A 115343-nucleotide genomic window follows, 5' to 3' on the forward strand; every position below is an offset into this window, starting at 1 on the left:
TGGCGGCGGCGGAATTGAAAATCATGGCCGAAGGCCGGAAGGTGGCATTGAAATGAGTGAACAGATGAGTGAACATCGTCCAGACCTGGTGCGTGCGTTTCGCATGAAACTCAAACCCGGCCATGAAGCGGAGTATGAACGCCGCCATGACGAACTGTGGCCGGAACTGGCGCAGGCGCTGCGCGAAGCGGGCATTTACGATTATGCGATTTTCCTGGACCCGGACACCTTGCACCTGTTCGGGGTGCTGAAGCTGAAGGCGGACCACCGCATCGATGAGTTGCCCGGCCATCCGGTGATGCAGCGCTGGTGGGATTACATGGCGCCACTGATGGAAGTGGAGCCGGGCAACCGGCCGTGCCAGTGGCCGTTGAAGCCGGTATTCCACTTCGCGTGACCGGCCGCCGTGCCGCTACTTGCCCAGCAGGCCGCGCATGCGCAGCCATTCCTCGGCGCGCTTGGGCCAGGCCGATGTGGTGCCCAGCCCCTCGGTCATGCCGACGCCATGGCCTCCCTGCTCGAACACGTGCAATTCCGCCGGGACCCTGGCGCGCGTGAGCGCCTGGTAAAAGCCGATGCTGTTGTCCACCGGGACGGCGGCGTCGCCCTGGGTATGGAACAGCAGCGTGGGCGGCGTGGCGCTGGTGACCTGGGTTTCCAGCGACATGCGCTGGACCAGTTCCGGCGCCGGATGCGCGCCCAGCAGCGCCTTGCGCGATCCCGCATGGACTGCCGGACCCTGCATGGTGATGACCGGGTACAGCAGGATCATGAAGTCCGGGCGGGCGCTGATGGCGTCGAGCCTGGCGTCCGGTTCGGTGCCGGTGCGGCCGTCGGGATGGTCGAACAGCGTGCCGGCGCTGGCTGCCACGTGGCCGCCGGCCGAACTGCCGACCACGCCGATCCGCTGCGGGTCCAGTCCCAGCGCGGGTGCTTTCGAGCGCAGCAGCCGTACGGCGCGCAACACATCCTGCAATGGCGCCGGGTGGCCGAATTCAGCCAGGCGGTATTTCAATACAAAGCTGGTGATGCCCAGGCTGGCCAGCCATTCCGCATAGCGCAAGCCTTCCCGTTCCGCAGAGAGACGCACATATCCGCCGCCAGGACAGATAATGGCGGACGTGCCGTTGGCCTTGCCGGGCGGCGGCGCCACCATGGTCAGGGTGGGAATGGACACATTGGCAATGCGGCCATCTTGCAATTGTTCGGGGCCCAGCCAGGGTTTGGCGTTGGGCACACCGTCGGGCCACAGCGGTTCGGCCGTGCCGGCAGCGGCGGTTACAGGAATCATCGAGGCGGCAAGTAGTAAGGAAACCAGGCGTTTTTTCATAAGGGCAGACAATGGCAGGTTACAGGAAATCAGGCAAACAGGCTGTATTGGCGGAGGTATTGGCGGCGGTGCTGCTGGCCGGGGCGGGTTTGGGGACGGCGGCGGCGGGGCAGGCCGAAGCATTGTTCAACGGCCGTGACTTTCAGGGCTGGGACCTGTTGGCCGGCAAGGATATGCCGCCCGAGGGGGCATTCACCGTGCTGGCCGGCGGCGTGATCGCGTCGTCCGGACAGCCATCGGGCTTTCTTGCCACAACCGCCAGCTACCGCAATTACCGCTTGCACGTGGAATGGCGCTGGCCGGCCAAGCCCGGCAATGGCGGCATCCTGCTGCACATCTCGCCGGGACCGATGGACCGGGTGTGGCCGGTGAGCCTGCAAGTACAGACCAAGCATGGCAGCACCGGCGATGTGCTGCCGATGTCCAGCTACGCTTTTGCCGAACCGCCCACCAGCGCACCCGGTGCGCAGCCTGTGATCAAGGCCCATACGGCGCCCGACAGCGAACTGCCTGCCGGCGAATGGAACAGCGCGGATATCGTCAGCCGCGACGGCGTGGTGGAAGTGTCGATCAATGGCGTGCCGCAAAACCGGGTCAGCCACGGCAAGCCGGACCAGGGGCGGATCGGCTTCCAGCTGGAAGGCGCGCCGTACGAGTTGCGCAACGTCCAGCTGGAGCGCCTCGAGTAGGACCGGCCGCGCGGGTGAAACCAGCGCGGTTGCCGGCGCGGTCGCCGGCAATGCCCCTGGCGCGGATGCCCGCCTCGTCGGCCGGGACGCGCCGATGAGGCTCAGCGCCGTTTCAGCCATGCATCCGGCACGGGAACGATGGCGATGTTCATCGTGCGGCCATCTTCGGACAGCATTGCGGACTGGATCTCGATTTTGGTGCCGTCCGCGTTGAAGGTGGGGTGCGGGTGATCGGCCGCGGTGGTTTTGTGGCCGGTGGTCAGCAAGATCATTTCCCGCGTGCGGCGGTCGATCAGGTACAGGTTGCGGGAAAAATCGTCGCCCACGGCCCAGCGCCCGTCGCTGGAGCCATGCACGTGCCAGAAACCGCTGCCGGCCGGGATCTGTCCGGCAATGTCGACCTGGCGGGTGCGCAGGTTGACGATGGCAAGTCCGGTGGGCTTTTCGCGGGTTCCCGCATTGCCCCAAGCCGCGTCCTGGCCCGGATTCGCGCCTTCCACCGCGGTGGCGGGCGCGTCGACACTGGCGGCGCCACCGGGAATCGGGCGGTGGCCAAGAATTGCCATCGCCACTTCATCCTTCGAGATCACCGCTTCGTGCGTGACCCATTCATAGGGCGCTTCCGGATACAGCGGGCGCAATCCCGTGCCGTCGGCCTGCACGGTCCAGGTGCGCTGCGGCGACTTGCCGCCGGTTTCCCAGCAAAACACGATTTCTCCCGGCTGCCACAGGTTGGCCTGGATGTGGCCCACCTGAAATGGCACGGAAATCACGTGGCGGATCTCGCCGGTTTTCAGGTGCATGCGCGCGATACCGGCCGGGCCGGCGCCCATGTTGCGGGGGCCGAACGCCGGTTCGATCTTCGCGCCGGGCGCCATGTGGCGCGCCGCCTCGTCGCGGCCGGTGCGGAAATACACCCATTGCTCATCCGCGTCGAGCGCCATGTCGCCTCCCGCCTCGATGGCGGCCGGGGTAATGCCGGTGACGCGCTGGTACGCGGCGGCCTCTTTGAGCCTGCCGGCTTCGCTGTCCGCGAACAGCGTGTCCAGGTCCACTTCCACGATTTGCTGGCGTTTGGCTTCCCCATCCTTGCGCATGAAGTACAGTTTATTGGCCTTGCGCGCCAGGTTCAGCATGCCGGTATAGCCGCCTTCCGTGACTTGCACGATGTCGCCGGTTTCTTCGTTGACCGCCAGCGCTTCGCCCCCGGCCAGTTTGGAGCGGAACACCACCCATTTGCCGTCGGCCGTCCATTGCGGATGGGTGGGATAGATTTTTGAATCGCCATGCGGTTTGCTGGTCAGGAACGTCAGCATGGTGCCGGTAACCGGGTCTTTGACGACCTTGCGTTCAGAGGGGAAGCGCTTGCCGATTTGCGCCTGGGCCGCGCCGCAGGCGACGGCCAGCAAAAGGGGCAGTATGGCTGCCCGCATGGTAATGGATGGCATGGTGTCTCACGTCATTAGGGAGTCGGGAATTTGATTGTCGTGGCTTTCGGATGGGTAGTCTGCTCAAGACGCTGATTCTTTATTTTCGTGCCGCACCCTGTGAATTTTCGTGGCATAAAATGGCCGGCATGAAAGCACATACGACGATACTTTGCGCGCTGGCGTTTGCCACGGTCGCCGGTTGCGCCACGCCGGAACCGGCACAGCGGCAGGCCGCCGCGCTGCCGGCCGCCGTGAATACGGACCCCAGCGTCACGGCGCGCAACCTGCCGCTGCCGGAGCCGGCGAATCCCGCGCTGCCTTCGGTGATCCTGATTGGCGACTCCACCGTGCGCAATGGACGCGACGACGGCCAGGGCCAGGGCCCCGCGGGCCAATGGGGCTGGGGTCATCCGGTGGCAAGCTATTTCGATCAATCCAAAATCAATGTGGTCAACCGCGCGATCGGCGGCTTGAGCAGCCGCACTTACTTGACGGGCGGCCATTGGGAGCGCACGCTGGCCTTCGTCAAGGCGGGCGACGTCGTCATCATGCAGTTCGGCCACAACGATGCCAGCGCGGTCAACGACAACAGCCGCGCGCGCGGCACCATCGCCGGGACCGGGAACGAGGCGCAGGAAATCGACAACCTGCTGACCGGCAAGCACGAAACCGTGCACAGTTACGGCTGGTATTTGCGCCACTATATCGCGCAAATCCGCGCCCGTGGCGCGGTGCCGGTCATCTGTACGCCGGTACCGCGCAAGCGCTGGGATGCGCAGGGCCGGATCGCCCGCAGCGCCAACAGCTATCCCGCATGGGCGGCCCAGGTGGCGCGGGAGGAAAAAGTCGGCCTGATTGATTTGGCGGGCAATGTGGCGCGCCAGTACGACGCGCTGGGCCGTGACGCGGTGATGCGACTGTTCCCGCAAACCTCGCCCGATGAAAGCACCCATACCAACCTGGCCGGCGCGGAATTGAATGCGCGGGCGGCGGTGGCGGGTATCAAGGCGCTGCGCGTGCCCGCCCTGGTGGGCGCGTTGTCGGACAAGGCGGCCGATGTCACACCGGCCGATATCGCACCGTTTGAAGATGAGCGGCCAGTGGTGGATGCCGCTTCCGTGCCGCAGGACAAGCCACGCAATGCCGCCTTGCCATCGCTGTTTATCGTTGGCGATTCCACCGTGCGCAGCGGCGGCGCCAACGGGGCGGTGGGCTGGGGCGAACGGATCGCTCCCTATTTCGACACGGGGCGGGTCAATGTCGTCAACCACGCCATCGGCGGGCGCAGCAGCCGGACCTTTTATACGGAGGGACGCTGGAACAAGGTGCTGGCGCAACTGAAGGCGGGCGACGTGGTCCTGATCCAGTTCGGCCACAACGATGGAGGGCGCATCGGCGACCCGGCCATGAAAAACCGCGCGTCCGGCCCCGGCACCGGCCCGGACACCGTGGAAGACGCGAAACCGGACGGCAGCCGTGAACAGGTCCATACCTTTGGCTGGTACATGGCGCGCTATGTGGAAAGCGCCAGGGCCAAGGGGGCGCAAGTCGTGCTGCTGTCGCCGGTGCCGCACAAGGACCGCTGGCAGCAGGGCCGCGATTTCGAACAGTTTGCGCAGTGGGACGCCGAGGTGGCGCAAGCGGGCGGCGCGCGCTTTGCCGACCTGACCCTGGCCGTGGCCGACGGCTACCGTGGCATCGGCGCGCAACAGGTGGAGGGATTCTTTTCCGATGCGCGCACCCATACCAATGAGGCGGGCGCGCGGTTCAATGCGGAGCGCGTACTGGCGGTGCTGAAGGGCTTGCGGGACAACCCGGTGGCCGCGTGGCTGTCGGAACAGGGGCGGGCGGTGACGCCGGCCGCGCAGCGGTGACGGGCGCCGGTCTGTCCGGCGCGCGCCGTGGCGGTTGCACGATGGGCTGCCCCGCATTGCATGGCAACGGCAACGGCGGCGGCGCGCGGTGGCTGGTCCGGCTGATGGCGGCGGCGCTTGGTGCCGCGCCGCTGCCGGCAGCCGCCGCGCCCGGCTTACCGGCGGCGCCGGCAGCGACGGCAGCAACAACAGCAACAACACCGGCGGCGGACACCGGTGCCGGTCCCCACTGTGAACTGGCCGGCCGCCCGAAGACGTTGCTGTATGCGGACGACTTTAGCCGTGGAATGGCAAACTGGGTGGCGGAATTCCGCCCCGCGCAATCGGCCGTAAAGGCCGCTGGCGGCAAGCTGACGGTCGATGTGGCAGGTGGCGCCACGGTCTGGTTCAAGCCCGCGCTGGCCGGGGATTACCTGGTGCGCTACCGGCGCAAAGTGGTGGTTGATGGCGGCCGCAATGACCGGCTGTCGGACTTGAACCAGTTCTGGATGGCGCAGGATCCGGCGGGCTCCGACCTGTACACGCGCGACGGCACGTTTGAACAGTATGACAGTTTGCGGCTGTATTACGCCGGGATCGGCGGCAACAGCAATACCACGACGCGCTTGCGGCGCTATGGCGGCAATGGCGAACGCGTGCTGCTGGGCGATCTGAGCGATGCGGGCCATCTGCTGCAGGCCAACCGGGATTATCTGGTGGAAGTGGCGGTGTACCGTGGCTGCACCCAGGTCGCGCTCGATGGCGAAGTCTTGTTTTCCTACCGCGATCCGCAACCGCTGCGTACGGGGCATTTTGGTTTTCGCACCACGCAATCGCGGCAGGAAATCCGTGACTTCCAGGTCTTTCGGCTCGACTGATGGCCGATTGCATGGCGGAAGAATGCCGCCAAACATATCATGAAGCCGTAAATATGACTGCTGTATGACACGATTGCGATAAAAATTCTTGCATTCAGCCTTTGGGTGCGGCATATTTATCGCATGGATACTCATGACCTGCAAATCTTACAGCTGATCCAGTCCGATAACCGGCGCGCCGCCGCCGAGATCGGGCAGGAAATCGGCTTGTCCGTCTCCGCCGTCAGCGACCGCCTGCGGCGCCTCAACGCGTCCGGCGTGATTGCCGCCAACCGCGCCGCCATCGATCCGGCGCGGGTCGGCATGACCGCGTGCGCCTTCATCTTTGTCGACCTTGAGCCGCGCGCCGATGAGGTGGGGTTTGCCGCCGCGCTGCGCGGCTTCCCCGAAGTGCAGGAAGCGCACCACATCACCGGGCCCCATTCGTGGCTGGTCAAGGTGCGCACCCGCGACACCGCCGCGCTGCAAGTATTCCTGACCCGGCACCTGAAACAGGTGCCGGGTGTGCTGCGCACGGAAACCATCATCGCGCTCGATACCGCGAAGGAAACGTCGGAACTGGCATTGTCCGTGCCGCCTGCGGCTGCGGTGGCGGAAGGAGGGCAGCCATGAGTGAAGCCGCGATGACTTTGGCGCGCGGCGCGCTGGTGGGATTTGCCATCGCGGCGCCGGTCGGGCCGGTCGGCCTGCTGTGCATCCGCCGCACCTTTGCGCACGGCCCGTCCACCGGGCTGGCCACGGGATTGGGCGCGGCGGCGGCGGACGCGATGTATGGCTTGATTGCCGCCCTCGGCGTCGGCGCGCTGGCGTCGCTGCTATTGGAGCATGCCTCGACGTTGCGCATCGTGGGCGGGGTGCTGATGGCGCTGCTCGGTGTGGGGTCGCTGCGGCGTGCGCGCCTGCCGGCTGGCGCAACGCCTGCCGCCGCGCAGGCGCCGACGCCTTCGGGCTTGCTGGGCGCTTTCGGCACCACCTTTGCGCTGACGGCCTCCAGCCCGATGACGATCCTGTCGTTCGCCGGCCTGCTGGCCGCGCTGGCGCCGCCGGACGGCAGCCTGGCCGGCGGCTTGCTGCTGGTGGTGGGCGTGTTTACCGGGTCGATCGCCTGGTGGTTGATCCTGGTGGGCGGCGTGTCCGCCAGCCGCAAGGCGATTCCGCCAAACGCGATCCGCTGGATCGAAGCGGTTTCCGGCGTGGCGCTGCTGGCGTTCGCGGGCTGGTCGTTGGCGACCGGGCTCACTGGCGGGACCGCGGCATGATGTGAGCGCAGGTTGCCGGCGGCCGGCACTGGTTGCGCGAGGCGCTGTTCCCGGGCGCGGCGGCGCCGGGTCGCACCCGGCCTGCGGCCATGACCGTTGACCGTTGTAATGACTTGACGGTGGTTCCAGTATGCTGGATACTGATTCCACTATGACAGAAAAATCCATCCATGACCGCATTGCCCGCCGGGTGCGCGACTTGCGCGCCGCGCGCGGGATGTCGCTCGAAGCGCTGGCCACGCAGTGCGGCGTCAGCCGCTCGATGCTGTCGCTGATCGAGCGGGGCGAGAGCAGTCCCACCGCCGTGGTACTGGAAAAGCTGGCGGGCGGCCTCGGGGTCTCGCTGGCGTCGTTGTTCGATCCCCCTGAACCGGCGGCCGGTCCCGTGTCGCGTTTTGCCAGCCAGGTCGCGTGGCGCGATCCGCATTCCGGCTATGTGCGGCGCAATGTCTCGCCGGCCATTGCGGGCAGCCCGGCGCAAATCGTCGATGTCACCTTTCCGCCCCATGCGCGGGTCACCTATGAATCCGGTCCGCGTCCGTCGCTGGTGCACCAGTTTGTCTGGATGCTGGAGGGGACCATGGAAATCACCCACGGCGACGAACTTCACACCCTGCACGCGGGCGATTGCCTGGCCATGGGGCTGGACCGCCCCAACAGTTTCCACAATCCGGCCGATACGCCAGCGCGCTATGCGGTTGTCCTTACCACCGATCACCATTAACCACCATTAACCACCAAGCGGGACCTGCCATGCCAGACCACATCACTGTACGCCGCCTGTTTTCCATCACGGACCCGGAGTTGCAAGGGTTGTCGGAAGTCCTCTGCGATTGCGTGGAAGGCGGCGCCTCCGTCAGTTTCATGCAACCGTTTTCACTTGAGCAGTCGCTGCAATTCTGGCGCGGCGTGGGCGCGTCGGTGGCGCGCGGTGAACGCGCGCTGCTGGTGGCGGAGCGCGCGGGCCGCATCGTCGGCACAGTCCAGGTGGTGCTGGGCCAGCCGGACAACCAGCCGCACCGGGGGGATGTGTCGAAGATGCTGGTGGCGCGCGGCGCGCGCCGCCATGGGGTGGGCGCATTGCTGATGGAAGCGGCGGAAGCCACGGCGCGCGCCAGCGGGAAGACGTTGCTCGTGCTCGATACCGCCAGCGCCGAGGCGGAGCGCCTGTACGAGCGCATGGGCTGGACCCGGCTCGGCGTGATTCCCGGATACGCGCTGCTGCCGGACGGCGGCTTGTGCGACACCACGTATTACTACCGTCTCTTGCCGCCGTCGGATTCGGTGCTGGACAACCCGGTCTGGCACGCGCTGATTTCCGCGCAGCGCGGCATGGCGCAAGTACACGGCCTGGCCGCGCGCTTCCGCGCCGATATTTCACCGCTGGCGGGCTTGCGCGAACCGACCCGCCAGGCGCTGGAAGATTTGCGCGCGCTGGCAACGCCGGGCGAGGAGTTGTGGCTGCTGTCCGATGCCCCGTTGGCGCTGCCGCCATGCTGGCGCGAAGTGCGGGCGCGCTACATTGACCAGATGGTCAGTGGCGATACGGCACTCCGGCCCCGGCCCGCGTCCGGTTTCGTGGAACTGGGCGACGCCGACGTGGTGGACATGGCGGCGCTGGTGGAATTGACGAAGCCGGGACCGTTCGAAGCGCACACGCGCGAGATGGGCGCCTACCTGGGCGTGCGCGACCCGGACGGCAAGCTGGTGGCGATGTCCGGCCAGCGCATGAACTTGACCGGTTACCGGGAAATCAGCGCGGTATGCAGCCACCCGGATGCGCGCGGGCGGGGCTTGACGGCGCCGCTGATGGAGGAATTGATGGCGCGGATCGTGGCGGAAGGGAAGACGCCGTTCCTGCACGTGAAGACAGAGAACGGCGGTGCCAAGGCGGTGTACCGGAAGCTGGGATTTACCGTGCGCAGGGCGATTTACTTTTCCATCATCGCCGCGGTGTAAACCGCCCCACGCACCGGATGCCGCGGGTTTATTCGGCGAACACCTGGGCCGCCGGCGTGATTTTCACCGCCTCCGGCTTGATGTTCAGCTTCATGGCGCCGATCACCGCGTCTTCATCGAGCACTGCTTTCGGCTTGTTGCCGTCGTACTTGATTGGCGACGGCGCATCGGTCACCAGCTTTTCCTTGAGGCCCGCCGCGTCCCTGGTGATCATCACCACCGACAGGTTTTGCGCCGACAAATGCTTGCGCATGGCCGCGTTGACGTTGTCCACCGTCAGTTTCGACAGGGCGTCGCGCATCAGCTTCGTGAATTCCGGCGTGCCGTACCACTGCGAATCGAGCGCATAGCCCAGTTGCTGGTCCTGGGTCGACGTCATGACGAACACGTTTTTCATCAGGTAGCCACGGGTGGTCTCAAACTGGTCCTTCGTCATGCCGCCCTTGATGGCTTTATCGAGTTCCGACAGGGCGATGCGCAGCGCGAAGTGGGCGTTTTCCGGCGCCACGGGACGCACCCAGACTTCGAACAGCTGTGCTTTGCGGCCCAGGTTCGGATTCGGGAAGAACTGGAACATCCCGCGCGGGAACGCTTCGATATAGGCATAGTCGCCGTAGTTCATGCCGCGCACTTCGCGGATGCGCTGGTACAGCAGGGCGCTGGAAGCGCGGTGTTCGCCGAGCCAGGTCTTGACCATCCACAGCGCGGCGAAGTCCGGATGGGAACGCGTGACGGACAGTGGCAAGCCAAACGAAATCGCCGTGGCGCGCGTGTTTTTCTCGACGATTTCCACTTCCAGCCCGTTTGGCTGGCGGCCTTGCGGCGCGGTGGTGGCGGGCATGCCCGCGCCTTGCGGCAGTTTGGCCAGCGCCTGTTTCAGCGACGCCACCATGTCGTCGGACACGTCGCCGGAAATCCCGACTTTCACCGCGCCTTGCGCATAGGCGCTGGCATAGAACTGACGCACATCGGCCAGGGTGATTGAATCGAGTCCCTTGGTCGTGCCCAGCACCGGATGGCCATACGGCGTGCCGGCAAAGACATTGACTTGCAGGCGTTCCTTGCCCAGTTCTTCCTCGTTGTTGTCTTTGAGGTCGGTTTGCAGGGCGTTGCGCTGCGCATCTTTCAGGCGGCGGAAGTCTTCTTCGCGGAAGCCGGGCGACAGCAGCATCGGCAGCGCGATATCGTTGAACGCCTTCCAGTTGTCCTTGTGGATCGTACCGGTAAACGTCGTCATTTCCTTGTCGGTCTGCTCCGTGAAGCTGCCGGCCATCGGGAAGAACGCCTTGGCGATTTCATCGATCTTGCGGTCCGTGGATCCGGCCGACGCCACCATGGCGGCGGTCAGTGCCGCGAGGCCTTCCTTGCCGGCCGGGTCATGGGCCGAACCGGCCGAGAACAGCAGCTTGTAGCGGATTTGCGGCAAGGCCGACTTTTGCACGGTCACGGCAACGTTGGCGACGCCGGTCTGCGGTTCCAGGTTCGCCAGCTTCGGCAGCGTGTCGATGCCAGGCGGCAGCGCCGCATGCGCCAGGGTGCTGACCACCATGCCGTCATCGGTCAGGAATTTGCGGGCGGCGGCCTGCAGGTCGGCCGGCGTCAGTGAATCGATGACGCGGTAGTAGTTATTGATGGTGCCGTACGAGCGGTTGAAGTGGACGTACGACGCCAGTGTGCCGGCGATCTGCTCGGTGTTATCGAGCGAGCGCACCGCGCCATATTTGAGGGCCGACTTGGCTTCCGCCAGCGCCTTGTCGCTGACCGCTTCCGAGCGCAGTTTGGCCACGGTTTGCAGGATCTGGTCGCGCACATAAACCGCATCCTCGGCTTTCTTGACACGGGCGCCAATGAAAGCCAGGGTCGGGTCGACGCGGTTCGGCGTGTTGTCGAACAACTGATCGACTTTTTGCTCATCCTGCACCAGGCGCTTGAACAGCGGCGAGGTGCGGCCGAACGACAGCGACAGCGCCAGCGACAGGGCGGCCTGTTCGCGGGTCTTGTCGGAAAACGCCGGGGCGTGGAAGGCCACCATCACCATCGGCAACGTTGGCGTGGCCCAGGGCACGTGGCGGTAGATCGCGCCCTTGCCGGTGCGCGCCGGTTCCGCCGGCACCTCGGATTTATACGTGCCGCGCTGCCATTTGCTCCAGTATTTTTCCACCATGGCGATGGCTTTTTGCGGTTCGACGTCGCCGGCCACGATGATGGTGGTGCGTTCCGGGCGGTACCAGCGGTCAAAGAAGACTTTCGAATAGGCATACTGGTTCGGCATGTCTTCGATGTCTTTCAGGAAGCCCATCGTGGTGTGCTTGTACGTGTGCTTGTCGTACGCGGCTTCGCGCATGACTTCGAACAGCTTGGAAATCGGGTTGGCGCTGTTCTTGTTGTATTCGCCCAGCACGGCGCGCGATTCGGTCTTGAACACGTCTTCGCTGTACGACAGGTGCTGGAAGCGGTCGGCTTCGACTTTCAGCACGGTCTCCAGGTCTTCCTTGGCGAACGTGGTGTAGTAATTCGTCAAGTCATCGCTGGTATACGCGTTCTGGCGCGCGCCGGCGCGGGTGATGATGTCCTGGTATTTTTCCGGCGGATAGTCCGGGGTGCCACGGAACATCATGTGTTCGAAGAAGTGCGCAAAGCCGGACTTGCCGGCCTCGATTTCATTGCGCGACCCGGTTTGCACGGGGATTTGCACCGACACGATGTTCGGGAAACCGGTCGGCACGACGATGATTTTTAGGCCGTTGGCCAGGGTTTTTTCCGTGGCCTTGAATGGCAGCAGGTCGGTGCTGGCGGATGGCGCGGCCAGTGCGGCGGGCGCGGCAATGGCAAGCATGAAACAAGGTGCGAGGGACTGGGTCAGTCTGGACACGTGTGCTCCTTTTTATATAATTTTTGGTTAATAAATAGCGCCGGATACCATTGGATAGCGGCATGGCGGAATAGCGGAATGGCAAGCCGGCCGCAAGGTTACCATTGTTCACACGGTGCGCCTATCGTCGCGGCGATACCCCGTGCTACCATGGCGCTGTCCAACCACCCTCCGTGACAGTGCAATGAGCTTAGCATCCGGTATCAACGCGATCGATTCCCTTGTGTACAGCAGCTGGACCGGCCAGGCAGGCATGCCGGCCACGGTGACGTACCAGTTCCTGACAACGCCGCCCAATGGCGCCGACGCCGGCGACCGCAATGGCTTCAAGCCGATGACCGCCGCGCAGCAGCAGGCTTCGCGCGATGCGTTCGCGGCGTGGGCGGCGGTGGCCAATGTCACCTTTGTCGAAGTGTCATCCGACGCGAACATCCGCCTCGGCACCAATTACCAGGGCGATACCAGCAGCGGTTATTCGTACCTGCCGGAGCCGGGTATCAGCCAGGTCGAGCTGTACCTGAACAATAGCGGCAGCTATAACTCGGATTACACGCCCGGCACCTTCGGTCCGTCCGTGCTATTGCATGAAGTCGGCCATACCCTGGGCCTCAAGCATCCGGGCGACTACAATTCGACCGGTGACGCGATTGACGGGCCATTCCTGCCGACCGCCACGGATAACCTCGATTACACCCAGATGTCGTACCGCCAGTCGGTGACCAACCGCGGCAAGTATCCCGTCACGCCCATGCTGTATGACATCCAGGCGGTCCAGTATTTATATGGCGCCAACCTGTCGTACCGGACCGGTGACGATGTGTATAAATTTACCAATACCCAGGCGTCGCAGTGCATCTGGGATGCGGGCGGCTACAACACGTTTGATTTTTCCGATTGCACCGGCTTTACCACCATTGATTTGCGCGCGGGCGCCTTCAGCAGCACGCGGTTGGCGATCGGCAATGTCTCGATCGCCTACAACGTCACGATCAAAGGCGTGGTGACGGGCGGCGGCGGTTCCACCGTGCGTCTTAACGACGCGGGCGACACGGTCATGGGCGGCAACGGCGCGGACCTGGTGTTTGTCGGCGCCGGCAACGATACCGTCAACGGCGGCGAAGGCGCCGACACCGCGTCGTTTACCGGCGCCTATGCCGGCTACACGGTGGTGCGCTCCGGCGACACGGTGCTCGTCACCGGGCAGGGGCTCGATACGCTGACCGGCGTTGAAACACTGCAATTTGCCGACCGCACCATCAGTGTCGCGGACATCGTGCAGGCAATGGGCGGCGGTACCGCCGGCAACGACCGCTTCGTGGCGCAAACCGGCAGTGAAAGCTTTGATGGCGCGGCCGGTCTCGATACCGTGGTGTATGGCGGCGCCCGCGCCACGTATACGGTCAAGCAGGGCGCGGCCCTGCAGGTGACCGACGGTTCCGGCACCGACACCCTGGTGTCGATCGAGCGCGTGCTGTTTGCCGATGGCGGCCTGGCGTTCGATACCGCCGGGATCGCGGCGCAGGCGTACCGGCTGTACCGCGCGGCCTTCAACCGCACGCCGGACGACGGCGGCCTTGGTTACTGGCTGGCGCAGATGGACAAGGGCGTGGCGCTGCGCGACGTGGCGCGCAGCTTTATTGCCAGCAATGAGTTCAAAGGCCTGTATGGCGCCAGTCCCACCAACGCCGCATTCGTCGATTTGTTGTACCAAAACATCTTGCACCGCGCGCCCGACAATGCCGGCGCCGCCTACTGGGTCGGCGTGCTCGATGGCGGCCAGCCGCGTGAAGATACGCTGGCCTTCTTCTCTGAAGGAAATGAAAACAGTGGCGCGGTGGCGGCGCTGATCGCCAATGGCATCAGCTATACGCCATGGCTGTCCTGAGCGGGGCAATCCGGCTAGGATTGCGCCAGCTTTTTTTCAGTCCAGTCCCACGCTTCCGTCAGGCTGATGCGGTTGCGCCCCATGTGTTTGGCGCGGTACAGCGCCGCGTCGGCGGTCGCGATCAACTGGCTGATTTCATTGTGGGACGCCGGTAAGGCCGTGGCGGCGCCGATGCTGACCGTCACGTGGGATTCCATGTTCGGTAATTGCAGCTGTTCGACCCGGCAGCGTATCCGCTCGGCCACGATGGCGGCGCCCTTGAGCGCCTGGTTGGGCAGGATCACGGCAAATTCCTCACCGCCATAGCGCGCCACCAGGTCATTGGCGCGCATTTCACTGGCCACCGCGGACGCAATGCGCTGCAGGCATTCGTCGCCGCCCAGGTGGCCGTAGGCATCGTTATATTGTTTGAAATTATCGACATCGACCATCAGCAGCGACAGCGGCTGTTGCTGGCGCAGGGCGCGCTGCCATTCCGCCTGCAGGGTTTGGTCGAAACAGCGCCGGTTGGCCAGGCCGGTCAGGCCATCGCGGGTGGCCAGCTGCTCGAGCGTCAGTTGCGCCTGCTTTTCATCGGTCATGTCGCGCAAGGTTTCTATCACGGCCACCAGCTTGCCGTCGGCGCCCCGGATCGGGCTGGCATCGGCGGCCAGATAGCGGCGCAGGCCAAGGCGCGGCATATCGCACCAGTTTTGCGCGGTGAGCCCGCTGCCGTCCGCGCTGCGGCGCACATGCTGGTCATACAATTGCGGGACGTCGAATTCACGCGCCTGCAGCACCAGGTCGGCCAGGGTGGGGCGGGGCAGCGAGTAAAAGCAGCGCCAGTGTTGGTCGGTGCCCAGCACACTGGCGGCGGGCACGCCGGTCAGGCGCTCGCAGGCGCGGTTCCAGATCAGCACATGCCCGCTGGCGTCGAGCACAAACGTGGGAATGGCCAGCAATTCCATCAATTGCAGCGCCAGTCCCTGGTGCGCTTGGCTGGTCGGATCGGCCGGAGGCAGGTGCATCACATTCTGTTCCTGTGGCATGGCGTTCCTTTAGTTGAGTGATAGCTGTGAGCACTGGAAACATTTTGCTTTTCGGAATCACCTGCAGGCTTGATGCTGAGCAAGATCAGGCGCATTTGGCACCGCCACGGTCAACGCGGTGCCATGGCCGGGGGAACTCGCCAACGCCAGCCAACCGCCAGCATCGGTGACCCGGCGCTCCATCCCGAGCAAGCCCAGGCCGCGCCGCACCGGGCCATCCGGCAGGCCGACCCCGTTGTCGTGCACAGTCAGGCTCAGTTCATAGTCATCGCGGGCCAGCGCGATGCGCACTTCGGACGCCTGCGCATGGCGCGCGATATTGGCCAGCGACTCTTGCAGCACCCGCAGCACGGTGGCCTCGGCCGTGCCGGCGCCATCACTGCAATAACGCGCATCTTCCAGGTTGAATTCGATGCCGTTGGCGCGGGTAAATTCGTGCAACTGGCGCTCCACCGCGCTGCGCAAGCCCTGTTCCAGGGCCACCGGATGCAAGTCGTTGATGATGGCGCGCAGCGAGCGGCTGGTGATGTCGATGTGCTCCGTCATCCGGGCCAGCTGGGCCGGCACATCGTGCCGGTTCGGGTAGCGCTGCAGGGCGGCCAGGTCCAGTTTTAACGTCAGCAGGTTCTGGCCGAGGTCGTCGTGGATATCGGCGGCAATACGGCGGCGTTCGCTGGCCACCACGCTGTCACGCTCTTCGCGCAGCGCGCGCACCATCAAACTGAGCAGGTAACAGCGCCAACACAACAGGATGGCGGCGACAAGAAGGGTGGAACCGGACAGCATCTGCACGTGGCTTGCCTGCATAAGCATCTCCCTGGCGAACTGAACAGTAAGAAGTAACAAGTAGGAACTTATTACTGTTGCCATTAGGAAGTCTTGCCAATTATCAATTTAACTATAAGCAATAATGAATAGTCAGCAGCAAGCGGGGTCTTTATACAACAGCCATCGTGGGTGTAAAATAGAGGGTTCCCTGACGAGTGAGCCACTGTGACCTACAGCATCAAAGAGATTTTTTATACCCTGCAGGGCGAAGGCGCCCATGCCGGGCGTCCGGCCGTGTTTTGCCGCTTTTCCGGCTGCAACCTGTGGACCGGGCGGGAAAGCGACCGCGCCAGCGCCGTGTGCCAGTTCTGCGACACGGATTTCGTCGGCACCGACGGCGAGCGTGGCGGCAAGTTCGCGACGCCGGAAGCGCTGGCCGCCGACATCAACAGCCTGTGGCCGCAAACGTATGCGGCCAGCAAATATGTGGTGTTCACGGGCGGCGAACCGCTGCTGCAGCTGGACCAGCCGCTGATTGCCGCGATGCATGCGCAAGGCTTTGAAATTGCGATTGAAACCAATGGCACCTTGCCGGTGCCGCCGGGCGTGGACTGGATTTGCGTCAGCCCGAAAATGGGTTCGCAACTGGTGGTTCACAAGGGGAATGAGATCAAGGTCGTGATTCCGCAAAAGGACCAGGACCTGGCCGCCTATGAAGGGCTGGACTTCGACAACTTCTTCGTGCAGCCGATGGATGGCCCGCTGGCGGCGTTCAACACCACCTTGGCGATCGACACCTGCAAGCGCAATCCGAAATGGAAACTGAGCCTGCAAACCCACAAGCTGCTGCAAATACCTTAAAGACATATTCAATGCTGACTATTACCCGCAAGCTGGAATTCGACGCCGGCCACCGCATCCCCGACCACAAGAGCCAGTGCCGCAACCTGCATGGCCACCGCTACACCTTGGAAATCACCCTGGTTGGCAATGTCATCGATGCCGAAGGCAATTCCGACAATGGCATGATCATGGACTTTTCCGACGTCAAGGCGCTGGCCAAGGAACACCTGGTCGATGTCTGGGACCACGCGTTCCTGGTGTATGAGAAAGATGTGGCGGTCAAGGAATTCCTGGCGTCGCTGCCGAACCATAAAACGGTCGTCATCGACCGCATCCCGACCGTGGAAAACCTCGCGAAAGTCGCGTTCGACATCTTGAAGGCCGCCTATAAAGACCGCTACGGCACCGGCCTGCACCTGCACAAGCTGGTGCTGCATGAAACCCCGAATTGCTGGGCCGAGATCACGGATGACTGAAGTGGTCGAGCCAGGCCGGATGACGGAAACGCCTGCGCAAACGTATATGCGCGCCGCGCTGGAACAGGCGCAGCTGGCCTGGAATGCCGGTGAAGTGCCGGTTGGCGCGGTGGTGGTCAAGGATGGCGTCATCATCGGCCGCGGCTACAACCAGCCGATCGGACGCCATGACCCGACCGCGCACGCGGAAATCGTCGCGATGCGCCAGGCCGCCGAAGCGCTGGGCAATTACCGCCTGCCGGGCTGCGAACTGTATGTGACCCTGGAACCGTGCGTGATGTGTTCCGGCGCCATGATGCACGCGCGTATTTCCCGCATTGTGTATGGCGCGCCGGACCCGAAAACCGGCGCCTGCGGCTCCGTCATCGATGTCTTTGCACAGGCACAGCTGAACCACCACGCCAGTACCGAAGGGGGCTTGCTGGCCGACGATTGCGCCGGCATGCTGAAAAGCTTTTTTGCCGCACGCCGTGCGGCGGCGCAGGAAGCGCGCCGAACAGCGCAGGCCGCTGTTGCCAATTCCCCGAATTAGAGGCCGCACTCTGCGCATACGCTTGACGAACGTCAGACCCCGGGTGTTATGCTGGGGAAAAAGAGTTTTGCAAGTTGTAAGTTGTAGGAGAGCAAATGCGGTCCAGCAAGAAAACTGATGGCGCCCCCGGTGTGGTGCGCCTGGCTCTCGAATTGCGCGCCCCGTGGGAACTTGGCGCGGCACTCGTGGCATATCCCTTTGCCCACCTGGCCTCGCCCGGCGATGGCCATCCCGTCATGGTCTTCCCCGGCCTCGCGTCCGGCGACATGACCACCGTCGTGATCCGTAAATTCCTCGCCGAGCGCGGGTTCGACACGTATGCGTGGGAACAGGGTTTGAATTTCGGTCCCAACAACGGTTCGCTCGACGCGTGCGTGACGCGCGTGCGCGATATCCACCGCCGCACCGGCCGCACCGTTAGCCTGGTTGGCTGGAGCCTGGGCGGTGTGTTTGCCCGTGAAATCGCCAAGATGCTGCCGGAATCGGCGCGCGTGGTGGTGTCGCTGGGGACGCCGTTTACCGGCAATCCCCGCTCGAACAATGCCTGGCGCCTGTACGAACTGGTGTCGGGCGACAAGATCGACGACATGGGCTTTGACCGGTTCGCCGTGCGTCCGCCGGTGCCGACCACGTCGATTTTCAGCCGCACCGATGGTGTGGTGGCGTGGCAATGCAGCATGGAAGAAGAAACCGCGCTGTCGGAAAACATCGAGGTGCACGCCAGCCATCTCGGCATGGGCGCCAACCCCACGGCGCTGTTCGCCATCGCCGACCGCCTGGCGCAGCCGGAAGGGCAGTGGCGCCGGTTTGACCACGATACCCACACCGGCATCAAGAAACTGCTGTACTGGGATCCTCAGCGCACGCCATTTTTCCAGCACATGTTCGGACTCTACTGACAAAGGAGCACCTCATGCCCATCATCACCGCCAACGGCATCGACATCGCGTATGAAACCAGCGGCAATCCCGATGGGCCGCCGGTCTTGCTGATCATGGGGCTGGGCATGCAGCTGGTGTCCTGGCCCGCGGAATTCGTGCATGGCCTGGAGCGGCAGGGCTGCTTTGTGATCCGCTTCGATAACCGCGACAGCGGCCTGTCGGCCAAGTTCGACCTGGCCGGGGTGCCGAATTTGCCGCTGTCGTATGTGAAAAGCCTGGTCGGCTGGCCGCTGCGCGCCGCTTACCTGTTGTCCGACATGGCGCTGGACGCCCGTTGCCTGCTGGATGTGCTGCGCATCGAACAGGCACACGTGATCGGCGTGTCGATGGGCGGCATGATTGCGCAGATTTTCGCGGCCGAATATCCGGAGCGCACCCTGAGCCTGACGTCGATCATGTCCAGCAGCGGCCGGCGCGGTTTGCCGGGGCCGACGCGCGCGGCGCGGCGCGCATTGATGCAGCCGGCGCCGGCCGGCGCCCAGCGCGACCGCCTGATCGAGCACATGGCGCAGACCTTCCGCGTGATCGGCAGTCCCGGCTTCCCGATGCCGGAAAAAGTGCTGCGCGACCGCATTGCCCATTCGATCGACCGCAGCCTGTGCCCGGGCGGTGTGGCGCGCCAGCTGGTGGCGATTGCCGCCAGCGGCGACCGTTCGCCGCTGCTGCAACAAATCATCCGGCCCTCGCTGGTGATCCACGGCGCGGCCGATCCGCTGGTGCCGGTGGCCTGCGGCATCGATACCGCCAGGCGGATTAGTGGCGCGGTGCTGCATGTGATCGACGGCATGGGCCATGACTTGCCGCCGCAATTGATTCCACGCTTCCTTGCCTTGATCAAGCCATATCTATTCAGTAAGATTGTGCCTCATGCCGTAGCGGGTTGACGCGTTGTGCGCGCCGCCGCGGCCCTTATACAGGAGCTTTGCGGCACGTGACTGAAAACACTCTTTGCATCGCCATTGCCGCCCCGGGCGGTTATGCGCTGGACCGCCCCCAATTCGAGCGCGGCGTCGCGCGCCTGCGGGCTCAGGGCGTCACGGTCCACAATTACTATGACCCCGACCGCGTGCACCAGCGCTTCTCCGCCACCGATGCGGAGCGCCTGGGCCAGTTGAACGCGGCGGCCAACGACCCCGATGCCCAGGTGGTGCTGATGCTGCGCGGCTCGTACGGCATGACGCGCATCTTGCCGCAGATCGATTTCCGCGCCATGGCCGACAGCGGTAAACTGTTCATTGGCTACAGCGACATTACAGCTTTCCATATGGGGCTGTACGCCGCCACTGGCACGGTCAGCTTTGCCGGGCCGATGATGTGCGATGATTTCATCCGCCCGGAACCGGTGGCGTATACCCTCAATCAAATGTGGGACTGCCTGCGTGGCCCGGTGCATCGTGTGCGCGGCGCGGCGCGGGGCAATCCCCAGGTGGACCTGCAAGGTACGCTGTGGGGCGGCAACCTGGCCATGCTGGTGAGTTTATTGGGCACGCCCTATTTCAAGCAGATCGACAACGGCATCCTGTTCCTGGAAGACATCGGCGAACACCCGTACCGCATCGAGCGCATGCTGCTGCAGTTGCAGCAGGCCGGCGTGCTGGAAAAGCAACGGGCGGTGGTGCTGGGCGACTTTTCCGGCTATCGCCTGAACCCCGCCGACAATGGCTATGATTTCGAATCCATGCTGGCCTACATGCGCGAGCGCTTGCCGGTGCCGGTGTTGACCGGACTGCCGTTTGGCCATGTCAAGGAACGCTGCACCTTGCCGTTTGGCGCGCAGGCGCGGCTGGTGTCCGATGCCGGCGGGTTTGATTTGACGGTGTCCGGCTATCCAACCCTGGCTGCGCTGGCGGGCCGCGCGAATCCCGAATTGCCGCTTGTGGATCCGATCAATGGCTGACGGCGGCCGCGCGCTGGCCGAACTCAGCTATTACCGCGCCACGGCGGGCCACACGGCGTTTTCCGCGCTGGAAGGCAATGTGGAGGCGGACATCTGCATCATCGGCGGCGGATTTGCCGGGCTGGCGACGGCGGCGTCGCTGATGGAAAAGGGCCAGCGCAATGTCGTCGTGCTGGAAGCGGAAACCGTGGGGCATGGCGCGTCCGGCCGCAACGGCGGTTTTGTGTTTGGCGGCTATTCGCTGGGCGAGCGGGCGCTGGTGCAGTCGGCCGGGCTTGAAGAGGGCCGCAAGCTGTACCGGCTCACGCTCGATGCGGTCGACACGATCCGGCGCCGCATCAGTGCGTACAACATCGATTGCGACGCGGTCGATGGCGGCATTTATCTTGCCAACTGGTTCGACGATCCCGCCATCCTGGACCGGCAGCAGCGCTTTATGCGCGAGGCGCTGGGCGTCGAATGGCAGCGCGTGTCGCGCGCGGACTTCGCCGACAAAGCCCGCAGCGAACGTTATTTCGGCGCGCTGTTCGAAGAAAACGCGTTTCACTTCCATCCGCTGAAATATGCGCAGGGCCTGGCGCACGCACTGGCGGCCGGCGGTGTGCGGGTGCATGAGCAGAGCCGGGTGCGTTCGATCGACCGCACCGGCTCCGACGGCACCGGCTGGCGCATCGCGACCGGCGAAGGGACTGTCAATGCGCGCCACGTGGTGGTGTGCTGTGGCGGCTATATCGAACGCCTGTATCCCAGGCTGGCGGGGGCGATCCTTCCGATTGCCACGTACGTGATGGTGACGGAGCCGCTGGGCGAACGGCTGCCGCAGGCCATGCAAACCAATGCCGCGATCTATGACACGCGCTTTGCGTTCGACTATTACCGCCCGCTGCCGGACTCGCGCCTGCTGTGGGGCGGCAGGATTTCCATCTTCGACAAGGGCGCGGCCGATGTCGCGCGCCTGCTGTATGGCGACATGCTGAAAGTCTATCCGCAACTGGCGGGCGCCAAAGTGGAATACGCGTGGAGCGGCATGATGAGCTACGGCCGCCACAAGATGCCGCAATTGGGCCGCCTGCCCGAAGGCATCTGGTATGGCATGGGCTTTGGCGGGCATGGCGTCGGCCCGACCACCTTGTCGGGCGAAGTGCTGGCCGCCGCGCTGACCGGGCAGGCGGTGGACCTGTCCCGGTTCAGCCAATGGGGTTTGCCGACCACGGGCGGGCCGGCGGGGCTGGTGGCGGCGCAGTTGACGTACTGGTATTACGAACTGCGCGACTGGATGCGGCAGTAGATAGGAACCGGTAGGCAATACGCAAGTTGTTTGACAGCAATTATTGCATGGATGATACTCTGGTTTCGTGGTTGAGTTTTTGACCACTGGTTATCTTCCTTGAATGTCGTTTGCCCGTCAAAAATAAATCCGCATGCCTGAAATTGCCGAGACGCCTGAACAGCAGCAAGCCTATGACGAAGCCGTGGAAGCCATCATGGCTTGTTACAAAGACGGCGGAACGAAGCTTGATTTAAGTCATTCTGGTTTAACTCGCCTGCCGCCAGAGATTGGAAAGCTGAGTGGCCTGACGGAGCTTGACCTCTCCAACAACTTCATCAGTAGCTTGCCGCCGGAGATTGGGAACCTGACGGCACTACAGGGGCTTGAACTGGATGAGAATCAATTAAGCGTGCTGCCGCCAGAGTTTGGAAACCTGGCGGCGCTGACGAGTCTTGACTGTTCCGGCAACCAACTAAGCTCGGTGCCGCCAGAGATAGCAAACCTGACGGCACTCACGAGTCTTAACTTGTCCTACAACCAGCTAAGCATGCTGCCGCCAGAGATAGGAAATCTGGCGGCGCTGGCAGTGCTTGTCGTTTCCGGCAATCAATTAAGCGTGCTGCCACCGGGAATTGGAAAGTTGACAGCGCTGAAGCAGCTTTCCCTCTACGAAAACGGCCTGAAAATATTGCCGTCAGAAATTGAAAACCTGACTGCGCTGACGAGTCTTGACTGTTCTGGCAACCAACTAAGCTCGGTGCCGCCAGAGATAGCAAATCTGACTGCACTGACGAGTCTTTACTTCTCCTACAACCAGCTAAGCATGTTGCCACCAGAGATAGGAAACCTGGCGGCGCTGGCGCATCTTGGATGTTCTGGCAACCAACTAAGCGGGCTGCCACCATCGATAGGAAACCTCACGGCGCTGGCGCACCTTGGATGTTCTGGCAACCAATTAAGCGCGCTGCCATCAGAGATAGGAAACTTGACGGCGCTGACGAGTCTGGAGTGTTCCTACAACCAACTAAGCGAGCTGCCGCCAGAGATAGGGAACCTGACGGCACTGACGAGTCTTGGATGTTCCTACAACCAACTAAGCGGGCTGCCGCCAGAGATAGGAAATCTGACTGCGCTGACGAGTCTCGACTGTTCTGGTAACCAGCTAAGCGTGCTGCCACCGGAGGGATGTCGGCTTATAGCGTTGGAAATGCTTGATCTGTCCTCCAACCAAATCAGGAAATTGCCCAACTGGCTAAGCGATTTGCGAAAGCTGACATACTTGCTTTTGCATGACAATCCAGGTCTTAAAGTTCCTGTCAATGTGCTTGGCCCCGACCCTCGGGAAAAGCCAGGCACCATGCCGGTTTCGGCAAAGTCCATCCTGGACTTCTACTTTGGCACGCGCCGTATCGAGGAAACGCGTCCGCTGAACGAAATCAAGCTCATCATGGTAGGGCGGGGTGGCGCTGGCAAGACCAGCACGGTACGGGCCTTGCGGGGACTGCCGTTCAAGGATGACGAAGAAAGCACGCCGGGCATCGCGCTGTGCGACTGGAAGATGGATGGCTGCAAAAATTCGGCAGTCACGGCGCACGTATGGGACTTTGCCGGGCAGGTGATCACGCATGCATTGCACCAGTTCTTCTTCAGCATGCGCAGCCTGTATGTGCTGGTGTTGACCGGGCGTGAAAATAATGAACGCGACGACGCGGAATACTGGCTGCGGCTGATCAAGGCATTTGGCACGGATGAAAAAGGCAATGGTCCGCCGGTGATCGTGACACTCAACAAATGGGATGCGGCAGGCTGCCGTCCTAAGGTGGATCGCAGCGCCCTGCAGGAGAGATATCCGTTTATCCGCGGTTTCGTGGAAGTTGACTGCAAATCAGGGAACGGCGTCGCCAAATTGAACGCCGCCCTGTGTAAAGAAGTCGACCGGCTGAAATGGGTGCGAGACCCTTTCCCCGAAACGTGGGACGCGGTGCGCCGCGCGCTGACTACCGGCCGCAAGAAGCGCGCACACCTGAGCTATGTCGAATACCGGGCGCTCTGCGCCCGGCACGGCGTCACCGATCCCGGGCAACAGGACTCGCTGGCGGAAATTCTGCACAACTTGGGCACTGCGCTGAACTATCGCAATGATCCACGCCTGCGCGAGGCGACGGTGTTGCAGCCGGAATGGCTGACCAAGAATGTGTATGGCCTGATGCGCCGCGCGGAAAAGCGCTCCGGCGTCTTGACCCGTCACGACGTCGATACTGTCTTGCGCGCGGAAAAAGATCCCGCGATGCGCGACTATCTGGTACAGATCATGGAGCGCTTTGAAATCGCCTATGCGCCCCGCTCCTCAGGGGAGGGGGATGGCACCTGGCTGGTGCCGCAGGCGTTGCCCGACCAGCAGCCGAAAGAGGTCAGCCCGTTCCGCGACATCAGCGATGCGACCCGCTTGCGTTATTCCTATCCGGCTTTACCGGAAGGATTGGTCGCACGCGCCATCGTGCGGCTGCATGAGTTTATCGAAGAAAAAAACGGAAAGAGGCTGCAATGGGCCAGCGGCGTGATATTGAGCCGTGAAAACGCGCGGGTGCTGATCCGTACCGAAACGCAAGACCGGCACGTGACGATCACGGTGACGGGGCCGGTCAAAGTCCGCCAGCAACTGGCGGGCTTATGTCAGGCGGAGATGCGTGAAATTCATGCAGAAATCCGCGGGCTCAACCCAACCGAAGAGACCCATTTCCAGGGTGCGTGGGTGCAAACCACAATCCTGGAAATGGATGAGAGGAATCGCAAACAAACCGGCATCCCCGTCGAGGGGCGCGGCACTGTGATGATCGATCCTGCGGAGCCCAATAACGCTTATTCTGAAAAGCGCGCCCGCTCCGATGATGCATGGAAACCGACTGCGTTCATCAGTTACTCCAAGAGTAATGTCACCCAGCGCAAGCGGTTGGAGTCCGAACTCAAGATATTGAAAAACGAGGGGCTGCTGGCTGGTCATTGGCACGATCGTATGATAGATCCCGGCGATGAGTGGGATGACGCTATCCAGTCGCAGCTCGCGGGGGCGGACATCATCATTATCCTGACCAGCAGCGCCGCCCTGGCCACGGAATACATTACGGTGCATGAAATTCCCAAGGCGCTGGACCTGCATAGCGCCGATAGCGCCGTGGTTGTGCCGGTGATTCTGGAGGAATGCCGCTGGAATAACACCTTACTTGGCAAACTGAATGCATTGCCGGAGAAGGGGAAAGCCATCAATACGTGGCGACCTCAATCAGGAGGCTGGAACAGCGTCGCCAATGGCTTGGCGGACGTGCTGCAGAAGCGGATGACGAAAAATAATTCTATTGGAGCTAAAAAATAGAGTTTTCCCATGGGTTCGGGAACGCGCATTTTGCGCCGAATTAAACAGAATGCATGACATATGAATAGAGTATTAGGCCGCTATGCGGCATGGGCTGTGTTGATGTTGACGCCCGCCTTGTGCCTTGCCGGTGACGTTGAGCCTGTTGCCACCGCTGGAAGTGCCGCCCCGGCTTGCAATTCGCCACCACGCAAAGGTGGCGTCAACCCAAGACAACCAGCCATCGGTTTGGAGTCCAATGTGATGTGCGGAAGCCAAAACCTCACCATTGCTGCACAACCGGCTGCTGATGCAGAACGGAAGAAAAACGCAAATGAGGAGCAGCAAAAAGCATTTGATTGGAATGCATTGGTTCATGACACGGCATGGCCTATTACCGTGCTGCTTTCCTTCCTGCTATTCCGGCGGCGTTTGCCTGAATTGATGGAAAAAACGCTGGATCGTATCAAGAAGGTCAAACATAAAGATACGGAACTTGAGTTCTTGAGTAAGGAGGCGAACGAATCGCTGGCAAAGGCGACCCAGGGCGGGTATTTGGATTCGCACAATATCGATGCGATTTTCGAAACGGTTAAGCTGAATGAGTGGGCCACACTCATCATGTCGCGCATGCTGATGCGTAAGGGCTTGACTGATATTGTTGGCTCGAAACATGATTTCGAACCGGCACCCAAGCTGATTCAACTCATTCAATATTGTAAAAATAACGACCTTCTGCCGGATGATCTCATCGAGGGTCTTGAGCGATTGCGGGAAATTACCTACTTTGCCGAGTGGGGGCGTGGCCAAGCGCCGTCCAGAGGTGAATGGAAATGGGCGTTTGAGAATTGCAAGCGGATTGTGGAGCGACTCTTTGATCATCAAAAAGTCGCGTAGCTGAAACTCCGGCGCAACCGGCTCGCCGGCGGCGCCTTTACTTGTCAAATAGCGCCGCCAGGTCCAGCAGCAATTCCTTGCCACCGGAACCGTCGGGAAACTCTTGCGCCTTGCTCTTCAATTCCACGCCGACCCGGCGCCGTTCGTCCTGGAACACGGGAGACGAACCGTAACTGTCGCTGTAAAACTCGAGGACCGACAACGCTTCGCGGGCAACTTGGTAGGCACTTTTGCTCATGGCTATGCTCCGGGTGACCAGGGTTAAAGGATGGAAAATCCGCTTGCGCCAACGCTTTCACTATAGCAAACAGTCGGCAGTCTGTCGGGGTGGTTGATCGTGGTAAAATGTAAGGTTACTGAATCCACCGCATACGGAACCCCAAGAAACAATGTTATCCACTGCTAACATCACCATGCAATTCGGCGCCAAGCCGCTGTTCGAGAACATTTCCGTCAAGTTTGGCGACGGCAACCGCTATGGCTTGATCGGCGCGAATGGCTGCGGCAAGTCCACTTTCATGAAAATCCTGGGCGGCGACCTGGAACCATCGGCAGGCAACGTGTCGCTGGACGTCAACGAGCGCCTCGGCAAGCTGCGCCAGGACCAGTTCGCGTATGAAGACATGCGCGTACTGGACGTGGTGATGATGGGCCACACGGAAATGTGGGATGCGATCTCCAAGCGCGATGCGATTTACGCGAACCCGGACGCCACCGACGACGATTACATGCAGGCCGCCGAACTGGAAGGCAAAGTCGCCGAGTACGACGGCTACACGGCTGAAGCGCGCGCCGGTGAACTGTTGCTGGGCGTGGGTGTCAGCATCGACCTGCACCAGGGCCCGATGAGCGCGGTGGCGCCAGGCTGGAAACTGCGGGTGCTGCTGGCGCAGGCGCTGTTCTCGGATCCGGACATCCTGCTGCTGGACGAGCCGACCAATAACCTGGACATCAACACCATCCGCTGGCTGGAAGAAGTGCTGAACGAGCGCAATTCCACCATGATCATCATTTCCCACGATCGCCACTTCCTGAACCAGGTGTGCACCCACGTGGCCGACATGGATTACGGCACGCTGAAGATTTATCCAGGCAACTACGACGACTACATGCTGGCGTCGACGCAAGCGCGCAACCAGCAGCTGGCCAACAATGCCAAGGCCAAAGAGAAAGTCGCGGAACTGCAAGACTTCGTGCGCCGCTTCTCGGCCAACAAGTCGAAGGCCCGCCAGGCCACCTCGCGCGCCAAGATGATCGACAAGATCAAGGTGGAAGACATCAAGCCATCGTCGCGCGCCTATCCGTTCGTGCGCTTCGAAGGCGAGAAAAAACTGCACCGCCTGGCCGTGGAAACCGAATACCTGGCGAAAAAATACGACCGCCAGCTGTTCAAGGACTTTTCCATCATGGTGGAAGCGGGTGAACGCATTGCCATCATCGGCGCCAACGGCGCCGGTAAGACCACCTTGCTGCGCTGCATCGGCGGCCAGGACATCGCCGGCCTGTCGGCCGATGTCGGCAACGTGAAATGGGCGGAAAACGCCAACGTCGGCTACATGCCGCAAGATCCGACCGAGGAATTCGCCGGCGGTGAAAACCTGACAGACTGGATGGGCCAGTGGACCAAGGAAGGCGACGACGACCAGGCCGTGCGTTCCATCCTGGGCCGCTTGCTGTTTGGCGGCGACGAAGTGAAGAAATCCGTGAAAGTGCTGTCCGGTGGTGAAAAGGGCCGCATGATGTACGGCAAGCTGATGCTGGGCCGCCACAATGTGCTGCTGCTGGACGAGCCGACCAACCACATGGACATGGAATCGATCGAATCGCTGAACATCGCGCTCGACAAATATGCCGGCACCCTGATTTTCGTGTCGCACGACCGTGAATTCGTGTCGTCGCTGGCCAACCGCATTATTGAAATCAAGGAAGACGGCATCGTTGATTTCAGCGGCAATTACGAAGAGTACTTGTCGAGCCAGGGCATCGATTAAATTTGCCCGGTGTGCACGGCGGCTTGGCGCCTTCGCGCCAAACCGCCCTACGGGCTGCGGTTCGCCTGTTACCGTAAAGCCGCCGTGCACACCAAGAACGCCGCCTCCGGCAAAATTCCCCCTGATGTGCGATAGTGTCGCCATCTCATTGTTCTTTAAGCCTTAGCATCATGCAACAGAACTTAGCCATCAAGCCCATTGAGTATGAACATCCGCAGGAAGGCGGCAGCTGCGTGGCGCGCGCGTGGGCGCGTGCCCCCGAGACGCCAACCGCCAGCGAGCGTATCGAACTGATCGCCCGCATCAAGCGCCTGCTGAAAGAACGCGACGCGGTGCTGGTCGCCCACTACTACGTTGACGCCGACCTGCAAGACCTGGCCGAAGCCACCGGCGGCTGCGTGTCCGATTCGCTGGAAATGGCCCGTTTCGGCCGTGACCATCCCGCCAAGACCCTGGTGGTCGCCGGCGTGCGCTTCATGGGTGAAACCGCGAAGATCCTCAGCCCGGAAAAAACCATCCTGATGCCCGACCTGGACGCGACCTGCTCGCTGGACCTGGGGTGCCCGGCCGACGAATTCGCCGCCTTCTGCGACCAGCATCCCGACCGCACGGTGGTGGTCTACGCCAACACCAGCGCCGCCGTAAAAGCGCGCGCCGACTGGATGGTGACGTCGGCCATCGGCCTGGACATCGTCAAGCACCTGCACGAGCAGGGCAAGAAAATCCTGTGGGCCCCGGACAAGCACCTCGGTTCCTATATCCAGAAACAGACCGGCGCCGACATGCTGCTGTGGCAGGGTTCCTGCCTGGTGCACGACGAATTCAAGGGCGTGGAACTGGACTTGCTGAAAGCCGAGTACCCGCACGCGAAAGTGCTGGTGCACCCGGAGTCGCCCGCCAACGTGGTGGAACAGGCGGACGTGGTGGGTTCCACCTCGCAAATGATCAAGGCCGCCGTGGAAATGGATGCGGACACCTTCATCGTGGCCACCGACAACGGCATCCTGCACAAGATGCGCGCCGCGGCACCGGGCAAAACCTTCATCGAAGCGCCGACCGCCGGCAACAGCGCCACCTGCAAGAGCTGCGCGCACTGCCCGTGGATGGCCATGAACGGCCTGAAAAACCTGGCGGAGGTGCTGGAAAACATGGGCAATGAGATCCATGTCGATCCGGTGATCGGCCAGCAAGCCGTGAAGTCGATCAACCGCATGCTGGACTTCGCGGCCGCGAAGAAAGCCAAGGTCGCGCCATCGGCCGACCTGGCGCAGGAAGGCGCGCTGTTCAAGGGGATCGGTCCCGCATGAGCACCCTGATCAACCGATTTGCCCCGTTTGACGACGCGCTGACCCGCGCTTTTGAACAAAACCTGTTGTCCGCGCTGCTGGAAGATGTCGGCAGCGGCGACTTGACGGGCCAGCTGGTGCCGGCGGACGGCCACTGCCAGGCCCGCGTCATCGTTCGCGAAGACGCCGTGCTGGCCGGCGCGCCATGGTTCGAAGGCGTCATGAAAGCCGTTGATGCCTCGATCGCCATCGAATGGCACTACGCGGAAGGCGACCGGATGAGCGCCGACACGCCAGTCTGCACCATCTCCGGTCCGTCGCGTGCCTTGCTGACGGCCGAGCGGTCCGCGCTGAATTTCATGCAACTGTTGTCGGCGGTGGCGACCGCCACGCGCACCTACGTGGACGTGGTGCAGGGCACCAGCTCGAAAATCCTCGATACCCGCAAAACCTTGCCCGGCATGCGCCTGGCGCAAAAATATGCGGTGCGGGTGGGCGGTGGCTGCAACCAGCGCATGGCGCTGTATGACGGCATCCTGATCAAGGAAAACCACATTGCGGCGGCGGGCGGCATCACGGCCGCGATGGTGGCCGCGCGCCGCGTCGCGGAGGGACGTCCGGAAGTCACGATCCAGGTGGAAGTGGAAAACCTGGAAGAACTCCGCGAAGCGTTGGAAGCGGGCGCCACCTCGGTCTTGCTGGATAACTTTGACCTGGCCATGATGCGCGAAGCGGTCGTCATCAATGCGGGCCGCGCGCTGCTGGAAGGCTCCGGCGGCGTCAATCTGGATACCGTGCGCGGCATCGCGGAAACCGGCGTGGACCGCATTTCCATTGGCAGCCTGACCAAGGATATCCGCGCGGTGGACTTTTCGCTGCGCGTGATCGGCTGATCCGCAAGCGTCAAGTTTGCCGTCAACGGCGCAGGACCCGGCAACGGGCCTGCGCCGTTTTTGTTGTGGGCTGGAAATATAAATCGGCGTAAGATGGAACCGTTGTTCCATACCTTGTTCCCTGTTGAGCGAACCTGAGGCAGAGGCGTATGCATACCGATTTCCGCCAGGGTGGGCGCCATGGCCTTCCTCGCTGACTTTCATGCCCGGCTGGCACGGCTGAGTCTGGCCGGGCGGCTATTCGCCGCCATGGCCGCGGTGGCGGTGCCGATGGGGGCGGCCGCCTTGCTGGCGCTGGTATTGCATGTGCTGGCCGTGTCCCGCTGGGAAGCCGCGGCGGCCGAAGACGGGCGCGTGATGGAGCTGGTCAGCCAATCGGCGCCGCTGCTGCGCGCCTTCGCCGGTGACGCGGGCGCCGCGTCCACCTCGCGCCGCGCCCCGCTGGAGGAATTGCGGGCCCGGATGCGGGACGTCACCGCGCTCAGTGGAGACACAACGGTGCGCGCCGCCGCCCAGGCCATCAGCCTGGCCAGCTATGACCATGAAGCCGGCAAGCCCGGCGCCGTGCCATTGACGCCGTTGTTCGACAAGCTCGCGGGCGCCGCCGCGCGGGCGGCCCAGCATGCCAGGGGACGCGCCGCCACGCTCAGCCAGGTGGCGCTGGCGGTCTTGCTGCTGGGGCCTGTGCTGGCGGCGGCCGGCGGCATCGTGCTGGCGCGCGGCGTGACGCGCGGGATCGACGGGACGCTGCGCGAATGCATTGCCTTTGCCGGTGAGATCGTGGCGGGCAATTTCCGCCATGGCGGCGCGGCGGCGCGGCCCCGCGCGCGGGCGCGCAAGATGCACGCGCCGCACGACAGCGCCAGTGAGTTCGATGTGCTGGTGCGCTCGATGAACAGCATTGCCGACGAAACCCTGGCGGCGGCCGAGCGGGAAGTCGAACGGGTGGCGCGGCTCGAACACGTCGAGCGTTCGTGGGCGCTGCTGTCCGCATGCAGCGCGTCGCTGGTGAAGGCGCCCGGCGAAGCGGCGCTGACCGATGCGATCTGTCACCACCTGGTGGAACTGGGCGGTTACCGCCTGGCCTGGGTGGGCTATGCGCGGCAGGATGAAGCGCACAGTATCGAACCGGTGTCCCATGCCGGTACCGACCGCGGGTTTATCGACGCCTTGCAATTGACCTGGGGGCCGGACGTGCACCGGCAGGGCGGCTTTGGGACGGCGATCCAGCAATGCCGCATGCTGGTGTGCAAAAACCTCCAGGGCGACCTCGTGTTTACGTCATGGAACGTGGTGGCGCCGCCGCATGGCGTCAACGCCTGCATCGCGCTGCCGCTGCGGGACGGCCATGGCGCGTTCGGGGTGCTGGGGTTGTACACGGGCGATGCGAGGGTGTTTTCGGAAGAGGAAATCCGGCTGCTGCAAGACCTGGCGGACGACCTGGCGTTTGGGATCGCGAGCCGGCGCGACCACGCGGTGCGCGAACAGGTTGAAGATGAACTGGCGCACCATACGAATTACGACGGCCTGACCGGCCTGGCGACCAGCAACACGCTGCGCCGGCAGCTGCAACAGGGCCATGCGGCCGATGACGCGCACCGCAAGATGGCGGCGGTCCACGTGAATATCGACCGTTTTCGCGATATCAATACGGCATTGGGCCGTGACGCCGGTGACCAGCTGCTGATGCGGGTGGCGCAGCAATTGCGCCACGCCTTTGGGCACCACGCGCTGCTGGCCCGGGCCGGGGCCGATGAATTCATTGCCGTCCTGCCGGCGATTGCCGGTTCGGGCAATGCGGCGGAGGCGGTGTCGCGCTTTGTCGCGGCGCTGGCGCAGGAACGGCAAGCGGGCGATGGCACAGCGGGCGTGCCGGTGTCGGCCGGGATCGCGATCTATCCCGATGATGGCGGCGACGCCGATGCGCTGCTGCGCCACGCGGCACTGGCAATGCAGGAAGCCAAGCGGCAGGGCGGCAACCAGTGGCGTTTTTATGCGAAGGAAGCCAATCAGCGGATGGCGGCGCGCCAGACCATGGAAGCCGAATTGCAGGGCGCGCTGGCGCGCGGTGAGCTGGCCTTGTATTACCAGCCGCAATGCAGCCTGGTGACCGGCGCCATCACTGGCGTGGAAGCGCTGCTGCGCTGGCGTCATCCGGTCCGTGGCGTGCTGGCGCCGGCGGAGTTTTTACGGGTGGCCGAGGAAGCCGGTTTGATGCAGGCGTTTGGCGCCTGGGCCATCGACGCGGTGTGCGCGCAATTGCAGGCCTGGCGCGGCGCCGGCCTGCACCTGCCGCCGGTGGCGCTGAACCTGGGATCGCGCCAGTTGCACTTGCATGGCCTGGCGGAGACGGTCCGTTCTGCCATGCGGCGCCACCAGGTGCCGGAAAAGGCGCTGGAGCTGGAAATCACGGAAAGTGCGCTGGTGCGTGACGCCGACGCGGCGGTGGCGGTGTTGCGCGAGTTGCGTGAGCTGGGCGTGCGGATCGCGCTGGACGATTTCGGTACCGGCTATTCGTCGCTGAACCAGTTGCGGCGGCTGCCGGTCGACCATGTGAAGATCGATGAATCATTCGTGCGCGGTATCGTGACAGTAACCGACGATGCGGCCGCGTGCAACGCCATCATCGCGCTGGCGCACAGCCTGCACTTTACCGTGATTGCCGAAGGGGTCGAGACGGAAGAGCAAATGAATTACCTGCGGCGGCGCCATTGCGACGCGATGCAAGGTTTCCTGTTCAGCCGCCCGGTGCCGCCCGACGCGCTGGCCGCGCTGCTGCAGTCCGGCCGCCGCCTGCCGCTGACCGACCATGGCGAGCCGCAGCGCACGCTCTTGCTGCTCGACGATGAACCCGGCATGGTGCGCGCACTGAACCGCGCGCTGCGCCAGGATGGCTATAAAATCCTGGCCGCGACCAACTGCGCCGACGCCCTGAAACTGCTGGCCAACAACCCGGTACACGTGGTGCTGGCCGACCAGGGCATGCCGGACATGAGCGGCGTCGATTTCATGCAAACAGTCAAAGACCTGTACCCCAGCACCACCCGCATTATCCTGTCCGGCTACGCCAACCTCGAACCCGTCATCGACGCCATCAACCGCGGCGCCATCTACCGCTTCTTCCCCAAACCCTGGAACGACGACGAACTGCGCGCCTGCATCCACGACGCGTTCCGTGTGGGGTCAGGCGTGCATTGATGCATTAACCCGGTGGGGTCAGGCGTGCAATCGTGCACGCATTTTGCGGCGGTTCAAACCTTCACCTGCGCAGCGGCGTACCGTGGGACTGCCACTTATGTGAGGAGGTCACCATGGCACGCAAACCCCGCATTCATGTCGCCGCCGCGTTGTACCACGTAATCTTGCGCGGTAATAACGGTCAGGCGATTTTCCACGACGACAAAGACCGCTATCGCCTGCAAGACCTGGTCGCCGAAGGCGCCAGCCGTTTCCGCTACCACCTGCTTGGCTATTGCTGGATGGGTAACCATATCCATGCGGCGGTCCAGGTCGGCGATATTCCGCTGTCCCACGCCATGCACCACCTCAGTTTCCGCTACACCGGCTATTTCAACTGGCGCCACAAGCGTATCGGCCATGTGTTCCAGGGCCGCTACAAGGCCATCCTGGTCGACTCGGACAGTTACCTGTTGCAGCTGGTGCGCTATATCCACATGAATCCTGTGCGCGCGAACCTGGTGGATGATCCCGCCGCCTGGCCCTGGAGCAGCCACCGCGCCTATCTCGGCGAGGACATCCAGGGCCCGTGGCTGCTGACGGGTCCAGTCCTGGCGCGCTTCAGCACCCGACTGCCGCGCGCCCGCGACGCGTATTGCGGGTTCATGCGCACGCCCGAAAAGATGATGTCGCCACTGGACTTCAAACGGGGAAACCAGAAAATTCCCGTACTGGGCGATGACTTGTTTGCCCATCGGATGGAACGGAAGGCGTGCGGCGGCTTCCTTCGGCCTCAGTACCGGGCGGCGCAGATTGTCGATGCGGTATGCCTGGCTGCGGGCCTCGCGCAGGAAGCGCTGTCCACGTCACGCCACACCGAGTGTGTCCACGCACGTTCGGCGGCCGCGCACCTGGTGGCCACCTGCGGCGATGGCAATCTGACGGCGCTGGCGCAATTGCTGATGCGGGATCCTTCCACATTGAGCCGTGCCGCGGCAAGGTACGCACACAGCATGCCGGCGTCAGAGGTGGCCGCACGGGCCGAATGCATCCTTGCGAATGCATCAATGCACGCCTGACCCCACAGGGGGAATGCACGAACGCACGCCTGACCCCACAAAAAAAGCCGCCCGGAGGCGGCTTGAAAGACACGGCGGCGGGAGGAGGGGACTCTCGCCGCTCAGGGAACACGGTTCGATTGTGTTAATCGGCGGCGTAGATGTCGTTGTGGATGGTTTCCTTGACGAACAGGGCGCCGATCACGAGCGTGGCCAGGGCGATCACGATTGGATACCACAGGCCGTAGTAAATGTCGCCCTTGAACGCCACCAGGGCGAAAGCAGTGGTGGGCAGCAGGCCGCCGAACCAGCCGTTACCCAGGTGGTACGGCAGCGACATCGAGGTGTAGCGGATGCGGGTCGGGAACATTTCCACCAGCATGGCGGCAATCGGGCCGTACACCATCGTCACATACAGCACCAGCACGAACAGCAGCACGATCATCATGGGTTTGTTGATCGCGTCGGGATCGGCCTTGGCCGGGTAGCCGGCGGCCTTGATGACGCCGCCCAGGTCTTTCTTGAAGTCCGCGACTTTTTTCTTGCTGTCGGCGTCGAAGTTCAGGCCGTCCGGGGTCATGGTCGCGTTCAGCGATTGCAATTCCTTGTCACCCACCATGATCTTGGCGATCGAACCGGCCGGCGCATCCTGGCGGCTGTAGTTCACCGAACTTTGCGACAGCGACGAGGTGGCAATGTCGCACGACGACGGGAATTTCTTTTCACCGGTCGGGTTGAACTGGAAGTGGCACGAAGCGGGATCCGCCACCACCACCACTGGCGAGTTTTTCAGGGCGGCTTCCAACGCCGGGTTGCCGTAGTGGGTCAGGCCCTTGAACAGCGGGAAGTAGGTCAGCGCGGCAATCAGGCAGCCGCCCAGGATGATCCACTTGCGGCCGACGCGGTCAGACAGGCTGCCGAAGAAAATGAAGAACGGCGTGGCCAGCAACAGCGCGGTGGCGATCAGGATATTCGCGGTCTTCATGTCGATCTTCAGAGTCTGGATCATGAAGAACAGCGCGTAGAACTGGCCGGTGTACCACACCACGGCCTGGCCCATCGTCAGGCCAACCAGCGCCAGGATCACGATTTTGAGGTTGCGCCATTGGCCGAACGACTCCGACAGCGGCGCTTTCGACGTCTTGCCTTCGGATTTCATCTTGGTGAAGGCCGGCGATTCATTCATCGACAGGCGGATCCACACCGAAATACCCAGCAGCAGCACCGACACCAGGAACGGAATGCGCCAGCCCCACGCATTGAAGGCTTCTTCTTCCACCAGCAGGCGGGTGCCCAGGATCACCATCAGCGACAGGAAGAACCCCAGGGTCGCGGTGGTCTGGATCCATGCAGTGAACAGGCCGCGCCGGCCGTCCGGCGCGTGTTCCGCCACATAGGTCGCGGCACCGCCATATTCGCCGCCCAGCGCCAGGCCTTGCAGGATACGCAGCACGACCAGGATGATTGGCGCCGCGATGCCGATCGCGCCATAGCCCGGTAGCAGGCCAACGATGAAGGTCGACAGGCCCATCAGCATGATGGTGACCAGGAAGGTGTATTTACGGCCGATCATGTCGCCCAGGCGGCCAAACACCAGCGCACCGAACGGACGCACGATAAAGCCCGCCGCAAACGCCAGCAAGGCAAAGATGAAACCGGAAGTCGGATCGGTGCCGGCAAAGAATTGCTTGGCGATGATCGATGCCAGCGAGCCATACAGGTAGAAGTCATACCACTCGAAAACGGTGCCCAGCGACGAGGCGAAAATCACTTTCTTTTCTTCACGCGTCATGGGGGCCGCCTTGCCGCCCCCCGCTGCGCGCATATCGGCGGTGCCGGATGCAGTTGCCATGATTTATCTCCAAAAAATAGTAATTATTAGGTCGCTGTTAAATCATCAGCTTGGCAGCCAGTGTGGCCCCCGAACCTTACGTAAAGCTTGCTCGAAACTTACACAATGCTTACAAATTGCTAAGAGGGACGAAGTGGATCCATGCTAAAAATAATTTGCGAACGCTCGTGCTTATTTGTGCTATTCTGAATACATCGCAACCCCAAAACCATTCTTAGTGGAGACTGCAATGACTGATGCCGTGATCGTATCGACCGCCCGTACCGGCCTGGCCAAATCGTGGAAAGGCGCCTTTAACATGACCCACGGCGCCACGATGGGGGGCCATGCGCTGGCCGCGGCGATCGCCCGCGCCAATATCGAAGCCGGCGAGGTGGAAGATGTGCTGATCGGCTGCGCCAATCCCGAAGGCGCCACCGGCGGCAATATCGCGCGCCAGATCGCGCTGCGCGCCGGCTGCCCGGTGTCCACCGGCGGTATGACGATCAACCGTTTTTGCTCGTCGGGCCTGCAAACCATTGCCACCGCGGCGCAGCGCATCATCGCCGGCGAAGGCGATATTTATGCGGCCGGCGGGGTCGAATCGATTTCGTGCGTGCAGCAGGAAATGAACCTGCACATGTACCAGGAAGTGTGGCTGTCGCAAAACAAGCCGGAAATTTACTGGCCGATGCTGCAGACGGCGGAAAACGTGGCCAGGCGCTATGGCGTGAGCAAGGAACGCCAGGATGCATATGGCGTGCAAAGCCAGCAGCGTGCCGCCGCCGCCCAGGCCGCCGGCCTGTTCAACGCGGAAATCGTGCCGATGACCACCATCATGGGCGTGGCCGACAAGGCCAGCGGCCAGCTGGTCTCGCGTGAAGTGACGATTTCCGCCGACGAGGGCATCCGCGCCGACACCACCCTGGAAGCCGTGTCGAAAATCCGCACCGCGGTGCCGGGCGGCGTGGTTTCCGCCGGTAACGCCAGCCAGTTTTCCGATGGCGCGTCGCTGGCCATTGTCATGAATGCCAAGGTCGCGGAACAAAAGGGCTTGCAGCCGCTGGGTATCTTCCGGGGCTTCGCGGTGGCCGGCTGCGAACCGGACGAGATGGGCATCGGCCCGGTCTATGCGATTCCGAAGCTGCTGAAAAAAGCCGGCCTGAAAGTGGAAGACATCGGCTTGTGGGAGCTGAACGAAGCGTTTGCCGTGCAAGTGCTGTATTGCGCCGATACACTCGGCATCCCGATGGACCGCCTGAACGTCAACGGCGGCGCGATCGCGGTCGGCCACCCATATGGCGTCTCCGGCGCGCGCCTGACCGGCCACGCGCTGATCGAGGGTAAACGCCGTGGCGTCAAATACGTGGTGGTTACCATGTGCATCGGCGGCGGCCAGGGCGCGGCAGGCCTGTTCGAAGTGGTCTAAGCTGTAGCGATTCCCCGCAGGGCGCCCGCAGAAGGCGCCCGCATGCTCACTCCTGGAGACATCACCATGCAATCGAAGCTGCTGTCGCGCCGCGACCTTGATTTCCTGTTGTACGAATGGCTGGACATGGAAGCGCTGACCGCGCGCCCCCGCTTCGCGGACCACAGCCGCGAAACTTTCAGCGCCGCGCTCGATACGGCGGAAAAAATCGCCTCCGACTTGTTTGCTCCGCACAACCGGCTCTCCGATGAAGACGAGCCGCGTGCTATTCCGGGTAAAAACGCCGGCGGCAAGGCGCTGGACGTGCACATCATCCCCGCGGTAAAAACCGCGCTCGATGCCTACATCGGTGCGGGACTGGTGGCGGCCGGCCAGGATTATGCGCTGGGCGGCATGCAGTTGCCCGTCACGGTGGAAAAACTGCTGGCGGCATATTGCACGGCGGCCAACGTCTCGACCACGTCATACATGTTCCTGACCATCGGCAACGCCAATACCCTGTTGAAGACCGGGACGCCGGACCAGGTGCGCCGCTTCGTGCAGCCGATGCTGGAAGGGCGCTTCTTTGGCACCATGTGCCTGTCGGAGCCGCAGGCCGGTTCCAGCCTGTCCGATATCACGACCCGTGCCGACCCCGATCCCGTGCCCGGCCCCGAAGGCGAACGCCAATACCGCCTGGCCGGCAACAAGATGTGGATTTCCGCCGGCGAGCATGACCTGGCGGGCAATATCGTGCACCTGGTGCTGGCGAAAATCCCGGGACCGGACGGCAAGCTGATCCCGGGCGTGAAAGGGATTTCCCTGTTCATCGTGCCAAAACACCTGGTCAACGATGACGGCAGCCTGGGCGAGCGCAATGACGTGGTGCTGGCCGGCTTGAACCACAAGATGGGCAACCGGGGCACCACCAACTGCCTGCTGAACTTTGGCGAAGGCGTATTCCAGCCGCAGGGCAAGGCCGGCGCGATCGGCTACCTGGTGGGCCAGCCGCACCAGGGCCTGGCCAACATGTTCCACATGATGAATGAAGCGCGCATCGGCGTCGGCGCCGGCGCCGCCGTGCTGGGGTATACCGGATACCTGCACGCGCTGGACTATGCGCGCAACCGGCCGCAGGGCCGCCATCCTGCCAACAAGGATCCCGCGCAAGCACAGTTGCCGATTGTCGAACACACCGATGTGCGGCGCATGCTGCTGGCGCAAAAAGCGTATGCCGAGGGCGCGCTGGCCCTGGTGCTGTACAGCGCCAGGCTGGTCGATGATGAACGCACGGCGCCGGATCCGGAGCGGCGCGCGCTGGCCACCCGCCTGCTGGAACTTCTCACGCCGATTACCAAATCGTGGCCGTCGCAGTGGTGCGTGGAAGCCAACAGCCTGGCGATCCAGGTCCACGGCGGCTACGGGTACACCCGGGAATATCCGGTCGAACAGTTTTACCGCGACAACCGCCTCAATGCGATCCACGAAGGCACGCACGGCATCCACGGCCTCGACCTGCTGGGCCGCAAGGCATCGATGCAGGATGGCGCATTGCTGAAGGCGTTCGCGGCGGAAGTACGCAAGACCGTGGAGCAGTCCTCGCGCGTGGTCAATGCCGGCATCGCCGATTACGGGCGGGAGCTGGAGGCCGCGCTGCGCCGCACGGAACGCACCACCGCGGCGCTGTATGGCGCGGGCGATATGAATGTCACCCTCGCCAACGCCAGCGTGTACCTGGAAGCGGTCGGGCACGTGGTGGTGGCGTGGATATGGCTGCAGCAAGCCATCGCCGCCAAGGCCGGCCTCGATGCCGGCGCCACGCCGGACGATGACGCGTTTTACCACGGCAAATTGCAGGCTTGCCGCTACTTCTTCCGCTGGGAATTGCCGAAGACCGGCGCCCAGTTTGATTTGCTGGAAAGCCTCGACACCACGGCGCTCGACATGCAAGATGCGTGGTTTTAAACCGGCATCGCGCAATGGCCGGTCATGATATGAGGATGCCCGGCCCGAAGGCCCGGCACCCGTTTTTATAATAGGAGAGATTGAAGATGACACGCACCACTCAGCAATTGTTCGACCTGGCCGGCAAGACCGCGCTGGTCACCGGCGGTTCGCGCGGCCTGGGCCTGCAAATGGCGCTGGCGCTGGGCGAACAGGGCGCCAAGGTTGTGCTCACTTCCCGCAAGCAGGCCGACCTCGATGACGCCGTGGCCGAACTGGCGAAACACGGCGTCAAGGCGTACGCCATCGCCGCCGATTTGCAAAAGGAATCGGCGGTCGGACCGCTGGTGGATGCGGCGCTGGAAAAACTCGGCGGCCATATCGATATCCTGATCAACAATGCGGGCGCCACCTGGGGCGCGCCGGCGGAAGACTATCCGCTGGACGCCTGGGACAAGGTCATGAATTTGAACGTGCGCAGCATCTTCCTGGTGTCGCAGGCGGTCGGAAAGCGTTCGATGATTCCCCGCAAATCGGGCCGCATCATCAACATCGCCTCGATCGCCGGGCTGGCCGGCAATCCGCCCGGCATGCTGACCATTGCCTACAACACGTCGAAAGCGGCGGTCATCAACTTTACCCGCACCCTGGCCGGCGAATGGGGCGTGCATGGCATTACCGTCAATGCGCTGGCGCCAGGCTTCTTCCCGTCGAAAATGAGCGCCGGCCTGATTGCCGCCATGGGCGAAGACAAGATGACGGCGGAAGCGCCGCTGCGCCGCCTGGGCGACGATGAAGACTTGAAGGGCCCGGTGGTGCTGCTGGCGTCCGATGCCGGTAAACACATCACGGGGCAGACCCTTGCTGTCGATGGCGGCGTGTCGGCGATCTGACCTGGAATTGCGCATGAAAACATATCAACGCATTGTTCTGGCTTCCCGCCCCCGTGGCGAAGTCGTACCGGAAAACTTCCGCCTTGAAACGCTGGAAGTCCCCGCCATCACCGATGGCCAAGTGCTGGTGCGTAACCATTACCTGTCGCTCGACCCTTACATGCGCGGCCGCATGAGCGAAGCGAAAAGCTACGCCGCGCCCCAGCCGCTGGACGAGACCATGATCGGTGGCACCGTGGGCGAAGTCATCGCCTCGAACAACCCGAAATTCGCGGCCGGCGAATTCGTGGCGGGCATGTTCGGCTGGTCGGAAATCGGCGTGTCCGATGGCGCGCTGCTGCGCAAGGTCGACACCAGGGTCATCCCGGCCTCGGCCTACCTGGGCGCGGTCGGCATGCCCGGCATGACGGCCTGGTATGGCGTCAACCAGATCTTGAAAGCGCAGCCGGGGCAAACCGTGGTGGTCTCGAGCGCCAGTGGCGCGGTGGGGTCGGTGGTTGGCCAGCTGGCGAAACTGAAGGGCTGCCGCGCGGTCGGCATCGCCGGTGGCGGCGAGAAATGCGATTACGTGGTCAATACGCTGGGCTTTGACGCCTGTGTCGATTACAAGGCTGGCAACCTGGAAGGCGACTTGGCGGCGGCCACGCCCGATGGTGTCGATGCGATTTTTGAAAACGTGGGCGGCGCCGTGTTCGACGCGGCGCTGGCCCGCACCAACGCCTTTGCGCGGGTGGCGCTGTGCGGCATGATTGCCGGCTACAGCGGCGAAGACATCCCGCTGCGCAATGCCCGGCTGCTGCTGACCAACCGCATCAGCCTGCAGGGTTTTATCGTCACGGAACACCTGGATTTGTGGCCGCAAGGCTTGTCGGAACTGGGCGGCCTGGTCGCCACCGGCAAACTGCAATTCCGTGAATCGGTGGCGGACGGACTGGCACAGGCCCCGGAAGCATTCATGGGTCTGCTCAAGGGTAAAAACTTCGGTAAACAACTGGTGAAATTAATCTGATGAAGAACTTCAACAATAAAGTTGCCGTCATCACGGGCGGCGCGGCGGGCCTGGGCAGGGAATTTGCGATCCGGGCGCGGGAACTGGGCATGAAGCTGGTGCTGGCCGACGTGCAGCAAGATGCGCTGGACGCCACCGTGGCGGAACTCAAAGGGCAGGGCGCCGACGTCATCGGCGTGATGTGCGACGTGCGCAAGACCGAACAGGTGCAGGCGCTGGCCGACGCCGCCATGAAGCAATTTGGCGCGGTGCACGTGGTGTTCAACAATGCCGGCGTCGGTTCCGGCGGCCTGGTCTGGGAAAACACGGAAGCGGACTGGGAATGGGTGCTGGGCGTGAACGTGTGGGGCGTGATTCACGGCGTGCGCATCTTCACCCGGCTGATGCTGGAATGCGCGAAATCGGACCCGGCGTACGAAGGCCATATCGTCAATACCTCGTCGATGGCCGGTGTGGTCAATCCGCCGGTGATGGGCGTCTACAACGTCTCCAAGCATGCCGTGGTGTCGCTCTCGGAAACGCTGTACCACGACCTGAAACTGGTCGATGCCCCGATCGGCGCGTCGGTACTGTGCCCGTTCTTCGTGCCGACCGGGATCAACCAGTCGCACCGCAACCGTCCGGACGATGTGAAAATGTCGAAGCCGACGGCCAGCCAGATGGCGTCCCAGGCGCTGACCGACCGCGCCGTCAGTTCCGGCAAGGTCACGGCGCGCGAGGTCGCGGAACTGACTTTCAAGGCCATCGAAGACGGCCAGTTCTACATCTATTCGCACCCGGATGCGCTGGCCGGGCTGCGCGTGCGCATGGAAGACATGACCACGCCGCGCAATCCGACCGACCCGCATGCCGCCACGCCGCATATCCGCGAGATGCTGCAATCGATGTTGAAAAAGGACTGAGGAAGGGGGAAGAGCGGTGGCGCGGGCATTTGCCGGCGCCGCCGCCCGTGGCACAATAGGCGGATGACGACACCTACCTTACGCTATGGCGACTGGTCCGCACTGCGGGCCGACGCCCAAACCATCCGCCTGGAAGTCTTTGTCCAGGAACAGCATGTCCCCGCCGAACTGGAAATGGATGACAAGGACGCCGTGTGCCTGCACGTGGTCGCGTATGACCAGCAAGGCACGCCGGTCGCCACCGGACGGCTGCTGCCGGACGGCCATATCGGCCGCATGGCGGTCCGCAAGCCGCATCGGGGTTCCGGCATCGGCGGCTTGCTGCTGCAGGGCTTGATTGCGCAGGCAAAAGCGCGTGGCGACCAGTCAGTGATGCTGAGCGCGCAGACCCATGCGGCGCCGTTTTATGTGCGGCACGGGTTTGTGAAGCAGGGCGGCGAGTTTTTTGAAGCGGGCATCGCGCATATCGAGATGGCGTACCGCTTTTAAGTACGGGCCGCCGCGCAACCATGGTTGGCACAGCGACTCGGTAGGGCGGGTTTTACAAACCCGCCGTGCACGCGTTTCGACGGCTCCGCGGCGGCTTTGTAAAAGCCGCCCTACTGGACCAGCACCTCGTGCAAGACAGCAGGTGCGTCGCTGTACAGCTTCACCACCGTCGACGACCGCGTCCCGTACGCGGGCGACTCGATCCGCACGGCCGACAGCATGCGCTCGACTTCGAGCGGCACCCCGGTTTCCGGCAGCCGCATATCGGGCGCGCGCGTGGTGTCGGACAGCATTTCAAAATACGCGTCATCCGGTGCGCCCAGGCACAGCAGGCTGGCGAATTGGGCCTTGGTCTTCAATACCTTCGGCCACGGCGAATCGAGCAGGGCGTTGGACAAGCCATAAATGCCCGGCGCCAGCGGCAAGCCATTGCGCGGGTCGGCATCGCCCTTGTTGGAAAACCATACCAGGCTGTCGCGGTCGCCCACCACCAGGTTGAAGCCATTGTAGGCGGCGGCGCCATCGCGGATGCTGTCGATATACGCCTGCGGCGGCAGCGAACCAGCCAGGTAATCGGCCACCAGGTGGCCGCGCGACGGCGCGTCATTCTTGTGTTCGTGCGGAGCGCGGATATTGGTGATGGCGGCAAAGCGCGGGGCACATCCCTGCGCCTGCGACACCCCCATCCAGCTGCCTCCGGCTTTTAAGTCGCGGCCGGCAAAAATACCGGGCCGGTCGGGCCAGGGAGCGGCAGGCGCGGCTTCGCGCGCATAAAATTCATCGCGGTTGGCAGCCGCGATCAGCGGCACGCCTGGCACAACCTGCCATGCGAAAACAATCAGGCACATGGGTCAGAGATCCGTAAAGACTTCAGTGTGGCGGGGGCCAGCCGTGAGCGCCGATACGCCATGCGCTTGCACCGCATCAGCCAATACGGCGTCGAAGCCGTCGCGGACAGCGGGATAGACTTCCATCCATGTCCATACACCGCCGTCCGCAGGCTGGGGGCGGCGTTTCAGTTGGGGCGCGATCCCATGGGCGGAGCCAAGCTCCGCCTGCATGGCGGCCACCGCGCGGTGCAGGGCGTCATACTGCGCGTCGCGCACCTTGTAGTAGATATACAGGTCCATCGTTTTCCGGCCAGCGCGGCTGTTACACGTCCAGCTTGTCCAGCACGTACGGCATCGCCAGCAAGGCCAGCGGTGCGCCGTCGGCGCTGCGGGCACGGATATCACCCTGTTCCAGCGCTTCCAGTTTCATTTCCACCAGCGCATCGACACCGCCTTGGCCATTGGCGGCGGCATTGACCACCATGCCGCATGGCTGCGACGGATCGGCGACGGCAAACACTTCGGTGCCGGCGGTAATGTCCGCATCCGCAATGCGCGCCAGCGCCGTGCGGCGTTTCAATTTGCCCAGGTACTGGCTGCGAGCCACGATTTCCTGGCCGGGGTAGCACCCCTTCTTGAAGTTGACGCCGCCCAGCAATTCCAGGTTGATCATTTGCGGCACGAATTGTTCTTGCGTGGCCGCCGTCACTTGCGGCACGCCGGCGTGAATCGCGGCCAGGCGCCAGGCGTCGTTGCCGCCCACGTTGAGGCGGTCGGCCAGCAATGGCGCCACCGTGTTGGCGGTTTCATTCGAGGTCAGCCACAGGTAGCGCGGCGCGCCAAAGGCGTCGCCCAGGCGCAGCAGGGTGCCCAGCGGGTGCGACACCTTGGCGTACGCCTGTGCCGGCAAGACATCGAACCACGTTTGCAGCACGGCTTCGGCCAGGCCACCGCCCAGTCCCAGCGCGACGGCGTTGGCCGGCGAATCGGTGGCGTCGGTGAGTTTGGCCTTGGCGCGCATGACAAACATCGACAGGCGCTTTTGCAGCGCCGGCTGGATCTCGCGCGCCAGCTGCAGCATCACGCTGTCCGCATCGCGCCAGATGGTAAACGTCGCCTGCAGGCGGCCTTTCGGCGTGCAATAACCGGCCAGGCGCACCTCGTCCGCACCAAGGTGCTCGACATCGTTGGTCAGCTGGCTGTGCAGGAAACTGGCGGCGTCGTCGCCCGTCACGGCGATCAGGCCCTGGTCGGTGACGCATGAGACGAAGCCCACGGCCAGTTCGGTCGGGGTCAGACCCTTGGCCGGCGCTTCTGGCGCCGCCTGGGGAATTAGGATTTGTTTCCAGTCACTCATCATTATTGACATTAAATTGCCGGTTTTCGTGTTCTTATGTGGGTAGCGCTTCTTGAAAATGGCCCAGTGGCATTATCATTACGGCCTCATTATAGTGATGTCGCGGAATTCGCGTTGGACGCAGCCAAAAACTGTGGTTCCGGCCGTAGAATGGTGAACAGGCGGGTGCCTGGCCGGCGCGCGTCGTAACAGTTTTTAAAATGGCATTGATAAAAAAAACGATCGTTTGGGGGATAGTGGCCGCGCTGGCGCTGGGCGGCGGCTTTGCCTGGTGGGCCAACAAACCCATCACGACGCAGGAACCCCCGATTGAATTCACCATCGCGCCAGGCAGCGGCGCGCGCGCCGCCGGGCAGCAAATGCAGGATGCCGGGGTGCCGATCCAGCCCTTGCTGTTCAACCTGCTGGCGCGGCTGACGGAAAAATCCGCCAGGCTCAAAGCCGGTTCCTATGAATTGAAACCCAACACCACGCCGCTGCGCCTGATCGACCAGCTGGTACGGGGGGAATTCGCGCAAGAACAGTTGACGATCATCGAAGGCTGGACTTTCCGCCAGATGCGCCAGGCTGTCGCCGCGCACAAGGGGTTGAAACATGACACGGCCAGCATGACCGACGCGGAATTGATGGCGCTGGTCTCGCCTGATTTCAAGGCGCCGGAAGGCTTGTTTTTCCCGGATACGTACCTGTTTGCCAAGGGTTCCAGTGAATTGCAGATTTTCCGCCAGGCGCACGCCATGCTGCTGGCGAAGCTGCGGGATGCGTGGGACAAGCGCGACGGCAGCCTGCCGTATAAAACCCCGTATGAAGCGCTGACCATGGCGTCCATCGTGGAAAAAGAAACCGGCCAGAAATCGGAGCGGACCATGATTGCCGGCGTGTTCGTCAACCGGTTGAAGATCGGCATGCTGCTGCAGACCGACCCGACCGTCATCTATGGCATGGGCAGCCGCTATGACGGCAAGATCCGTAAAAAAGACCTGGAAACCGATACCCCTTACAACACGTATACGCGGGCAGGCTTGCCGCCGACGCCGATTTCCCTGCCTGGCTTACAATCGCTGGTGGCGGCGATGTCGCCGGCCAAGACCGGGGCGCTGTATTTTGTCGCGCGCGGCAATGGCACCAGCCAGTTTTCCGACAATCTCACCGACCATAACCGGGCGGTGAACCAGTATCAACGGTAGTAATTAAAGATAGTAAGCAATGACTTTACAACGGGGCAAGTTCATCACTTTTGAAGGCATCGACGGTGCCGGAAAATCCACCCATATCCAGTTCGTCTCCGACTGCCTGCGTGCACGCGGCATCGAGCTGGTCAGCTCGCGCGAACCCGGCGGCACCCCGCTGGGCGAAAAGCTGCGTGAACTGGTGCTGCATGAATCGATGCACCTGGAAACCGAAGCGCTGCTGATGTTTGCCAGCCGGCGCGAACACGTGGCGCAAGTGATCGCACCGGCGCTGGCCCGCGGCGCCTGGGTCGTGTCGGACCGCTTTACCGATGCCAGCTTCGCCTACCAGGGCGGTGGACGCGGCCTGGCGCGCGCCAAACTGGAGGCGCTGGAACAGTGGGTGCATCCGGATTTGCAGCCAGACCTGACCTTGCTGTTCGATGTGCCGCTGGCGGTGGCGCGGGCGCGCCTGGACGCCACCCGCGACCTCGATAAATTCGAACAGGAGCAGGCCGACTTTTTCAACGCCACGCGCAATGAATACCTGCGCCGCGCCGCCCAGTTTCCGCAGCGCTTCCGCGTCATCGATTCGTCCCGCGCCATCCCCGAGATTCAACAGCAATTGCAAGCCATCGTGGAAAGCCTGTCCGCATGAGCGCCGCCATTTTTCCATGGCAGCAGGCCGCCTGGGACCAGCTGCAACTGATGCGCGCCCGGCTGCCGCATGCGATCCTGTTCCATGGCGCGGCCGGCATCGGAAAGGCGCAATTCATCGAACACTTCGCCAAGTCGCTGTTGTGCGAAAACGCCGGCGCCGGCGGCCACGCGTGCGGCGCCTGTGTCTCGTGCGGCTGGTTTGAACAGCACAACCATCCGGATTACCGCCGCGTGCGGCCGGAAGCGCTGGAAGACGAGCCGGCCGGCGAGGGGGAAGAGGGCGGCGAAGAAGGGAAAAAAGCCGCCAAGAGCAAGACCCCGTCGAAAGACATCAAGATCGAGCAAATCCGCAACCTTGCCGACTTCATGAACATCTCCACCCACCGCCAGGGATTGCGGGTGGTGGTGCTGTATCCGGCGGAAAACCTGAATATGCCGGCCTCGAATGCCTTGTTAAAAACGCTGGAAGAACCGCCGCCGGGCACCGTGTTCCTGGTCGCGTCGAACAGCCTGGACCGGTTGTTGCCGACGATTTTGTCGCGCTGCCGCAAATTCGCGCTGCCGCTGCCGCCGTTTGGCGAGGCGCTGGCGTGGCTCAAAGCGCAGGGCGTGCCGGATGCGGAAAGCTGGCTGCGGGAACAGGGCGGCGCGCCGCTGGCGGCCCAGGCCCAGGCGGAAACCGGCTCGCGTGAAGAAATGGATGTGTTTTTACAACTGCTGGCCAGCCCCGGTGTCGAAGCCGCGCTGCGCTGCGCCGACAAATTGCAGAAAGTACCACTGGCATCTCTTGTTTCATGGCAGCAGCGCTGGCTTTATGACATGTTTTCCTACAAACTGTCGGGAACCATCCGCTACTATCCGCGCTACCGCAAGGAGCTGGCGGCGCTGGCCGACAAGGTGCACGTCAGCAAACTGATGGCCGCCATCAAGGGCGCCAATGAACGGCGTGCCACGGCGGACCACCCGTTGTCGCCCAAACTGTTCATTGAAGACATGTTGCTGGAGTATACGAAATCTCTATGAGCGCCAGTCCTTCCGATCCCAACGCCGCGCCGGTCGCCCGGCCGACCGTCCTGTCGCTGGCCATCAAGGAAAAAGCCGCGCTGTACGCCGCCTACATGCCGTTCCTGAAAAACGGCGGCATGTTCGTCCCGACCCAAAAACCCTACAAGATCGGCGACGAGATTTATCTGATTCTGGCGCTGATGGACGATCCCAACAAGTACCCGATCGCCGGCAAGGTGGTCTGGATCACGCCGGCCAGCGCCAATAACAACAAGGCGCAAGGGATCGGGGTGCATTTCCCCGACGATGAAACCGGCCAGCGCACCCGCCTGCGCATCGAAGAAATCCTGGGCGCCGCGCTGCGGTCGTCGCGCGCCACCCACACCCTGTAACGCTTTTCCAAGTCACCGCCCATGTCATTCCGCCACCGTCCCGCCACCCTCAACGATTTGCCCACCATCGTCGCGATCTATAACAGCACCGTGGCCTCGCGCGAAGTCACCGCCGACACCGAACCCGTGACCGTGGCGTCGCGCCTGGCCTGGTTCCACGAACACACGCCGGAACGCCGGCCGCTGTGGGTGATCGAACTCGACGACGACGTGTCCGATCCATCGTCCGAGGCGCCCATCGTGGGCTGGATCTCGTACTCGAATTTCTATGGCCGCCCTGCCTATGCCGGCACGGCGGAAGTGTCGATCTACATCGAGGAAAGCTGGCGCGGCAAGGGGGTCGGCCGCTATGCGCTGGCCGAAGCCATCGCCTTTGCCCCGTCGATCAAGGTGCACACCTTGCTGGGCTTTATTTTCGGCCATAACCAGCCGAGCCTGGGGCTGTTCGCCAAGTTCGGTTTTGACACCTGGGCAAACCTGCCCCGGGTGGCCAACCTGGACGGGATCGAACGCGACCTGATCATCCTCGGCAAACGCGTGGGGTGAAAATACAACAAACAAATGTCTGCGCAGGCAGACATTTGATGTGTATTTACAACGCTTTTACTCTTTCACGACGTTCAATTGCTTGATGGTGGCGGCTTTGCCATAGGTCACCGTCACCAGCATCTTCACCGGACACAGCGCGCGGTACAGGTAGGTGCGTTCTTCGCCCTTCACGGTGCGCTGCAGCAGCTCCAGCGGCACGGCCGACGGGCAGCCGCGCAGCAACGGCGCGGTTTCCGCCTGGGCGTCCCCGGCAATGCGGCCCAGCGCCGCGGCCACCTCGCTGGTGACGGCGGGTTCCACATCATCGATGGCTTTCATGGGCCGGGCTTCCTGGCCCGACCAGGCACAGCCCGATACCAGCAGGCCGGCCAGCGTGGATAACAGCGTGGACATGATGCGCATGGTGCTTCCTCCGGACAAAACTTCCATCATAACGCTGGCGCGTTGCCGCGCAAATGTCTCATTTTGAACAGAACAACAGCCTTTGTCTAAAAACGCCGAGTTCCCCACTTCAGAAAAAACGCTCCCTATACTCGGTTCCGATCCCAAGAGGATTCATCCAATAAAACGAAAACCACCGATAGACAGGAGAGATTGCAGCATGCGTCAATTTTCACGTCCTATTTTGGCATCCCTGATTTCCATCGCTTTTGCCGGCGCCGCCCATGCGGGTGTCAAGTCGGTAGATAACCTGCACCTGTACACCGGCACCGCCGCGAAATCGGCGGAAGAGGCGCTGCGCGCCAATGCCGACCGCTTTGGCCTGCCAGCGTCGCTGAACAACCTGAGCCTGGTGAAAGTGCAGGAATCGCTGACCGGTACCCACTACCATTACCAGCAAATGCTGCGTGGCATTCCTGTCGATCGCGCCGTCATCGTGGTGTCCATCAGCAAAAATGGCCAGCTGCAAAAAATCTTCAACGACACCCGCCACATCTCCGACAAGGTCGATGCCAACGCGGTGAACCAGCTGTTCAACAAGGCGCAAATCACGGAAGAGCAGGCGCTGGACAAAGGCTGGAACAACATGAAAGTGCAGCACCCGCTGATCGATCCGCCACGCACCGAACTGGTGTGGGTGGCGACCAAGGATGGCGTGCAACTGACCCGCAAAGTCGCGATCGAAGCGCAAATGCCGACCGGTGGCTTCGTGCAATTCCTGAACGCCCATGACGGTTCCGTGGTGGATTCGTACTCGACTTCGGTGCCACGCAAGGGCGAGCGTTCGCTGGCCGAGCGCGCCAAAGTCAACGGCCCGGTACTGGACCGTAAAGCCGCCACCAAGGCCGCTTCCGACAAGCAAACCGAACGCACCACCTTGGCCGCCGCCGCGACCGTGGCGGCCCTGGCTTCCGGCATCAACGGTTCCGGCTATGCCTTCGATCCGGATCCGCGCACCGCCGCCAACAACGACGCGCTGACCGACACCTCGTCCGCCGCGTCGTTCGATCCGTCGTACTCGACCAAGACCCTGCGCGACCTGACCGTCACCAGCGGCGTCTACAAGCTGACCGGCCCGTACATCAACATCAAGAACATCGAGTCGCCGAACACCGCGCCATCGACCACCACCAACGGCGTCTGGACCGCGAAACGTGGCAGCAACGCCTTTGACGACACCAACGTCTACTACCACATCGACACCAACCAGCGCTACATCCAGTCGCTGGGCTTCACCGGCACCAAGTCGATCATCAACCGTCCGCTGGACGTCGATACCGATGGCGTGAACGGCGATGACAACTCGCACTACAGCTACAGCGGCGGCACCGACTACCTGGCGTTCGGCCACGGTTGCGTCAACGACAGTGAAGACGCGGACGTGATCCTGCACGAATACGGCCATGCGCTGCACCGCAACATCAACGCCAACTGGTCCGGCGGCGACACCGGCGCCATGGGCGAAGGTTTCGGCGACTACTGGGCCGCGTCGTACTCGTACAGCACCCCGAACGGCAAGATCTACCACCCTGAGTGGGCCTTCAGCTGGGACGGCCACGGCGCATGCTGGGGCGGCCGCATGATGAACCGCTACGATGCCAAGTACAACAGCAGCAAAACCTACTCGGCGCACCAGTCGGTGACGGAAAACGGTGTGACGTTCCAGTCCGACGAACTGTGGTCGGCGCCGCTGTACCGCTCGATGGTGTCGCTGATCGCCGCCGGCAAGACCCGCGCCGACATCGACAAGATCATCCTGGAAGCCCACTTCGGCCTCGGCTCGAACGTGAAGATGCCGGTGATGGCGACCGCGATCGTGAATGCCGCGAAGACCCTGTTCCCTTCGGACCTGACCTTCGCCAACACGTTCCAGGCCAACTTCGAAGCGCAAAACATCCTGTCGGCGGTGGTGCCGCCAGGCCCGACCATCAACGAGACCGAAAGCAACAACACCACGGCCACCGCCAACACCATCACCACCACGGGCACCACGGTGAATGGCGCGATGAGCGCATCGTCTGATGTGGATTACTTCAAAGTCACCATCCCGGCCGGCAAAACGCTGACCGTGACGATGACCCCGAACGCCACCTCCGACTATGACCTGGAACTGTACAACGCCGCCGGCACCAAGATCGGTTCCAGCGTCAAGGGTACCGGCCAGGCCGACACCGTGACCCGCACCAGCGCGGCCGGTGAAGTGGTGTACGCCAAGGTGATCTACTACAGCGGCGGCACCGGCGCCACCAACGGCAAGTACACGCTGACCGCCGCCTGGTAATCCGCTTCCCGGATCGCCGCGAGTCAAAAGCCAGCCTGCGAAGGCTGGCTTTTTTTTGGGCGACGTGATAACGTTACCTCAAACAATAAGAAACAACGTCAAACCCATCGCACAGGCGCTTCCCGGGCGGTTTTTTTTAAACACGAGTGATAACGTTATCATTCGTGCGTCCGGCCTGCCGCCTGATTCTTGATTCAGTTATTGGAGGAGACATGTGCAAGCACAACTGGTTGTTGCGTGGCCTGCTGGCCGCGGCGCTGGTGAATGTGGCGGTAGCGGGCGGCGTGGCGCGCGCCGATGAATACGACGCCATGCGCGTCAAGTGGGCGCTGCGTGGCGGTGTGGCCGATGGCGGCGACCCGGAAGTGGCGGCGCAGATCGCCGCCAGCCAGGCCGCCGCGCAGCAGGCATGGGACACCATGATCCGCACCGAAGGCCGCACCGCGCTGTGGCCCACGCTGACCAATTTCGCCGCGTCCGCCACCATCACCAATACCTTCGGCCGCCTGGTCACCCTGGCCAACGCCTATGTCAGCGGCAATGCCAGCCTGAAAAACAACCCGGAGGTGCTGGCGGCGGTGCAGTCCGGCATAGACTGGCTGGTGGCCAATCACTACCACGTGAATGCCGTCGAGTTCGACAATTGGTATGACTGGCAAATCGGTTCGCCACAGCACGTAAACAACCTGGTATTCACCTTGTATGACCATCAGACCCCGGCCCAGCGCGCGGCGCTGCTGGCGGTGGTCGACCGTTTCGTGCCCGATCCCACCCGCCGCCTGAAGCCGGACGGCAGCACCAGCGCCACGGTGGAAACCGGCGGCAACCTGCTGGACAAAGCCTATGTCGTGGCCATGCGCGGCATGCTGGGCAAGGACGCCGCCAAACTGGCCATGGGCCGCGACGCCATCGGCCCCGCCTTGCCCTATGTCACCACCAGTGACGGCTTCTATGCCGACGGCAGCTTTATCCAGCATTATTACGTGCCCTACGTGGGCGGCTATGGCTCTGTGCTGCTGACCAATATCGGGCGCCTGTACTACCTGCTCGACGGCACCACCTGGGCGGTGACGGACCCGAACAAGGGCGTGGTGTTCGACTGGGCCATGAACAGCTTCCGGCCATTCATGATGGACGGCGCCATGATGGATAGCCAGCGCGGACGCGGCATCACGCGCCAGTTCTCGCCCGACCACGTGATCGGGCGCGGCATCATTGTCAATATGCTGGGCCTGACCGACAGCCTGCCCGCCGCCCAGGCCGGCCAGATCAAGTCGCTGCTGAAGGGCTGGATGCAGCGCGACACCACCTTCGGCGCATCGTACTTCAACCCGTTGGTAATTGGCGGCGGGGTGGCCTCCGCGCCCGGCGCCAAGGACATCACGCGCCTCAAGCAAATCCTCGGCGATCCGGCGGTGCCCGCCCTCGACGAACCGGTGGAAACCCGCATTTATACGGCGGGCGACCGGGCGGTGCAGCGCCGCCCCGGCCACGCGTATGTGCTGTCGCTGTTTTCCGGGCGGATCAGCGCCTTCGAGTATGGCAATGGCGAAAACCTGCATGGCTGGTGGACCGGCATGGGGATGAGCTCGCTGTACAACGCCGACCAGACCCAGTATGGCGGGAATTACTGGGCCACCACCGACATGTGGCGCCTGCCCGGCACCACCACCGACCACAGTGGCAGCGGCACGCCGGTGGCGTGGAAAAATTACGGCAATACCAGGAGCGGCGTGGGCGGCGCCCAGTTGGACGGCCTGTATGCGGCGGTCGGCATGGACTTCGCCACCAAGAATGTCACCGGCACCGCGCTGACCGGCAAGAAAGCCTGGTTCCTGCTGGGGGACAAGGTGGTGGCGGTGGGCGCCGGCATCACCACCACCGACGGCCGCGCCGTGGAAACCATCGTTGAAAACCGCAAGCTGACGGTGGCGGGCGATAACCCGCTGACCGTCAACGGCAGCGCGAAGGCGACGTTCATTCCCTGGGCCGAATCCATGCCCGGGACCGCCTGGGCACACCTGGCCGGCAATGTGCCGGGGGCCGATATCGGCTATGTGTTCCCGGACGCGCCCACCGTGGCGGGGTTGCGCGAACGGCGCGTCAGCGCGTGGCGCAATGTGGACTTGAAGGGCGACCCGGCGGCCGTGGAAGACAATTACCTGAGCCTGGCGCTGGACCACGGCGTCAACCCCGCCAATGCGGCCTACACTTATATCGTGTTGCCAAACCGCAGCGCGACGGAAACCGCCGCCTTCGCGGCGGCGCCCGGCATTACCGTGCTGGAGCGCTCCACCAGCGCCACCGCCGTCAAGGATACGGTGCAGGGCGTGACCGGGCTGGTGTTCTGGAACGACGGCAGCAAGACCGTCAACGCCGGCGGCCAGCCGCTGGTGACCAGCGACCGCAAATCGGCCGTGGTCCTGAAGCAGGCGGGAACGGATTTACGAGTCAGCGTCGCCGATCCCACGCAACTGTATACCGGCAACCTGAACATCGACATCAACCGCGCCGCCACCAGCGTGGTGTCGCGGGACCCCGCCGTGACGGTGCTGCAGACAAGTCCCACGATCAGGCTGGCGGTGGCGGTGAATGCCGCGGCCGGCAAATCGTTTAACGCGCGCTTTACGCTGAACAGCCTGTCGTCGCTGGCGCCGGCGGCCGATGCGTACGTGCGCGACGGCGCCAGCGCCGCCATCAATTTCGGCGCGGCCAGCACCATCACGGTCAAGAATGACGCCGTGGGCTACGCCCGCAAGGGCTTGTTGAAATTCGACTTATCGGGCATTGAAGGCACGATCGCCAGCGCCTCGTTGCGCCTGACGCCGACGTCGGTGGGCATGGCGGGCATCCAGCACAAGCTGTACCTGACGGACAGCGCCAACTGGGCGGAGGGGACGGTGACCTGGGACAACCGTCCCGCCAACGCGGCGCTGGCGGGCAGCTGGACCGTGCCGGCGGCCAACACGCCAGTGCAGCTGGATGTGACCAGCCACGCCAGCGCGGCCATGGGCGGCGCCAAACTGCTGTCGTTCGACGTCGAGGCGGCGCAAAACCATGGCGCCAACGGTTATGTCGACTATGCGTCGCGTACCCATGCCACGCCGGCCTATCGCCCCACGCTGGTGGTGACCATCCAGTAACTCCCATGCGCCGACTCCGCCCGCTTGACGCGCGGGCGGAGTCGCATGTACATTAAAGATAACGTTAACACATTGAGCAAGGAACAGGGTATGAAGCATGTGATGTTTGCAATGGCGCTGGCCGCCGGCGCCTGGAGCGCGCAGGCGCGGGCCGTCACCGTGGCCGACGGGAAACCGGTGATCCACGTTGACTGCGCGGCCGCCGGGGCGGCCATGGCCGGCGTTGCTGATGGCAGCCGGCAACGCCCGTTGACCAGCCTGGAGCAGTTGAACGCGATCCGGTTCCAGCCCGGCACGCGCATCCTGTTCAAGCGCGGCGCCACCTGCCACGGCAGTTTTATGCCCCGCGCCGGCAGCTCGGGCGCCAGCGGCGCGCCGATCGTGGTGGCACCCTATGGCAGCCGTACCTTGCCACGGCCCGTGATCGCGGCGGGTTGCCGCGCGGCGCGGCCCGATCCCAGGCAGGCGCTGACCACGGCAAGCCGGCAGCCGGAAGGCATCAGCCCGTATTTCTCGCTGTGCACCGCCGACGAGGCCAGGGTCCACCGCGCGGCGCTGCACCTGTTCAATGTCGAGCACTGGGAAATCAACGGGATCGAACTCACCAACGACGGCCTGCAGGAGGCGGGCAGGGTGGGTTTGCTGGTGCAGCTGGAAGACTTTGGCACCGGCCGCCATTACCGGATCAATGACGTCTACGTGCACCACGTGCGCGGTTACCTGAAGGATGCGCCGGACCGGGCGCTGGCCTATAAATCGACCGGCGGCATCCTGTTTGAAGTCACGCGCGACGCGGAAAGCCCGGGGGCGCGGCAAAAGAAAACCAATTTTGACGACGTCCTGATTGAAAACAGCGAAGTCTTCCACGTCGACGGCATCGGCGTGTCGAACCGTTCGGCCTGGATGTGCCGCCCGCGCGGCGCCCCGTGCGGCGACTTCCCGCCCTACAAGAACCATCCCGGCTATTTGCAGGAGAGCGCGGCGCAGGCCGCCACCGAGTTTTATCCGTCCACCCGCCTGGTCGTGCGCAACAACAAAATCCACGACGTCGGCGGCGACGGCGTGATCGTGCGCACGGCAACCGGTCCGCTGGTCGAGGCCAACCTGATTTATGACATCTGGATGCGTTCTCCCGGCAACAGCGCCGGCGCCTGGGCCATCAATACCGACGGCGCCGTGTTCCAGTACAACGAAGTCCATGGCGTGCGCCTGCGCCCGGAATTTGAATCCGGCGACGGCATGGCCTTCGATGCCGACATGGGCACGCGCCATACCCGTGTGGTCGCCAACTACAGCCACGATAACGCGGGCGGCCTGATGCTGTTCTGCGGTTGCGGCAAGGATGGGCTGGGGCAGACCGCCATGGTGGAAGATGCCGTGGTCGAACGCAACCTGAGTGTCAACGACCAGCGGCGCGCCGTGCTGGTTGCCGGCCTCGACAACGCGGTGGTGAACGACAACCTGTTCGTGACCGCGCATCCGGCCGCGCTGTTTGAGCTCCACGACAACGGCACGCCTGATGTGCTGGAATTCCGCAACAACCGGGTCATCCATACCGGCGCCGGCGGTGCGCTGTACCGTATGACCAGTACCCCCGGCAGCGCCGCCAAATTCACGTGGCGCGACAATGCCTTCCACGGTTACCCGGACAGCGCCGAAACCGGCGCCGCCGTGCCGGCGACCCCGGGCGAGGCGCAAAAGCTGATTGCGCAATGGTTCGCGTCGACCGGCTTCCGCCAGCGCGGCTACCAGCCGGGTAAGCGTCAATGAGCCACGCCATGCATCCCGACCGCTCGCATTCCCTCCCCACGGAGACTGCCGTGGCGCCGCCCGCCCCCGGTGTGCCGTCCGATGTGCTGTCCGATGCGCTGTCCGATGCGCCACCGGATGCGTTGGCCCATTCGCCGCCACCGTCTCCGTCACCTTCGCCGGCCCACCGGCGCGCACCGCCCTTGTCATGGCTGTCCACCCCGGAGCGCTACCGCCGCTTTCTGCTGCTGGTCGCCGGCCTGGGCGGCCTGTTGTACGGCATCGATGTCGGCATTATTGCCGGTGCGCTGCCCTACCTGGAAGCCTCCGCCGCCGCGCGCTGGGGCTTGACGGCCCAGCAACTGGGCTTTGTCGTGGCGGCCGTGCTGCTGGGCAGCGTGCTGTCGTCGCTGGCGGCCGGGGTACTGGCCGACACGCTGGGGCGGCGCCGCGTGATGGCGCTGGCCGGTGCGCTGTTTTCCATCAGCATCCCCGTCATTGCCCTGGCCGACAGCTATGTGCCGCTGCTGCTGGGCCGCCTGCTGCAAGGCGTCAGCGGCGGGTTGATCGGCGTGGTGGTGCCGCTGTACCTGGCGGAATGCCTGCCGGCGTCGCAGCGGGGCCGTGGCACCGGGCTGTTCCAGCTGTTCCTCACCATCGGACTGGTGCTGGCCGCCTTGCTGGGGCTGTGGGTGGCGCACGATATCGATGCGCTGGCCGGTTCCGCGCCCGCCATGGTGCTGGAGGCGAAGGACCGCGCGTGGCGCCAGATCTTTTGGCTCAGCCTGCCACCGGGATTGCTGTTTACCGCTGGCGCGCTGCTGCTGGCGGAATCGCCGCGCTGGCTGCTGCGGCGCGCAGGCGAGGCGGGCCGTGAGCAGGCGCTGCGGGCGCTGGCGCGCGGCTGCACGCCGGACGAGGCGCGCCGGCAACTGGCCGCCATGCAGGATGACCTGGCGCCGGCGGCGCAGCCGTGCGGGACCGCGCGCGATCGGCTGCTGCAGCGCCGCTACGTGGCGCCATTCCTGTTGGCCTGCCTGATCCTGGCCTGCAACCAGGCCACCGGCATCAATTCCATCCTGGCCTATGCCGTCACCATCCTCGACCAGGCCGGCCTGCCCGGCGCCATGGCCAATCTCGGCGACGTGGCGCTGAAGGTGGTCAATGCGCTGGTGACGGTGCTGGCGGTACTGCTGGTGGACCGCAAGGGCCGCAAGTTCCTGCTGATGGCCGGCAGCGCGGGCATCATGGTGGCGCTGGCCGCCGCCGGCCTGCTGTTCCACGCCGACGACGCCAAGCAGCGCGACATACGCGCCGCAGTGGCCGCCGAGGCGGGCGCCGATGCGCTGTATTTGCCGCCGCAGCGCCTCGCCGCGCTGGCGCCGGACGGCCACTGGCAATTGACGGTGGCGTATTCCTATGGCCCCTTTAACGCGGTGCGGCAGGTGCGGCAGGGGCAGGGCAACGGATCGCCGGTGGCGGCGCCGTTCGAGATCACCCGGCCCGCGCAGCTCGAGCGCGACAGTGTGATTGGCGCCGCGTTCCGCCGGCTGTCGCTGAATCCCTTCCCCGACCAGTCGCTGGCGGCCGCCGCGCCGCTGCGCATCGAGCGCGCCACCATCGGCCCGGCTCCGGACAGCGATCATGGCTGGCTGGTGCTGGCCTGCCTGCTGGGGTTCATGGCCAGCTTCGCGGTGGGGCCGGGCGTCTGCGTGTGGCTGGCCTTGTCCGAGCTGATGCCGACCCGCATCCGTTCCAACGGCATGAGCATTGCGCTGCTGGTCAACCAGTTTGTCTCGACCGCGATTGCCGCGCTGTTCCTGCCGGCGGTCGGCCAGTATGGCTATGCATCGATGTTCTTCTTCTGGGCCGGCTGCACCGTGGTGTACTTCCTGGCGGCGACATTCCTCCTGCCGGAAACCCGGGGCAAGACGCTGGAAGAGATTTCGCTGCACTTTGGCCGGAGGTGACGGGCGCGGCAGGGCAGCGCCGCGCCCGGCACTCCCTCCGGGCCGCCGCCGGCAGTGCTCCCCATTGCCGGCGGCGCAGCGCTGCGCCGCCGTTGCCACGATTACTGTTTCAGCGCGAATTGCGCGTGATACGACTTCCCCGCGGACCCGTTGACCGCCACCGCCAGCTTGATGGTGGGCCGCAATTGCAGCACCGTGATGGCCGGATCATGCGTCAGCACGGCGCTGGCGCCACGGTGCAGCTCCAGGTGAATCACGCCGGTATTGGCCTGGGTCGGGTCGGCCACCGCCAGCTGCAGGCCGGAACCTTGCTGCCGCACCAGCACCGCCGCCTTGCGGTCGCTGGCCAGATACGGCCGGCCCGCCACCTTGACGGTTTTCGCAGCGTCTTCCCAGAACACCATGCCGGTCAAACCCAGCGCACTGTCGGTGACGGCCGTGGCGGCGGCTGAACGTTCCGCCACGCGCACCGGGTTGGCGGCCGCAAACGCCGCCACCTGGGCCGCGCTGCGGTTCGGCAGCAGGATATACGTATAGGCGCCGGCGTGCGGCCGGGCGCCATGGCGCAGCGCCAGGCTCAGGTAGCTGGCGCCGACCGGCTGGCTGGACCCTTCGAGATTGATGTCCTTCCAGGCCGCCGTGCGCGTTTCACGCAAGCCGTGCACGGTGGGCGCATCCGGGAATACATAGCCGATATCCGCGCCGGCCACGCTGCCGGCCAGGTGCGCCCATCTGGCGCCCGCCAGCGCCCGCGACCAGCCGTTGAAGGCCGGCTGGCGCACGCCGTCGACGGTCAGCTGGTTGCCGCCTTCCGCATTGAGCTTGCGGTTTTCCACGATGGTTTCCACCGGCGCCTCGCCGCCGCCAATCGCCGAGCCAACCGCGATGACTCGGTCGCCGAACAGGAACCACGCTTTTTTGCCGCGCAAGCCGCTGTTGCTGACGCCGTTGGTGGTGAAATCCATGCCAATCGCCGCGTGCCGCCCGGCCAGTTCCGCGCCGCCCACCAGCGATTGGGTATTGGCATACAGCTTCCATTTCTCCGGCGTGCCGCCGCCGCTGCGGTCGGTGGTGGTGCCGGGCAGGCGCCATGCGTCGACAGTCGGCCAGTAGGCGCCGCCGTACTGGCCCTGGTCGGCGTTGTACAGGAAGTGCATGCCGATGCCGGTCCACCAGCCGCGCAGGTTTTCACCATTGCCGGATTCGAAGGAACTGATACGCAGGGAAAACATCGCCAGTGCGAAGGCGTGGCCGGGGCGGCGCTGCACGGCACGGTCGGTGGCGGGGTAATAGCGGGTTTCTTCCGCTTCGGGCAATGGCGCCATGTCGGCATCCTTTTGCAGCGCTTTCAGCAACGACATCTGGTAGACCGGCAAGCCGGCATGGACGCCCGCCACCTCGGTCGGCACCGGCGTGAAATACGAATCGCCGAAGGTCTTGTCGCGCAGCATCCAGCCCTTCAGCATGGATTTCACCTGCGCGCCCTGGGCAGGCGGCAAGACTTGCGCCAGTTCCGCCATGCTGCCGGCCACGGCGCGTCCGACCCGGTGGTCCGGGTAAAACTGCCGGGAAATCGAACGGCCGCGCTGCATGTCCATCATCGCGCCGTCATAAATGAATGGCCGGAAGGCGTGCATGATCCAGTCGTACGGCAGGCCGGCGTTGGCGTCGCGCAGCGGCCAGTGCGAGCCGTCGAGGATGTAGTACAGCCAGGCGATATCGGCCATCAAGACCACGCCGTAGCCGCCGACATACGACACATGATCATGCTGGACAAAGGACCCGTCGCGGTAAAAGCCGTCGCCCGAGACTACATACGGCAAGGCCTGGCTGATGGCGTCGCGTCCTTGCGCGATTTTCGCGGCATGTTTGCCGTTGACGCCGCGCAGGATGACGATCAGCGCCTTGTCGAGCCGGTTGGCGCCGGTTTCCAAGGTGGCCGACAGGGTGCCGTCGGCGTTGGTGCGCAGCGCGGGGTCCGGCACATGGTAGTCAATCGCGGCCAGGCAGCGCTCCATCAGCGCCGGCGCCAGCAGGCCGCGTACGGCCATCAGCGCGTCATTGAGGGCCATCGGCCCGCCGATCTGCCAGTCCCACCAATTGTTATAGGCCGCGCGGCCCGCCGCATAGCGGTTGCGGCTCATCCAGTCCAGACCGTCCACCACGGCGGCGCCCAGTGCGGCGTCGCCGTACAGCGCGGAATGCGGTGACGCATAGGCCCCCGCCATTGCCGCCAGGCGGCGGTAGGCGCTGGTGATATCGGCCGACACGGTGGCCGACGCCAGCTCCGGCCACAGCGCGGTCCGGTCCGGCCCGGTCTGCATGGCGGACCAGTAGCGCCGCGCATTGCTGTCGTCCAGCTTGATCTGGGCGGCGATTTCCCTGTCGCCGGTGTCGACCACGGCGCCGCCTGCCGCGCGCCGCAGCCATTTCGCGCGCATATCGTCGAATTCATCGGCCAGGGCCGGCGTGACGCCCTGGATTGCCTGCAATACGGTGGCCAGCAACAGGCTGCGGCGCCAGCGGTGGGGGAATGGCATGGTGTTTCCTTGAAGATGGAGTTGAGTGGGACAGGCGGCCGTCGGGCGGCGTCCAGCGTTGCGCGGGGTGTCCCGGCATCAAGGATGATAACGTTAACCTATGTGGATGAACAGATGTTAAAACGTGGCGTTGAGCAGGCCGCGTTGACGGGTTTTCCTTGGTCAGCGCCAGCCCAACCGGTTGCGTCCGGCGGACTGGCGCCGTGGCGCTTAGCGGCCGGCGAAGATGGGAATCAGGATCGCGGCCAGGATGCCGAGGCAGGCCACGCCGACGGTGAGGATCAGGCCCCAGATGGTCCATTTGCGCTGCACGCTGTTGAAATGCTCCACGCTGTCCCATTGCTTGTTGCGCCACGCCAGTTCGCGGCCCTTGATGCCGAGATAAATGGCGGCAATGAAGCCCAGGTAGGGAACCAGGGCCAACAAGCCGATCCAGGTGCGGTTGCCGATGGCCCAGATCCAGTTCAGCAGGAAGGCGCCCCAGCTCCAGCCCGTGACGCCGGGCGGGATGACGGCGCCGGCGCCCATGCCGGACGTGTTCCTGCCGTCAAACTGGTCGAGATTGGCGCCGGGCGCCGAGTACGGATTTTCCATGCGTTCCCCCATTGTCGGTGTGGATTCTGTTTCGGTAGAAACATTGCATTGATTTTATCGTCTTTATCCGGCATAAAAAGCGTGAATTCTCACTTCGCCTTGGCCGCGCCGCCCAGCCGCGCATACGGCTGAGTGGAACGTTCCAGCGCCAGCCCCAGCCGCTCCACCATCTCGCTGGCCGGTGTGCCTTCGCGGAACCCTTTGACGGCAAAGGTGTTGCGCAAGGTGCGCCCGCCGCTGCGCGGCACCGCGATGCCGGCCCGTTCGAACGTGGCCTTCACCTGGCGGTAGACGGTGGCCTTGTCCAGCGCTTCGCCACGCAAGTTGGCGGGGAACAGCAGCGGCCCCGGGATTTTCATCGCCTGGCGCTCGTCGAGCCAGCGGAAGACTTCCGTGGCGGCAAACGCGGGCAACAGGGTTTCATGCTTGTAGCTGGTGTCGTGCTTGTCAGCCGGCGTCAATTTGACGCGGTGCGCGCCGTCGAGTTCCGGCGTTGGTTCGATTTCATCCCAATGCAGGCCGATCACTTCCGCGACTTTCAAGCCGCCGCACATCATGACCAGTTGCATGGCGCGGTCGCGCCGCCGTTTCCAGCCATTCCAGGCGCCGCCACGCCGCACCGAGGGCGGCACGTCGGGCAGGGCGGCGACAAAGTGTTCCGCCTGCGCCGCCGTCAGCACCACCATGGCCGCGTCTTCCGTCAGGCCCCGGGTTTGCTCTTCCCTGATCAGCGCCAGCTGGGCCGGGTTGGGCGTCACGTCGAGATAGATATAGCAGCGCTCGAGCAGGCGGATATAGCGGCGCGCGATCGCGCTGTTCAATTCCCGCTTGCCATGTTCCCCGGCTGAAATGAAGTCATGGATATCGCCCGGCGTCAGGGCGGAGAAGCGACGGCCATGGTCCGCCATCCAGCGCACGAATTTGCCGAACATGGTCACGTACACGTGGACGGAATCGGGTGACAGCGGGCGCGGCGGGGACGCGGTTCCTGCTCGGCGGCTGATCTGGGCGAATTCGTGGGTGCGGACGAACTGGCCGAATTGCTGGGCGGGCTGGGTATCCCACAAGGCAAGCGAAGGATGCATGGAAAGCTCCCGGAATGGTGGCTGGCATGGTCGATTGTAATTCACATTGCAATTAACCGTCGCACCAATTCTTCAAATCTTCACGCTCTAGAGAACATTAAACGCAATTAACGAACATGAATTAGTCTGGCACAGCGCCTAATCCGCGCCAACACTTTTTTCCAGCGCCGCCGCACCGCCCGCCAGCCACCAGGACCGATGGTGGGCGGGCGCCGCGGCGGGTTCGGGCGGGGCGGGGAATCGGGTACAATCGCGCCATGTTTATCGATTCCCACTGCCATATCAATTTCCCCGAGCTGGCCACTCGGATGCCCGAACTGCTTGCCAGGATGGAGCAGAACAAGGTCACCCACGCCCTGTGCGTGTCGGTGGATTTGCCCGATTTTCCCCAGGTGCTGGCGCTGGCCGAACAGCATCCGCACATCTATGCGTCGGTCGGCGTTCACCCCGATTACGAAGACACGCCGGAACCGACCGTGGAACAGCTGGTCGCACTGGCCAACAACCCGCGCATCATTGCGATCGGCGAAACCGGCCTCGATTACTATCGCCTCGAAGGCGACCTGGAGTGGCAGCGCGAACGCTTCCGCACCCATATCAAGGCCTCGCGCATCACGGGCAAACCGCTGATCATCCACACCCGCTCCGCCAGTGCCGACACCATCCGCATCATGGCCGAAGAAGGCGCGGGCACGGATCAGGGCGGCGCCGCCGGCGTGATGCATTGCTTCACCGAGTCGCTGGAAGTTGCCCAGGCGGCGATGGCGATGGGGTTTTATATTTCCTTCTCCGGCATCGTCACGTTCAAGAGTGCGAAAGAATTGCAGGCGGTGGCGCTGGAAGTGCCGCTGGAGCGGATGCTGATTGAAACCGATTCGCCATATCTCGCGCCGATGCCGCACCGGGGCAAAATGAATGAACCGGGCTTTGTCTGCCACGTGGCGGAATACATCGCCAAGCTCAAAGGCGTGCCGGTGGAACAGGTCGCGCGGCAAACCTCGGATAACTTCTTCAAGCTGTTTCATACCGCCCGCTAATACTGTCCGCCAAGTTGCCCGCTGAAAGGAATCTCATGCCGCGCCGCCCGCTGTTGTCCGTGCTGTTGTCCGCGTTGGTCATGCTGCCGCTGGCCTGGCCGGCGCTGGCAGAGGAAACCGCCGATCAAGTGGCGTATTTCCGCGCCGCGCAATTGGATAACGACCGCACAGTGCGCGAAGTGCTGGCGCGCGGGCTCAATCCCAATGTGCACGAGCCGGAGCGGGGCGAAACCGGGCTGATCGTGGCAATGCGCTATGACGCCAACAAGGTATTGGCCGAACTGCTCAAGCATCCCCGGGTGAATCTGGAAGAAGCATCGGCCAATGGCACCACGGCGCTGATGATGGCGGCCTTCAAGCAAAACAAGGTGGCGGTGAATACGCTGATCGCCAAGGGCGCGCAAGTCAACCGCAAAGGCTGGACGCCCCTGCATTTCGCCGCCACCGCAGGCGACCTGGACATCATGGCGATCTTGCTGGAACGTTACGCCTATATCGACGCCGCCTCGCCGACCGGCTTCACGCCACTGATGCTGGCCGCCCGCGAAGGCAAGGAAGAGGCCGTGCAATTACTGTTGCGCGAAGGGGCCGACGCCTCCATCAAAGACCAGGCGTTCCACATCGATGCCGCGGAATTCGCGCGCCGCGCCGACAAGCCGTGGATTGCCAAGGCCATCGAATCCCACCAGGCCGCCAACGCCGCGATGAGCGGCAAGTAGGGCCCGCGCGCTGCGACTACGTTCGGCCAAGCGTCGAATTGGCAGGATTTCCCCCATCAGCTTCCCGCATTGCCGCCGTCACCGGGCACGCACAATGGCAACATTGCGCTGAAAGGGAAATCCATGCTGAATGAACGTGAAATCGAGAGCTGCTACCTGGGACAGTTTATTCCTGTCCATTACCATCACAACATGCTGATGGACCAGAACCGGATGCACAGCTTCAAATCCGCGATTGATTACGCGGTCAAGCCGGGCATGAAAGTGCTGGAACTCGGTGGCGGGACGGGGGTCATGTCGTGCTTTGCCGCCGCCAAGGCGGACAAGGTCTATTGTGTCGAATTCAACCCGGACATGGTCAAGGAAGCGCGCAAATTCCTCGCCATGAATCCGCACGGCGACAAGGTCGAGATCATCCATGCCGATGCGTTTGAATACCTGCCGCCGGAACCGGTCGACGTCGTCATTTGCGAAATGATCCACGTCGGCATGCTGCGTGAAAAGCAGGTGGAAGTCATCGAATCGTTCAAGCGCCGCTACCTGGCGCGCTTCGGCGGACCGCTTCCCGTCTTCTTGCCGGAGGCCGCCATCATGGCGGCGCAACCGATTTCGCAAGAGTATGACTTCGAAGGGTTTTATGCCCCGATCGTGCAATTCCATGAAACCCAGGCGATTTATCCGGGCACCGTGGAAATGGCGCAGCCGGCCGTGTACGCCGTGGTCGACTTTACCCAGCCCAACGATACCCTGTACCGCTGGGAAGGCAAATTCGTGGCGACCCGCAGCGGTTGTGTCAATGCCATGCGTTTCGTGACGAAAAACATCCTGGCCGTGGTCAGCGAGCGCAATACCACCATCGATTGGCTGAACCACTACATGAACTTGCCGCTGGACCGTCCCATCCAGGTGGAAGAGGGCGATGTCATGCAAGTGAGTTTCCAGTACCGTGCCGGCGGTTCGCTGCCGTCGCTGCAGGCGACACTGGAATGCCGCTTGCTGTACGAAGCCGCGCTACAGCCGGCGCATCATATTCCGGCGTTTGCTTGAAGCACGCGTTCCCGCGCCGTGCATCGATCCACGTCCGCGACGTTGAACCGGTAGGGTGGTATTGCCGCAGGCAATGCCACCGCGCATGCGCATCCGTGACACTTAACGTCGCCGGCCCGCGCGCATGGTGGCAATGCCGTTGGCAATACCACCCTACCGACTTAACCCAATAAGCGTTCCCGCGCCGCCTGGTACTCCGCCTTCAACCGCGCCGCCACTTCCGCCACCGACGGCGCGTCGTGCATCAAGCCCACCCCTTGTCCTGCGCCCCAGATGTCACGCCAGGCCTTGGCCTTGTTGGCGCCGCCAAAGTCCATCTTGGTCTTGTCGGCCACCGGCAAATTCTCCGGGTCCAGTCCCGCCGCCTCAATCGACTTTTTCAGGTAATTGCCGTGCACACCGGTAAACAAGTTGGTGTACACAACATCGGCCGCCGAGGATTCCAGGATGGCCTGGCGGTAAGCGTCATCGACATTGGCTTCCTCGGTCGCCAGCCAGCGCGATCCGATGTAAGCGAAATCGGCGCCCATGGCTTGCGCGGCCAGGATCGCGTCACCGGTGGCGATCGATCCGGACAAGGCCACCGGTCCATTGAAGAAGCGCCGCACTTCGCCCACCAGCGCGAACGGCGACAGGGTACCGGCATGTCCGCCGGCGCCGCTGGCCACCAGGATCAAGCCATCGACGCCGGCTTCCAGCGCTTTCTGGGCATGGCGGATATTGATCACGTCGTGCAGCACGATGCCGCCATAGCTGTGGATGGCGTCCAGCATTTCCGGCGGCGGCGCCCGCAGCGATGAAATCACGATCGGCACTTTATGCTTCACGCACACCGCGACGTCATGCTCGAGTCGGGTATTGGAATGGTGGACAATCTGGTTGACGGCGATCGGACCGACGATCGCGTCCGGGTTGGCGGCCTGGTACGCCGCCAGTTCGGCTTGCAACTCCGTCAGCCATGTGTCCAGCAGTTCGGCGGGACGGGCATTGAGCGCGGGAAACGAGCCGACTATCCCGGCTTTGCACTGGGCAGCCACCAGTTTCGGGCCACTGGCAATGAACATCGGCGATGCGATCACCGGCATCGATAAATTACGCAAGACTTCAGGGATGTGATGCATGGGTCTCTCCACGAACGGTTGTGCTTTTTCTTGTCGATCTTATCAGAACGCAAGAAAGTGTCACACCGTTCAGCACCCCGTTTGCGCAATTTATCGCTGCATGCGACAGTTGATCGCATAAGCATTGTCCGAACGTGATCGGAAAACTACATTGTCCATATTGAAACCGCTGCCCCGGAGTGTCGTATGCTGAGTTTTGTATTGTGGCTGGTGTTACTGTTCCTGTGCTGGCCGCTGGCCTTGCTGGCCCTGGTCCTGTATCCGCTGGTGTGGCTGATCTTGCTGCCATTCCGCCTGCTCGGCATCGGCGTTGAAGCGGTGTTTGAATTACTGCGCGCGATCGTGCTGTTGCCGGCCCGCGTGCTGCGCGGCTCGCCCGGCCGCTAAGCGGATCACTAAGCGGCACAGTGGCGGCACAATTAGCGGGCCATTAGCGGCTTATTTTGCGGATCGATGAGCGGACCACCAGGCGGGCCCGCCGCCGCCATGGAATCAGGTGAGGGCGGGGCGCATCGCGCCGCCGAGTTGCGCGCCAGCGCCGCCGGCACGTCCCAGGGTCCGCTCCGCGGCGCCATCCAGCGTAAAGACGCCGACCAGGTGCAGCAGGCTTTCAGCCTGTTCGCGCAAGCTTTGCGCGGCCGCCGCCGCCTGCTCCACCAGCGCGGCATTTTGCTGGGTGACGTCGTCCATGTCGGTGATGGCCTTGTTGACTTGTTCGATCCCCTCGCTTTGCTCACTGCTGGCCGCGCTGATCTCGCCGATGATGGCGGCCACCTGGCCGACGCTGGTCACCACGTCGTCCATGGTGCTGCCGGCGCTGGACACCAGCAGCGCGCCAGCCCCGACCTGTTCCACCGACCCGCCTATCAGCGCCTTGATTTCCTTCGCCGCCGCCGCCGAGCGGTGCGCCAGGCTGCGCACTTCGCTGGCCACCACGGCAAAGCCGCGCCCTTGTTCGCCGGCCCGGGCCGCCTCCACCGCGGCGTTCAGTGCCAGGATATTGGTCTGGAACGCAATGCCATCGATGACGGAAATGATGTCGACGATTTTATTGGACGATTCGTTGATGGCATTCATGGTGTCCACCACTTGCGCCACCACGGTTTTGCCGCGCGCCGCCACGTCGGACGCCGATTGCGCCAGCTGATTGCCTTCGCGCGCACTGCCGGCGTTGCGTTGCACGGTGCCCGTCAATTCTTCCATCGACGAGGCGGTTTGTTCCAGCGCGCTGGCCTGGCGTTCGGTACGGCCAGACAGGTCCATATTGCCGGTGGCGATTTCCGTGGACGCTGCCACCATGGTTTCCGCACCGTGGCGCACCTGGCTGACGATCCGCACCAGGCTGTCGTTCATGTCTTTCAGCGCGCCCAGCAACTGGCCGGTTTCATTGGTGCCGGTGGCGTCGATACGCAGGCTGAGGTCGCCATCGGCGACACGCCGCGCCATGCCGACCGCGTCGTTGAGCGGGCGCGTGATGGCCATCGTGGCGCGCCACGCAATGACGATGGTCAGCACCACGGCCAGCACCGCCACGCCCAGCATCAACTGCTTGCCGCTGGCGAAGCCTTCTTTGGCCAGCTTGGTTTCCGCCATCATGCCTTCTTCCTGCAGCGTGGTGAATTCGTCCAGCAGTTTTACATACTGCTGCTGGGCTTGGGCCACTTCACCGTTCAATAGCGTCCGCGCATCGTGATCCCGGCCGCCGGCCAGCATTTTCAGCAAGGTCTGCTGTTGTTCCAGGTCTTTGGCGCGGGCCGCCGTAATCGCGGTGAAGATGTCGCGCGCCTTGGCGGCGTTGGTCACCGCGTCGAGCTTGCCAAGCTTTTCCTTGTTTTGCGCCCGCAGCGCATTCATGCTCTCCGCCGCACGCCGTACGGTTTGCGGTTCATCGGCCAGGACCGCGTCGCGCATCAATTGATGGATGACGGCGACGTTGTAGCGAACATCGTTCGCCAGGTCGATCTTGTAGTATCGGTCTTGCATCATGTTGTTCATGCGGGCTTCCGCGTCATTCATCCTGACGAAGGACACCGCCACGTTCAATGCCAGCAGCCCGACCACCAGGGCAAATGCCCAACCGAGCCGTGCACCGATCTTCAAGTTCGCAAAGTTCATTTCAGGTCCCCGTGTGAAATGCTGCTGAGAAGTAAGACACGTTCCAGATTAGAGCAGTCGATTGCAGGACGCAATTGGTAGCAAAGGGGCGGGCTTGAAAAGCAACACCGTCAGCCAAACATGCGCTATCCGTAACTGATAGAATCGACGCACCACACTCTGCGCCGTTCGTCGTGATTTTCGCCAAGGAGAATGTGATGACCCGCAAGACCCCCATCGAGCGTTACCGCAACATCGGCATCAGTGCGCATATCGATGCCGGTAAAACCACCACCACGGAACGTATCCTGTTCTACACCGGTGTCAATCACAAGATCGGCGAAGTGCACAACGGCGCCGCCACCATGGACTGGATGGAGCAGGAGCAGGAGCGCGGCATCACGATCACGTCGGCCGCCACCACCGCGTTCTGGAAAGGCATGGCCGGCAATTTCCCCGAACACCGCATCAACATCATCGACACGCCGGGCCACGTGGATTTCACGATTGAAGTCGAACGCTCGATGCGCGTGCTCGATGGCGCCGTCATGGTGTATGACTCGGTGGGCGGCGTGCAGCCGCAGTCGGAAACCGTCTGGCGGCAAGCCAACAAATATGGCGTGCCGCGGATCGCGTTCGTCAACAAGATGGACCGCGTTGGCGCGGACTTTTTCCGCGTCCAGCAGCAAATCAGGGACCGCCTGAAAGGCACGGCGGTGCCGATCCAGATTCCCACCGGCGCCGAGGAAAACTTCCATGGCGTGGTGGACCTGGTGAAAATGCGCGCGATTAACTGGGACGATGCCAGCCTCGGCGTCAAGTTCACCTATGAAGACATTCCCGCGCACCTGGTGGAACTGGCGCAAAAATGGCGCGATCACATGGTGGAAGCGGCCGCCGAAGGATCGCCCGAATTGCTGGAAAAGTACCTGAACGGCGACGCCTTGAATGAAGAGGAAATCAAGGCGGGCCTGCGCGCGCGCACCATCCGCAATGAAATCGTGCCGATGCTGGCCGGCAGCGCGTTTAAAAACCGGGGTGTGCAAGCGATGCTGGACGCGGTGATTGAATACCTGCCGTCGCCGCTCGACGTGCCCGCCATTGCCGGCCACGATGAAGACGACAATCCGATCGAGCGCCATCCGACCGACAGCGATCCGTTCTCGGCGCTGGCCTTCAAGATCATGACCGACCCGTTTGTCGGCCAACTGGCGTTCTTCCGCGTGTATTCCGGGGTGGTGAACTCCGGCGACACGGTCTATAACCCGACCAAGCGCCAGAAGGAACGGCTCGGGCGCATCCTGCAAATGCATGCCAACGAGCGCAAGGAAATCAAGGAAGTGTATGCGGGCGACATCGCGGCGGCCGTCGGCCTGAAAGCCGTCACCACCGGCGACACCTTGTCGTCGCCGGACCATGTGATTGTCCTGGAAAAGATGATTTTCCCGGAACCCGTGATTTCACAGGCGGTGGAACCGAAAACCAAGGCCGACCAGGAAAAAATGGGCATCGCCCTGAACCGGCTGGCGCAGGAAGATCCGTCTTTCCGCGTCCATACGGATGAGGAGTCCGGCCAGACCATCATGTCCGGCATGGGCGAACTGCACCTGGATATCCTGGTGGACCGCATGAAGCGTGAATTCGGTGTGGATGCCACGGTCGGCAAGCCGCAAGTCGCGTACCGTGAAACCGTGACGCGCAAGGCAGCCGATGTCGAAGGCAAGTTCGTCAAGCAATCGGGCGGGCGTGGCCAGTACGGGCATGCCGTGATCACGCTGGAACCGTCCGGCGCCGGCAAGGGTTATGAATTTGTCGACGCCATCAAAGGCGGCACCATCCCGCGCGAATTCATACCCGCCGTCGACAAAGGCATCCAGGAAACGCTGCCATCCGGCGTGCTGGCCGGGTATCCCGTGGTGGACGTCAAGGTCACCTTGACCTTTGGCTCGTACCACGACGTGGATTCGAATGAAAACGCGTACCGGATGGCCGGCTCGATGGCGTTCAAGGACGCCATGCGCAAGGCCGGTCCGGTGCTGCTGGAACCCATGATGGACGTCGAGGTGGAAACACCGGAAGAATTCATGGGCAATGTCATGGGTGACCTGACGCAGCGGCGCGGCATGGTGCAGGGCATGGATGAAATCCCCGGCGGCGGCGGCAAGCTGATCCGCGCATCGGTGCCGCTGGCGGAAATGTTTGGCTATTCCACCACCTTGCGTTCACTGACGCAGGGCAGGGCCACCTACACCATGGAATTCAAGCACTACGCGGAAGTGCCGAAGCATATCCTTGACCAAATTGCCGTGGCGGGCAAAGGGAAAGCCCATTAAATGTACTGACTCTGACTTGACCTGACAGGGGCTGTCAGGTCCGTTAGAGTTCTGCAAGGCCGCCACCGGCCATTACCAGCCGTTCGAGTTCGGGCAGAAAGCAGGGCGTACAAGCGAGCGTGAGTCCAGCTTTTGTTGTATATTACACAATCCCCACCCGCACTGAACCGGCGACGAAGTCTCACGTACCTGACTGCCTTTCACGGATTTTATTTGCCGCCTAACTTGACGCAGAACAGATGGCTCAAGCATGGATGCGGCTTGCAGCCGATTCGCTTACCCAGGTTATGCGGACAGGCTGTCAGGATAGGTAGAAATTTTTTCACCCTAATTGAAATTAAATGACAAACATTTTCTATATGGAGCGCAGATGCAGGATTTAAGCAATCTGCCGAAGGATGTACTCGTTAATGTGCCGGCCAATTTACCTGTTCCACAAGATGATGGGGCATGCAATCATCTAATGGAAATGCTGATGCCTTCTGTCGAACTGCCGTCAACATCAGGAAATACGGTTAATCTCGCCACTCAATACGGTTGGGTTGTTCTCTATTGCTACCCAATGACAGGACGTCCCGGCGTACCTATTCCTGATGGTTGGGCTGCCATCCCAGGAGCAGCCGGGTGCACTCCTCAATCCTGTTCTTTCCGTGACAACTATGAAGAGATGGAGTTACTCAAGGTAAAAGTATTCGGAATGAGCGCCCAAACTACGGCGGACCAGGTCGAAACGGTGCAACGCCTGCATTTGCCATATCAGTTACTTAGCGATAATGCATTTTCATTTGCGGCGGCTTTGGGCTTGCCAACTTTTGAGGCTGGGGGTATGCGCTTATTGAAGCGTGTTACTTTGGTTGCTAAGGATGGAAAAATTGTGAAATGTTTCTATCCTGTCTTTCCACCTCACAGAAACGCAAGTGAAGTGCTTTCATGGTTACAAGTTCATGTTATTTAACTCGATATTCGACACCGACACCTTACGGTGCCGGTTAATTCAGCGTTGAGCGTCCGGTTCGGGCTGGCGCCGGTAGTGCAAGCCACCGGCTTCACTCGGAAATACGGAATTTCAACTGGACGGAAACCGCGCCATATAGCCGGTCCTTATAGCCGGGGATCACGGCAATGTTCGCCCCAAAGCGCTGGTATTCATAGCTGATTGCGGGGATCACGGCGGGAAACCAGGCGCCATTGCGGGCGCGGGGGTAGCCATTGAAGGCGCCTGCCACGGCGCCCAGCCGCAAAGGCCCCACGGCCACCGGCTGCCAATAGACGCCGGCGTAATTCGAATAGCGGCGGTCGCTGTTGTAAAAACGGCCCGCCGTGGCGGACATGACGCTGGAAAAGCGGTATTCGGCGCCCACGCCCGCGTTATTGTTGTTTAATCCCTTGTCGCCATCGAAATGGAACGAGTAAAAACCGGGATTGAGCCAGACTTCAGACAACGGTTGCCGGTCGATGAAGCGCACGGCATCGTCCGCCAGGACAGGCAAGGGCAGCATGGCCGCTGTGGCAGCTGTGGCAATGGCGGCCAGCACGGGACGGATGGAATAACGCATGGCGTTCCTTATATAGGGGGAACGCCAATTATAGCGGGGCATGCCGCCGACGTGCCTTTCAAGTTGTATAGCACAAGCCGGCGTCCCCATTTCTCTCCAACTGTCACAATGTTGCGCAACCGAGGCACTAATTGCGCTAACTCAATAATATTCTTTCGGGCACTTTTTTGGGTGCTATATTGCATTACGAAGACTGCCGCACCGCCGCGTAGTCCCCTCTCTCTTAGCTCCTGACTGAATACGGAATTCTCCGGTGACCTCGTGCCACCGGTAGCCCCTGCTTTGCCCAGTTTCAGAACCGATGGAGGTTGCCATGATGCGTTTCCTGAACCAGCTGCTCCTGTGGCGCAAGTTCGCCATCCTTGCCGTGATGGGGTTCATCCTCGTCAGCGTGCCCAGTTTCCTGTACATACGGGATTCCTATGAAACGCTGGACGCGGCGCGCACGGAAACACTGGGAACAGTGCCGGCCAAAGCCATGCTGCGCACCATGCAACTGACGCAGCAAAGCCGGGGCTTGTCGGCGCTGGTGCTGGGCGGGAAGAAGGAAAAAGCCTCGGAACTCAAAGCCAAGCAAATCGAGGTGGAACGGTCCTATGCGAACGTGCAGCGCATGCTGGGCGAGCGGGTCAAAGACCAGGCCATTCTCGCCGCCTGGAGCGAAGCGCAAATGCAATGGAAAGCGCTGTCGGGCGATGTGGCGAATGCCCGCATCAGCGGCAAAACCAGTACCGAATCGCATACGGCGCTGGTGGCGAAACTCATGTCCGTCCTGGACATGGTCTGCGACCACTTCCTGCTGACCCTGGATCCGGATGTGGACAGCTACTACCTGATTTTCGGTTCCCTGTACCACTTGCCGGCCTTGACCGAAGACCTGGGCCGCCTGCGCGCACGGGGCACCAACTTGCTGACCCAGCCCAAGGTCACGGTGGAAGAGCGCACGGCGCTGACATCGCTGCTGGAAAAAGCCGGCGAACACCATAACGCCATGAGTACCGCCTTCACCAAGGCGGGCGCCGCCAATCCGGCCTTGCGCGAAAAACTCGGGCGCATCATGGAAGACAGCCTGGGCGAAGCGCAGCAGGCCATGCAACTGGCAGAAACCCATTTGATCAACGCCGATAAAATCAATTTCCCGCCGACGGAATATGTGGCGCAATTCACCAAGGCGATCGATAACCAGTTCAAGTTGCTGGACCTCGCCATGGGCGAGCTGGACCAGTTGTTGCATGCGCGCGCCGACCGGCTGACGCGGGCGGTCTATATCCTGCTGGCGTCGGTGGCCGGAATTTCCCTGCTGGCAGGCTGGCTGGGCTACCTGATCACGGTTTCCATCACCCGGCCGCTGCGCGAGACCGTGCGGATTTCCAACGCGATTGCCGTGGGGGACCTCAGCCACCGCATCGTGTGCGACCGTTCCGATGAAATCGGCCAGGTACAGCAAGCGATCGGCAACATGACGGACAAATTGCGCGGCACCCTCGACGATGTGGGCCGCGTCATGGGCGCCATGGCGTCCGGCGACTTGAGCCAGAAAATCGAGCACCAGTACGAAGGCGCGTTTGCCACGCTGAAAAACCATACCAACAACACGGTCGCCAAACTCAGTTCGGTGGTGGCCGACGTCAATGTGGCGGCGCATTCCATCGCGGCCGCGTCCGGGCAGGTGAGCCAGACCGCCATGGCGCTGTCGCAGGCGGCCACGGAGCAGGCCGCCAGCGTCGAGGAAACCAGCGCCTCGCTGGAACAAATGACGGCGTCGATCGTGCAAAACACGGAAAACGCGAAACTCACCGATGGCATGGCCAGCGGCGCCTCGTCCGAAGCGTCGGAGGGCGGCCAAGCCGTGCAAGCCACGGTGAAAGCCATGAATGAAATCGCCAGCCAGGTCAGCATCATCGATGACATCGCCTATCAGACCAACTTGCTGGCGCTGAACGCCGCCATCGAGGCGGCCCGTGCCGGCGAACAGGGCAAAGGCTTTGCCGTGGTGGCAACCCAGGTGCGCAAACTGGCCGAACGCAGCCAGGACGCCGCCAAGGAAATCGGCGTGGTGGCCCGCTCCAGCGTGGTCCTGGCGGAAAAAGCCGGCCAGTTGCTGGACCAGATGGTCCCCAAGAGCAAGAAAACTTCCGACCTGGTCCAGGAAATCGCCGCCGCTTCCGAAGAACAGTCGCTGGGCGTGGGACAGATCAACAGCGCGGTCAGCCAATTGAACGTGACGACCCAGCAAAACGCGGCCAGTTCGGAAGAACTGGCCGCCACGGCGCAGGAAATGAATGCGCAGGCCGAGGTGTTGCGCAAGGTGATGGGCTTCTTCAATAACGGCCACGTACCGGCGGCCGTGCCGCTACCGCCGCCCGTGATGAAACCCGCGGCCGACGTCCATCCGATCAAGCTGGTGCAACTGAACCGCCTGACGGAAGCGTTGCCGGAAAGCGTGCCGGAGGCGAACTTTGTCGCGTATTGAGGGCGGACCGCGCTGCCGGCGCCGGCCGGGCGTGGTGCTGTTGGCGCGGCGCGTCCGGCGTGCCCGCCCACTGCAAATTTGGTGGCGCCGCACGCCTGGCGGCGGGCATTGAGACGCTGGGCCGCAGTTGGTAAATTGTACAATTTACCGAATAACGTATACGATTTTACCGTGAAAGGCAGGCGAAATTCAGTGGCGTGAATGTTAAGATTCCTGGCACCTTAACAGCCATTCCGCCCGCCACCATGGATGCCGCCATCGATACCCCGGAAGTCCTCAAAGCCTGGTTCCACCGCAGCGGGGTGCACGATCCGCTGCGGACTTGCATAGGCCCGCTGCCGAACTCGCGGGCGTCGATCGTGCGCTGGGCCAGCGATCATCCGGACACGATGATCCAGACCGTCAGCCCGCACCTGAACGATTACCGCATTGCCGTCATGCTCGAGCCGGTCGACGCCCGTATCTGGCAGCAGGGACGGCCGGTATGGGGCGGTGTGATCGCGGCGGAACGGTTCCGGATTTGCCCGCCCGGCACCGGCAACCAGTGGAGCCGCCTCAGCGGCTGCGACATCGTCAACCTGTTCGTGCCGCAATCGCTGGTGGACAGCCTGGGCGCCTTGCGCGACACCGCCGCGCCACTGGCCCTGGGCGCCAGCCACTTCATGTCGGACCGCTATGTGATGGAAACCGTGCGGCACCTGCTCAATGCCGAGACGATGGCGGGGCCGTTGCAGGCGCAATACTGCGATGGCCTGATGATCGCGCTGCTCAGTTATTTGCTGGAGCATTACAGCCAGCCTTCGACGCCGGCGCAAGCCAGCACCCTGGGCGGCGCCCGCTTGCGGCGCGTGCTGGCCTACATGGAGCAGCACCTGGCCGACGGCGTCACCAACCAGCAGCTGGCCGACCTGTGCGCCATGAGTTCCGCGCATTTTTCCCGCGAATTCCACGCGGCGCTGGGCTTGCCGCCGCATCGCTACCTGATGAAACTGCGCCTGGAAAAAGCCCGCGCCATGCTGATGGTGGGCCGCCATGCCGTGGCCGATATTGCCGAAGCGTGCGGCTTCCACGACGCCAGCCATTTGTCCCGCACTTTTTCCCGCCATTTCGGCGCGCCGCCGGCACGCTTCCATCGCCAACGTGGCTTTTAACCTACAACGCACGTGCTGCCGGTGCAATGCCGGCAGTTTTGTACAAGAACAGCATTCCCTTCCGTGACCTGATTCCCCTGAGCAACCACACTCCGGACAGTGACGCAAATTAACTTTCAAAAAACTGTCATATACAACGGAGAACCCATGTTTACTATTCGTCCCATCGTCCATGCCGTGGCACTGCTGTGCGCCGGCGCGGCGCCCGTCGCAGTTCTGGCCCAGGAAATCACCAACGCCCCGGCGCGGGTGGAAATCACCGGTTCCCGCATCAAGCGGGTCGCTGCCGAGACCGCCTCTGCGGTGCAAGTCATCAATGCCGAGGAAATTGCACGTTCCGGCGCCAACACCGTGACCGATGTGCTGCGCAACCTGCCGGCGGGCAATACCGGCGGCTACACCACCGAAGGCACGCCGTCGCAAGCATTCGGTTCGGCCGGCGTCTCGCTGCGCGGCCTCGGCGCGGGCGCGACCCTGACGCTGATTAACGGCCGCCGCGTGGCGCCGTTCGGTTTTGGTTCGGCGTCGTTTGTCGACACCAATGCGATTCCCGTGGAAGCCATCGAACGCATCGAAGTGCTGCTGGACGGCGCGTCGGCCGTCTATGGCGCCGACGCCATCGGCGGCGTGATCAACATTATCCTGCGCAAGAATTACACGGGCCTGGCGGCCAAGCTCAGTGGCGGCACCTCGGCTTACCATGACGGCAATACCGGCAGCGCCAGCCTGACCTATGGCCAGGGCACCGTGGAGACCGACGGCTACAACTGGCTGCTGAGCCTGTCCCACCGCGACACCAGCCCGGTGATGGTCAATGCCCGTCCCCGCACGCGCGACGCGGACTTCCGCCGCTTCGGCCTGGCGGACCGCCGTTCCACTTACGCCAGCAATGCGTACACCGCGTCCGGCACCGCCGGCGGCACCTTCCTGGGCGTGGTCGGCGACTGCGCGCCGCTGGACGATCCAGCCAGCCCGGCCTTGCACGGCCGCTGCATCAATGACAACACCCGGGCCGTGACCTTGCAGTCGAAGGCGCAGCGCGACAACATCTATAGCGCCGTCACCGTTGCGCTGTCCGGCGGCTGGGAAGTGTTTGGCGACGCGTCGCTCAGCCGCAGCCGCCAGGAATCGACCATGTACAGCTATGGCACCAACGCCTATGGCTTGTACACCAACGACCTGATCGACAAGGACGGCCAGTGGGGCAACGCGCCGGGCACCACCATCGGCTTCCTGCCGCTGCCGGCGGGCCACCCGCAAAACCGCTGGGGCAAAACCGTGGCGGTACGCTACCTGTTCAACGACGTGCCCACCACCATTGCCAGCGAGAGCCGCAACCTGCGCTACACCCTGGGCGCGCGCGGCACGATGGGCGCGTGGGACCTGGAAGGCGCCGCGATGTGGTCGCGTTCGCTGACCGATACCCGCTACCACGGCTACCTGCAAGACAGCGTGCTGATCAACGACGTGCTCGACGCCAACGGCCTGGTGCGCAACAGCTTTACCTTGCGCAACCCGTCCGCCAATGATCCGGGCTTGATGGCGCGCCTGTATCCGCGGCTGAACAACCACGCCGATACCAGCACCAGCAGCGTCGATTTCCGTGGCAACCGTGAACTGTTCGCGCTGCCGGGCGGCCCGCTGGCGATTTCGCTGGGTACCGAATGGCGCCGCGAAGCGTTCGATGCGCAGCCCGATACCCGCTTCACGGATGGCTCGATCAAGCTGATCGGCATGACCGGCTCCAGCGGCACGCGCAGCGTGGCGGCCGCCTACGGCGAATTGTCGGCGCCGCTGCTGAAATCGGTGGAACTGAGCCTGGCCGCCCGGGCCGACCATTACAGCGACTTCGGCTCGGCCTTCACACCGAAGGCGGGATTGAAATGGGTCCCGGTGCCGCAATTCGCTATGCGCGGGACCTATGCTGCCGGTTTCCGGGCGCCATCGCTGCCGGAACTCCATGCGGGCAACACCAACGGCTATACCAAGGTGCAGGATCCGAAGCTGTGCCCGGTATTTGACACGGCCAACGACAATTGCGAGCGTTACGTGGCGTACACCACCGGCGCCAATCCGGACATCAAGGCCGAGAAATCCAAGAGTTTCACGTTCGGCTTCGTGGTCGAGCCAATCCCGCGCTGGTCGCTGTCGGTCGACGCGTACGACATCAAGCGCCGCAATGAATTGTCCACCATCAGCGCCAGCTATCTGCTCGAGAGCGAGGCGACCTACGCCAGCCGCATCGTGCGCAATCCGGTCAGCGGCAAGCTCGATCACCTGAGCCTGATCACGGCCAACCTGTCGGAGACGCAGACCCGGGGCGTCGATATCGATGCGCGCGGCGCGGCGTCGCTGGGCGACTGGGGCCGCCTGACCATGTCGGGCAGCTACAACCGCATGTTGAGCTACAAGAGCGCCAGCACGCCGGGCGATCCGGATGTCGAATACGCCGGCTACTACGGCATGCCGAAAAACCGCGCCCGCTTCGGCCTGGGCTGGGACCGTGGCGCGTGGGACGCGGGCGTGCACTGGAATTATGTCGGCGGCTATTCGATGAAATATGGCCCCGATGCGACGTGTTCGTTCGAGGCCGCGACGCCACAGTATTGCGCAGTACGCGCCGCGCTGACCGCCAATGCGCATGTCAGCTATAAAGGCTTCCGCAACCTGGAACTGTCGCTGACCGTGCAAAACGTCGCCAACAAGGAAGCGCCGTTCGACGCCAGCCAGATTCCTTACCTGCAAGGCTATTCGCCGTCTTACCATAGCCAGCTGGGCCGCTATATTCAGTTGACCGCGAGCTACAAATTCAAGTGATCATGTCAAAACAACTCTTACTGGGTCTTGGCGCCTTGCTGCTGGCGGGTTGCAGCACGGTGGCGCCAATCGACCATAACAACGATGCCCTGCGCGCCGAGTGCAACTGGTCCGTGACGTACCCGGCGGTGGCGCCGGCTGATGCCTCGGTCGGGCGGTTGCGGGAAGCCGCCACCCGCCGTCTTGCCGCGCTGCGCCTCAACGCGGTGTGGACGCTGGAGCAAGAGGGCGTCAGCGGCGACGCCTTTACCGACAGCGCGGAAGACCGGGCGCGCTTGCAGCGGCTGCTGAGCGTGGTGTTGCCGGGACTGGAACGCTACAACCCGGTGTTTTTCGAGAATGTACGCTTGAAAAACATCGTGCTGGTCAAGGAACTCGCGGTCGGCGGCCAGCGCCGGCTGGCCATGCCGATGGCGGAATCCGATGGCGTGGCCTATGCGGACAACAATGCGAAAACCCTGTGCCCGGCCGGCATGGAAATGCGCGTGCACCACGAGTTCTATCATTTCATCGACCATCGCGAATTCAACGACTACTACCATCCGGACCCGGTATGGCTGGCGCTGAATCCCGAAGGCCTGCAGTACGGAAAGGGTGGGGCGACCTTCTATGGCAAGAATCTGCAGGATCTCGGCCATGTGAAGGAAGGGCTGGTCAGCCTGTATTCGAGTTATGGGCAGGAAGAAGACAAGGCGGAAACGTTTGGCTGGATGATGACACCGGATTATGCGGCGCGCCTTGAACGGTTTAGCCAGACCGACCCCAAGCTGGCGGCCAAGGTCCGATATATGCAGGAACAGTTGCGCAAGTATAGCCGGCAGCCTGTGTAGCGGTGGATAGGCTTTGAGATTGACGTCTCGGATGGCCGGAAGATGTCGCTTCCGGCCATTTTTTCATTGGGGCCGATCATCGCGTGGATGGGAAAACGAAATGAGAATTTTGATTGCCTTTTTGCTGATATTGTTCCATGGGGCTTGTTTCCCCCATGAGGCGGCAAGCGATGCATACTGTTCGCCAAAAGCACTCTATGAGAAAGCCGGGTATTTGCTTAACAGGGATCAGTCGTTAAGAGTTCAATACGAATTGAAAGGCAACGACCCAGGCTTTCCGCAGGAATTGCGTAATCGAGACAGCGAAAATCAAGGCATTTTAGATGAGATCGTCAATAAATGCGGCTGGCCGGATAATGAGGTGTTTTACGATTCCCTGCTGGAATCCGCTTTCTTTATTGTGTTACATGCTCCACATAACTACCAGGAAAAGTATTACGCTCATCTGAGGAAATCCTATTTGGAAGGCAAGATTCCTAAAAATGTTTACGTGCTTTTTGAAATCAGGTTTGATTATACGAGCGCTAACTTCAGGAAATAACGGACGCGCATGGCGTTGCAGTGGGTTAGACACACCTCGTTATACATAAATTGCCGGCTGACTTAGACGGTCGCGAAATTTCTCACCATTTTTTCTTAACTACTTTGGAATTGCAATGTTCATCAATATGACCGGAGACAAAAACGCAAAACTAATGCTGAAATGGTCTATCGTGATTCTCGGTGTCATTTCCTTTTGTTGTGGTGTGTACGGCGGCGTTACGCTTGTTAACGACTTCATTTCGATGAAGTATGGATAAAAGCGCAAGTACACCGAACAGCCGGTGCAACCGCTGCGGCCCCGCCAGCAGTTGACAACCATGTGACAGTTGTCGCACAATGCCCCGTATTGTCACATACGTTGCATTGGAGTCACCATGACTGTCCCATCCGTTCCTCCGCCTCCTTCGGTCCCCTCCGCCACGGAGCTTTGCGTGTTAAAGGTGCTGTGGAAGCGCCAGCCGCTCAGTACCCGCGAAATCCATGACATGGTGGCGCAGGAACTGGGTTGGACCTTGTCGTCCACCCGCAAAACCGTCGAACGCATGCTGGACAAGGGCATGGTAAGCCAGGCCACTGCGCACGGCGTGCAAATCTATACACCCGTGCTGGAAAAGGTCGGCACCCTGGCCGCGTTTGCCCGCGACTTTGGACGGCGCGTGATGGAACTCGATGCGCCGTTGCCGGTCGCCATGTTCACCGGCAGCAAGCTGGTCGATGCCACCGAGCTGGCCGAACTCGAACACATGCTCAATGCGTGGCCGGACGATGAAGAAGGCGGCGCCCAGTGAACACGGTGGACGCAATGGATATGCTGCTGGTGCGCTTCCTGCTGGCGAGTATCGCCAGCATGGTGGCGGGACTGGCTGTCTGGTCGCTGTGCGCATTGTTGCGCCGCCTGCTGCCGGCGCTGGCGCTGCAGCGCATGGGCTGGCTGCTGGCCCAGGTGACGTTAGCGGCGGTGTTCCTGTTGGCCCTCGCGCCGCAGCCGCAACGCGAGCGCCTGGTGCCGGCGGTCGATATTGAAGCGGTGGATGCCGCCGTGACCCGTTACCTGGAACCCGCGGTGCGCGCGGCGGCCCTGCCGGCTCCCGCGCCCTCCGGGCATGTGGCGCAGGAAGGCGCGGCGTCATGGCTGCTGGCCGGCGCGCAGGGCTGGCTGGTGATCTATCTGCTGGGGCTGCTCTGGCAGCTCGGCAAGCTGTGGCATTCCCAGCGGCTGCTGGACCAGTTGGCGGCCGGTGGCGTGCCGCTCGGCGCCGGTGGCCTGAACGCAGGCTTGGTGTCGGAAGCAGACACTGACATAAGCGCTGGCGTGACCGCCGACGTCGCCGCAGGTCTGACCGCCAATAGGGCCACCAGGGCGTCAACTGGCGTGTCCGCCGGGGCTGCTTCGGAAGCGACCGCGCATGCTGGCGCCGCGCTGCCCGTAATCGAAGTCGATGCGCCAGTCTCGCCCATGTTGCTGGGCCCCTATAAACCCCGTTTACTGCTGCCGCGCCATTTGCGCGCGTTCGACCCGCTGCAGCAGCGCCTGATCGTTGAACATGAATTGACGCACTGGCGCCGCCGCGATTTGCACTGGATGCTGGCCGGTGTCGTCCTGCAGACCTTGCTGTGGTTTAACCCTTTTATGCGTTCCTTGCGCGCTAGCCTGCTGTGGGCGCAGGAACTCGGCTGCGACCGCGATGTGTTACGAGGCCGTCCGGCGCAGGAGCGCAAGGCCTATGCGGCCGCGCTGGTGGCGCAACTGAAATGGCAGTGCCACCCGGGCGCCGCCGCCACCAGTGCCGCGCTGGCGTTTGGCGGTGTCAGCACGGACACCGTCAAGGCCCGGATCGGCCTGATCCGGGCCCCGGCCAATCCCGCCCATGCCGTACGGGTGCGCTGCGCCGCCATCGGCGTGCTGGCGGTGACGGGTATCGGCGCCTATGCGCTGCAACCGGCGCTGGCTTGGCAGGGCGCTTCGGGCCCGGCTGGGCTGGTGCAGTGCCTGGCGCTGGCCGATGCCGCCACCGGCCAGCCATTGCTGCGCCAGGGGCAGTGCGATGCCCGCGTCACGCCCGCATCCACTTTCAATATCGCGGTCAGCCTGATGGGCTATGACAGCGGCATGCTGAAAGATGAGGCAACGCCCCGGTTGCCGTTCCGTGCCGGCTATCCTGACTGGAACGATTCGTGGCGCGCCAGCACCAGTCCCAGCGAATGGATCCACAATTCCACGCTTTGGTACGCCCAGCAAGTGACGTTGAACCTCGGCGCGCCGGCCTTCCAGCGTTACCTGGACCGCTTCGGCTATGGCAATCGCGACACGGCGGGCGATCCGGGCGCCGCCAACGGCTTGACCATGTCGTGGGTCAGTTCGTCGTTGAAGATTTCCACGGACGAACAGGTGGCGTTCCTGCGCCGTATCGTCAACCGCGACCTGGGGTTGGCGCCGCACGCCTATGACATGACCAGCCGCTTATTGAAAGTACGGACCTTGCCCAATGGCTGGGTGGTGTATGGCAAGACCGGCACCGCGTCCCCGGTCGGGCCGGATGGCAAGGATGACCGGGACCATGCGTACGGCTGGTTCGTCGGCTGGGCCGTCAAAGGCGGGCGCACGGTCGTGTTCGCCAAGTTGCATCAAGACCGGCAAGCCCATGCGGACCCGGCGGGCCCACGCGCGCGGGAAGCCTTGCTGCGCGAGTTGCCCGCGCAACTCGATGCACTGTAGGGCGATCGCCTTCCGCGTTTTTCACTTTTTTACTGAGATACCGTCACGCGGCGCAATCCGCCGTGTTGCCGGGTCACGTCCGTACCACACCCTTACTGCTTACTGAACAGGAGACCCACCATGCAGAAAATCACCCGCTTGCACCAGATCGGCCTCGCGCTTGCCGCGTTGTTCCCCCTGGCCGCCCACGCGACGCCGGACGCCGCCGCGCTGCGCCAGGCCGTCGATGCGGCCGTCGCCCCCGTCATGGCGCAGTTCGATGTGCCGGGCATGGCGATTGCCGTCACCGTCGATGGCCAGCCGCATTTCTTCAATTACGGCGTCGCCGCGCGCGACAGCAAGCAGCCCGTGACCGAAGCAACCCTCTTTGAACTGGGCTCGAACAGCAAGACCTTCACGGCCACCCTGGGCGCCTATGCCCAGGCGCAAGGCAAGCTGGCGCTGGACGATCACCCCGGCAAATACGTGCCGCAATTGAAGGGCAGCGCCCTGGACAACGCCACCTTGCTGCACCTGGGGACGTACACGCCGGGCGGCTTCCCGCTGCAAATCCCGGAACAGGTGAAAACCCGGGAACAGTTATTCAGCTACTTTCAGCACTGGAAACCGGATGCCGCGCCGGGTAAGCAGCGCAACTATTCGAATCCCAGCATCGGCCTGTTCGGCCATATTGCCGGCCTGGCGCTGGGCGGCGCCTTTGCCGACGCGGCGGAACGCGACCTGTTCCCGCAACTGGGTTTGCAAAACACTTACATCCGCGTGCCGCAGTCGGCCATGGCCAATTACGCATGGGGCTATTCGAAAGACCAGGCGGTCCGTGTCCAGCCTGGTTTGTTCGATAGTGAAGCCTATGGCGTGAAATCCACGGCGGCCGACATGATCCGCTACGTGCAATTGCAAATCGATCCGTCGCGCTTGGCCGCGCCGATGCGGCGCGCGGTGCAAGCCACCCATACCGGCTACTTCAAGGCCGGCCCCATGACGCAGGGACTGGGATGGGAATCGTATCCGTATCCGGTCAGCCTGGAGCAGCTGTTGCAAGGCAATTCCAGCGACATGGCATGGGACCCGCAACCGGTGCAGGCGGTGGCGCCGGCGGCGCCAGTGCCGGCCCTGTACAACAAGACCGGTTCCACGCGGGGCTTTGGCAGCTATGTGGCCTTTGTCCCGTCGCGAAAAATTGGTATCGTGCTGCTCTCCAACCGGGCCTATCCGAATGATGCGCGGATCAAGCTGGCGTATTCGATCTTGAACCAGTTGGCCCCGGCGGCAAATTGAATGGCTTGGCAGGCCTGCTCGGCCTGCCACCCTGTCTCACGGCTTCGTGGTGAAATGGAATCACAACAATAACAGTAGCGAAATGACTACAAACCAACCATGAACGGAGACGAAAACCTATGAAACTTCTGGCAAAAATCGCCACGGCCGCCGCCCTGGCGGGCGCCTTCGCGGCGCCCGCCGCCCACGCCGCCAACAGCTACCCGATCGTGCTGGTGCACGGCTTCCTGGGCTTTGGCCCGGATACGCTGCAAGGCACCGGCTTCCTGTACTGGGGCGGCTTCAATGACGTCGCGGCGCACCTGCGCACCCCGGAACGCAAGGTGGTGACGGCGGCGGTCGGTCCCGTCAGCTCGAACTGGGACCGCGCCGTGGAACTGTATTACCAGATCAAGGGCGGCTGCGTCGATTATGGCGCACGCCACACGGCCAGCCATGCGGCGGCCGGTGAAATCCAGAAGCCAGCCGGCAAATGCTGGGCGGCGGACCCCAACAACAATCCCAACAACTATCCGGTGGCCCTGTATCCGCAGTGGGATGCCCAGCACCCGGTGCACCTGGTCTCGCACAGCCAGGGCGGGCAGACGGTGCGCACCCTGATCCAGTTGCTGGAAAACGGTTCGCCCAATGGCAACGAAGGCGACAGCCCGCTGTACACCGGCGGCAAAATTGGCTGGGTCAAGAGCGCCACCACCCTGGCCACGCCACATAACGGCACCACCTTGCGCGACGTGGTGGTCGACTTCGTGCCGAAAGTGTCCGAACTGGCCGGCAAGATCGTCGAAGTGGCGGGACTGGGCGGCAGCAACAGCGCCATCTATAAATTCCGTTTGGAGCAGTTCGGCCTGGCGCAGGGCCCGGCCGAATCCATCGGTGATTTCATTGAACGCACCAAGGGTGCGCCATTCTGGCAACTGAGTAACCATGACGCGGCCCAGTGGGACCTGGGGCCGGACGGGGCGGCGGAGCTCAATGCGTGGGTGAAAACCTCGCCCAACGTGTATTACTACTCGGTTGGCGCCAAGGCCACGGAGCAGGGCAGTTTCTGCTGCAATAACACCGACCGCATCATCGCGCCTTTCCAGAGCAGCAGCTATCAGTACGCCCGCAATGACATGATTTTCTTCCTGAAAAACACGGCGGGCGAATGGGTGGTGCCGTCCATCCTGCAGCGGGGCATGGGTTCGTATACCCAGACCGCGGCGGGCCGCGTGCAAACCGACTCGACCTGGTACCCGAACGATGGCGTGGTCAACACGGTCAGCATGAAGGCGCCCAATGGCCAGCCGCTGCGCAACTATGACGGCACCTCCGTCAAGGGCAAGTGGAATTACCTCGGTTATTACAACCAGTACGACCACTTTGACGTGATCGGCTGGGATATCCCGTCGTCGGCGGTCTACCCGATCTACGACAATATCGCGTCCATCATTTACGGCCTGTAATCATGCGCAGCGGTGTGTTGATCGGTGTCGCCACGGCGATGCTGACCGTGCGCCTGATGGGCGGCAGCGGCGATGTGGCCGAAGCCGAGCCGGCGGGTGCGCGCGCCGCCAGTGCGGCGGCGGCCTTGCTGGCCGGCGCTGCGGCGTCCGCGCCACGGATGGCCGATGCGCCGCAACCGGCATTCGCCAGCGCGGATGCGTTGGCGGGTGACGTGGTCCCGGCGCCTGTGCCGTCCGCGCGCGATGCGGCGGCCAGCCAGGCTATGCGGGCGGCGTCGGCGGAGGCGGAAGTTGCGGCGCTGCGGTCGCGTGGCGCAGGGGAGGATGCGGTCTACCGCGTCCGCGCTGCGCGGCTGGCGCCCGCCGAGGTGGCGCAGTTGACGGCGATGGAGACTGCGGAGGCGGCCTGGCAGCGCCAGCTGGCGTCAACGCCGGCCGGGTGCGCCGTGTCTTGCGAAGTCGTCGTTCCGGAGCACGTGGTGGCGTCCGCGTACCGGCAAGAGGCCACGCCCAGGCTGACGCTGGAATGAGCCTGGTGCGGCGGTGGAGCATCACGGCATGCCAGTGCGTGCCGTGATGTGTATTTTGTGTGACGCGTCACGTTAAATATAGTTATTATCGTGATGCGTCACTTTAATTTCTGATGGTATGCCGCGCCAGTTTAATTTTCGTGACGCGTTACGTTAATTCCCCATTGCGCGATGATGCATGGAGCAATTTCCGTAACGCGTCACATTAATTATGGCGTCGCGGTGGCCGTCAGGCTGACGCCGCTGAACGTTTTATAGGACCGGATGCCGATGTGCCAGATGCCGGCCGCCGGATTGGCTTGCACGCACGATTCCGTATTGCCGGTTTTATACGGGCGGCAAATGTAATCGTTGACGGTCGGCTGCGCGCCCTGGCGCAGGTACAGGTCGCCATCGCCGGTGCCGCCGCTCATGTTCACGGTCAGCGTATTCGCGCATTCCGGGACGTCGATCGTGTAGTACACCCATGCCCCCGCCACCGCGCTGACGTTCGACTGGCTCAGCGTGACGTTGGCGCACGGTGGCGTGACCGGGCTTGGCAGCGACGTCAGCAAGGTGGTGGTGACATCGCCATCCTGGCCGATCGCCACCTGGTACAGGCGGTCGAATTCGGTTTCCGCGATATCCGTGCCGGGCTCGCCGCCCAGCTGGCGGATCAGTTCCGGCGTGGTATCGGAGTGGCCGACCACCAGCACGTTGCCGGTCAAGGCGCGCAGTTGCTGGGCGAACGTCGCCAGCTGGGTGGGGTCGTAGGTCTGCGTCGTCAATTGCAGGTAGCTGGCCAGTGGCGCGGCGGTCTGCTGGGTGCGGGCATAGGACGTGCTGTAAATCTTCGTGATGCCGGCCTTCTTCAGTGCGGCGGCAATGTTTTGCGCCCGTACCTGTCCTTCCGGCGTCAGCGCCGGGTCGGTGCCGGTGGCGGCTTTTTCCGCGTGGCGGGTCAGGTAAATCATGTGGGCGTCTGCCAGCGCCAGGCCGGGTACGGCCAGTGCGCAAGCGACGGCGAATGCGCCGAGCCGGGTAGGGAAGTGGCGGTGTGCCATGGGTGAGTCTCCTGTCATGTGGTTTTAAATAGGCAAAGCGAGGCCCTGCCGCGCTGGTGGCGCGGCGTCCTGTTGCCATTGGTTTTTTATAAATGTTGCGAAGGAGAGAATAAGGCAGGTGCGCGCGCAGGTCACGCACTGAAGCGGTCATTGTGACATTGCTGTGGCTACAATGTCACAATCGATGGACTCAAGGGAATATTATCCGTGACGCGTCACGGATATCAAGGCAGCGAGGCGAGCAAGGTGGTGGTCACCTGGCCGTCCGTCGCAATGACGAGCTGGTAGACGCGGTCGAAATCTGTTTCCAGGAAAGGCATGCCCGGCTCACCACCCAGCAGGCGGATCAGGTCGGGCAGGGTGTCGGTATGGCCGACCACCAGGACATTCCCGCCCAGCGCCAGCAACTGGCGGGCAAACGCCGCCTGTGTGCCGGGTTCATAGCTTTGCACCGGCAGCGCCACGCGGGTGGCCAGCGCGTCGGCGGTCTGCCGGGCGCGGCGGAACGGCGTCGCGTAAATATGGGCAATGCCGGCGCGGCGCAGCATGGTCGCGATATTGCGCGCGCGTAGCATGCCGCGCTCGGACAGCTCGGGATCGGGGCCGGAGGTTTTTTCCGCATGGCGCGTCAGGTACACCACCATCGGCGCAGGTTGTGTTGGGGAGGCTCCAGGCTTCATGCGCGCGGACGCTGCTTGTGGAACACCAGCGGGCTGTACGGGACGGCGGACGGCGGCGGCGAATTCAGGATATGGGTCTTCATCGCGCCCACCACGTGCATTTCACACGGCTTGCAATCGAAGCGCAGTGTATACGTCTCTTCGCCGGACACCAGGGTCATCGGTTCCGCACGCACCTGGCCCTGCACGCCTTGCACGCCCTTGGCTTGTTTCGGGCACAGGTTGAACGAGAAACGCAGGCAATGCTTGGTGATCATCAGCGGCACTTCGCCCGCTTCCTCGTGCGCTTCGTACGCGGCGGCGATCAGTTGCACACCGTGCTTGTGGTAAAACGCGCGGGCTTTTTCGTTGTACACGTTGGCCAGGTAGCTCAGCTGGGTTTCCGGATACGTCGCCGGCGGTTCCACCGGCGCCTTGCGCTCCGGGCGTTCCCACGCAGCCAGCCGCAGCGCTTCATGCGCGGCCACCGCGTCGCGGCGCAAGCCGTTGATCGCGCCGGCCGGCACGAACCATGGCTGCGACAGCGACAAGACGATTTCCCTGGCTTCGAACATGGTGTTGCCCAGCTTGCCCAGGTGCGTGCGCAGCGACGCGTCGGCCTGCTCGGCCTGCTGTGCCGGCTGCAGCGCGATGGCCGCATCGGTGACGCTATATAAACCGTCCTCGTCCGAGATCGCCAGGCGCAGGCCGCCATCGAATTCCGACAATTCCAGGCTCACTTCCACCTTGCGTTCCGACGACTTCTTGGTCAGCGCCGCTTCCCACTGGCGGTCGCCATTGCGGTTGATTTCCAGGTCCACCCGCAAGCCGGTCAGCGACGCGATCGGCTCATTCGGGAACACGCGCCACAGCTGGCCGTCATCCTGTTCACCCAGCAACTTGACGGTATTGGCCTGGATGCCTTCCGTGTTGCGCTTGTTCATGTAATTCAAGCCGTCGCCATTGGACATCGGCGCGTTGGTTAGCAGGTCGAAGTGATCCTTGCCGATACGCTGCACGGTGCCCAGTTTGACGCCGACATATTTCGGCGAGTCGAAGGCGCCGATATCGTCCTGGCGCCCGGTGGCGAAGTAATCGGTGTGGCCACGGTGGAAGTTCTTATCGACATCCGGCGTGAAAAACACCTCGGTGCGGCCGCTGGAGGCGCGCGCGAATTCAGGGCGGCGTTCCAGGATTTCATCGAGCAGCAGGCGGTAATGGGCCGTGATGTTTTTCACGTAACCCATGTCCTTGTAGCGGCCTTCGATTTTCAGCGAACGGATGCCGGCATCGATCAGCGCTTCCAGGTTGCGGCTCTGGTCGTTGTCTTTCATCGACAGCAAGTGCTTTTCATAGGCCACCACGCGGCCCTGGTTGTCCGACAGCGTGTACGGCAAGCGGCACGCCTGCGAACAATCGCCACGGTTGGCGCTGCGGCCGTTGTCGGCGTGCGAAATGTAGCACTGGCCGGAAAACGCCACGCACAGCGCGCCGTGCACGAAATATTCCAGCGGCGTGTCGACTTGCGCGCGGATTTGCTTGATTTTCTCAATGGTCAGTTCGCGCGCCAGCACCAGTTGGGAAAAGCCCGCGTCGCCAAGGAACTTGGCTTTTTCCACAGTGCGGATGTCGCACTGGGTACTGGCGTGCATCTGAATCGGCGGCAAATCCAGTTCCAGCAAGCCCATGTCCTGGATGATCAGCGCATCGACGCCGGCTTCGTACAGTTGCCAGATTTGCTGGCGCGCCAGATCCAGTTCCGCGTCGTGCATGATGGTGTTCATCGTCACGAAAATGCGGGAACGGTAGCGGTGCGCAAACTCCACCAGCCCGGCGATGTCGGCCAACGGATTGCTGGCGTTATGGCGCGCACCAAAGGCCGGACCGCCGATATACACGGCGTCGGCGCCATGCAGGATGGCTTCGCGGCCAATTTCAGCGGTTTTGGCGGGCGACAGCAGTTCTAGCTGGTGGGATAACAATGACATGGCGTGATCCAGAGTAAGGGGCTCGGCTTTGACGAAGGCGGAAATTATAGCCAGATCAACGGCTTATGTCATCGGGAATGACCCTGCCGGGGCGATATTTTGGCGATTTTCAGGCTGTCTTTGTGGCACTGTTGCCCCTATCGCTATCGTTTCAGGGGGCTAGCGGCGCGCCGGTGCGAACGTCAGGCGGCGTACCTTCAGCACGATCGCGCTATAACTGACGTCATACCCACTGTCGCGAGGGCCCGATTGCAGCACTGCCAGCGGTACGGTGGTTTCCGCCACATAGCCGCGCTGCGGCGTCAATTGCAGCCGCACGGTCTTGCTGGTGCGGCGCAAACTTTCCTCGATCTCGCCATTGCAGCTGGCGACCTTGCAGGCGCGTCGTTCGGTGTAGTCGAATGCCAGTTGCAGTTGCACGGTATACGTGCCGGCGGCCAAGCGCAGCGGGCTGTCGGGGCGCAATGCCAGCCGCAGGCGTATGGGACCGGTGACCGGCGCGGCCTGGGCGTAGACCCCGACCGCACCAGCGACCGGATTGAACAGGCCTTGGGTTTCAGTGAGGCTGAAGACCTGGAACGGGCTTTTTTGGTAGGCCTCGAGTTGCGCCCATTCTGTTCCCGGGCCGGTGGCGGGCGGTACCGCTGATAACGGGGCGCCGGGCGCTGGCGGCGTGACGCCTTGGACCGGCACCGGCTGGGTTAAGCCGGCCGGGGGCGGGGCGGGCGATGGCGCGGGGGCTGGTTGATGCGCTGGTTTGACGGTCGCAGGCCGCTTCGGCGCGTTCGCGGCGGGTGATGGCTGGTTGGAAGTGGCGCAAGCGCCGAGCAACAGGGTGCACACCAGCGCAGCGACGGACCGTCCGCACCATGGGGTGCGCGTGACTGGTATCAGCCGTCCACGGCGCCGGGCCGGTTCGGCAAATTCGGCGCATCCGGATAGCCCGGGTAATCCGGCAGGCCTGGATATCCCGGTAACAACGCCGGTATCGACACCGGTATCCGCCGCATGTTCAGCGGGTTCGGCTTGACCGGGGGATATCCTGTCTTCGGAGTCGGCAGGGTGCACGGCTTGCTGTGGATTCATCGTTGCGTCCGCTCGGTGGTTTGCATCGACATCGGCGGCGGCGCGGGCGGTTGCAGTTCGCGCGCCACGCGGAACCCGACCCGGGGATCGGCCTCCGTCCGGTCGCCATGGGTGCGGGCGACCGGACGCACATCGGCTTCCAGCGTATCGAAGGCGCCGCCTTTTTGTACCTTGTCACGGCAGGCCGCCGTTGCCGGCGGCAACGGTTGCGCATGGTTCGTGGTCCAGCAATCGGCCACCCATTCATAGGCATTGCCCACCATGTCATACAAGCCGCGCCGCGCGGGATAGGTGCCGACCGGGGCAAAGCGGGGGAAATCCGGCAGGGCGCCGCATTGGCCGCACTGGGCATTGCGCTGTCCCAGACGGTCGCCCCAGGGAAACACGGCGGCGGACCCGGCGCGCGCCGCATATTCCCACTCGGCCTCGGTGGGTAATCGATACCGGCGGCCGGTTTTGTGCGACAGCCAGGCGGCATAGGCTGCGGCGGCATCCCAGCTGATGCCCGTGACCGGCATGGCGGACGAATCGGCCGGCTGCGCGGGGAGCGGGCAGGCTTGCTCGTTCACACATTGCTGCCACTGGCCTGCCGTGATTTCGTGGGTGGACAGTTCAAACGCGGCGATGGGCCGTTCGGCGCCGCCGAATTCCTCTTGCTGGGCATCGGGATCGTTGCGCTGCGATCCGATCCGGTAACGCCCCGCCGGGACGGTGACCATGACGGGGCACGCCGCCGGGCCGCCCGACAGCGGACAAGCCGCATCGGTAATGGCATGGCCGGTATCGATCGCGGAGGTGCCGCCGCCGATGTGCCCCGGCGCCACGCCGGAGGCGCCGCTGGTCTGCACGGCGGCTGGCGAGCCCGTGCCCACCCGCAGCGGCGCCGACGCCTCATCCATCAGCAAGGCAATGGCTACGCCCACGCCGATCGTCACGGCGGCGCCGCAAAACATCAGGATGAGGCGCTGGCGGCGGGCACCAGGTGTGGCGGGTGTGGCGGGTCCGCCTTCCATCGGAGGCGCTGCACCGGGAGCGTCCGGTGTGCCCCCAGCCGCGCCGCCAGTGGCATCGGGTGAAGGTGGCATGCCAGGCATTGCTGACGCCGCCGGGGAGCCCGATGTTCCGAGCACGCCGGATGTGCCAAGGCCGCCTGAAGCGGCTGACGTGTCCGGCGGGTGTGAAGTTCCGGGTGCGGCGTGACCGGCATGGCGTTCAGGGGGAGGCTGACGGCCGCCCGCATGCTCCGGCCCGGCCACGGCAGGTTGCTGCTGATCCGTCACCGGGGGGCGTGTGAGGATGGGACATGCCATCGGTAAACCGGCGCGCGCGCCATGGACGGGCAGTGCCGCATAACCCCGGTAGCGCATCCGCTTCCTGCGCAGGCGCGCGTCACCTGCTGCGGCAAAAGTATCTTGCTCCGGGGAATGGGCGGAATCCGCATCGTCAGGGCGCTCAGTCATGGGGGCGGCAACCTCGCTCAATCGTTGGATGAACGTTGCCATTTTATGCAGGCCGCGATTCCCCCGGCGCGCAACTCACGTGCGCACTACATTTCCCACTGCACCTTCAACGTCATCCCCTTGCTGGCGCCGGGCAGCGCGCCGTTGGCATCGGTGGTGGCGCCCACCGAAACGACGCGGCCATGGCGCGCCGTGTGTTTATACAGTAGCGAACGGTGGCGGTAATTTTCGCTCCATGGTTCCAGTACCGGGCCCGGCAAGCGCTCAGTGGAGGTGTTTTGCACGATCATGCGCAACGCATCGCGCGGGCTCGCGTGCAGGGTGCCGACCCAGCGCCAGCCGTAGTCGATATAATCCTGGCGGTCGCCGTGCTTGACCCATACCCGGTTCCAGCGGTGGTCCGATTCCAGGCTCCAGCCGCCCGGCAATGGAAAGCGCAACGCGGCTTCCAGCTCCAGCATGCCGCCACGGCCGACACGGTCGGCATCGACATCGAGCTGCCGTCCCAGGCTCCATTCCCCTCGCAGCTTGGTGAACCACGGCAAGGGCGAACTTTCCACACCCATGTGCACGGCCGGCACCTTGTGCAGCGCCAGTCCGGTGCGGCCGCGCTGGCGGTCGAACCCCAGGTCCGCCCAGAAGCGGGTCTGGCGCGCGGTATACAACCAGATGCCGGGACGGATCCAGCGCTGCACCACTTCGCCACCGGGAACACCGGCGCGCGGCGCGGACAATGTCCGGTTTTCGTGCAATCCCAGGTGCAATTCGGTTTCGTACGCTTCCAGCGGCGCGCCGACGTCGAAACGCTGCGGCCCCATGCGGCGGTTCAGTTGCACCTCGCCCTTGACGATGCCGGCCTGCGGCACAAAGCCATTGTCATTGACGAATTCGGTGCCGATCACTTCCAGCTGGGCCATGTTGAACCAGTCATCCGAGCGGTAATCCAGCTTGCCCCAGGCATATCCGCCATTGCGGGCCGGGCCTTGCACGGGGGGCCGCAACACCTCATCCTGCGGATCGAACAGCGCGCTGGTGTGCGATGCCATCACGGTCCACGCCAGCTGCAGATGGCGGTCGCCGCCGGACGGCTGGCCGTCCGCCGCCGGTTGGCTATTGGCAGGCTTGCGCCACTGGCCATCAAAACCCAGCACCGTGTTGCGTCCATGCCGCCCATAGTCGCGGTCGGACAGGAACGCACCCGCCACCACTTCTTCGCCATGCCGGCGCGCGCGCAGCAGGGTTGCGGTGCTGGCGCCGGCGGCGGCAAATTCGTGGGTTTCATAGGCGGCGCCGCGCATGACGACACCGCCGGCCCGGTCCGACAGGCTCAGCGCGGTGGCGTCGGCGGCCGCGCCGCGCCACGTGGCGCGGGCGCCCCAGCGCGGGTCGGCCACCGTGCGCGAATAAAACGCTGGCAAGCGCATGCCCAGCACATCGGCGCTCTCGAGGAAAAAGCCCCGTTTTTCCGGCAGGCTGCGGGCAATTTGCGCGGTGCCGGTGCTGGTCGGTTCGTCGATTTCCACCTGTGAAAAATCCGGATTCAAGGTGGCGTTGAACACCCAGTCCGCGCGGGGCCGGGCGTTGATGTCGAGGCCGATGCTGGTCTCGCTGCCGCGTTTGCCATAGTCATTGTTGCGGCGGACCGTCAGCTCGGGCCGCAATTCCCAGTAACGGCGGTCTTGCACCACCGGGATCACTTCCGCCATGCCGGCAATATCATCCATTTCCGCAATAAAGTGCAGCGCACCTTTTTTCAACGGCGCACTGAGCAGCAGCATGCCATCGGCTTGCGGCACGCTGCGCTCGATCATCAGGCGCCACGGCCGCGCGTCGCCATAGGGAAAGCGCAGGCTGGACAGGGGCCAGCGGATTTCCATCGAATACCCGTCCGGCAGCCTGTGCACCGCGCTTTCCACGGGAAAATCCGGGCCCAGGTCGTCTTCGTCTTCATCGCTGCGATAGATGCCGTCGCTCATGACACCGGCCACGTTGACCCGCACAAATTGCGCGGAACGGCCGTGTCCGCTCGGGTCGATCCAGACCCCGATATAGTCCTGGTCGCGGTCCACCTTGTCGCGCCGCGCCAGGGTGCCGCGCGGCTGTTCGCCGGCCGCATGCCAGGCGCGGATACCGAACACCAGCGCATCGCCATCGATCAAGACCCGCACCGCGGTGCGGTATGCGGCCGGCGCCTCCATGCCGTCTTCCGGTTCGAACTGGTAAAAGCGGTCGTTTTCCACCGCGCCGGTCCAGACCGGCTCATCCATACGGCCATCGATCCGCAGCGCCAGCGGCGCGCGGGAAACCAGGGCGGCGATCCCGGCACGCGGTTCGGCCGCCTGCGCGGGCAAACCCAGGAACATGGCACTAAATAGGAGCGAAGCGGAACGGCGTTTCAACAGCGGCATAGAGGTATTGAGGTATTGAAGGGGAGCAAAGCCGAGCATTATACATTTAACAATATGGTGCGAATGCGTAAATTATTCGGCAAGGAAATAGTCTACTGACATCGTGCGCGATAAGCTGCTACAGTTTCATTACCGCACTAGGAATGTCCCCCATGACCCTGTTCCCACAATCCAGTTTGCTGGCGCAACGAGCCGTGAGCAGGCGCGAGCTGGGATTGCTGGCGGCGATCCTCATCGCCTATGTCGCACTGGTGGCGGCGTTGGCGCCGTTTTCCGCCACGCCGTGGCCACGTTTGCCGTACATGTCGGCGATTTATGCGGTCGGGATGATGATTTTGCATGGCTTGACGGCGTTGCTGCTGGGCTTTGAATACAAAAGCCGGCCCGGGCAGCCGTTGCGGCTGCTGGCGGTCGCCTATGCCTACAGTGCGGTCATGGCCTTGCTGCATCTGTTGACGTTCCCTGGCGCAGTGTTGCCGGACGTGTCCTTGCTGGGCCGCCCTGACACCGTGGCGTGGCTGTACCTGGCGTGGCAGACTGGTTATGTCGTGCTGGCCGTCACGGCGATCATGCAGCAGGCGCGCGGTCCGGGTACGCCAGCCACAGGCCAGGCCGCCAGCGGCGGCCAATCCGGCGCAATCGGCGCTACCGGCAATACCCGGCTGCGTCCGGCCATGCTGTCCATGGTGGGCGGTGTTGCCGTCCTGTATGCGGTGGCCGCCTGGCTGCCGCTGCCGCGCTATTTCGTGGGCGATCAATTCCTGCATTTCGCCAATTGGGCGACCTGGGCCATGGCCGCCGTGGTGGTAGCCGGTATTGCTGTGCTGATTCGGAATCCCTTTACCCACGTCTCGCTGTTTTCATGGCTGAGTATTCCCCTGTTGGCGATGCTGGGCGGAATTATCCTCAGCACCATCGGTGGCGGCCGCTATACCATGGGCTGGTATGCGGCGCGCGCCAGTTATTTACTGGGTGGCACGGTGATGCTGGTGCTGTTGCTGGAGCGGATCGCGCGGCTGCAGCAATCGCTGGTCAGCACGGTCGAGTCGCTGGCCAGGCAAACCCAGCATCTGCAAGCGGAAATCCAGAAGCGCGAGGCCACTGAAATGATGCTGGTGCAGGCGCAAAAAATGGAAGTGGTCGGGCAACTGGCGGGCGGCATTGCGCATGACTTCAATAACTTCCTGCAAGTGGTCAATATGCGCATGGAGTTGCTGCAGCATAAGCTGCGGGAACACAACATCGACGAAGACTTTTCCGTGATCCGGCGCGGCGTGCGGCGCGTACAGTCGCTGATCCAGCACTTGCTGTCGTTTTCCGGGCGGCGCAGCTATCAACCCAAGGTGGTGGATTTGCAGCGCTTGCTGCCTGATTGCGTGGATTTCGCCCGCGCCACCATTGGCGTGCGCATCGATGTGCAATTGGCGGTGGAAAACGGCACGCCGCCCATCCTGGTCAATCCCAGCGAACTGGAAGCGGCCATGCTGAACCTGATCGTCAACGCCCGCGACGCCATGCCCGAAGCGGGGATCGTGCGGGTACGCGCGGAACGCTTGCGGCTGGCGCCCGGCAACGCGCACCAGTTGGCGCCGGGCCTGTATGCGGAACTCAGCGTTGCCGATGCCGGCACCGGGATTCCCGCCGAGGTGCTGCCGCATGTGTTCGATCCCTTCTTTACCACCAAGCAGGCCGGCAAGGGTACCGGCCTGGGGCTGGCGCAAGTGTATGGATTCGCCCACCGCCAGGGCGGCACGGCGCTGATCGCGTCCGAGCCGGGCAAGGGGACCGTGGTGCACATCATCTTGCCGGCCGCCACGCCGGGCGCGGGAACGTACAGCGACGATACGCAGCCGGTTTACTCGACGGCCCGGGGCGGCAGCGTGCTGGTCGTGGATGACAACAAGGCGGTGGCCGACGGCAGCCGGGCCTTGCTGGAACAACTGGGTTACCTGGTGACGGTGGCGCACAGCGCCGATGAGGCGCTGGCGCTGCTGGCATCCGGCCAGTGCAAACCGGCGATTGTGCTGTCCGATATCGTGATGCCGGGCACCATGGATGGCATCGGGCTGGCGCGCACGCTGCGCCAGCGTTATCCGCGCATCGGCGTATTGCTGGCGACCGGGTTTTCGCGCGACGACAACGATGCGCTGCAGAAGGAATTTCCGATCTTGCGCAAACCGTATTCGATGCGGGAATTACAGGAAGGCATGTTGGCGGTGCAGGCGGTGCCGGCCTGAAGCGAACAATCGCGGCGCCGCCCGGCCCTGGTTAATTGAGCAGCAGTTTCACCTTGTCCACCACGAACGAGGTCTGCATCGACGAATCTTCCGTCGCCGCGAACGACAAGGTCACTGTTTGCCCCTTATACGGCAGCAGGTTGAACGATTTCACCGTATAGCCTGCCGCCTTGTTCAGGTTGGAATACGTCGCCAGGGTGCCCAGCACCGTGCCCGCGCTGTTTTTCACGGTGACGGTCAGCTTGTCATAGACCGTGCTGGCGGTGGTTTCCGCGCTGTCGATATGCAGCGCAAACGACAGCGTGGCGGCGCCGGCGCCGGACGGGATCGCCACCGATTGCGTCAGGGTTTCCGTCGACGTGACGCCATTGCCACCCAGCCACGCATATTTGGCGCCGTCATAGGCCGCCTGGCCGGCCCACGATCCGATCACATTGGCGCTGCCGCCCCAGTTGGTGGCGCCGCTTTCAAACGAGCCGTTCTTGATCAAATCGAAGGTTTCCGGGCCGGTCGAAACCAGCAGAATCGCATTGTTCGACTGCACGGTTTGCGCAATCGGCGCCGAATCCGTGACTTTCACGGCAAAGGAAGCGCCGCTGTCGATACCCTGCGCCGTGAACGCGTACGATGGCTGCGTGGCGCCGGCAATCGTGGCGCCATTGCGCAGCCACTGGTATTTATAGGGGGCGGTGCCGCCGGTGGCCAGCACCGAGAAGGTGGCGGTGGTGCCGATTTGTACCGACGCCGATTGCGGCTGGGTGCCGATGGCCAGGGCGGCGCTGGTTTCGCCCGGGTCGGTCCCGACATTGATGGCGGCATAGGCGCGCGTCACGGCGATGGCTTCGCGCGACCCTGCGCCATAGAGCTCGCTGGCGGCCTGGATCATCTTGGCGCGGGCGTCGGCATAGTTGGTCGATGACGTGAATTTCGTGGTGGCCGCACGGAACCAGATGCGGAACGCTTTGTCATTGCCGATCCCGGTCATGGCTTGCGGCGCCTGCGTCAGGTAAGCGCTGTACATTTCACTGGAGCTGCTGGCGCTGGAACCCTGCGACAGGAAATAGTACATGCGGTTGTTCGGACCCGACGAATAATGCGGATTGAGGGCATTCAGGGTGCTGGACCAGGCGTCTTTGGACCCGCCATCCTTGGACGGCTTCCACATCCAGCGCAGCGGCGTGCCGGTCGGCGAGATGTCTTTGCCCATCATCCAGTCATTGCCGGTGGCGGGAATGGCGCTGCCGGTCCCGCCATTTTTTGCATAGGCTTCCACCATTTCGCCGGTAATGTCGGAGAACGATTCATTGAGGCCGCCGGATTCGCCGGAATAGCCGAGGTGGGACGTCGCGTCCGTTATGCCGTGGCCGAGTTCATGGCCGATCACGTCCGGCGCCGCCAGCCCCCGGCCATTGGCGCCGTCGCCCAGGTACATGCACTTGCAGGACGGGTCATAGAATGCGTTGTCATAGCGAACGTCGACGTGGACGGCGGCATAGGTCGCCGTGTTCATGCCGTCGAGCGACGACCAGCCCTGGGTGTTTTTCAACAAGTCATAGGTGTTCATCAAACCCCACAGGGCGTCGACCGCGGCGGTCTGGCCATTGGCGCTGTTGGTGCCGCCGCCGGTGTAGGGCAGGCCGTCGCCCCAGACATTGGTGGCGTTGCTGTAGACGGCGCCCGGCACCGGGTTGGTGATCGGGCTGTTGGCGGCGTTGGTGACGGCCATGCCGCCATATGCGCCGCCGGCGCCACGGCCGGCGTCGAGCATCTTGTAGACGCTGCCGGACAGGGTGGTCTGGATCGGCACGTCGCCGGAATACAGGCTGTGGCCGGTGCCGGTCACGGTTTGCAGCGCGTCCCACTGGGCCAGGGTGGCGCCGGTATGAGCGCTGACCAGGGTGTCGCGGAACACCAGCTTGCCGCCGTCGGCCATGCGGGTTTGCACCAGATACGCCAGCTCGTAGCCGGTGACGCGGTCTTCCACGTCCAGCGCGTTGAGCAGCGACTCGGCCTTGTTTTCCTTGCCCGGTGCGCGCACTTGCTTGACCACCGGATAAATCACCAGTTCGGCCGACGGCGCCTGGCGGTGCACGCCCTGCGGCGCGCTGGCGCGGACCGCGGCGTTGATAGCGGCCTGTGCCGTGATCGACGGCGCCACGCTGAAGGCGCGGCCGGCGGCCAGGGTGTTGGCCGAGCCCTGGCCCAGGCCGTTACGGCGTTCGGACGCCACGGCGCTGACCAGGGTGCCGCGCGCATCGGTCACCACCACGGATTCCGCCCCCAGCACCCGCACGCCTTTATAGGTGTGGGCCAGGCGGCTGATACGGGTGCCAGCTTCGCCCGGGTGTTCCCGGGCCGGCGCGTAGCCGTGGTCGTGATCGAGGCCGCTGGTGGCATGGCCGGCAGCCAGTTTTTGCACCAGCGCGGCGCTGTCCTGCGCCGACGATTTGGCGAACGGCGGCGCCATCATGGCGGGCGCGGCCGCGGCGGACAGGCAGATGGCGGCGATGGATACTGCAAGCAGGGTTTTCCGTAGTTTCATGGTTTCTCCAGGTGGTTGATCCGGTTGATAAGAATTGCCGATTTAATAACGCCATCGGGAACATAGATAAACCGGAAACCGGAGTCAAAAAAAACGCGGAATGAGACAGGTGGCGGGAATTTTGTTAATAATTAAACATCTATCGGTTTTAACCGGATAGTGACTACTTTCAGTCCATGTGGTTTGCAGGTTATTCGCCGCCTGAAAAACGTGACAACCCTGAAAATTAGTCTTAACCTTTTCCTGTCAGCATTCTTCAAGAAAGGGTGTGCCATGAAAAAGTTTGTACTGGGTGTGATCCTGGCGCTGGCCGCGCTTGGCACGTCATGGGCGGCGGACAAAGGCACGCCGGACGAAGCCGTGGCCATGGTGAAAAAAGCCGTGGCGCTGATCAAGGCCAAGGGACGCGATGCGGCGCTGGCGGAATTCAATAACCCCAAAGGCGGATTCGTCGATCGCGACCTGTATATATTCGTGCTCGACAAGGATGGCGTGACCGTGGCCAACGGCGTCAACCAGCGCCTGGTCGGGAAAAACGTGCTACAGCTGAAAGACGCCGACGGCAAATTCTTTATCAAGAACTTCCTGGAGCTGGGCGATACCAAGGGCAAGGGCTGGGCGCCGGAATATAAATGGTCGAACACCGTGACCCAGGCGATGGAAACCAAGCAATCCTATGTTGAAAAAGTCGACAACCTCTATGTCGGCTGCGGCGTCTATAAATAAGGCCTGGCTGCGCCGCTGGGTCATGCTGCTGGCCTGGCTGGCGCTGGGCGCGGCCGGCCTGCCAGCCACTGCGGCCCGCGTCACCGTATACACCAACGCCACGGTCGCGCCGCTGGTCGTCAACAGCAAGACCGGGCTGTATCCGGAGACTGTGGCTTACCTGAACCAGTTGAAGCTCGATGGCCTCGACTTTGTGCTGGAAACCATGCCGCGCAAGCGGCTGCAGGCCGAACTCGAGAACGGCACCCTGGACGGCATCGTGATCGGCATGGCGCCGCAGTGGGTGGGCGACGCGGCCCAGGAAAAATACCTGTGGACGGAACCGTTTGCGCATGACGGGTTTGTGCTGGTGTCGCGCGATACGAACCCCTTCTTTTTCGGGCAACCGGCCGCCACCGGCGCCCGTATCGGCGTCACCCTGGGGTATGTCTATCCCGGCGTGGACGAGTGGATCGAGCAAAACAGTTTCGTGCGCGATAACGCGGCCACCGAAGAGCGCAACCTCGATAAATTGCTGCTGGGCCGGGTGGACATGGTCGTCATCACGGATTCCGTGTTCCGTTATTACATGCGCAGCCATCGCGTACGCGGCGGCGTGATTTCCGAAGCGTTGCCCGGCAAACGCACCGACCGCCGCATCCTGGTGCCGAAATCGCGGCGCGACTTGTATGACAAGCTGGCGCCCGTGATCCGCCGGCTGGGCGAAGACCCGGGCTGGAAGGTGATACAGTCGCGGTATTGAGCCGGCCATCCTCCGGCGCCCCCATTAACCGTGACGCGTTACGGAAATTCACCATGCGGCTATTGATCCTGTCCGACCTGCACCTGGAGCTCCGCCGCCACGACCCGCTGCGCTTTGACCTCGACGCCAGCCGTCCGGACGTGGTGATCCTGGCGGGGGATATCGACACTGGCGCCCGCGCCGTGCCGTGGGCGGCGCAGACGTTCGCCGGGCTGCCGGTACTGTATGTGGCCGGGAACCACGAAGCCTATGGCCATGAATTGCTGGCCGTGGAGCGCGAACTGCGGCAGGCGTGCGCCGCCACCCCGAATGTGCACTTCCTCAATTGCGACCAGCACGTGATCGGCCATGTACGCTTCCTGGGCGCGACCTTGTGGACGAATTTCGCGTTGTACGGCGCGCCGGAACAGAGCGCCGCCATGGCGCAGGCGGAAAAAATCATGACCGATTACCGCCGCATCACGCTGGCGGCGCCGGAAGTACGCCCGCTGCGGGCGGCCGACACGGCGCAGCTGCATGCGCGGCATAAAGACTGGCTGACGGCCCGGCTTGATACACCGTTTGACGGCGCCACGGTGGTGATCACGCACATGGCGCCTTCGATGCAGTCGGTGGCGGCGCGCTACGCGCACGATTTGACGTCGGCGTCGTTCGCGTCGCCGCTCGACGCGCTGGCCGCCCGGCCGGCCCTGTGGATCCACGGCCATATGCACGACTCGTTTGATTATCGCGTCGGCGCCGGCCGGGTGGTGTGCAACCCCTGCGGCTATTTGCTGCGCGGCGGCGGCAATGAAAATACCGCCTTCGATCCGGGCTGCATTGTCGAACTCTGACGTCGAACGCTAACTTCGCGGGGTGAATCACCGCTGGCGCTGGCGGACCGCTCGCTAGGCGCGACGCCGGAAACAACGGATAATAGCGGCCACATCAATTTTTGCACTATTTTTGGATTCCCCATGGAAATTAAGGTCAACTTTCTCGACAAGCTGCGTCTTGAAGCCAAATTCGACGACTTCACGGTGGTGGCTGACCAGCCGATCCGCTACAAGGGCGACGGCTCGGCGCCGGGCCCGTTCGACTACTTCCTGGCCTCGTCGGCCCTGTGCGCCGCGTATTTTGTCAAGCTGTATTGTTCGACGCGCGATATCCCGACGGAAAATATCCGCCTGTCGCAAAATAATATTGTCGACCCGGAAAACCGCTACAAGCAGATTTTCAAGATCCAGGTGGAACTGCCACCGGACATTTCCGAAAAAGACCGCCAGGGGATTTTGCGTTCCATCGACCGCTGCACGGTGAAAAAAGTCGTGCAAACGGGGCCGGATTTCGTCATTGAATCCGTGGACAACCTCGATGCCGATGCGCAGGCCTTGCTGACTCTGAATCCGGATACCGGCGCACGCACGTTCATTCCGGGCAAAGATTTGCCGCTGGAGCAAACCATCGCCAACATGTCGGGCGTGCTGGCGAACCTGGGCATCAAGATTGAAATCGCGTCATGGCGCAACATCGTGCCCAACGTGTGGTCGCTGCACATCCGCGACGCGCACTCGCCGATGTGCTTCACCAACGGTAAAGGTTCGACCAAGGAAAGCGCGCTGGCGTCGGCGCTGGGCGAGTATATCGAGCGCCTCAATTGCAACCATTACTATGCCGGCGAATTCTGGGGCGAAGACATCGCCAACGCGGACTTCGTGCACTACCCGAACGAGCGCTGGTTCAAGCCGGGCCGCAACGATGCGCTGCCGAAGGACATCCTCGATAAATACAGCCGCGATATTTACAACCCGGACGGCGAGCTGCGCGGTTCGCACCTGATCGACACCAATTCCGGCAACGTGGAACGCGGCATTTGCTCGCTGCCGTTCGTGCGCCAGTCGGATGGCGAAACCGTTTATTTCCCCTCCAACCTGGTGGAAAACCTGTTCGTCAGCAATGGCATGAGCGCCGGTAACACGCTGGCCGAAGCGCAGGTCCAGTGCCTGTCGGAGATCTTCGAACGGGCGGTCAAACGCGAAATCATCGAAGGTGAAATCGCCTTGCCGGACGTGCCGCAGGAAGTGCTGGCGAAATACCCGGGCATCGTTGCCGGTATCCAGGGGCTGGAAGAGCAGGGCTTCCCGGTGCTGGTCAAGGATGCGTCGCTGGGCGGGATGTACCCGGTGATGTGCGTGACGCTGATGAACCCGCGCACCGGCGGCGTGTTTGCCTCGTTCGGCGCGCACCCGAGCTTTGAAGTCGCGCTGGAGCGCAGCCTGACGGAATTGCTGCAGGGCCGCAGTTTCGAAGGCTTGAACGATTTGCCGCGCCCGACCTTCGTCAGCAACGCCGTGACGGAACCGAACAACTTCGTCGAACACTTCATTGATTCGAGCGGCATCGTGTCGTGGCGCTTCTTCAGCGCCAAAGCGGAATTCGACTTCGTTGAGTGGGATTTCTCCGGTGACGGCGAAAATTCCAATGCCGACGAAGCTGCGGCCTTGTTCGGCATTCTCAAGGAACTGGGCAAGGAATCCTACATGGCCGTGTATGACCAGCTGGGCGCGATGGCGTGCCGCATTCTGGTGCCGGGCTATTCGGAAATCTACCCGGTGGAAGACTTGATCTGGGATAACACGAATAAAGCGCTGTTGTTCCGGGAAGATATTTTGAACTTGCACCGCCTGGACGACGACCAGCTGGAAGCGCTGCTGGAGCGCCTGGAAAACAACGAGCTCGACGAGTATGGCGACATCGCCACCCTGATCGGGATTGAATTCGACGAAAACACGGAATGGGGTCAACTGACCGTGCTGGAGTTGAAGCTGCTGATCAACCTGGCGCTGCAAAACTTCGAGGAAGCGAAAGAGCAGGTGGAAACTTTCCTGCAATACAACGACAACACGGTTGAGCGCGGCTTGTTCTACCAAGCCATGAACGCGGTGCTGGAAGTCGAGCTCGATGACGAACTCGACCATGATGACTACGAAGTGAATTTCCGCCGGATGTTTGGCAATCCGCGCATGGATGCGGTATTCGGTTCGATGGATGGCAGCGTGCGGTTCCACGGCCTGACGCCGACCAGCATGAAGCTTGAAGGGCTGGAGCGGCACCAGCGCAAGATTGACAGCTATAAGAAGCTGCATGTGGCGCGGGCGAAGGCTGCGGGAGTTAACTAACGTTGTGGGCCATGCTTGGCCGCAGATCGTATGTCGGCCAAGCGGCGCAAAACAGTAGCGCGGCCGCATAGTCCGCAAGGTTATCTACACCACGAACGCCATTGAACCGCTTCGCCATCCAGTTTGAAGATCGGATGCAACAGGCTTAAACATAAACTTACAGATGAAGTCCAGAAGGTGTTGGCTCAGAGCCATGTTCACTTGACCCAATAGGCATGCTGGTAGTGCTGTGCAACTGCCTTGGCCTTGCTATCGAACTCGGCTCCCCTTAGGCTGCTTGCACCTGGTTTGGTGTACTCAGCCAGCAACTTTCTAATTTCAGGAAACTCCAGGGCGGCGAGCGCCCATCTTTGACGAAGAACGCCACACCAATCATGTGGCCACCATCCGACCGACGAAGGCAGCTTTTCATGTTCAATGTGAACAGAGGCTACGCCGATTGATTCCGCGTATAGGTACAGGACCTCGTCTCCTTGCTCGTCATGCTTTTTGCCGACTTCACAACCAAGCTCTATGGCTATGTTCACTGCGACGTACTTATCCTCGTAAATGGCGTTTCTCTTTTCCTGCTTCGGTTCCAGCTTGGCAGCGAAGTTCAAGGCATCAACAACTGCGACAGCCCAAACCTGTTTATCGACCCTGAGTGTCTTGTCGATTTCCCAACGGGCAGAGAGCTTCTTGGTGAGCTGTTCCAAATTTGCAACAGCGGCTTTGTAGGCCTGTTCATCGGTTGTGGTGCTTGTGGTCATGTGTTCCTCATTTCTAAGGATGGACCAATAGCAAGAATAGTGCCGTCTGTCAACATTTCAGCTACAATGACCAGTTAGCACTATGGCAGGGCATTTGGAGGTTCTGATTAGCATATTCCCCAGCAAGGTCTTCCTCGAAGTGGAGGAGGTCGCCCAATGCATGCGAGTATCCAAGGGGCACGTCCATAACCTCAAGCATGCCGACAAGCTACTTTTTTAGTTGAAATGGGGTGTTGGCGACAAGCTGCAGAATTCCATCGTTGACATGGCTAATTACCTTGACTTTAACATTTTGAACAAGGGGCGAATCATCAGCCCCCCCGGGTCAAGAACTGGAAGGCAAGAAGAAGGAAGCGAAGGTGGGACGCCCACGGGTCACTGCTAGCATGAAGGTTCGGATGTTCCGAGCTGAACTTGCCACAGAGATACTTAAGCAGGAATTATATATTTACAGAAGAGAAATCTTGGAGTTCAGATCCTGCCGTGATAGGTGCTTTATTTTTTATCATAGAAACCTGATGGGTCTTCAATTGCCTTAACAAAGAATTGCTTCGGAAAAGGTCTGATCAGATGGGTTTTTTTGATTTCTTAAAGAAGAAACCAGCGGTTCAAACAATGCAACCAGCCATGGATACGTCTACGGCTGTGACGACAGATGATGAACTTCATGTGGTCTATCGGAAGGTCTTCTTTGATCTAATGAAGGGGGTTGATGGGCTGTCTCAAGCAGAGATTGCTCAGATTGGTAGCCTCATTGTTGATGGCGATGGCGGGTATCAGAACATGGGCCGCTACTCCAAATCTGTCTTTCAGAAGTTCTTCGCTGGTCGTCAGTGGTCTTGGAAGGAATATGATTTTTGGGAGGAAGAGTTCAAAAAGTTTGGCTCTTACCCTACCCGTTGGATGCCTAACCTTACTGCAGTTCCAAGCTCAGCGGTAGCCCAGGAAAAGGTATACAGCGATTGCACGGTACCAGAGCTTAAGGAATATCTTAAGGAACATAACGTTGCAATACCAGCGAAAGCTAGGAAAACTAATTTGGTGTCGCTCGTTAAAACTATGCCAGATTTTCAATCAACTCAACGGTGGAAGGAAAGAGAAAAAGCCGTTCAGGATGGAGTCGGCTACAAGTTGTACTCGTTGCTCTTGCTATACATCTCGTTTAGAGCATCAAATGTTTATGATACTCAAAGAGAGAAACGGCTAGGCATACTGAAACATAAATTGATGTACTTAGAAGAAGGGGATAAAAAACACGTAGCCTTAGTCCTCAAGCATAATCCTGAGGCATTGCCACCATTTTTCCCGAACGATGCAACTTTTCTCCAAGCTATCGTTCCAGGGTTTGACTAACCTTACTTCTAACTATACAAAGGAGATGGGCACAGACCCGCATTCTTATCCACAACTAATTTTTTGATGTTTAACCCAGCAGTATTACCTAGCAAAAGGAATCAAGTTTAAGCTTCAACCGGATTTTCCAGCTACAACCTTTCATGCTGGTCCGCTTGAATTTTACAAACCACTTAGACATAGAACCTCAGCCATGAAGAGACAAGTTCAGATCCAAAAATAACAGGAACAAAGGCTGAACGCTCACATAGGTTGTTGTAGGTAACATCATGAGCAACATTATCGTAACCCCTGATTTTCAAGAGTTTGTTGGTGCTGATGGAACGCCTCACATGGGTATCCAAGTTGTAATACCTATTGGCGCTATCAATCCGAACTATCCTGGCCTATGCCCACGTATTAGCGAGGCAGCACTTCGGAATAACCACTTGATAAATTACATGAACGATGGTTTGCAAACGGGTCATTTGCACTACGACCCGCAGAGTCGCAATTACGTGTTCAGGACAACTTTGGCATCTAATCAGTTCATAGGCTTCTTGTTTGAGGCAATGACAGTTCGGAAACTTAAAGATAGTCCTAATGTGGCAAAGGAAGTGATTTCCTGGTGTTCACGTCGAAGCGGAAAAAGTACACCGAATTGGGATTTCATCAAGTCGTATGAAGCAATCGGAACAGGGTTGGCATACACTCAGTTGAAATACCCTTATTACTACGAGCCTACCTGTAACACTGACATCCGGTTTGTTCGTCCGGTGCAAAGGAAGGGTAAGGCACAACAGGATGGTACTGTTCCTGTTGATTTTGAACCTCTCGTTATCAATGGCACCAAAATTCCTGCTGGTTTACAGGTTAAGGCCATCACTGGTGACGAAAAATCTGAAATTATTCTTCCAATTAAACATGGCTTTTACAAGAATGTGCTGACGTATCTGTACAACGCACGGACTGGAAATCATACGTTTTGGGAGTGCATGAAAATTCTTGATCAGATGGTTACTATTGGTGAGATAGGGAGAGAAGAGCAATCACGTATCGCCAATGCTATTATTCATCCTGGTATGATTGGAATTGATCAAGGCGAAATTAGTGAATACTACAATTTCGTAATGAGAAACTATCCCTATGTGTTCACGCCTGATGATTTGTTGAATGCTGCGGCTAATCTTGAAATTTCGGGCTATGTGAAACGAAAGGGACTACTTCTTCCTAACAACATGCTGTTGCATGAGGAAGTGGAAGACCCGGACCGCTTGCCCTTCTAATTACCACACCCACATCGTCTTGCATTGTGTGGGTTGTTCAAATTCTGCTCAGGAATAGTCTTCTAACCCAAGGCTGTTCCTGATTTTTTTCTGTGTGTTTTGTGATGGACATTTTCAACCTTAAAGAAGATCCATCGAATGATACGAAGCTCAGAGAATCAGAGTTCCGCAAGAGCACGCTAACCTAAATCTCTAGTTAAGAAGTTGCGCCATACTGGAAACCTCCAGAAATACTTTCATTAGGCACATAAAACGACGCAAGGCGTGCCAGCGCGGCGCTCAAGTGCTTGCCACTTCCTCATGTTCCTCAGCCCGGTACCACACCCAGGTATTGCGCCCCGCGCTCTTGGCTTGATATAGCGCCAGATCGGCCTGCTTGTACAGCGCTTCGTCGCTGGCCTGGGTGCCATGGCAAGCGGCGGCGCCGATGCTGGCGCCGACCCGCATCCGATGCGCGCCGAAAGGAATCGGTTCGGAAACGCTGTCGACAATGCGGCGCGCGACCTGATCGACGTCCTGTTCATCGGCCGTATTGCTGAGCAAGACCGCGAATTCGTCGCCGCCCAGCCGGGCCAGGCGATCTGTTTCACGCACGCACAGGCGCAGGCGGCGCGCCACTTCCGTCAGCAGCGCATCGCCGGCATCGTGACCGAGCGTGTCGTTGACTTGCTTGAAATGATCCAGGTCGATCAGCAGCAGCGTAAACGGCGTCTTGTCGCGGACGGTTTGCGCGCGCATGTGGCGCAGTTCGTCGCTGAACAGACGGCGGTTGGGCAGACCGGTCAATGGATCGGCGTAGGCGAGCTGTTCCAGCATCACCTGGCTGGCGCGCAGTTCGGCCGTGCGCTGTTCCACCATCGATTCCAACTCCGCCTGGCGGCGCCGGTACCAGGCGATGCGCAAGCGCACCAGCCAGGCGATCGCGCCAAAGGCCAGCAAGACCGCCAGGGCGCGCACCCATGCCATCTGGTGCCACGACGGCAATGCGTGCACGGGCAGGCTGAGCGGCTCCGTCCACTCGCCGGCGCGCGTTGCGGCGCGCAACTGCAGCGTGTAGTTGCCGGGGGGAAGGTTGGTGTAGCCGAGGCGGCGCGAACCGGGCGCGGTCGGGATCCAGCCGCTGTCGAAGCCGACCAGCCGGTAAGCGTACTGCGCACGGTCGGACGCCGAATAATCGAGCGCCGCGAACTCCAGCGAGAATCCCCGTTCTTTCCCCTCGGGGGTGATTTCCAGCGCAGTGGCCACGGGAGCGTCCGTTCCCTGGATATAGCGGCCCGGCGCCACCGGCTGGTCGCCCACCGCCAGGTCGGTGACCACGACGGGGGCGCGGTAGTCGACCTCGGCCAGTTGATCGGGGCGCACTACGGTGATCCCGGTAATGCCGCCAAAGAGCAACTCGCCTTGATCGGTCAGCGCGGCGGAATTGGTCCAGTACTGGGTAATGTGCACGCCGTCGGCCACACTGAGCGCCTTGACTTCCAGGGTCGCGGTATCGATGCGCGCCAATCCCTTATCGGTGCTCGCCCACATCGCGCCTCGGCGGTCCGCCAACACGGCATTGACGCTATTGTCCGGCAAGCCATGCGTGGTTTCAATACGGCGGAAGCGCCGCCGTCCATCGGCGTCGGTGCGTTCGAGCACTTGCATGCCCCGTCCAAAGGTGGACGTCCACAGGCGGCCTTGCTGGTCCAGCGCGAGCGACGATGTAAAACCTGGCAGCAGCCGGTCGCCGGCGGCCGCGTCGGTGGGTATGACTTCCAGGCTGCCTTCGGCCGACGGCAAAAAGGCGAGTCCGGCGCGCGTGCCGATCCACAAGCCGCCATTGGGCAGCGCAAGCAGCGACGTGACGCGGCTGTCACCGAGCTTGGCGTCCTCGTGCCGCAGCACGGTCGCCGTCACGCCGGTGGCGCCCAACTTGAGCGCCCACAGGCCGTCGAGTCCGCCGACCCACAGGACGCCATCCTGAAACGCCACGGCCCACGATGCCGCGCTGCCGCTGCGGCCCGCCACCTGGATGGACTCGACCAGCTTGCCCTCGGCGTCGATCCGGAACAGGCCCTGCTGGGTGCCGACGTACACGTTGCCGTCGGGACCATTGGCCATGGACAAGACCCGCCCGGTGGGCAGGCCGCCAGGCTTGCCGGCCGCGATTTGGCCAACGCCACCGGCCGTGGGGTCGAGGATGTCGATACCGCCGCCGCCCAGCGCAACCCATACGTTTCCATCCGGGCGCGCCAGCAGGCTGGGCGCCGTGAATTTACCGTCCACCGGCAGCCCCGTGTCGCGGATGGTGGTCACGGCCCGCGGGCGCGGATCGTGCACGCTGTTCGCCGAGGTGGCGCCGACCATGATCAGGCCGCTGCGTTCGCGGAACAGCGCATAGGCATCGTTGTCGCTCAGGCTGTCGGGCGCGTCGGGCTTGTGGCGGATGCGGCGCGTGACGCCGCTGTCGGGGTCGAGCGCGACGATCCCGCCCCCTTCGGTGCCGAACCAGATTTCCCGGGGCGATACTTCAGTGATGGCACACACGCGTTGCTTGTGCAAGGCGGCATCGGGGCCACTTTCCACGACGGGGACGGCGCGATGTTCTCCCGCCGGGATCGCGAAGGCGCCCTGGTCGCGCGTGCCAATCCAGATACGGCCATTCGAGTCCTGCAGCAGGGCGTTGATGGGCGCATCCAGCCCGACCGCCGTGGCGGCCGCCGCGTTCGGCGCGCGGTAGAGCAAACCTGCCCGGGTGCCGATCCACAAGCCACCCGCGCGGTCGCGCAACAGCGCTTCAATGGTGCGGACGGCTGATCCGCGCGTGGAGGGCGGCAGCACGGTGTCCGACGAGGCGGCCAGTTTGCCGGCTGCATCCATGTGGTCGAGCCCGTTGGCGGTGCCGATCCACAAGCCGCCGGCGCCGTCGTCGGCAAAAGCGGCCACGTGCGCGTCACTGACGCCCTTGGGGCCGGCGCTGATGACGGTGAAATCGTCGCTGGCCGGGTCATAGCGGGCCATGCCGCCCGAGCTGGTGCCGATCCACAAGTTGCCACGGCTGTCCACGTGCACGGTGCGCAAAAAATTGTCGGGAAGGGCGCGGGGACGCTTGCTGTCGGCCGTGTAAAGGCGCGATGTGTAGCCATCCCAGCGAATCAGGCCTGACTGCGTGCCCAGCCAGATGAAGCCACGGCGATCCTGGGCCATCGAATGGGTCAGCGGCGCGGACATATGCTTGAATACCGTTGCGCCCATCGGGGTCCACCGGGGCGGCGCCGGGTCGGCCAGCGCGGCCGACAACGGTCCAAGCGTGCTCAAGCACAGCACAAGGGTCTGTACCTGGCGTTTCAACAGGCGGGTCAGTATCTGCATGGTGCAGCAACCATTGCTTGAAAGAACTATTTAACTATACCTCGATTCGCTGTGCGAATTCAGCAGTTTTTCAGTGCAGACCGGAATGGGACGGCCCAGAGTAACACTGTATTGTTTTTTGTGACGCGCTCGACGGGTGAAGGCGTGCTTTGTAAGCAACGCGCGGCAACTGGCGACGACAGTGCCGCCCCTGTGCACCGGTGCAGGCCTGTGCCTGTGTTTTACGATGCGCGGGGGTGGCAGGGGGCCTGAATTTATTGTGCCGGTGCGAACACCAATGTCCCGACACAGTTGCTGGTGGTGAACGTGGCGGCGAAATTGCCTGAATTCGGCACCACGCCCACGATGCAGGTCGTAGTCGCGCCATCCGAGTACAGGCGGGTCTGGTATTCCCAGTCGCGTCCGAATATCCCGGGTGTCACCGAGCGGCCTGTGGCATTGATCCATAGTTTCGGCCGCAACGGTACGCCCGGCGCCGAGGCCACATTCTTGTAGGCGACGGAGCTGGAGCAATTGCTGCGGTTGATGCCATTAGTGAGCTGCGCGGGCACATTGGTCGCGCGCGAAGCCGCCAGGAATACGGCGCCGGTTTCCACGGTGCTGCTGAAAATTGGCCCGCCGCGCTCGCCGAATACGCAGCCGTTATTGCCGAAGGCCTGGAAACTGGGGATGGATACCGCCCGCAAGTCGTCCACTTGCGATGTGCCCGGCATGCCGCTCCACCCCGCCAGTGAATCGGACAAGGCGATGGTTGCAGCAACGGGTTTCGCGCAGGTCACGTTGGCGCGGCCCGGCTTGGCGCGGACCGCCTGCAACTGCTGCTCGAACAGCGCCAGTTCATGTGGCGGGAACAGGTCGCTGTTGACGTAGTAGCACAGCACATCGAAATCGGTCACCTGTTCCTCATTGAGCTTCAAGGGAAAGCCATTTTGCGCGGTGGTGACAATGGAATAGGTGCTCTTGCCTTGCGTATCGTACGACATATCCAGATTGACCGCCGCGGTTCCCAGGCCGCCGGTGAAGCCGTCGCCATTCAAGTCAAAGCTGGAATAATCCGGCACCAGCGCAGCGCCCGCATTGGGGAAAATCGCATCCAGGAAAGCCTGTGTGTCCTGCGCGTCGAACTTCCCATCAGCGCCAACCACATCCAGGATGGCCTGGCGCACTGGATGCATGCTGGCGGCAAAGCCCTGGTCGGCGCTGAGTATTGTCGCGTAGGCATCGATCACCGGTGTCGCGGACCGTGCATCGAGAGGGCACGCCGGGGTGGTTGCATGGGCTTTGATACGGCTGGCCACCTCGGGCCCCGTCAGGTCGGGTCGCAAAGTCCATAGATACATTGCCAATCCCGCCACTTGGGGCGCCGCCATGGAAGTGCCGGACAGGGCCCCGGCCTGGGTTGGTGTCGCGTCGAGGTATGACCACACGCCGCTTGGCGTTGCATGGCGCGAGCCGATCGCCGCCACGTGGCCTTCGGTATAGGACGCGCCATAGGTGGTATTGGGCTGGCCATTGACCGTCCCGACCATCGAAAAGCCACCGTAGGTGCAGCCTGGCTTCGCCGCCGACGCCAGCGGGCCCGGCAAGCCGGGCAGTACTTCGCGGTTCTCGACCACCAGCGTGTTAGCGAGCGCCGGCGCCCCCAGGTCGGCGTCCGGGATTAAGCTGGCCGCTGTCCATGGTGCGGTATAACGCCCCACCTGTTTGCTGGCTATATCGACTATCCCTGCCACCGGGGAGTCAGAATTGCCGCAGGTATTGTTTCCCGCCGCCGCTGCTTGAAAGTAATTGCTTTCCAGGGCGGACGGCTGCGCCAGGTTGGGGCCACGCAGCAATTGCAGCCATAAACGCGCGTGTGCAATCGCCTTGGCGTCTGTCGGATGGCCGCACTTGAGTGTGTCCGCCATGCTGGTGTTGAGCACGAATTTTCCGGGTATGCTGCCCAACATCCTTTTGAAATTGAGGTCAAATCCCGTCCTGATAGTCCAGGCATCGATCAGGTAGCCGTCCACGGTTTTTTGAGCCGCGGCGCCGGAAGGATACATCCCTGTCACTTGTCCAAGATTTCCGGTGCCGCCGAAATCCCCTAATGCGATGCCGGTGACATGGTAGCCGTGCTGGCATATGGCCGTCTGGGGCGTGTTGCAACTAGCAGGAAACGCTGCGGGATTGTTCCAGTTGACTTGATTTAACGGCAACAATGGTGGCCCATTGCCGAAGATGTCGTAGATCAGGAACGCCGGCGGCGGACCGGACGTGGCGAGCGCCGACCGCGCATTCCAGGCTGCGGCGCCGCGCACGCCGAGATGGTGATCCAGGTACGGCAGCGTATTGTCGCCGTAGTTCTCCTGCGGGAGGGCCTCGGGTGTCGCGACGCCATCTTCCAGCACGATGTCGACGGCCGCATGGGCCTTCAGGGTGTCCATCAGCGTTTGCAATGCGCTCAGGCTGCCTGGATCGGGAATCCCGACCGAGACGGCGCCGTTGTTGGCAAAGCTCGACAGGATGCGGCCGTTAATGGAATTCAACATCGCATTGACGTCCGCGACCGAGGCGTCTTGCCGGAACACGACGTAAATCGCGGTGCGGATGACGCGGTTACCGGTATCCGGGTCGGTGCTGATTTCCGATGCCGGCACCACGCGGGACGAATCATGATCGGGCATCGACTGCCCGATGGTCGAGAGCGGGTCGCCCGGAACTAGGATGCCGGGCGGCGGGTTGCCATTGGGAGGCGGCACTTCCGTTCCGTTGACGATCCAGGCTATGGCTGACGGCAAGAAGGGTTGGGTGCGGTCGTGGCGCAACGTGATCGCGTCGGCCGGCGCCACTTGCTGGTTTGCCGCCAGCGCGCCCACAGTGATGGCGCCGTCCCGGATTTCCGTGCCGGCGCCGACCGACACGACTTGGGCCACGACATCCTTGCGGGCGGTGTCGTCATTGACGATGGTGACGCGATACGTATAGTCAAATACTGTGCGGGAAATCCGCGTCTCGCTGACCAGTTGCATACCCGTTACTGCCGGAGCGGCATGGAGCGTAGCTCCGATAAAACATGCGGCAAGGATTGGCAGGGCCCGGAAGGGGACGAGCAGATTCAGTTTCATGGTGAGCTCCTTCCTGATTTATCGGCGCTGCCGCGCGAGTAAGACCGCCAGCCCGGTAAGGAGCATTAACAGCCCGCCGGGTTCTGGAACCGGGCTTACTTGCAGGGGCCGCGTCATGCCGGAGCCGATGACCACGAAGTTTTCATCCAGCGTCTCGAACGGTTGCGCGCCAGGGGTTCCTTGGCCCAGGTAAGTAAAGCGCACCGAGTATCCACTCAAAGCGCTTCCCGGCCCGATTCCGCCTGCCAGCGCGAGCGCATCGAAGAAGCCATCCGCCGGGATGCCGAGGTCCGACTGGATCGCAATGGCGTCCCAATTCGCAGGCGAGGCGGCCACTGCCAGGTTGGTATACAAGCTGCGGTCGAAATAGACAGTGAATTCATTGATGCTGGGTCCGGAGGAGTCACTGGTAACCATGTAGTGATAACGCCAATCAGACCCGGCAATAAAGTCGGTGGAGAACGTAATGACGCTGCCATGCGCAGAGCCAAGCATTCCGGCGGCAAGTATTAAACCAACCATTCGATTCCGTATCGTCATCGTAGACTCCTTGTTTAAAAGCGTACTTCAGAATGAAACCCATCAATATACTTCCTGCCATCCGATAAAATGAGTGAGCATAATATGTGCCTATTCAACGTAAGCATTTAAGAACAAATGCTTGCGCCTGCAAACTCTGCAATTGCGCGCATTATTTGTAAGAAATGCCGACAAGGGTTGGCAAAGGAGTCGGCGACTCGCGTGAAGGTTGCGCCCTCGATCCGGCACAGCCAGTTGCGTTGCCTTTTGTCACCGATGACTAAGGGAATTTGCTTGCCAAACGCGGTTGCAAAGTGGCTCGAGGAAGAGGGCGCCGGAAGCCGACTGCTGCGCATGGATGAGTTTGCGGAAGTAGTCTTCCCTGGTACGAACCAGACTACCGCGAACTTTGGCGGCATCCCGCGTTCTTTAAAAAGACGAGCGCGGGCAGATAA

At 62.5% G+C, this 115343-nt stretch carries 90 protein-coding genes (1 of these 90 cut by a window edge); 62 read left to right on the forward strand and 28 right to left on the reverse strand.

Going from position 1 to position 115343, the window contains the following annotated elements:
- Nucleotides 1-56: the 3' end of a glycoside hydrolase family 88/105 protein gene (locus AC1RRC_RS02990; RefSeq protein ID WP_493053761.1), read on the forward strand. The gene continues 1210 nt to the left of window position 1, outside the view; 56 of the gene's 1266 nt are visible here — the last part of the coding sequence; its start codon lies off the left edge, out of view; it ends in the stop codon at nucleotides 54-56.
- 47 nt (nucleotides 57-103) lie between these two features.
- Nucleotides 104-397, forward strand: coding sequence for an L-rhamnose mutarotase (locus AC1RRC_RS02995; protein WP_493053762.1), 294 nt, complete (start codon nucleotides 104-106; stop codon nucleotides 395-397).
- A 15-nt stretch (nucleotides 398-412) separates the two neighbouring features.
- Here the strand turns inward: AC1RRC_RS02995 and AC1RRC_RS03000 are convergent, their stop codons facing one another.
- Nucleotides 413-1291 (reverse strand): alpha/beta hydrolase, encoded by an 879-nt coding sequence (locus tag AC1RRC_RS03000; RefSeq protein WP_493053763.1) that lies wholly within the window; start codon nucleotides 1289-1291, stop codon nucleotides 413-415.
- 50 nt (nucleotides 1292-1341) lie between these two features.
- Between AC1RRC_RS03000 and AC1RRC_RS03005 the strand changes: the two genes are divergently transcribed.
- A complete protein-coding gene (locus AC1RRC_RS03005; protein WP_493053764.1) occupies nucleotides 1342-2019 on the forward strand; it encodes a 3-keto-disaccharide hydrolase in 678 nt (225 codons plus the stop codon).
- A 101-nt stretch (nucleotides 2020-2120) separates the two neighbouring features.
- On the opposite strand, the gene AC1RRC_RS03010 is transcribed toward AC1RRC_RS03005, so the two are convergent.
- Nucleotides 2121-3467: a TolB-like translocation protein gene (locus AC1RRC_RS03010; protein WP_493053765.1), complete on the reverse strand. Its 1347-nt coding sequence runs from the start codon at nucleotides 3465-3467 to the stop codon at nucleotides 2121-2123.
- Between the two features lie 128 nt (nucleotides 3468-3595).
- On the opposite strand from AC1RRC_RS03010, the gene AC1RRC_RS03015 reads away from it, so the two are divergent.
- The 6 genes from AC1RRC_RS03015 to AC1RRC_RS03040 all read left to right on the forward strand — a co-directional run bounded on the left by AC1RRC_RS03015 (nucleotide 3596) and on the right by AC1RRC_RS03040 (nucleotide 9398).
- Nucleotides 3596-5323, forward strand: a complete 1728-nt coding sequence (locus AC1RRC_RS03015) for a rhamnogalacturonan acetylesterase (protein ID WP_493053766.1) — start codon at nucleotides 3596-3598, stop codon at nucleotides 5321-5323.
- Nucleotides 5275-6180, forward strand: a complete 906-nt coding sequence (locus AC1RRC_RS03020) for a DUF6250 domain-containing protein (protein ID WP_493053767.1) — start codon at nucleotides 5275-5277, stop codon at nucleotides 6178-6180. The genes AC1RRC_RS03015 and AC1RRC_RS03020 overlap by 49 nt, the downstream gene beginning before the upstream one ends.
- Nucleotides 6181-6303: 123 nt before the next feature.
- Complete coding sequence (locus AC1RRC_RS03025) at nucleotides 6304-6792, forward strand: Lrp/AsnC family transcriptional regulator (protein WP_493053768.1); 489 nt, start codon at nucleotides 6304-6306, stop codon at nucleotides 6790-6792.
- Nucleotides 6789-7439 carry a LysE family translocator gene (locus AC1RRC_RS03030; RefSeq protein WP_493053769.1) on the forward strand — a complete coding sequence of 217 codons (651 nt, stop codon included), beginning with the start codon at nucleotides 6789-6791 and terminating at the stop codon, nucleotides 7437-7439. Before AC1RRC_RS03025 ends, AC1RRC_RS03030 begins: the two co-directional genes overlap by 4 nt.
- Before the next feature lie 151 nt (nucleotides 7440-7590).
- Nucleotides 7591-8163 (forward strand): helix-turn-helix domain-containing protein, encoded by a 573-nt coding sequence (locus AC1RRC_RS03035; protein WP_493053770.1) that lies wholly within the window; start codon nucleotides 7591-7593, stop codon nucleotides 8161-8163.
- Between the two features lie 29 nt (nucleotides 8164-8192).
- Entirely contained in the window at nucleotides 8193-9398 is a 1206-nt protein-coding gene (locus AC1RRC_RS03040) for a GNAT family N-acetyltransferase (RefSeq protein WP_493053771.1), read from the forward strand.
- A gap of 28 nt (nucleotides 9399-9426) precedes the next feature.
- On the opposite strand, the gene AC1RRC_RS03045 is transcribed toward AC1RRC_RS03040, so the two are convergent.
- Nucleotides 9427-12270: a M16 family metallopeptidase gene (locus tag AC1RRC_RS03045; protein ID WP_493053772.1), complete on the reverse strand. Its 2844-nt coding sequence runs from the start codon at nucleotides 12268-12270 to the stop codon at nucleotides 9427-9429.
- Nucleotides 12271-12454: 184 nt separating this feature from the next.
- On the opposite strand from AC1RRC_RS03045, the gene AC1RRC_RS03050 reads away from it, so the two are divergent.
- Nucleotides 12455-14155 (forward strand): DUF4214 domain-containing protein, encoded by a 1701-nt coding sequence (locus AC1RRC_RS03050; RefSeq protein WP_493053773.1) that lies wholly within the window; start codon nucleotides 12455-12457, stop codon nucleotides 14153-14155.
- A gap of 14 nt (nucleotides 14156-14169) precedes the next feature.
- Here AC1RRC_RS03050 and AC1RRC_RS03055 read toward each other — a convergent pair whose 3' ends face one another.
- Nucleotides 14170-15162 carry a sensor domain-containing diguanylate cyclase gene (locus tag AC1RRC_RS03055; protein WP_493053945.1) on the reverse strand — a complete coding sequence of 331 codons (993 nt, stop codon included), beginning with the start codon at nucleotides 15160-15162 and terminating at the stop codon, nucleotides 14170-14172.
- Nucleotides 15163-15240: 78 nt separating this feature from the next.
- Nucleotides 15241-15990, reverse strand: coding sequence for a sensor histidine kinase (locus AC1RRC_RS03060; RefSeq protein ID WP_493053774.1), 750 nt, complete (start codon nucleotides 15988-15990; stop codon nucleotides 15241-15243).
- 186 nt (nucleotides 15991-16176) lie between these two features.
- Here AC1RRC_RS03060 and queE point away from each other — a divergent pair, with 186 nt between their 5' ends.
- From queE to AC1RRC_RS03105, 9 genes are all read left to right on the forward strand, one after another.
- Nucleotides 16177-16812: a 7-carboxy-7-deazaguanine synthase gene (gene queE, locus AC1RRC_RS03065; protein WP_493053775.1), complete on the forward strand. Its 636-nt coding sequence runs from the start codon at nucleotides 16177-16179 to the stop codon at nucleotides 16810-16812.
- Between the two features lie 11 nt (nucleotides 16813-16823).
- Nucleotides 16824-17270 carry a 6-carboxytetrahydropterin synthase QueD gene (gene queD / locus AC1RRC_RS03070; RefSeq protein WP_493053776.1) on the forward strand — a complete coding sequence of 149 codons (447 nt, stop codon included), beginning with the start codon at nucleotides 16824-16826 and terminating at the stop codon, nucleotides 17268-17270.
- On the forward strand, nucleotides 17263-17802 hold the full coding sequence (tadA, locus tag AC1RRC_RS03075; RefSeq protein ID WP_493053777.1) for a tRNA adenosine(34) deaminase TadA: 540 nt from the start codon (nucleotides 17263-17265) through the stop codon (nucleotides 17800-17802). The genes queD and tadA overlap by 8 nt, the downstream gene beginning before the upstream one ends.
- A 95-nt stretch (nucleotides 17803-17897) precedes the next feature.
- A complete protein-coding gene (locus tag AC1RRC_RS03080; RefSeq protein WP_493053778.1) occupies nucleotides 17898-18701 on the forward strand; it encodes an esterase/lipase family protein in 804 nt (267 codons plus the stop codon).
- Between the two features lie 14 nt (nucleotides 18702-18715).
- On the forward strand, nucleotides 18716-19627 hold the full coding sequence (locus AC1RRC_RS03085) for an alpha/beta fold hydrolase (protein ID WP_493053779.1): 912 nt from the start codon (nucleotides 18716-18718) through the stop codon (nucleotides 19625-19627).
- A gap of 47 nt (nucleotides 19628-19674) precedes the next feature.
- Nucleotides 19675-20640 carry a muramoyltetrapeptide carboxypeptidase gene (ldcA, locus tag AC1RRC_RS03090; RefSeq protein ID WP_493053780.1) on the forward strand — a complete coding sequence of 322 codons (966 nt, stop codon included), beginning with the start codon at nucleotides 19675-19677 and terminating at the stop codon, nucleotides 20638-20640.
- The gene (locus tag AC1RRC_RS03095; protein ID WP_493053781.1) at nucleotides 20633-21928 is read left to right on the forward strand and encodes an NAD(P)/FAD-dependent oxidoreductase; all 1296 of its coding nucleotides are present in this window, start codon (nucleotides 20633-20635) and stop codon (nucleotides 21926-21928) included. Before ldcA ends, AC1RRC_RS03095 begins: the two co-directional genes overlap by 8 nt.
- A gap of 133 nt (nucleotides 21929-22061) precedes the next feature.
- Nucleotides 22062-25280: a leucine-rich repeat domain-containing protein gene (locus AC1RRC_RS03100; RefSeq protein WP_493053782.1), complete on the forward strand. Its 3219-nt coding sequence runs from the start codon at nucleotides 22062-22064 to the stop codon at nucleotides 25278-25280.
- Nucleotides 25281-25382: 102 nt separating this feature from the next.
- Nucleotides 25383-26156: a hypothetical protein gene (locus tag AC1RRC_RS03105; RefSeq protein ID WP_493053783.1), complete on the forward strand. Its 774-nt coding sequence runs from the start codon at nucleotides 25383-25385 to the stop codon at nucleotides 26154-26156.
- Nucleotides 26157-26193: 37 nt separating this feature from the next.
- Here the strand turns inward: AC1RRC_RS03105 and AC1RRC_RS03110 are convergent, their stop codons facing one another.
- Entirely contained in the window at nucleotides 26194-26394 is a 201-nt protein-coding gene (locus AC1RRC_RS03110; protein ID WP_493053784.1) for a hypothetical protein, read from the reverse strand.
- Between the two features lie 151 nt (nucleotides 26395-26545).
- On the opposite strand from AC1RRC_RS03110, the gene AC1RRC_RS03115 reads away from it, so the two are divergent.
- The 5 genes from AC1RRC_RS03115 (at nucleotide 26546) to AC1RRC_RS03135 (ending at nucleotide 34582) form a co-directional block, all read left to right on the forward strand.
- A complete protein-coding gene (locus AC1RRC_RS03115; RefSeq protein ID WP_493053785.1) occupies nucleotides 26546-28147 on the forward strand; it encodes an ABC-F family ATPase in 1602 nt (533 codons plus the stop codon).
- A gap of 170 nt (nucleotides 28148-28317) precedes the next feature.
- The gene (gene nadA / locus AC1RRC_RS03120) at nucleotides 28318-29454 is read left to right on the forward strand and encodes a quinolinate synthase NadA (protein WP_493053786.1); all 1137 of its coding nucleotides are present in this window, start codon (nucleotides 28318-28320) and stop codon (nucleotides 29452-29454) included.
- Nucleotides 29451-30326 (forward strand): carboxylating nicotinate-nucleotide diphosphorylase, encoded by an 876-nt coding sequence (gene nadC / locus AC1RRC_RS03125; RefSeq protein ID WP_493053787.1) that lies wholly within the window; start codon nucleotides 29451-29453, stop codon nucleotides 30324-30326. Before nadA ends, nadC begins: the two co-directional genes overlap by 4 nt.
- Before the next feature lie 180 nt (nucleotides 30327-30506).
- On the forward strand, nucleotides 30507-33524 hold the full coding sequence (locus AC1RRC_RS03130; RefSeq protein ID WP_493053788.1) for an EAL domain-containing protein: 3018 nt from the start codon (nucleotides 30507-30509) through the stop codon (nucleotides 33522-33524).
- A gap of 113 nt (nucleotides 33525-33637) precedes the next feature.
- Nucleotides 33638-34582, forward strand: coding sequence for a transposase (locus AC1RRC_RS03135; protein WP_493053789.1), 945 nt, complete (start codon nucleotides 33638-33640; stop codon nucleotides 34580-34582).
- Nucleotides 34583-34706: 124 nt separating this feature from the next.
- Here AC1RRC_RS03135 and AC1RRC_RS03140 read toward each other — a convergent pair whose 3' ends face one another.
- Nucleotides 34707-36413, reverse strand: a complete 1707-nt coding sequence (locus AC1RRC_RS03140; protein ID WP_493053790.1) for an MFS transporter — start codon at nucleotides 36411-36413, stop codon at nucleotides 34707-34709.
- Nucleotides 36414-36642: 229 nt separating this feature from the next.
- Here AC1RRC_RS03140 and AC1RRC_RS03145 point away from each other — a divergent pair, with 229 nt between their 5' ends.
- The 6 genes from AC1RRC_RS03145 (at nucleotide 36643) to AC1RRC_RS03170 (ending at nucleotide 43037) form a co-directional block, all read left to right on the forward strand.
- Nucleotides 36643-37821, forward strand: a complete 1179-nt coding sequence (locus tag AC1RRC_RS03145; RefSeq protein WP_493053791.1) for an acetyl-CoA C-acyltransferase — start codon at nucleotides 36643-36645, stop codon at nucleotides 37819-37821.
- 66 nt (nucleotides 37822-37887) lie between these two features.
- A complete protein-coding gene (locus AC1RRC_RS03150) occupies nucleotides 37888-39765 on the forward strand; it encodes an acyl-CoA dehydrogenase (RefSeq protein WP_493053792.1) in 1878 nt (625 codons plus the stop codon).
- Between the two features lie 86 nt (nucleotides 39766-39851).
- Nucleotides 39852-40637: an SDR family oxidoreductase gene (locus tag AC1RRC_RS03155; RefSeq protein WP_493053793.1), complete on the forward strand. Its 786-nt coding sequence runs from the start codon at nucleotides 39852-39854 to the stop codon at nucleotides 40635-40637.
- A 13-nt stretch (nucleotides 40638-40650) separates the two neighbouring features.
- Nucleotides 40651-41646 (forward strand): NADP-dependent oxidoreductase, encoded by a 996-nt coding sequence (locus tag AC1RRC_RS03160; RefSeq protein WP_493053794.1) that lies wholly within the window; start codon nucleotides 40651-40653, stop codon nucleotides 41644-41646.
- A complete protein-coding gene (locus AC1RRC_RS03165) occupies nucleotides 41646-42548 on the forward strand; it encodes an SDR family oxidoreductase (protein WP_493053795.1) in 903 nt (300 codons plus the stop codon). Before AC1RRC_RS03160 ends, AC1RRC_RS03165 begins: the two co-directional genes overlap by 1 nt.
- 63 nt (nucleotides 42549-42611) lie before the next feature.
- Nucleotides 42612-43037 carry a GNAT family N-acetyltransferase gene (locus AC1RRC_RS03170; RefSeq protein ID WP_493053796.1) on the forward strand — a complete coding sequence of 142 codons (426 nt, stop codon included), beginning with the start codon at nucleotides 42612-42614 and terminating at the stop codon, nucleotides 43035-43037.
- 110 nt (nucleotides 43038-43147) lie between these two features.
- Here the strand turns inward: AC1RRC_RS03170 and AC1RRC_RS03175 are convergent, their stop codons facing one another.
- Genes AC1RRC_RS03175 through ygfZ form a run of 3 tightly spaced genes read right to left on the reverse strand, consistent with a single transcriptional unit; the run spans nucleotide 43148 to nucleotide 45236 of the window.
- Nucleotides 43148-43885, reverse strand: a complete 738-nt coding sequence (locus AC1RRC_RS03175; RefSeq protein ID WP_493053797.1) for an NRDE family protein — start codon at nucleotides 43883-43885, stop codon at nucleotides 43148-43150.
- A gap of 3 nt (nucleotides 43886-43888) precedes the next feature.
- The gene (locus AC1RRC_RS03180) at nucleotides 43889-44167 is read right to left on the reverse strand and encodes a DUF4936 family protein (RefSeq protein ID WP_493053798.1); all 279 of its coding nucleotides are present in this window, start codon (nucleotides 44165-44167) and stop codon (nucleotides 43889-43891) included.
- A gap of 22 nt (nucleotides 44168-44189) precedes the next feature.
- The gene (gene ygfZ / locus AC1RRC_RS03185; protein ID WP_493053799.1) at nucleotides 44190-45236 is read right to left on the reverse strand and encodes a CAF17-like 4Fe-4S cluster assembly/insertion protein YgfZ; all 1047 of its coding nucleotides are present in this window, start codon (nucleotides 45234-45236) and stop codon (nucleotides 44190-44192) included.
- A gap of 188 nt (nucleotides 45237-45424) precedes the next feature.
- Here ygfZ and mltG point away from each other — a divergent pair, with 188 nt between their 5' ends.
- The 5 genes from mltG to AC1RRC_RS03210 are packed head-to-tail and all read left to right on the forward strand — an operon-like array spanning nucleotide 45425 to nucleotide 48996.
- Nucleotides 45425-46411, forward strand: a complete 987-nt coding sequence (mltG, locus tag AC1RRC_RS03190) for an endolytic transglycosylase MltG (protein ID WP_493053800.1) — start codon at nucleotides 45425-45427, stop codon at nucleotides 46409-46411.
- A 19-nt stretch (nucleotides 46412-46430) separates the two neighbouring features.
- The gene (gene tmk, locus AC1RRC_RS03195; RefSeq protein WP_493053801.1) at nucleotides 46431-47051 is read left to right on the forward strand and encodes a dTMP kinase; all 621 of its coding nucleotides are present in this window, start codon (nucleotides 46431-46433) and stop codon (nucleotides 47049-47051) included.
- Entirely contained in the window at nucleotides 47048-48076 is a 1029-nt protein-coding gene (locus tag AC1RRC_RS03200; RefSeq protein ID WP_493053802.1) for a DNA polymerase III subunit delta', read from the forward strand. Before tmk ends, AC1RRC_RS03200 begins: the two co-directional genes overlap by 4 nt.
- Nucleotides 48073-48450: a PilZ domain-containing protein gene (locus AC1RRC_RS03205; RefSeq protein WP_493053803.1), complete on the forward strand. Its 378-nt coding sequence runs from the start codon at nucleotides 48073-48075 to the stop codon at nucleotides 48448-48450. The genes AC1RRC_RS03200 and AC1RRC_RS03205 overlap by 4 nt, the downstream gene beginning before the upstream one ends.
- Nucleotides 48451-48471: 21 nt before the next feature.
- Complete coding sequence (locus AC1RRC_RS03210) at nucleotides 48472-48996, forward strand: GNAT family N-acetyltransferase (RefSeq protein WP_493053804.1); 525 nt, start codon at nucleotides 48472-48474, stop codon at nucleotides 48994-48996.
- A gap of 57 nt (nucleotides 48997-49053) precedes the next feature.
- Here AC1RRC_RS03210 and AC1RRC_RS03215 read toward each other — a convergent pair whose 3' ends face one another.
- Nucleotides 49054-49401: a hypothetical protein gene (locus tag AC1RRC_RS03215; protein ID WP_493053805.1), complete on the reverse strand. Its 348-nt coding sequence runs from the start codon at nucleotides 49399-49401 to the stop codon at nucleotides 49054-49056.
- Nucleotides 49402-49600: 199 nt separating this feature from the next.
- On the opposite strand from AC1RRC_RS03215, the gene AC1RRC_RS03220 reads away from it, so the two are divergent.
- The 4 genes from AC1RRC_RS03220 to AC1RRC_RS03235 all read left to right on the forward strand — a co-directional run bounded on the left by AC1RRC_RS03220 (nucleotide 49601) and on the right by AC1RRC_RS03235 (nucleotide 58583).
- On the forward strand, nucleotides 49601-51721 hold the full coding sequence (locus AC1RRC_RS03220; protein WP_493053806.1) for a hypothetical protein: 2121 nt from the start codon (nucleotides 49601-49603) through the stop codon (nucleotides 51719-51721).
- 212 nt (nucleotides 51722-51933) lie between these two features.
- Entirely contained in the window at nucleotides 51934-54864 is a 2931-nt protein-coding gene (locus AC1RRC_RS03225; protein ID WP_493053807.1) for a polysaccharide lyase family 8 super-sandwich domain-containing protein, read from the forward strand.
- Nucleotides 54865-54954: 90 nt separating this feature from the next.
- Nucleotides 54955-56634, forward strand: coding sequence for a right-handed parallel beta-helix repeat-containing protein (locus AC1RRC_RS03230; protein WP_493053808.1), 1680 nt, complete (start codon nucleotides 54955-54957; stop codon nucleotides 56632-56634).
- A gap of 8 nt (nucleotides 56635-56642) precedes the next feature.
- Nucleotides 56643-58583, forward strand: a complete 1941-nt coding sequence (locus tag AC1RRC_RS03235; RefSeq protein ID WP_493053809.1) for an MFS transporter — start codon at nucleotides 56643-56645, stop codon at nucleotides 58581-58583.
- Between the two features lie 101 nt (nucleotides 58584-58684).
- On the opposite strand, the gene AC1RRC_RS03240 is transcribed toward AC1RRC_RS03235, so the two are convergent.
- The 3 genes from AC1RRC_RS03240 to AC1RRC_RS03250 all read right to left on the reverse strand — a co-directional run bounded on the left by AC1RRC_RS03240 (nucleotide 58685) and on the right by AC1RRC_RS03250 (nucleotide 62802).
- Entirely contained in the window at nucleotides 58685-61123 is a 2439-nt protein-coding gene (locus tag AC1RRC_RS03240) for a polysaccharide lyase 8 family protein (protein ID WP_493053810.1), read from the reverse strand.
- 210 nt (nucleotides 61124-61333) lie between these two features.
- Nucleotides 61334-61717, reverse strand: a complete 384-nt coding sequence (locus tag AC1RRC_RS03245) for a hypothetical protein (RefSeq protein WP_493053811.1) — start codon at nucleotides 61715-61717, stop codon at nucleotides 61334-61336.
- Between the two features lie 89 nt (nucleotides 61718-61806).
- Nucleotides 61807-62802 (reverse strand): tyrosine-type recombinase/integrase, encoded by a 996-nt coding sequence (locus tag AC1RRC_RS03250; RefSeq protein ID WP_493053812.1) that lies wholly within the window; start codon nucleotides 62800-62802, stop codon nucleotides 61807-61809.
- A gap of 257 nt (nucleotides 62803-63059) precedes the next feature.
- Between AC1RRC_RS03250 and AC1RRC_RS03255 the strand changes: the two genes are divergently transcribed.
- From AC1RRC_RS03255 to AC1RRC_RS03265, 3 genes are all read left to right on the forward strand, one after another.
- Nucleotides 63060-63839 (forward strand): TatD family hydrolase, encoded by a 780-nt coding sequence (locus tag AC1RRC_RS03255; protein ID WP_493053813.1) that lies wholly within the window; start codon nucleotides 63060-63062, stop codon nucleotides 63837-63839.
- A 35-nt stretch (nucleotides 63840-63874) separates the two neighbouring features.
- Entirely contained in the window at nucleotides 63875-64558 is a 684-nt protein-coding gene (locus tag AC1RRC_RS03260) for an ankyrin repeat domain-containing protein (protein ID WP_493053814.1), read from the forward strand.
- Between the two features lie 123 nt (nucleotides 64559-64681).
- Complete coding sequence (locus AC1RRC_RS03265) at nucleotides 64682-65605, forward strand: class I SAM-dependent methyltransferase (RefSeq protein WP_493053815.1); 924 nt, start codon at nucleotides 64682-64684, stop codon at nucleotides 65603-65605.
- Nucleotides 65606-65766: 161 nt separating this feature from the next.
- Here AC1RRC_RS03265 and AC1RRC_RS03270 read toward each other — a convergent pair whose 3' ends face one another.
- Entirely contained in the window at nucleotides 65767-66726 is a 960-nt protein-coding gene (locus AC1RRC_RS03270) for an NAD(P)H-dependent flavin oxidoreductase (protein ID WP_493053816.1), read from the reverse strand.
- Between the two features lie 186 nt (nucleotides 66727-66912).
- Between AC1RRC_RS03270 and AC1RRC_RS03275 the strand changes: the two genes are divergently transcribed.
- Nucleotides 66913-67113 (forward strand): hypothetical protein, encoded by a 201-nt coding sequence (locus AC1RRC_RS03275; protein ID WP_493053817.1) that lies wholly within the window; start codon nucleotides 66913-66915, stop codon nucleotides 67111-67113.
- Between the two features lie 105 nt (nucleotides 67114-67218).
- On the opposite strand, the gene AC1RRC_RS03280 is transcribed toward AC1RRC_RS03275, so the two are convergent.
- Nucleotides 67219-68841 (reverse strand): methyl-accepting chemotaxis protein, encoded by a 1623-nt coding sequence (locus AC1RRC_RS03280; RefSeq protein ID WP_493053818.1) that lies wholly within the window; start codon nucleotides 68839-68841, stop codon nucleotides 67219-67221.
- A gap of 197 nt (nucleotides 68842-69038) precedes the next feature.
- On the opposite strand from AC1RRC_RS03280, the gene fusA reads away from it, so the two are divergent.
- Together fusA and AC1RRC_RS03290 are read left to right on the forward strand one after the other, a co-directional pair.
- Complete coding sequence (gene fusA, locus AC1RRC_RS03285; protein WP_493053819.1) at nucleotides 69039-71153, forward strand: elongation factor G; 2115 nt, start codon at nucleotides 69039-69041, stop codon at nucleotides 71151-71153.
- A gap of 370 nt (nucleotides 71154-71523) precedes the next feature.
- Complete coding sequence (locus tag AC1RRC_RS03290; protein ID WP_493053820.1) at nucleotides 71524-72108, forward strand: peroxiredoxin; 585 nt, start codon at nucleotides 71524-71526, stop codon at nucleotides 72106-72108.
- A gap of 91 nt (nucleotides 72109-72199) precedes the next feature.
- On the opposite strand, the gene AC1RRC_RS03295 is transcribed toward AC1RRC_RS03290, so the two are convergent.
- Nucleotides 72200-72709, reverse strand: coding sequence for a hypothetical protein (locus tag AC1RRC_RS03295; RefSeq protein ID WP_493053821.1), 510 nt, complete (start codon nucleotides 72707-72709; stop codon nucleotides 72200-72202).
- 313 nt (nucleotides 72710-73022) lie between these two features.
- Between AC1RRC_RS03295 and AC1RRC_RS03300 the strand changes: the two genes are divergently transcribed.
- From AC1RRC_RS03300 to AC1RRC_RS03345, 10 genes are all read left to right on the forward strand, one after another.
- Nucleotides 73023-75182, forward strand: coding sequence for a methyl-accepting chemotaxis protein (locus tag AC1RRC_RS03300; protein WP_493053822.1), 2160 nt, complete (start codon nucleotides 73023-73025; stop codon nucleotides 75180-75182).
- Nucleotides 75183-75379: 197 nt separating this feature from the next.
- Entirely contained in the window at nucleotides 75380-76333 is a 954-nt protein-coding gene (locus AC1RRC_RS03305) for a helix-turn-helix domain-containing protein (protein ID WP_493053823.1), read from the forward strand.
- A 147-nt stretch (nucleotides 76334-76480) separates the two neighbouring features.
- Nucleotides 76481-79150, forward strand: coding sequence for a TonB-dependent receptor plug domain-containing protein (locus AC1RRC_RS03310; RefSeq protein ID WP_493053824.1), 2670 nt, complete (start codon nucleotides 76481-76483; stop codon nucleotides 79148-79150).
- 2 nt (nucleotides 79151-79152) lie between these two features.
- A complete protein-coding gene (locus AC1RRC_RS03315; protein ID WP_493053825.1) occupies nucleotides 79153-79980 on the forward strand; it encodes a zinc-binding metallopeptidase in 828 nt (275 codons plus the stop codon).
- Nucleotides 79981-80080: 100 nt separating this feature from the next.
- Nucleotides 80081-80521, forward strand: a complete 441-nt coding sequence (locus AC1RRC_RS03320; protein ID WP_493053826.1) for a hypothetical protein — start codon at nucleotides 80081-80083, stop codon at nucleotides 80519-80521.
- Nucleotides 80522-80897: 376 nt separating this feature from the next.
- Entirely contained in the window at nucleotides 80898-81311 is a 414-nt protein-coding gene (locus AC1RRC_RS03325; RefSeq protein ID WP_493053827.1) for a BlaI/MecI/CopY family transcriptional regulator, read from the forward strand.
- A 14-nt stretch (nucleotides 81312-81325) separates the two neighbouring features.
- Nucleotides 81326-83239 carry a class D beta-lactamase gene (blaOXA, locus tag AC1RRC_RS03330; RefSeq protein WP_493053828.1) on the forward strand — a complete coding sequence of 638 codons (1914 nt, stop codon included), beginning with the start codon at nucleotides 81326-81328 and terminating at the stop codon, nucleotides 83237-83239.
- 120 nt (nucleotides 83240-83359) lie between these two features.
- The gene (ampC, locus tag AC1RRC_RS03335; protein ID WP_493053829.1) at nucleotides 83360-84517 is read left to right on the forward strand and encodes a class C beta-lactamase; all 1158 of its coding nucleotides are present in this window, start codon (nucleotides 83360-83362) and stop codon (nucleotides 84515-84517) included.
- A 119-nt stretch (nucleotides 84518-84636) separates the two neighbouring features.
- A complete protein-coding gene (locus AC1RRC_RS03340) occupies nucleotides 84637-85962 on the forward strand; it encodes an esterase/lipase family protein (protein ID WP_493053830.1) in 1326 nt (441 codons plus the stop codon).
- 2 nt (nucleotides 85963-85964) lie between these two features.
- On the forward strand, nucleotides 85965-86492 hold the full coding sequence (locus tag AC1RRC_RS03345) for a hypothetical protein (protein ID WP_493053831.1): 528 nt from the start codon (nucleotides 85965-85967) through the stop codon (nucleotides 86490-86492).
- Nucleotides 86493-86701: 209 nt separating this feature from the next.
- On the opposite strand, the gene AC1RRC_RS03350 is transcribed toward AC1RRC_RS03345, so the two are convergent.
- The 6 genes from AC1RRC_RS03350 to AC1RRC_RS03375 form a co-directional block, all read right to left on the reverse strand.
- Nucleotides 86702-87535 carry a pre-peptidase C-terminal domain-containing protein gene (locus AC1RRC_RS03350; RefSeq protein ID WP_493053832.1) on the reverse strand — a complete coding sequence of 278 codons (834 nt, stop codon included), beginning with the start codon at nucleotides 87533-87535 and terminating at the stop codon, nucleotides 86702-86704.
- Nucleotides 87536-87759: 224 nt separating this feature from the next.
- On the reverse strand, nucleotides 87760-88215 hold the full coding sequence (locus AC1RRC_RS03355) for a SixA phosphatase family protein (protein WP_493053833.1): 456 nt from the start codon (nucleotides 88213-88215) through the stop codon (nucleotides 87760-87762).
- Nucleotides 88212-90182, reverse strand: coding sequence for a peptidase U32 family protein (locus AC1RRC_RS03360; protein WP_493053834.1), 1971 nt, complete (start codon nucleotides 90180-90182; stop codon nucleotides 88212-88214). The genes AC1RRC_RS03355 and AC1RRC_RS03360 overlap by 4 nt, the downstream gene beginning before the upstream one ends.
- A gap of 159 nt (nucleotides 90183-90341) precedes the next feature.
- Nucleotides 90342-91268, reverse strand: a complete 927-nt coding sequence (locus tag AC1RRC_RS03365) for a hypothetical protein (protein WP_493053835.1) — start codon at nucleotides 91266-91268, stop codon at nucleotides 90342-90344.
- The gene (locus AC1RRC_RS03370; RefSeq protein WP_493053836.1) at nucleotides 91265-92281 is read right to left on the reverse strand and encodes a formylglycine-generating enzyme family protein; all 1017 of its coding nucleotides are present in this window, start codon (nucleotides 92279-92281) and stop codon (nucleotides 91265-91267) included. The genes AC1RRC_RS03365 and AC1RRC_RS03370 overlap by 4 nt, the downstream gene beginning before the upstream one ends.
- A gap of 533 nt (nucleotides 92282-92814) precedes the next feature.
- Nucleotides 92815-95091: a DOMON domain-containing protein gene (locus AC1RRC_RS03375; RefSeq protein ID WP_493053837.1), complete on the reverse strand. Its 2277-nt coding sequence runs from the start codon at nucleotides 95089-95091 to the stop codon at nucleotides 92815-92817.
- Nucleotides 95092-95288: 197 nt separating this feature from the next.
- On the opposite strand from AC1RRC_RS03375, the gene AC1RRC_RS03380 reads away from it, so the two are divergent.
- On the forward strand, nucleotides 95289-97373 hold the full coding sequence (locus AC1RRC_RS03380) for an ATP-binding protein (protein ID WP_493053838.1): 2085 nt from the start codon (nucleotides 95289-95291) through the stop codon (nucleotides 97371-97373).
- A 31-nt stretch (nucleotides 97374-97404) separates the two neighbouring features.
- Here AC1RRC_RS03380 and AC1RRC_RS03385 read toward each other — a convergent pair whose 3' ends face one another.
- The gene (locus AC1RRC_RS03385; protein WP_493053839.1) at nucleotides 97405-99915 is read right to left on the reverse strand and encodes a M4 family metallopeptidase; all 2511 of its coding nucleotides are present in this window, start codon (nucleotides 99913-99915) and stop codon (nucleotides 97405-97407) included.
- Between the two features lie 273 nt (nucleotides 99916-100188).
- Between AC1RRC_RS03385 and AC1RRC_RS03390 the strand changes: the two genes are divergently transcribed.
- The 4 genes from AC1RRC_RS03390 (at nucleotide 100189) to AC1RRC_RS03405 (ending at nucleotide 104541) form a co-directional block, all read left to right on the forward strand.
- Entirely contained in the window at nucleotides 100189-100641 is a 453-nt protein-coding gene (locus AC1RRC_RS03390) for a cache domain-containing protein (RefSeq protein WP_493053840.1), read from the forward strand.
- The gene (locus AC1RRC_RS03395; RefSeq protein WP_493053841.1) at nucleotides 100616-101383 is read left to right on the forward strand and encodes a substrate-binding periplasmic protein; all 768 of its coding nucleotides are present in this window, start codon (nucleotides 100616-100618) and stop codon (nucleotides 101381-101383) included. Before AC1RRC_RS03390 ends, AC1RRC_RS03395 begins: the two co-directional genes overlap by 26 nt.
- Before the next feature lie 53 nt (nucleotides 101384-101436).
- A complete protein-coding gene (locus tag AC1RRC_RS03400; RefSeq protein WP_493053842.1) occupies nucleotides 101437-102216 on the forward strand; it encodes a metallophosphoesterase family protein in 780 nt (259 codons plus the stop codon).
- A 123-nt stretch (nucleotides 102217-102339) separates the two neighbouring features.
- Nucleotides 102340-104541 carry an OsmC domain/YcaO domain-containing protein gene (locus AC1RRC_RS03405; RefSeq protein WP_493053843.1) on the forward strand — a complete coding sequence of 734 codons (2202 nt, stop codon included), beginning with the start codon at nucleotides 102340-102342 and terminating at the stop codon, nucleotides 104539-104541.
- Between the two features lie 197 nt (nucleotides 104542-104738).
- Here AC1RRC_RS03405 and AC1RRC_RS03410 read toward each other — a convergent pair whose 3' ends face one another.
- Nucleotides 104739-105290 carry a hypothetical protein gene (locus AC1RRC_RS03410; protein WP_493053844.1) on the reverse strand — a complete coding sequence of 184 codons (552 nt, stop codon included), beginning with the start codon at nucleotides 105288-105290 and terminating at the stop codon, nucleotides 104739-104741.
- Between the two features lie 570 nt (nucleotides 105291-105860).
- Between AC1RRC_RS03410 and AC1RRC_RS03415 the strand changes: the two genes are divergently transcribed.
- Both AC1RRC_RS03415 and AC1RRC_RS03420 read left to right on the forward strand, forming a co-directional pair.
- Nucleotides 105861-106643 (forward strand): HeH/LEM domain-containing protein, encoded by a 783-nt coding sequence (locus tag AC1RRC_RS03415; protein WP_493053845.1) that lies wholly within the window; start codon nucleotides 105861-105863, stop codon nucleotides 106641-106643.
- Nucleotides 106644-106912: 269 nt separating this feature from the next.
- A complete protein-coding gene (locus AC1RRC_RS03420; RefSeq protein ID WP_493053846.1) occupies nucleotides 106913-107908 on the forward strand; it encodes a hypothetical protein in 996 nt (331 codons plus the stop codon).
- A gap of 279 nt (nucleotides 107909-108187) precedes the next feature.
- Here the strand turns inward: AC1RRC_RS03420 and AC1RRC_RS03425 are convergent, their stop codons facing one another.
- The 3 genes from AC1RRC_RS03425 to AC1RRC_RS03435 form a co-directional block, all read right to left on the reverse strand.
- Nucleotides 108188-111262 carry a diguanylate cyclase domain-containing protein gene (locus AC1RRC_RS03425; RefSeq protein WP_493053847.1) on the reverse strand — a complete coding sequence of 1025 codons (3075 nt, stop codon included), beginning with the start codon at nucleotides 111260-111262 and terminating at the stop codon, nucleotides 108188-108190.
- Nucleotides 111263-111516: 254 nt separating this feature from the next.
- Nucleotides 111517-114273, reverse strand: a complete 2757-nt coding sequence (locus AC1RRC_RS03430) for a S8/S53 family peptidase (protein WP_493053848.1) — start codon at nucleotides 114271-114273, stop codon at nucleotides 111517-111519.
- Between the two features lie 114 nt (nucleotides 114274-114387).
- The gene (locus tag AC1RRC_RS03435) at nucleotides 114388-114909 is read right to left on the reverse strand and encodes a PEP-CTERM sorting domain-containing protein (RefSeq protein WP_493053849.1); all 522 of its coding nucleotides are present in this window, start codon (nucleotides 114907-114909) and stop codon (nucleotides 114388-114390) included.
- Between the last annotated feature and the right edge of the window lie 434 nt (nucleotides 114910-115343).

The organism is Pseudoduganella sp. GW821-FHT12E03 (assembly GCF_058807115.1).

What these genes read in the sequence shown, in the direction of transcription:
- AC1RRC_RS02995 (WP_493053762.1), top strand. Translation starts at nt 104, where the DNA reads ATGAAACTCAAACCCGGCCATGAAGCGGAGTATGAACGCCGCCATGAC.
- AC1RRC_RS03000 (WP_493053763.1), bottom strand. Translation starts at nt 1,291, where the DNA reads ATGATTCCTGTAACCGCCGCTGCCGGCACGGCCGAACCGCTGTGGCCC.
- AC1RRC_RS03005 (WP_493053764.1), top strand. Translation starts at nt 1,342, where the DNA reads ATGGCAGGTTACAGGAAATCAGGCAAACAGGCTGTATTGGCGGAGGTA.
- AC1RRC_RS03010 (WP_493053765.1), bottom strand. Translation starts at nt 3,467, where the DNA reads ATGCCATCCATTACCATGCGGGCAGCCATACTGCCCCTTTTGCTGGCC.
- AC1RRC_RS03015 (WP_493053766.1), top strand. Translation starts at nt 3,596, where the DNA reads ATGAAAGCACATACGACGATACTTTGCGCGCTGGCGTTTGCCACGGTC.
- AC1RRC_RS03025 (WP_493053768.1), top strand. Translation starts at nt 6,304, where the DNA reads ATGGATACTCATGACCTGCAAATCTTACAGCTGATCCAGTCCGATAAC.
- AC1RRC_RS03030 (WP_493053769.1), top strand. Translation starts at nt 6,789, where the DNA reads ATGAGTGAAGCCGCGATGACTTTGGCGCGCGGCGCGCTGGTGGGATTT.
- AC1RRC_RS03035 (WP_493053770.1), top strand. Translation starts at nt 7,591, where the DNA reads ATGACAGAAAAATCCATCCATGACCGCATTGCCCGCCGGGTGCGCGAC.
- AC1RRC_RS03040 (WP_493053771.1), top strand. Translation starts at nt 8,193, where the DNA reads ATGCCAGACCACATCACTGTACGCCGCCTGTTTTCCATCACGGACCCG.
- AC1RRC_RS03050 (WP_493053773.1), top strand. Translation starts at nt 12,455, where the DNA reads ATGAGCTTAGCATCCGGTATCAACGCGATCGATTCCCTTGTGTACAGC.
- AC1RRC_RS03055 (WP_493053945.1), bottom strand. Translation starts at nt 15,162, where the DNA reads ATGCACCTGCCTCCGGCCGATCCGACCAGCCAAGCGCACCAGGGACTG.
- AC1RRC_RS03060 (WP_493053774.1), bottom strand. Translation starts at nt 15,990, where the DNA reads ATGCAGGCAAGCCACGTGCAGATGCTGTCCGGTTCCACCCTTCTTGTC.
- queD (WP_493053776.1), top strand. Translation starts at nt 16,824, where the DNA reads ATGCTGACTATTACCCGCAAGCTGGAATTCGACGCCGGCCACCGCATC.
- tadA (WP_493053777.1), top strand. Translation starts at nt 17,263, where the DNA reads ATGACTGAAGTGGTCGAGCCAGGCCGGATGACGGAAACGCCTGCGCAA.
- AC1RRC_RS03080 (WP_493053778.1), top strand. Translation starts at nt 17,898, where the DNA reads ATGCGGTCCAGCAAGAAAACTGATGGCGCCCCCGGTGTGGTGCGCCTG.
- AC1RRC_RS03085 (WP_493053779.1), top strand. Translation starts at nt 18,716, where the DNA reads ATGCCCATCATCACCGCCAACGGCATCGACATCGCGTATGAAACCAGC.
- AC1RRC_RS03095 (WP_493053781.1), top strand. Translation starts at nt 20,633, where the DNA reads ATGGCTGACGGCGGCCGCGCGCTGGCCGAACTCAGCTATTACCGCGCC.
- AC1RRC_RS03100 (WP_493053782.1), top strand. Translation starts at nt 22,062, where the DNA reads ATGCCTGAAATTGCCGAGACGCCTGAACAGCAGCAAGCCTATGACGAA.
- AC1RRC_RS03105 (WP_493053783.1), top strand. Translation starts at nt 25,383, where the DNA reads ATGTTGACGCCCGCCTTGTGCCTTGCCGGTGACGTTGAGCCTGTTGCC.
- AC1RRC_RS03110 (WP_493053784.1), bottom strand. Translation starts at nt 26,394, where the DNA reads ATGAGCAAAAGTGCCTACCAAGTTGCCCGCGAAGCGTTGTCGGTCCTC.
- AC1RRC_RS03115 (WP_493053785.1), top strand. Translation starts at nt 26,546, where the DNA reads ATGTTATCCACTGCTAACATCACCATGCAATTCGGCGCCAAGCCGCTG.
- nadA (WP_493053786.1), top strand. Translation starts at nt 28,318, where the DNA reads ATGCAACAGAACTTAGCCATCAAGCCCATTGAGTATGAACATCCGCAG.
- nadC (WP_493053787.1), top strand. Translation starts at nt 29,451, where the DNA reads ATGAGCACCCTGATCAACCGATTTGCCCCGTTTGACGACGCGCTGACC.
- AC1RRC_RS03130 (WP_493053788.1), top strand. Translation starts at nt 30,507, where the DNA reads ATGGCCTTCCTCGCTGACTTTCATGCCCGGCTGGCACGGCTGAGTCTG.
- AC1RRC_RS03135 (WP_493053789.1), top strand. Translation starts at nt 33,638, where the DNA reads ATGGCACGCAAACCCCGCATTCATGTCGCCGCCGCGTTGTACCACGTA.
- AC1RRC_RS03140 (WP_493053790.1), bottom strand. Translation starts at nt 36,413, where the DNA reads ATGGCAACTGCATCCGGCACCGCCGATATGCGCGCAGCGGGGGGCGGC.
- AC1RRC_RS03145 (WP_493053791.1), top strand. Translation starts at nt 36,643, where the DNA reads ATGACTGATGCCGTGATCGTATCGACCGCCCGTACCGGCCTGGCCAAA.
- AC1RRC_RS03150 (WP_493053792.1), top strand. Translation starts at nt 37,888, where the DNA reads ATGCAATCGAAGCTGCTGTCGCGCCGCGACCTTGATTTCCTGTTGTAC.
- AC1RRC_RS03155 (WP_493053793.1), top strand. Translation starts at nt 39,852, where the DNA reads ATGACACGCACCACTCAGCAATTGTTCGACCTGGCCGGCAAGACCGCG.
- AC1RRC_RS03160 (WP_493053794.1), top strand. Translation starts at nt 40,651, where the DNA reads ATGAAAACATATCAACGCATTGTTCTGGCTTCCCGCCCCCGTGGCGAA.
- AC1RRC_RS03165 (WP_493053795.1), top strand. Translation starts at nt 41,646, where the DNA reads ATGAAGAACTTCAACAATAAAGTTGCCGTCATCACGGGCGGCGCGGCG.
- AC1RRC_RS03170 (WP_493053796.1), top strand. Translation starts at nt 42,612, where the DNA reads ATGACGACACCTACCTTACGCTATGGCGACTGGTCCGCACTGCGGGCC.
- AC1RRC_RS03175 (WP_493053797.1), bottom strand. Translation starts at nt 43,885, where the DNA reads ATGTGCCTGATTGTTTTCGCATGGCAGGTTGTGCCAGGCGTGCCGCTG.
- AC1RRC_RS03180 (WP_493053798.1), bottom strand. Translation starts at nt 44,167, where the DNA reads ATGGACCTGTATATCTACTACAAGGTGCGCGACGCGCAGTATGACGCC.
- ygfZ (WP_493053799.1), bottom strand. Translation starts at nt 45,236, where the DNA reads ATGTCAATAATGATGAGTGACTGGAAACAAATCCTAATTCCCCAGGCG.
- mltG (WP_493053800.1), top strand. Translation starts at nt 45,425, where the DNA reads ATGGCATTGATAAAAAAAACGATCGTTTGGGGGATAGTGGCCGCGCTG.
- tmk (WP_493053801.1), top strand. Translation starts at nt 46,431, where the DNA reads ATGACTTTACAACGGGGCAAGTTCATCACTTTTGAAGGCATCGACGGT.
- AC1RRC_RS03200 (WP_493053802.1), top strand. Translation starts at nt 47,048, where the DNA reads ATGAGCGCCGCCATTTTTCCATGGCAGCAGGCCGCCTGGGACCAGCTG.
- AC1RRC_RS03205 (WP_493053803.1), top strand. Translation starts at nt 48,073, where the DNA reads ATGAGCGCCAGTCCTTCCGATCCCAACGCCGCGCCGGTCGCCCGGCCG.
- AC1RRC_RS03210 (WP_493053804.1), top strand. Translation starts at nt 48,472, where the DNA reads ATGTCATTCCGCCACCGTCCCGCCACCCTCAACGATTTGCCCACCATC.
- AC1RRC_RS03215 (WP_493053805.1), bottom strand. Translation starts at nt 49,401, where the DNA reads ATGCGCATCATGTCCACGCTGTTATCCACGCTGGCCGGCCTGCTGGTA.
- AC1RRC_RS03220 (WP_493053806.1), top strand. Translation starts at nt 49,601, where the DNA reads ATGCGTCAATTTTCACGTCCTATTTTGGCATCCCTGATTTCCATCGCT.
- AC1RRC_RS03225 (WP_493053807.1), top strand. Translation starts at nt 51,934, where the DNA reads ATGTGCAAGCACAACTGGTTGTTGCGTGGCCTGCTGGCCGCGGCGCTG.
- AC1RRC_RS03230 (WP_493053808.1), top strand. Translation starts at nt 54,955, where the DNA reads ATGAAGCATGTGATGTTTGCAATGGCGCTGGCCGCCGGCGCCTGGAGC.
- AC1RRC_RS03235 (WP_493053809.1), top strand. Translation starts at nt 56,643, where the DNA reads ATGCATCCCGACCGCTCGCATTCCCTCCCCACGGAGACTGCCGTGGCG.
- AC1RRC_RS03240 (WP_493053810.1), bottom strand. Translation starts at nt 61,123, where the DNA reads ATGCCATTCCCCCACCGCTGGCGCCGCAGCCTGTTGCTGGCCACCGTA.
- AC1RRC_RS03245 (WP_493053811.1), bottom strand. Translation starts at nt 61,717, where the DNA reads ATGGAAAATCCGTACTCGGCGCCCGGCGCCAATCTCGACCAGTTTGAC.
- AC1RRC_RS03250 (WP_493053812.1), bottom strand. Translation starts at nt 62,802, where the DNA reads ATGCATCCTTCGCTTGCCTTGTGGGATACCCAGCCCGCCCAGCAATTC.
- AC1RRC_RS03255 (WP_493053813.1), top strand. Translation starts at nt 63,060, where the DNA reads ATGTTTATCGATTCCCACTGCCATATCAATTTCCCCGAGCTGGCCACT.
- AC1RRC_RS03260 (WP_493053814.1), top strand. Translation starts at nt 63,875, where the DNA reads ATGCCGCGCCGCCCGCTGTTGTCCGTGCTGTTGTCCGCGTTGGTCATG.
- AC1RRC_RS03265 (WP_493053815.1), top strand. Translation starts at nt 64,682, where the DNA reads ATGCTGAATGAACGTGAAATCGAGAGCTGCTACCTGGGACAGTTTATT.
- AC1RRC_RS03270 (WP_493053816.1), bottom strand. Translation starts at nt 66,726, where the DNA reads ATGCATCACATCCCTGAAGTCTTGCGTAATTTATCGATGCCGGTGATC.
- AC1RRC_RS03275 (WP_493053817.1), top strand. Translation starts at nt 66,913, where the DNA reads ATGCTGAGTTTTGTATTGTGGCTGGTGTTACTGTTCCTGTGCTGGCCG.
- AC1RRC_RS03280 (WP_493053818.1), bottom strand. Translation starts at nt 68,841, where the DNA reads ATGAACTTTGCGAACTTGAAGATCGGTGCACGGCTCGGTTGGGCATTT.
- fusA (WP_493053819.1), top strand. Translation starts at nt 69,039, where the DNA reads ATGACCCGCAAGACCCCCATCGAGCGTTACCGCAACATCGGCATCAGT.
- AC1RRC_RS03290 (WP_493053820.1), top strand. Translation starts at nt 71,524, where the DNA reads ATGCAGGATTTAAGCAATCTGCCGAAGGATGTACTCGTTAATGTGCCG.
- AC1RRC_RS03295 (WP_493053821.1), bottom strand. Translation starts at nt 72,709, where the DNA reads ATGCGTTATTCCATCCGTCCCGTGCTGGCCGCCATTGCCACAGCTGCC.
- AC1RRC_RS03300 (WP_493053822.1), top strand. Translation starts at nt 73,023, where the DNA reads ATGATGCGTTTCCTGAACCAGCTGCTCCTGTGGCGCAAGTTCGCCATC.
- AC1RRC_RS03310 (WP_493053824.1), top strand. Translation starts at nt 76,481, where the DNA reads ATGTTTACTATTCGTCCCATCGTCCATGCCGTGGCACTGCTGTGCGCC.
- AC1RRC_RS03315 (WP_493053825.1), top strand. Translation starts at nt 79,153, where the DNA reads ATGTCAAAACAACTCTTACTGGGTCTTGGCGCCTTGCTGCTGGCGGGT.
- AC1RRC_RS03320 (WP_493053826.1), top strand. Translation starts at nt 80,081, where the DNA reads ATGAGAATTTTGATTGCCTTTTTGCTGATATTGTTCCATGGGGCTTGT.
- AC1RRC_RS03325 (WP_493053827.1), top strand. Translation starts at nt 80,898, where the DNA reads ATGACTGTCCCATCCGTTCCTCCGCCTCCTTCGGTCCCCTCCGCCACG.
- blaOXA (WP_493053828.1), top strand. Translation starts at nt 81,326, where the DNA reads ATGGATATGCTGCTGGTGCGCTTCCTGCTGGCGAGTATCGCCAGCATG.
- ampC (WP_493053829.1), top strand. Translation starts at nt 83,360, where the DNA reads ATGCAGAAAATCACCCGCTTGCACCAGATCGGCCTCGCGCTTGCCGCG.
- AC1RRC_RS03340 (WP_493053830.1), top strand. Translation starts at nt 84,637, where the DNA reads ATGAAACTTCTGGCAAAAATCGCCACGGCCGCCGCCCTGGCGGGCGCC.
- AC1RRC_RS03345 (WP_493053831.1), top strand. Translation starts at nt 85,965, where the DNA reads ATGCGCAGCGGTGTGTTGATCGGTGTCGCCACGGCGATGCTGACCGTG.
- AC1RRC_RS03350 (WP_493053832.1), bottom strand. Translation starts at nt 87,535, where the DNA reads ATGGCACACCGCCACTTCCCTACCCGGCTCGGCGCATTCGCCGTCGCT.
- AC1RRC_RS03355 (WP_493053833.1), bottom strand. Translation starts at nt 88,215, where the DNA reads ATGAAGCCTGGAGCCTCCCCAACACAACCTGCGCCGATGGTGGTGTAC.
- AC1RRC_RS03360 (WP_493053834.1), bottom strand. Translation starts at nt 90,182, where the DNA reads ATGTCATTGTTATCCCACCAGCTAGAACTGCTGTCGCCCGCCAAAACC.
- AC1RRC_RS03365 (WP_493053835.1), bottom strand. Translation starts at nt 91,268, where the DNA reads ATGAATCCACAGCAAGCCGTGCACCCTGCCGACTCCGAAGACAGGATA.
- AC1RRC_RS03370 (WP_493053836.1), bottom strand. Translation starts at nt 92,281, where the DNA reads ATGGAAGGCGGACCCGCCACACCCGCCACACCTGGTGCCCGCCGCCAG.
- AC1RRC_RS03375 (WP_493053837.1), bottom strand. Translation starts at nt 95,091, where the DNA reads ATGTTCCTGGGTTTGCCCGCGCAGGCGGCCGAACCGCGTGCCGGGATC.
- AC1RRC_RS03380 (WP_493053838.1), top strand. Translation starts at nt 95,289, where the DNA reads ATGACCCTGTTCCCACAATCCAGTTTGCTGGCGCAACGAGCCGTGAGC.
- AC1RRC_RS03385 (WP_493053839.1), bottom strand. Translation starts at nt 99,915, where the DNA reads ATGAAACTACGGAAAACCCTGCTTGCAGTATCCATCGCCGCCATCTGC.
- AC1RRC_RS03390 (WP_493053840.1), top strand. Translation starts at nt 100,189, where the DNA reads ATGAAAAAGTTTGTACTGGGTGTGATCCTGGCGCTGGCCGCGCTTGGC.
- AC1RRC_RS03395 (WP_493053841.1), top strand. Translation starts at nt 100,616, where the DNA reads ATGTCGGCTGCGGCGTCTATAAATAAGGCCTGGCTGCGCCGCTGGGTC.
- AC1RRC_RS03400 (WP_493053842.1), top strand. Translation starts at nt 101,437, where the DNA reads ATGCGGCTATTGATCCTGTCCGACCTGCACCTGGAGCTCCGCCGCCAC.
- AC1RRC_RS03405 (WP_493053843.1), top strand. Translation starts at nt 102,340, where the DNA reads ATGGAAATTAAGGTCAACTTTCTCGACAAGCTGCGTCTTGAAGCCAAA.
- AC1RRC_RS03410 (WP_493053844.1), bottom strand. Translation starts at nt 105,290, where the DNA reads ATGACCACAAGCACCACAACCGATGAACAGGCCTACAAAGCCGCTGTT.
- AC1RRC_RS03415 (WP_493053845.1), top strand. Translation starts at nt 105,861, where the DNA reads ATGGGTTTTTTTGATTTCTTAAAGAAGAAACCAGCGGTTCAAACAATG.
- AC1RRC_RS03420 (WP_493053846.1), top strand. Translation starts at nt 106,913, where the DNA reads ATGAGCAACATTATCGTAACCCCTGATTTTCAAGAGTTTGTTGGTGCT.
- AC1RRC_RS03425 (WP_493053847.1), bottom strand. Translation starts at nt 111,262, where the DNA reads ATGCAGATACTGACCCGCCTGTTGAAACGCCAGGTACAGACCCTTGTG.
- AC1RRC_RS03430 (WP_493053848.1), bottom strand. Translation starts at nt 114,273, where the DNA reads ATGCAACTGGTCAGCGAGACGCGGATTTCCCGCACAGTATTTGACTAT.
- AC1RRC_RS03435 (WP_493053849.1), bottom strand. Translation starts at nt 114,909, where the DNA reads ATGACGATACGGAATCGAATGGTTGGTTTAATACTTGCCGCCGGAATG.